This window comes from Prevotella intermedia ATCC 25611 = DSM 20706 (assembly GCF_001953955.1).
Taxonomy (GTDB): domain Bacteria; phylum Bacteroidota; class Bacteroidia; order Bacteroidales; family Bacteroidaceae; genus Prevotella; species Prevotella intermedia.
Map to the genome: position 1 here is coordinate 115,343 of NZ_CP019300.1, position 115,343 is coordinate 230,685.

Sequence of the window (115,343 nt, forward strand, 5' to 3'; positions counted from 1 at the left end):
AGACCCATTCCGTCCAGCTGAACTCTGCTTCGGCGCACGCGGTAAGTTCTTCGCTCGTACTGTTGCTACCGATGCTCCTGGAACCATTGAGGTATTGAAGGCTGCCAAGCAGCACAAGGGTGCAGCGGTTTGCGAAATTCTTCAGAACTGTGTAATCTTCAACGAAGGTTGCCACGATGCAGTTTACAACAAGGAAGGACGTAAAGCCAATGCTATCTATCTTGAGCACGGCAAACCATTAATCTTCGGTGTAGACAACGAATTTGGCTTGGTACAAGAAGGCTTTGGCTTGAAGGTTGTGAAGATAGGTGAAGACGGTTACACCATCGACGATATTCTCGTTCACGATGCACACTGCGAAGACGACACCTTACAGTTGAAGTTAGCAATGATGGATACAAAGGACGGCTTCCCTATTGCATTGGGAATTATTCGCGATGTTGAAGCTCCTACCTACGACGAAGCTGTTTGGGAGCAGATAGAAGAAGTGAAGGCAAAGAAGCCTTACCACAACTTTGCAGAGTTGCTCGAAACGAACGACATCTGGGAAGTTAAGTAAATCATCTTTGACAGAATTATATCAAAATATCCAGAGAGGGTGTTCCCTGACACCAGGGCATACCTTCTTTTGGGTTTAAGTCTAAAGATATGCACTCATACATATTATAAATGTGAAGCATATAACATAATTTAGGCTCTTACTATTTTCGTAACTGAAAGTAATTTCGTAAATTTGTTGCGTAAAAGAGCATTGCGCCCTACACAATAAAAAACTAAGTACGACTTCTGCTGCGTTAGCAATTCTTCCAATACGGTTGCAGCCAAGCAAGGCGTTTCACTTTCAGAACATTCGGAAAAGACAATTAAAATAACAATATAGTATTAACTAATTACATTTACTATGAAAGTTCATGAATACCAGGCAAAAGAGTTTTTTGCAAGTTATGGGATTCCAGTACAGCGCGGTATCGTTTGCCGCACACCAGAAGAAGCCGTAAAGGCATACGAAACACTGGGTGTAGAACTGGCTGTTGTTAAAGCACAGGTACACACAGGTGGTCGTGGTAAGGCTGGTGGTGTGAAGTTGGGCAAGACTGCCGAAGAAGTTCGCACACACGCAACCAATATCCTCGGTATGGATATTAAAGGTTTCATCGTAGACCGCGTGCTTGTTTGTGCAGCACTCGACATCAAGTCTGAGTTCTATGTTAGTATCCTTCCCGACCGTAAGTCAAAGTCTGCTATCTTCATGGTTAGCCGCGAAGGTGGTATGGACATTGAGGCTGTGGCTAAGGAAACACCAGAGAAGATTGCCAAAATTGCTATCGACCCAGCAGTTGGCTTGAACGACTACAAGGCTCGTGAGATTGCTTTCAAGCTCTTCGACGATAAGAAGTACGTTAATCAGGCTGTGCCATTGTTCAAGAATTTGTATCGTCTCTTCGTAGAGAAAGATGCTTCTTTGACAGAAATCAACCCACTCGTTATTACCGAACAAGACGAACTCTCTGCAGTAGACGCAAAGATGACATTCGATAACAACGCTCTCTTCCGTCACCCTGACGTGTTCGAACTCTTCGAACCAACAGAAGACGAAAAGAAAGAACAAGAAGCTAAGGACAAAGGCTTCAGCTACGTGAACCTCGGTGGCGAAATTGGCTGCATGGTAAACGGTGCTGGTCTTGCTATGGCTACTATGGATATGATTAAGCTCTATGGTGGCAATCCTGCAAACTTCCTCGATATTGGCGGTAGCTCTAACCCAACAAAGATTGTTGAGGCAATGAAGCTCCTCCTTTCAGACAAACACGTAAAGGTCGTTCTCATCAATATCTTTGGTGGTATCACACGTTGCGACGACGTTGCTCAAGGACTTATCGAAGCTTTCAAACTCATCGACACCGACATGCCTATCGTTATCCGCCTTACAGGTACCAACGAGGCTGAAGGACGCGAGTTGCTCAAGGGCACCAAGTTCCACGTTGCTACAACTATGAGCGAAGCTGGCCACATGGCAGTAGACCTCTGCAAGTAATTTATTTCGTTTTTAAACATTGAGAAAAAATGAGTATTTTAATTAACAAAGATACACGCCTTATCGTTCAAGGCATTACAGGTCGTGATGGTAGCTTCCACGCTACTAAGATGAAAGAATACGGTACTAACGTTGTAGGTGGTACATCGCCTGGCAAGGCTGGCCAAGAAGTAGCTGGCATTCCTGTATTCAACACTGTTCGCGACGCAGTTGAAGCAACCAACGCCAACACATCAGTAATCTTCGTTCCTGCTGCTTTCGCAAAAGACGCTATGCTCGAAGCTGCTGATGCAGGCATCAAGTTGATTATTTGTATTACCGAAGGCGTTCCTACACTCGACGTAGTTGAGGCTTACCGCTATATCCAGATTAAGGGCGCACAGCTTATCGGCCCTAACTGTCCAGGCTTGATTTCTCCGGGAGAGAGCATGGTTGGTATTATGCCAACAAACATTTTCAAGAAAGGACACACAGGTGTTATCAGCCGTTCAGGTACTTTGACCTACCAAGTTGTTGCTTCACTTACCGCAGAAGGTATGGGACAGTCTTCAGCTATCGGCGTAGGCGGCGACCCAATCGTAGGTCTCTACTTCCAAGAGTTGCTCGAAATGTTCCAGAACGACCCAGAAACCGACAGCATTGCTATCATCGGTGAAATCGGTGGTGATGCCGAAGAGCGTGCAGCTGAATACATCAAGAAGTACGTAACAAAGCCTGTTGTAGCTTTCATCTCTGGTCGCGAAGCACCAAAGGGCAAGCAAATGGGTCACGCAGGTGCTATCATCTCAAGCGGTTCTGGTACAGCTGCAGAAAAGGTAGCTGCTTTCGAAGCTGCTGGTATTCCTGTTGCTCGTGAAACACACGAAATTCCAACACTCTTAAAGCAGAAGTTGGGCAAGTAATCGCTGGCGATTAGACTTCAAATTTATCATTTATATACAAGAGGGTATGTCAAGTTTACATTTGGCATACCCTCTTTTTATTTCCAACATAGTGCTTTTTTCAGCCTTCCTCCCACATTCTCAAACCACATACCCACATCGGTTTGCAAGTCTTTTCCTTACACTTTTTCTTGCTCGTCCTAAAGGTTTTGCATTGCATTCACCGCCATTAGGAACATTATAGGTTGCGCCCTTATTGTTCCAATCCTACCCTACGTGCTGATTATCAAACAACCTATATTATTTTAAAAGCAACATGTCTAAATTATTTACGTGTAAATAAATATTTTTCTACACGTAAGTAAGAATTTACTTACACGTAAATAAATATTTCTTTACGTGTAAGTAATTTGGCTGACAACATTTTTGCAGAAGTATGGTGCCATTGCATTAATGCTGTACCGAATATAAAATACAGGAAGAGTTTTGGTATAATTTCTCTTTGCGCTTGTTCGGGCAGGGGCAAAAAGAAAATTCTACACCATTACTGCTGCTTAGATTTTTGCTTTTATGCTACAAGTATAAAAAAATATCGTACCTTTGCACCTTGTTATATACAGGGTGGGCACTGAAAAACGGCAGCCACCCACTAAAAAGAGAGGTATGAAACAAAAACAATGGATAACTGCCGTAATGGCAATAATGGCTTTGGTATTAGCGAGTTGCGGAACAACGCAGAAGTCTGCAACGGTTGCCGATGCAACGCCCACACCTGCTGTTGTAACCGAAAAGGTGGAGGCGAATACTGAATTTATAAGTATTGCAGAAGCCATAGATATGTTTGAAAGCCCTGAAAAGGTGGCAAGCATAACGAAAAAGTATGGTTACAAGCTAAAGGAAAACTACGAGATTTATCACCTTGATAAATTCACGAAGATGCACTACAAGAATTGCCGTCTTGCAAAAATCCTTACCGCAGACAAATACGAAGACTATCCGAAGCCTTTGCGCAAGGGTGTTTCGAGCTACATCGCCTTCAAAGACGGTGCTATCATTATCGGCGTGTTCAACCAAGCAGCCTACGACAACCTTGTTGCGCAGGTGAAAGCAGCTGGCTTCGTGCTCGATATGCCTGGAAACGAGGATATATACAAGAAAGGCGAACGCACCATAGGTTGCTACGAAGGTGCGAAAACAGTGAGAATACAATAAATTTTGTAGGTTTCGGCAAATTGCCGTAACTTTGCAATTGGATAAAAACAAACGATATATATGGGAGAAAAGAAATTCAAACGAACCACCGTTACGGCAGCATTGCCATACGCAAATGGTGGTGTACATATAGGACACCTTGCAGGAGTGTACGTTCCTTCAGATATTTACGCACGCTATCTGCGACTGAAAAAAGAAGAAGTTGTATTCATTGGAGGTAGCGACGAGCACGGAGTGCCTATCACTCTGCGTGCCAAGAAAGAGGGCGTTACACCGCAAGACGTGTGCGACCGTTACCACAAAATGATAAAAGACTCGTTCAAAGAGTTTGGCATTTCGTTCGATGTGTATAGCCGTACCACGAGCGAAACCCACCATAAGTTCGCTTCCGACTTCTTCCGTAAGCTCTACGACGACGGAAAACTGGTTGAGCAAGAAAGCGAACAGCTTTACGACGAGGAGGCAAAGCAGTTCTTAGCCGACCGCTATGTGGTGGGCGAATGTCCGCATTGCCACAACGAGCACGCCTACGGCGACCAGTGCGAGAAGTGTGGCAGCGACCTCAGTCCGATGGAACTCATCAATCCACAGTCTACTATTTCGGGTTCAAAGCCAGTGGTTAAGGCTACCAAAAACTGGTATTTGCCACTGAACGACTATCAGGAATGGCTGAAGCAATGGATTTTGAACGACCACAAGGAATGGCGTCCGAACGTGTACGGACAGTGCAAGAGCTGGCTCGATATGGATTTGCAGCCTCGTGCCATGACGCGCGACCTGAACTGGGGTATTCCCGTGCCTGTTGAAGGAGCCGAAGGAAAAGTGCTTTACGTGTGGTTCGATGCTCCCATCGGCTATATCTCAAATACCAAAGAGCTTTGCGACAGCAACCCCGAACAGTTCGGCAGCTGGCAGAAGTGGTGGCAAGACCCTGAAACACGCCTTGTCCACTTCATCGGAAAAGACAACATCGTGTTCCACTGCCTCATCTTCCCAAGTATGCTGAAAGCACACGGCGACTACATTTTGCCCGACAACGTGCCGTCAAACGAGTTCCTGAACCTTGAAAACGACAAGATTTCTACAAGCCGTAATTGGGCGGTATGGCTACACGAATACTTGGTGGACTTCCCTAACAAGCAAGACGTGCTGCGCTATGTGCTTACTGCCAATGCGCCAGAAACGAAAGACAACAACTTTACTTGGAAAGATTTCCAAGAGCGCAACAACAGCGAGCTCGTGGCAGTTTATGGCAACTTCGTGAACCGTGCGTTGCAGCTGACACATAAATATTGGGACGGCGTTGTTCCAGCGTGTGGCGAGTTGCAGGACGTAGACCGTCAGGCAATTCAGGAATTCAAAGACGTGAAGGAGAAAGTAGAAAGCTATCTCGACGTGTTCAAGTTCCGCGAAGCGCAAAAAGAAGCAATGAACTTGGCACGAATAGGCAACCGCTACATTACCGAATGCGAGCCTTGGAAAGTCTGGAAGACCGACCCGAAACGTGTGGAAACCATCTTGAACATCTCGCTACAGCTGGTTGCCAACCTCAGCATTGCTTTCGAGCCATTCCTTCCTTTCAGCAGTAAGGAACTTCGCAATATGATTAATCTTGCCGAATACGATTGGACACAGCTCGGCAGCACCGACATTATCGCAGCAGGACACAAGCTGAACGCGCCACACTTGCTGTTCGAGAAGATTGAAGACGAGGCTATCGACGCTCAACTCAAGAAACTTGAGGACACCAAAAAGGCGAACGAAGCAGCCAGCTATGTGGCAGAACCTATCAAGAAAGATGTATCTTTCGACGATTTCGAGAAGCTCGACATTCGTGTTGGACACATTCTGCACTGCGAAAAAGTGAAGAAGAGCAAGAAACTTCTGAAGTTCACAATCGACGACGGCACAGGCACCGAGCGCACAATCCTCAGCGGTATTGCTGCTTTCTACGAGCCCGAACAGCTCATCGGCAAAGATGTGCTCTTCGTTGCCAACTTCCCACCTCGCAATATGATGGGTATCGAAAGTCAAGGTATGATTCTTTCGGCTGTAAACTTCGATGGTTCGCTCAGCGTAACCACCACACTCGGCGAAGTGAAACCTGGCAGTCAAGTGGGCTAAACAGGCATCTGGCAGCGCATTTTCACATTATTATATAGAACAAATACATCGTATATAATAGCAAACGCATTATACAAACCAAAAAGACGCACCGTTATGGGTGCGTCTTTTCGTTTTTAAGTAGGTGACAAAATTCAGGTGTCATCACCTTCTCAAATAGGTTTATCCTCGAAAAAATGTAATTTTATTCTATTCTTATCGTCGAAAAAGTGTGGTAATCTTTTGTTTTTATCATCAAAAAAGTGTATTTTTGCAAAAAAGAAAGCTATGTATAGGAAAGCATTAAAGCAGTTAGAGCAGTGGAAATCAAGCGAAAGCAGAAAGCCACTCATACTTCTTGGCGCACGTCAGGTAGGTAAGACGTGGCTGATGAAGACATTTGGGCAAAGTCATTATGAAAATGTAGCTTACATAAACTGCGATGCCGAACCACTTGCAAAAGAGTTGTTTGTTGCCGATTATAATATTCAACGCATTCTAATGTCGGTGCAAGCCATATCGGGAGTAAAGCCTGAGCCGCACAAAACACTTATTATCTTTGACGAAATACAAGAAGCACCACGCGGTTTGCATAGCTTAAAATACTTTCAAGAGCAAATACCCGAATACCATATTATGGCTGCGGGCTCGTTATTGGGCATTACACTGGGGCAAGGCAACTCCTTTCCTGTCGGGAAAGTAAATATGCTGCCCATTCACCCACTCGATTTTGAAGAGTTTTTAGAGGCAAACGGGAAAGCCGAATTAGTGCAAATACTCCGTGAAAATGATTGGAAGATGGTGGAAACATTTGCTCCGAAACTCATAGAGCAGCTACGCTATTATTATTTTGTGGGAGGAATGCCTGAAGTTGTTGCGCGTTTCGTTGCTAATAACGATTTGGCAGAGGTGCGAAAACTACAAAAGGATATTATAGAAGCCTACCGAAACGACATCAGCAAACATAGCAGCAAGGTTGAAAGCATTCGTATCGGGCAGGTGTTGGACAGCCTTCCATCGCAATTAATAAAAGAAAACAAGAAGTTTGTCTATGGTGTTATAAAACAAGGAGCACGGGCAAAAGACTTTGAATTGGCTATTCAGTGGCTCATCGATGCTGGCATTATCCATAAAGTAAACCGTGCAAAGGAACTTCAAATGCCTTTAAAGTTCTACGAAGATTTAAGTGCTTTCAAGCTGTTCTTGCTCGATTGCGGTTTATTTGGCTGTATGGTGGACGCTCCTGCAAAGCAAATGCTTATCAGCAACAATATTTTTAAAGAATTTAAAGGGGCTTTTACCGAACAATTTGTGCTGCAACAACTCGTAGCAAACGAAATGATACCCTACTACTGGAGCAGCGACAGCACACCAGCAGAAATAGATTTTGCAATACAAACGGAAGAACGGGTTATTCCTATCGAAGTAAAAGCAGAAGAAAACGTTAAGTCGCGTTCTATGCGAACTTACATTGACAAACACCCAAACTATGATTTAAAAGGACTGCGTATATCAATGAAAGGCTACGATGTACAGGATTGGTTGGAGAATATTCCGCTTTATGGAATATCAAAATACTTCTTTACCTATGCGGAATAGTCCTTAACATACCTATAATAATTAATCACAAGTAGGTATAGTTTGTGCTACAAATTTATTTTATCGCAGATAGCATCGTAGTTTTCTATTCGTTTTTATCTTTGAGAATCAAGCAAATGCAGCGTTTCTATCTTAATTTATTCGGATTGAGAAACGCTCGCTTCCCCTATGTTTACTTGGTTTCCTCTGCATTGGCATTTGTTTTTGCAAATGAAAAGCTGCTAATTGAAAAGATAAGCTCAAACCAATACCTACTCTAAGGTTTTGTCAATACCTACTATAAGATTGGCAAAATACTAATTACAAGGTATTGTAAAACAATTTCTTATTGAGTAATTTTGCACCCGATACATTTAATTCAACTATTTTAAACGCTATTATTTATGAAATTTAAATCATTTATGGCATTATCGTGCCTTACTGTTTTGTTATTCTCATCATGTAGCAATGATGACCCAACTCCAAAACCAAAGCCTGAGCAGCCAAAACCTGAACAACCAAAGCCTGAGCAACCGAAAGACGTACCGACAAAAACGCTCTCGTTTATTACGCAAGAAAAGGCATTTCAAGGTTATGACAAGTGGGTATATGTAAATCTTGAGACAGGTGAGACTGTTATGAAAGATGACGTCAGCGAACAGGAATGGCGCACATATTCTGATGCCGGCAAGAAGAAAGACCTCTTCGGCAAGTACGATGTAACGAAGACGGTAGAGGGAAAACCATCGAATGCACCCGATAAGTGGCACTTGGCTTTCCACGTCTTTGATGTAAGGACCAATGGTGCTGAAGCCTGTATGACCGACACGACAGATATAGAAACCATCAAGACATTGCCGACAAATGTGAAATGGGTGAGCGACATAAAAGCTTATCTTATCTATGACATGACTGGAATGATGAAGAATCCTGTCGTAATGGGCTATATGAAGAGCTACGTAAACATGGGACTTTACTACTGGATGCACAAGGTGAAAGGAACAATGGGAGAGTATGCGCTCACAATGTCGAAGTCAGACCCAAAGAAGGCTCCTGTATTCTTGGTGAAGTTTAAAGATGGCAGCTATGCCGTTATTCAGTTCACAGGTCTTAAAGACGCTACAGGCAAGAAGAAAGAAGTCAGCTTCAAGTATAAATTTGTCAAGAAGAATTAATCAGTAACACGGAAAGGGGCTCCGCAAGGGAGTTCCTTTCTTACAATGGTCGTACGGACGGCACGAAAGGCAAGAACTGCTTTCGAGTACAGCAAGTACGATACGACCATTATCCATTCATAAACCACAACAATTTAAAACAACAATGAAAAAACTATTACGTTTGACAGTGGCAGTCTTAATGCTTGCCACAGCGCAAATAGCCACGGCGCAAGTAAAGATGGCTCCTAACTATTTCCGTGCAGACCCCAACGTCTACAAGTACAGAATGGCGAAGGTGATTGACTGGAAGGATTCGGAAGACGAACAACTTACGCAGTACATCTACGACGAGAAGGGTTGCCTTGTCAGAGAAGAGTACGGTTTGAGCAAGCAGCCCGGAACTTTCGTCTACAACTACACATACAACCCGCAGGGCTATATGATTAAGAAAGAAGAAGTGGCGGTCAAGGCTGACCACAGCTCGTCTACCGTTTCTTCAAAGCACGAATATACGCGTAACGAATACGGATACGTAACTGAATACACTCGTGCTACACGCCACGGTACCGAACCTAACGACGAAACGCTTACTGAGGACGTGAAAATGAACTTCGTATACGACGACCAAATGCGCCTCCTCCGTGTCGATATTCGCCAGTTCGACTATCCTTCTGACAAGCTTGAAGAGGAAGTGGGACGTATCTGCAAGGTGGAATACGATGAAGCAGGGCACGTTACCTGTGTCAGTCAGGAATACCCCAACGGCGAACTCGTATGGAAAGAGGAATTCAAGTATGATGAAAAAGGTCGTCGGGTATCAATAAAGAAAGTTCCCGGCCCTAACTATACGCCTCAAGACAGAATTACTTGGACATGGCACTACGACAACGATGGCGACATAGACAAGCAGGGCAGCAGCAATGGTTTCGGCAAAGAGTACGAGTACGACAAGAGCAAGCTCGCTTCTGAAACCTTTATGGTTCTCGAAGCCACTGAAGCAGAATGGGCACTCCAAGGTCCGCTCAACTGCACGCTCTTCAAGGAACTGCCAATGGAGAAGTACTTCACCCATGCCCCGATATTCGAAACAACCGACGAGTCGGAAATAACATACGAGCCAACTGGTACTCCCAACAATATTGCCGATGCTCGAACAACCGCGGGCAAGTCGCTCCAAGCACATCTCAACGGCAATAAACTAACAGTAGACCTTCCTGCAAGTCTTATCGGAAAGACATTGCAGGTATTCAATGCCACAGGTGCATGTATGAGTAGCTTTGTTGTAAACGGTTCGCAAACCACATTCAACATCGACAACTTTGCTCCCGGTATATATGTTGTAGGTATCGGAAATCAGACCGTGAAGTTTATCAAGCGATAAGCCTTTTTTCGTGGTTTGATTTAACCTCCAAAAAAAATATGACGTCATATTTGGAAGAATATGACGTCATATTCGCTCAAATATGACGTCATATTTCTTAGATTGAGACGTCATATTCCTCGAACTGAGACGTCATATAGTTTTTATTCTGCCCGACCAATAGTCTCACGAAGCAAATACATTGCCACTTTATTTGTTTATATCCGACTGTATTCTGTCGTAAAATCGGGAAAGAACTTCCAGAATATCATCGGGCAAATAACTGAAGGCTTTCTCTGCCATCCATTCAGGAATTTCATAATAAGCCTCGGCAACCGAACCCGCTATACACGCCTTCGTATCAGTATCGCCGTCGCAAAGCACAGCCAAGCGTATGGTTTCTTCAAAACTATTGGCGTCCATAAAGCAACGCAACGCCATCGGCACAGTTTCCTGGCAAGTAGCATCGAAATGGTTCTGTGCACCAATCTTGCGTATATCGCGCATCGACGGCAGCTCGTATCCATAGAATTTCTCAACCTTTCGTTCTACATCGGACTTGGTAAAGCGCATGTGCCGCAACCAACAAATCACCTCGGCTACACACTGTGCGCCCTTTATACCTTCTTCGTGGTTGTGCGAAATCTCCGCCGTCTTCTTGGCTTCCGCTATCACTTCCTCCCAATCAGAGAAAAGCCAACCCACTGGGCTGACACGCATGGCAGAACCATTTTCAAACGAATCCTTAGGTTGCGGATTGTCTTCGTGCAACCAATCGTAAAACATATTGCCATACCCACCCATCGGAGCAGGATAACGATGACACCAATCCAACAAAGCATCTTTGTAAGAACGTCCGCTCAAGATAGCGTCGGCAATAGCAACAGTACAGATAGTATCGTCAGTATAAGAACATTCGTCGGTGAACAGTTCAAAATCCTTTTCTGGTGCAGGTCCGAATTCAAAGCGTGAACCTACAATATCTCCTATGATAGCTCCAAGCATACTGCGGAATTGTTAAATCAAAATGTTTAGACTTTAGTAAAGAGTACCCCCGATGAGAATCGAACTCATATTTCAGCTTTAGGAGAGCCGCGTTCTATCCATTGAACTACAAGGGCATTGTGTTTCGGACATAGCCAAGTGCAGCTATTTCTTATGCAAAGATAGCAAAAAAAAGTGTTTTAATAGTTATTTGCATACTTTTTTTCGTTTTCTGTTAAACTTTTAACCACGCGAAAAGTCTTAGGTAATATTATGAACAAGATTATTTCGTTTTTGCTACTCCTCGTATTGAATACAACGGTAGCGTTTGCACAAGGCTCTGTGAAGGGCAGAGTGTTGGACAAGAAGTCTAACACGGGATTAGAGTTTATAAATGTCGTGATACGAAAAGAAGGAAGCGACAAGATTCTAAAAGGTGCTATAACCGATACCGAGGGACATTTCATTATATCAGATGTACCCAACGGCAGCTACACGCTCACGGCAAGCGGTATGGGATATAAAGATGTTGTAAGGACATTCAGCCTCACAGCAACCTCACTCAACAAGAATTTCATAGCACTTTACCTATCCGAAGACGCCAAGTCACTCGATGAAGTGGTGGTAACGGCACAGCGGGCAGATATGAAATTGGAGGTAGACCGCAAGACTTTCAGCGTAGACCAACAAATATCGAACGCTGGCGGAGTGGCAACCGACGTTCTGGAAAACATTCCGAGCGTAGAGGTAGACAACGAAGGCAACGTTTCCTTGCGTGGCAATTCGAGTGTCGAGGTATGGATAAACGGCAAGTCTTCAGGACTTACGAGCGACAACCGCGCCACCGTGCTGCAACAGTTGCCTGCCGAAAGTATCGACCGCATCGAGGTAATAGACAACCCTTCGTCTCAGTTCTCGGCTGAAGGGTCGGCAGGTATCATCAATATTGTACTGAAGAAAGACCGCAAGGCGGGCTATTATGGCAGCGTTCAGGCAGGTGCCAACACACGCGGCGGAGCCAATACATCGTTCAACATTAACTACAACAGCTCTCTCATCGACGCTTACGCCAATGTAGGCTATCATCATCGCAAGAGAGAAGGCGGCTCTTGGAGCGAGCAAAACAACATCAACACAAACACTTACCAACGATACAAAGCCGACAACAGCGGACAAGGCAACAACCTTTTCACACGTGCAGGCATAACATTGCACGCCACAAAGAAAGACGACATCTCGCTCAGCGGTATGTTTACGCTCGGCAACCACAAGAACAGCAGCCTTACACCGTATGAGTACGGAACTATCGGCTCGCTGCTCAACAGCCATTTAATGAACCGCAGCACAAGCAGCAACAACGATATGCGTATGATGCACGCCGAATTCGACTATCGACGCAACTTCTCCGACAAGCACTACTTCGACTTCAGCGTGGGCTACAACAAATGGAAAGCCGACAACGAAAACATTTTCCAAGACTCCACCACCTACTTCGACGCAGCAGGCTATCCGCTTGCAACGCCCAGTACCAGTGGCAGCTACCAATACAGACCTATGTACGTGAACAACAGGTCGTGGGAAATAAAGTTCGATTACGAGAACCAAATCTCAAAAGCAATGCGACTTCAGGCAGGCTATCAAGCCAATCTGTCGAAAGAGAACACACCGCAAGAAAGCTTCGTAGACCGCAACAGCTGGGCAGGCTATAACCTTGTGGAAGACCAACTCTACTACAACCGCTTCATATACAAGAACGATGTGCACGCCCTCTATACCACCCTATCGTACAATTCGGGCAAATTCGGCTTGATGGCAGGACTCCGTGGCGAATACTGGAAGGTGAACACGGAGAGCTATTCGTGGGCGCAGGAACACGATGCAAGCTTGCGCGACCAGCCATTTAAGAAGGATTACTTCCAGCTTTTCCCAAGTATCTTCATGAGTTATCAGCTCACCGAGAACGACCAACTGCAACTGAACTACACCCGCCGTTTGCGCCGACCATGGGGAGGAGAGCTCAACTCATTCCGAAACACAAGCGATGCCAGCCTCATATCGTTCGGCAACCCAGAGCTGACACCCGAATACAGCAACTCATTCTCGCTGAACTACCTGCGCACGTGGCGCGAACACTCTTTGCTCGTATCGGCTTACTATCGCCCAACTACCAACGTGATGCAGCGCATTACTTACCGCAGTTCTACCGACGGCTTACTCTATCAAACCAACTTCAACGTTGCCAAGAGCACATCGACTGGTTTGGAACTTACGGCAAGAAACAGATTGTTCCGCATCTTGAACCTCTCTACCTCTGCCAACTTCTACTACTACAAGCTCGATGGCTTCAGTTTCGACATCGACGGACAAACCATTACGGGGCAAGGCAACAGCAACTTCACGTGGAATGCACGTATGCAAGCCAGCCTGATGTTACCTTACGACATGTCGGTACAGCTAACAGGCAACTACAACAGCCGCCAGAACTTGGCACAAGGTTACAGGTCGCCAAGTGGCAGTGTGGATTTCGGTTTCAGAAAGAGCTTCTTCAACAAACTGTTGGTGCTATCCGTAAACTGCCGCGACCTGCTCGACACACGCAAATGGAAGACTTACACCAGCAGCGACTCCTTCACACGCTACCAAGAGAGTTGGCGTTCTGGGCGCACCTTCCGCTTCACGCTTACTTGGAACTTCGGTAACACTAACAAGAGCAAGAAGAAAGACAACAATATGGAGATGGACGAAGACTTTGGAAGTCAGCCATACCAAAGCAGCGGAATGGGGCAATAAACATTATTCCTTAACCGTTGAAACCCAAGAGGGCACATCAAATTGTTTTTGATGTGCCCTCTTTTCGTTTCCAACAAACAGTTTCGGCTGCTTCTAATAAAAAACAGAGAAAGCAGCAGCAACCATATTCTGCTTCTTTCTCTGTTATTCTTGAATCGTATCGAACTTACTATTTCTTCTTCAAAATTCGCTGTGCGCAATCTGCCAGCACAACAACTGCCGAGGCAAGAATACATACGTCTTTGATTACCAATCGGCCAGCACCCGTCAATAATGGGAAACCGTGTTCGCCACTACCAAGGTCAGGCACCCATACTTCGGGTGTGGTAATAAGGAAGGATAGCGTACCGAAGGTCATTATTATAACCAAGCCTGTGCCAACAAAGCCAATCTTTGGGAACCAAATGCCCAGCAATGTCAAAATGCCGAACGACATAATAGCCAAACCTAATCCGTGAGAGAACGTATAGGTGTTATTTGCCTCGTGCCACTCGTTTTTAACCTTGTCAAACTCGCCCTCTTTAAGCTTGTAGTCCTTGTATTCAGGTGCGTCCTTGGCATAGAAGAAGCTCATAAACGGACTGTTGGCAACGAAAGGAACAATGCCTTCTGCCTCGTAGTTCCAGAATTTCAGACCACCAATCCATATAAAGATAATAAAGATTGCGATACGCACTAAATGGATACCTAAACCTTTCAGCGATGCTGCCAGTTCGAGAACGAACTGTACTAATGATGCAATTTTGTTCATAGATGTCTAACCTTAAAATATTACGTCTTGTTTATTAAAATGAATAAATAGCTGCAGTGCAACAACATTTCTTGCTGTTCATTACTGCAAGCAAATAACCTTGATTTGGTTAATTCGTTTGCAAAGATATGTATTTATTATCAAACATCAAGCAAAAACATTGTATTTATTACAAATTTATATCTATTTAATTGTTTACAAAGGCAATTTGGTGAATTTGTTTACATTTATCAAGACCGATGCGATAAGATAGTTTAGACACTCCCTATTGCTGATATGCCTATAAAAAACACCTGTTTTTTGAATTACTTACACGTAAAGAAATATTTATCTACGTGTAAAGAATTTCTTACTTACGTGTAGAAAAATATTTCTTTACGTGTAAGTAATTTAGCAATGCTGCTTCATTTCCACACAAAAAGGTTTGTTCTATTGATATTTACCTAAAACTTCCAATTGTTTTAAGAACTATATAATAAAAGGGCTGGCTCCTTTTTAAGAGCCAGCCCTTAGCTGATTAGGTTCACATAGACTGGAATCCATAGATGTGTTGGCGTATTAAAAAATATTTTGTACCTTTGCTTCACTAAACAAAAAATCGAACGTATGAAACCTTATGCAGCTGTAATTGTGTTTTTAGCATTGGTCTTGTCATCGGTATTGACAAGCATAAACAGTTACAACCGTACGAAAGATACGATTGTGAACGATATGAACCAGGCATTGGCAAGAACGCTTTCCGAAAAGCAGGAAGCGTGGATAACGCCCGACACCATTATGAATTATAGGCAAAAGCTGAAGATTGAGGTGCTTCGCAACGAGTCGTTTGTTACCTATGCGCTTGCCAATACTCCGAAAACACTATGCAGCCAGCCTATGAAATGGACGGGGAACGACAACAGAAACGTGGCTTTCCAGTCGTATGCCACCTGCTCTTTCCTCACCATCTACGAGCTTTCCGACCAGCGTTCTGCTGCCCTGCTCTTGCTTTTGTCCATTGTTTGGCTCGTCGGCTCGGTTTATTGGTTGCGGAAACATAAACTGGGCACAACCATTTTAAGCAGTTTAATCTATTCAAACGATAGGCAGACTTTCTACGACTTAAAGCAAATGCCCATTCCGTTTACGCCGATGCAACAACAACTGATGCAGCTTTTCATCTCTTCTGCCGACTATCAGCTGTCGAAACAAACCATTTGCGACGCACTTTGGCCCAAGAAACCCGATGCAACCGAAACTCTCTACACGCTTATTCGGCGCATAAAGCCCATATTGCAGAAGTATGTAGGCTTGAATATCGTTACCGAACGAGGCGGCGACTACCGCTTAGAAAAGCAATAGAAACACGAGTGTTTTGTAAAGATAATTCTCTTAAAAAGTGATAACTGCGCTTTGGCATTGCGAAAGCGTAGGTTTTACAATGCGTTGATAACTAAAGAGTTACACAGCAATTACGCTTGTGAAAAATATTTACAGCCTTATTGCTTTCTTTTCGTTCATAAAGTAGGTTATCGGCATTGAATGTCTAACCTATCAAAGAGGGCAGAACAGGCTCTGTCAGTTAGGTTTCAGCAAGATGTCAGATACTTGTCAGCTATGTTTTTACGTACTTTCTGCCCTTGAAACTAACTTTGTCGGATAAACAATAACCGCCCGTTTGCAAAGCCACGATATGGCAGCAGAGGGGCGAAACCAAATTTATTCAATGACGATGAAACGATTTTTTGCTTTATTTTTAATTGCAATGGCAGGGCAGAATGCTTTGTATGCTCGCCATTTTGCGCTGAATACGGCACAATTGCAGTACGATTTAACACAGACAGAAGTAAGCGACACGGTGCAAACGGACAGGAAAGAGAAGCCCGTAGAACTGTCGGAAGTAACGGTGGAGGCTGCAAGGGTTGTGCAAAAGCCTGACGGACAACTTATTTTTCCATCGAAAGCGCAGTGCAACAATTCGGCAAACGGGTACAGCTTGTTGGCTAAACTCGGCTTGTCGCGTATCCGTGTAGACGAAGTAACGCACTCTATAACGGCTTTGAACAGCAACGGCGACGTGCAAATTCGCATTAACGGCGTGGTTGCAACCAAGACTGAGCTGACGAGTATGAACCCCAAGTTGGTGAAAAGCATCGAATTCATCGACAATCCAGGCGTGCGTTATGGCGAAAACGTGGGCTATGTGCTGAACATTCGTACCGCAAGGAGCGAGCGTGGCGGCGCAGTGGGCGTGGATTTGAGCAATTCGCTCACTGCTTTGTATGGCGACAACACGGCATATGCTAAGTTTAATCGGGGCAATTCGGAAGTTTCGCTTTCCTATTCGTTCGATTTTCAAGACTTCAAAAGAAACAGAATGAAGGAAACAGCCGACTATTTGCTGAACAACAACACACGCTACCGCATCGTACGCACCGACCTATCGAGCCGCAATCGCCAGTTCGGCAACAACTTCCAACTGAAGTATAGTCTTGCCGACTCGGCTTCCTACGTGTTTCAGGAAAACCTATCGAGCAGCTTCAGCCATAATCCTAACGCCGACAGAATCTATCAGACATTTACCCCCGAAGGCAATTTCCTGTCGGAGAGCAATGGCTCGAAGCGGAGTTTCTCGCCTGCTCTCGACCTTTACTACTATCGGAAACTGGGCAAAAGCAATAGCATCACAGCCAATTTGGTAGGTACGGCAATCGAAACAAAGGCAGACGACTACCTGAAAGAGGTTTCACCTTATATATATAATGTGGACGGACGAATGCGCTCGCTTTATTCCGAGCTTATCTACGAGCAGCAGTTGCGCCCTTTCACTGTATCGATGGGCATCAATGGGTCGTTGAAACACATACGGAACGAGTATTTGGGCGATGTGAAATCGTTGAACCGAATGGATTATTCCACGCTGTATATGTTCTCGGAAGTAAAGGGACAGTGGCAGAAACTGGGCTACGTGTTCGGCATTGGGGCTACGCACGCAGGCTACAAGCAAGCCACCGACAAGTACAACTACTGGCTTTTCCGTCCTAAACTTACCTTGAGCTACCAAGTTTCGCAAGCCTTTTCGGTGCGATACAACTTTGAAATACACGAGCATATATCGCGTATAGCGATGATTAGCAATACCAAAATCAGGGAAAACAGCCGCGAGTGGCGTGTGGGCAACCCGAATATAGAGCCAAACAAGGTGGTTCGGCAAATGTTTAGCTTTAGTTATGTTCGCCCACGCTTCTACAATATGGTGGACATATTGCTGCAAGTGAACACCAATCCAAACATGTCGAAATACGTTCGCACAGCCGACGACCAGTTCTACTATATGCAAGCCAATCAGAAACGCATTGCGATGTTCTGTGTTATGGACAACTTCAACTTTAAAATCATACCCGATGTGCTCGAACTGACATTGAGTGGAGGCGTTTATCGCTTTATCAACGAAGGCGACGACTACAAGCACAGCTTAACGGCTTGCAACTTTCAAGCCAGCATGCAAGCGTATTTGGGGCGTTGGACACTATCGGCTTATGCGGACAATGGGTGGAAATTCAACGAGGGCGAAACGCTTGCGCACAACGGTGGCAATGTTTACGTGGGCGGCAGTTACCGTTTGGGCAATCTGCAGCTGTCGCTTTACATTCAAAATCCATTTATGCAGCACCCCAAGACCTATCATACGCACATACTGAATCGCTACGTAACGAAAGATATAGTGTATCGTAGCCGCGAAAATGGCAATCTTTTAAACTTCAGTCTGTCGTGGAACTTGGAGTTCGGACATAGGAAACACAACGACAAACAGCGCAATCAGCACAAGGATACCGACACGGGAATAATGTAAATGAGTAGAAAATAGTTAGTAAATGGCACGTGAATGTAAAATATAATCGTTATCTTTGCAATTAGTAGATTGCATTTGGCAATTCAACAGACTAAGTGAAAAGCTATGACACAAGAAGAAAAAACAAAGATAGAAGCAGAAATAGTGGAGGTTCTGAAAACCGTCTACGACCCTGAAATTCCTGTAAACATATACGACCTCGGTATGATTTACAAGATAGACTTGCAGGACGACGGCACATTGGAAATGGATATGACCTTCACATCGCCAGCGTGCCCTGCAGCCGACTATATATACGAGGACGTAAGAACGAAAGTTGAGGGCGTGAAAGGCGTGAAGACAGCCAACATAGAGCTTGTTTTCGACCCTATTTGGGACCAGAGTATGATGTCGGAAGAAGCACGCGTAGAACTCGGTTTCGACTGATTTCACCCATAGCTTCGACTGATTTTACCCATAGTAAGCAATCAAACTGTAAGACAATGAAGAATGTTTATTTCCTTTCCGATGCCCATCTCGGTTCGTTGGCAATAGAACACCGACGGACGCAAGAACGCCGCTTGGTACGTTTTCTGGACAGTATAAAGGACAAGGCAGAAGCAATCTATCTCTTGGGCGATATGTTCGACTTTTGGGACGAGTATAAACACGTCGTTCCGAAAGGCTATACACGCTTCTTGGGGAAAATATCAGAGCTTACAGATATGGGCGTAGAGGTGCATTTCTTCACAGGCAACCACGATGTTTGGACATACGGATACTTGGAAGAAGAGTGTGGCGTGATACTGCACAGACACGGTATAACAACCGAAATCCACGACAAGGTATTCTATTTGGCACACGGCGATGGGCTTGGCGACCCCGACCCATTGTTCAAAATCCTGCGAAAGATATTCCATAACCGTGCCTGCCAGCGACTGCTGAACTTCTTTCACCCGTGGTGGGGAATGCAATTGGGACTTGGTTGGGCAAAAAAGAGCCGCATGAAACGTCCTGACGGCAAAGAACTTCCTTTCCTTGGCGAAGACAAAGAATACTTGGTGCAATACACCAAAAAGTATATGCGGACGCACAAAGATGTAGACTACTACGTTTATGGGCATCGCCATATAAAGCTCGACCTACCATTGGACGGCAAAGCGCGTATGTTTATCCTTGGCGATTGGATATGGCAGTTCACCTATCTCGTATTCGATGGCGAGCATACTTTCCTCGAAGACTACGTAGAAGGAGAGAGCAAATTATAAAAAATAGCTTTAAATTGCTTATTTTTTACTCGTTTTTTCATATTTCTCGCTTTTTTATTGAAAAAAAAGGGCTGTTCGTTGAAAAAAATTGCACAGTTAAATGAAATACTGTATATTTGTAGCAGTTATTAAATCATAAAAGATTTAGCAATTCAATACTAAGAAAAAATAATGATTAGTAAAAGATAAAAATTCATCATTTAGAATAAAACTCAGGTTTGTAGATTAAGTTTAGTCAAAAAGGTGGTTGTCGTGATGACAACTACCTTTTACATTTTAAGGCATAAACCATTTCAAAGCTGTATGACAGATAAAACACACAAGGCACCGTTCCTTTAATAACTTTGCAACAAATTTAATAGAAACAATAGGTAAAAACAGACTTATTGCATAGAGATTATACCAAACCCACACTGAAAGAAAATGAAATTTAAACATCAAAAGAAGCATTTTATAAAAACATTGAGTAAATTTGTATTTACTTGTTGAGTTCACCATATCCCTTCCGTATGTTGGAACATAAGTATATGTGAATTAATAAGAACTTTATTGCGTATTGATGAGTAACACGAAAACTTTACAACAACGACATACAAATATGGCAGCTATTCATGGAAAGAATACGAAGCCAGAACTTGTTGTGCGAAAATGGTTGTGGAGCCATGGCTATCGCTATCGTCTAAATCACACACGCCTTCCAGGAAAACCCGACATCGTGTTGAGGAAATATAGAACCTGCATTTTTGTAAATGGCTGCTTTTGGCACGGCCACGAAGGTTGCAAGTACTACAGAACACCGAAAACCAATACAGAGTTTTGGGTAAATAAGGTTAGACGAAACAAAGAACGAGACCGCAAAGTTTGTCAAAAACTCGCATTGATGGGTTGGCACAGCATAACAATTTGGGAGTGTGAGCTGAAGTTATCTAAAAGAGAAAGAACATTAGAGTCCCTAATATTCACGCTCAATAAAATCTTTCTACAAGATCATCGCATAAAAAAGTACGAAATATCTGAAGAAAAACTAACAATGGTTGCGGAAGGTGTTGCAGGCAAATACGGAAACAAAATAAAAAAATAACAGCATTCATAAACCATATACAACCACACAAAAATCATAAAAACACTGACTTTTACCACAAGAGTTTTAATTTCACGTCCTATTAAATCTGTATCAAATACCTATAAAATAAACACCGATTGTAAATCAGGAACTTACAATCGGTGTTTTGTACCCAGACCCGGGATCGAACCGGGATGGATTGCTCCACTGGTGTTTGAGACCAGCGCGTCTACCGATTCCGCCATCTGGGCTTATGGCTTTTTGGTAAAAGCGGTGCAAAGGTACATAGAAAATATGATAAAAGCAAATTTTAGAAGAAGTATTTTAAAAAGAATATTCATAAAGTAAAAGATTGTAGGGGCAGAGTTTATGGGTAAGTGCAGAGTTAACTATATTCTTGCAAGATATTGCTTCTGGTTTTTGAAAATTGAGAGGGTACTTTGATATTCTATTAGTTTTATTCTGCACATTCATTATCGCTTAGTAATAAACCAAACATCTATATTCCATTCTTTCATTAATTTTCTTCTATATATTTATTATCTCTCTTAATAAACCAAGTAACTGTATTTTTCTCTTTCAGTATTTTATCCTACCAGTTCATTATTCTCTTTTTCGTAAATTCATTAGAGATGTTTTCTAGTGTTCTATATGTCAAATAAAACTAAAAGGAGGGGGGGGATTTAACGTTTTATTATGATTTAGCAGTACCTTTGCAACTCATTTAAAAGTTACGAAATAATGAATAAATTAATTTTAACGATGTGTTTGCTCTTTGCTACTATTGGGAATGCAATGGGACAAACTGGGGAGGCTGACAGATTGCTGGGCACCTATATGACTGAAGGTAACAAAGGTAAAGTAACGATTGAGAAATCGGGAGACGTTTACTTTGGCAAATTAGTATGGAGCATTACGAAAGGTGCAGTAGACAAAAACAACCCTGTAAAGTCTGAACGCACGAAAAAGTTGGTTGGCAAAACCATTCTTACAGGCTTCAAGTATGCTGGCAAGAACGTGTGGGAAGATGGTAAAATCTACGACCCCGAAAATGGTAAAACCTACAGCTGCAAGATTACTATGAAGACCAATGGCGACATTACAGTGCGTGGTTTCATCGGCATCTCGCTATTAGGTCGCAACACAACTTGGAAACGTGTAAAGTAGAAATATGCAAAGAAAAAGCATAAGATAAGAGAAAAAGTGCTTAAGGAAAAAGCCGTACTGAAGACATCGTGTATTCAGTGCGGCTTTTTCTTTTGTTATACTTACCTTGCATCGAAGCATAAAAGTATGAAAAATATTAATTTCTTTCTTAAAACATTTGTGAAATAAGAATTATTTGAATACCTTTGACTATATAAAACGAAAATCTATACATCTATGGAAATTACGGATAATAATAGTTACTGTGTTATTTTGGCTGGCGGGAAAGGAAAAAGATTGTGGCCAGTGAGTAGGGAAAAGTATCCTAAGCAGTTTATCGATTTCTTCAGCGAAGGACGAACACAGCTGCAACAGACTTTCGACCGCTTTCTTGACATAGTCCCGAAGGATAATATTTTCATTGTAACAAGCCAACTGTACTACGGCATCGTGCGTAAACAGCTCCCCGAAGTAGCTGAAAACAATATTATTTCCGAGCCTACTTACCGAAATACTGCTCCAAGCGTAGCATGGGCTGCCCGCCGTATTTCCAAGATAAACAGCCATGCAAACGTTATTATTTCGCCTTCCGACCAAAGTATTATGAAGCCCGAAATATTTAAAAAGAATATTCAGGAAGGATTGAACTTTGCTGCCACGCACGACTGTTTGCTGGCTTTGGGCGTCCAGCCCACACGTGCCGAGACCGCATACGGCTACATACAAAAAGGCAGCGCAAGCACAATGGGCGATATATATAAGGTGAAAGCCTTTACCGAAAAGCCCGATGCAGAGTTTGCCCAGATGTTTGTAGACAGCAACGAATGGTTGTGGAACACGGGTATGTACTTAGGCAATGTGAAGTTCCTGAAAGAAAGTCTGCAACAAAGCCTTTCGATTGCACAAATAGATTTCGATGCGACACCACAAGAATTTGACACGGAAAACGAAGAAGAGTTCGCACAGCACCTCTTCCCTGCCTTCCCTAATATGTCAATAGACTATGGTGTGCTTGAAAAATCGCCCAATGTGCACGTTCTGAAATGCGATTTCGGGTGGGTAGACCTTGGCACATGGCGCGGTATGTATGATTCGAAAAGTCGTGGAAAGAACGATAATGTGGTTGCCAGTGGCGAAGTATTGTTCGATGACTCGAGCAATAACATCGTCAGACTATCCAACGACAAGTTTGCCATTCTAAACGGACTCGATGGCTTTATTGTTGCTGAGAAAGACAATGTGCTGCTTGTCTGCAAGAAAGAAAACTCTTCGGCATTGATACGAAAATACGTAAACGAGGCACAACTAAAAAAGGGCGAAGAGTTTATTTAGAGGCTCGTACATAACAAACGAATCACCATAGAAACCCACAAAGCAGGTTATAACAAACGCAAGACCAAGTTTTCGATTTGTTCCCCTCACAAAACCAACACTCATTGGTTTGCGAAACAAGCCGAAAACTTGGTCTTACATATTTCTTATAGTGTGCTGCTGCGTTGGCAGCACAAAGCAGAAACCTGTTTAATCCAACTTTTGGAAAGCATCGAAAATGCGTGCTGCAATCTCCGTTTGCTCTTCCGCCGTCAGTTCGATGTGCTTATGGAAGTCTACATCGCCTTCCTTATTGATAGGCAACAGGTGGATATGTGCGTGGTCTACTTCGAGTCCCAACACAATCTGCGCTACTTTCTTGCAAGGAAAAGCAGTCTTTATGGCACGGGCAACCTTCTTTGCAAAGAGCTGGAACGCTGCCAAATCGTCGTCGTCCATATCGAAAATGTAGTCAATTTCCTTACGAGGAATTACTAACGTATGCGCTTTTCCGACAGGGTTAATGTCGAGGAAAGCATAGAACTTGTCGTTCTCTGCGCACTTATAGCTTGGTATTTCTCCAGCTGCAATCTTCGAAAATATAGTCATAGCCTTATTTCTTTGTTTTATACCTTAAAGATTGATAGAAATCTTATCTACCCTCAACTTTATTTTACCACGTGGTATTTCTATTTCCACCTCGTCGCCCACCTTCTTGTTGAGCAGTCCCTGTGCGATAGGAGTCTTGATAGAAATCTTTCCCTGCTTCAGGTTTGCTTCCGATTCACTGACAATGGTGTACTCCATTTTAGAGTTATTGCCCAGATTCGTCATCTGAACGGTAGACATAATCTGTACAGCTTCGTTGCTCAAACGCGATGTATCCACAATTTTTGCTTGTGCTATGGTCATCTTCATCTCGGTTATTTTTGCTTCGAGATGTGCTTGTGCTTCCTTTGCTGCATCGTATTCCGAATTTTCGCTTAAATCGCCCTTGTCGGCTGCTTCTGCTATTGCTGCCGATGCTTTCGGACGTTCTACTGCTTCTAAACGTTGCAGTTCAGCCACGAGCTTGTCGTAGCCATCTTGTGACATGTAAGACATAATCTATATTATTTTGTTTATACGCTTTTCAAAATAAATATAAAAAAGACAGAATCCCGACATAATCCCGATGTCAGAATTCCATTACCTCTTTTTTACTACTTTATTAAAACGCTGCAAAGGTAGTCCTTATTTCCGATATTCCAAAGTAAAGGAGGTTAAAAATTATTAGTAGTCAAAAACGAAAGTTTATTCCATCAGCCATTCTTCCTATTACCACACATCGTAAAAGCTCGGGTTTGACAGTGCTGCCTATGCGAGAAACGGTATTTACTAAAGGGAATTGATTTTCTTTTTCTTGCTCAAGGTAAATATCCCAAAACAGCTTTGGTTTTGTAAAGATAATTCGTTAGAAAAAGGATAATTTCGATTTGGCATTGCGAAAGCGTAGGTTTTGCAATGCAAAACAGCCGCTTTTACCGTGCAAAACCTACGCTTTTGGAACGCAAAACAATAGGTTTTATAATACGCTGACAAACAACAGGTTACACAACAATTATGCTTGTGAAAAATATTTACAGCTTTATTGGGTTATTTTTGCCTATAAAACATACAAGCTCCGCTAAATTCCTGCTGTTCCATTCTATTGATACAAGAAAGTAAGAATAGTACTATTGGATTGTAAGAATAGTACTATTGGATTGTAAGAAACAAAAAGTGGCAGATGCTTTTATCGAGCATCTGCCACTTCTTTTATTTATATGTACCTGCGTTTACTCTTCTACAGGAGCATTCTTCAAGCGGTTTTCAAGCTTCTTGCCCAATACCAAGTAAGCTACTGGAGAAGCAATGAAGATTGAAGACAATGTACCGAAGAACACACCGAGTATCATTGCGAATGCAAAGCTACGGATACTGTCGCCACCAAGGATAAAGATTGAAAGCAACACAATCAACGTAGAGAACGATGTATTAATTGTACGTGCCAACGTCTGGTTGATAGAATCGTTGAACAATGTCTGGTAATCCATCTTCGGGTGTAGTCGCATGTTCTCACGGATACGGTCGAACACCACCACTTTGTCGTTGATAGAGTAACCAATCACGGTCAAGATAGCGCCGATAAAGGTCTGGTCGATTTCGAGAGAGAAGCCAATCCAACCGTAGCAGACAGAGTAGAAACCTATAACTATCAATGTATCTAGTGCCAACGCCACAACTGAACCTACCGAGAAACCAAGGTTACGGAAACGCAGCAAGATGTAGACGAAGATAAATATCAACGCCAATGCAACGCTTCGGATAGCTCCGTGTGTGATGTCCTTAGCAACTGAAGGACCTACCTTTGAAGAACTGATGATAGAACCACCCTCGCGAATGTCTGGATTCTTAAAGCTATCCACATTTGCCTGACTTACGAAGCCTCCCTTCTTCAATGCGTTGTAAAGCACTGTTTCTGCGTGGTCGTCTTCAGCTGGGTCGTTCGATTCGATGTTATAGTTGGTAGAAACACGAATGGTGTTGCCTTCTGTACCCAATGCAATTACAGTTGTTGTAGCTTGCTTGCCTGCATTTTCGCCAATGGTATTCACAAATGCATTGCCCAAAATCTTACGAACGTCCTCTACATGGACTTTCTTGTTAAGGGTGATGACATAGTTGCGACCACCTGTAAAGTCGATACTCTTGCTCAAACCTCTTACGAAGAAGATGCTAACGAGGAAGAGTACAGCTACAATCGCTGAAAGTGTGAACGTTGTCTTGTAAAGACTCATGAACTTAATGCTTGTATTTTGCATCAAATTCTTGCTGATTGAAGTACAGAATTTCTGGTTCAACCACTTGTCTTTCTTCAAACGATTCTCGTAAATCAGACGTGTCAAGAACACAGCTGTGAAGAACGAGCAAACAATACCAATAATCCATGTTGTAGCAAAACCACGGATAGGACCTGTACCGGTTACAAGAAGAATAATACCCGTAATGAGCGAAGTGAAGTTAGAGTCGAAGATTGCAGAGAAAGCATTGCTGTAACCTGCCCTCAAAGCATCTTTAATACCCTTTCCTGCTCGCATTTCTTCCTTGATACGCTCGTAGATAAGCACGTTTGCATCGACCGCCGTACCGAGCGTAAGCACAATACCCGCAATACCCGGCATGGTAAGTGCCGACTGGAACGAAGCCAAAATACCCAGTGTAAAGAACAAGTTGGCAAGCAAAGCGCAGTTAGCCAACATACCAGGGATAAGGTCGTACATCACAACCATGTAAATCATCAAGAGTACGAATGCGATAGCAAACGACCAAAGACCTTGCTGGATTGACTGTGCACCCAGTGTAGGACCAACCACTTCTTCCTGAACGATGCGTGCAGGAGCAGGCATACGACCAGACTTCAAGGTGTTAGCCAAGTCTTTTGTATCTTCGATGGTGAACGAACCTGAAATAGATGACGAACCACCTGTGATTTCTGTATTAATACGTGGTGCAGTGTAAACAAGTCCATCGAGCACAATAGCAACAGCCTTGCCAAGGTTAGCCTTTGTAATGGCAGCCCACAAACGAGCACCGTCAGAGTTCATTGTCATGCTAACCTCTGGGCGTCCGTACTGGTCGAATTGGTCTTTAGCATCTGTTATCACGTCGCCTTCCAATGGAGCACGGCCGTCAGATGTTGTAACCTTCAAGGCATGGAGTTCAAAGATATTCTTTTGCTGTAAGTGGTCAGCAGGTTTTGCACTCCAGCGTAAACGCAAATCAGTTGGTAAAACTTGTTGTGCCAACTGGCTGTAAATAATTTTATTGATAGCAGCAGTATCGCGAACACTTGCATAACCAACAACACTTAAAGCATCGCCTGGTATCAACTGCAACATAGAAAGTAATGGATTAGCTTTCTTTGCAGCAGCCATCTGTGCATCTTTACCTGTGTTTGCACCAAGCTTGTTGCCCTTCAACGAAAGTTTAGCTGCAGGCTTGTTTTGCGCCAACTGACTCTTGGTAGAATCATTCGCCGTAGAATCGTTCGCCTCTACCTTTGTTTCGCCGTTAGCCAAACGCTGGTCGAGCTGTGTCAGATAAGGTGCAATCTCTTGATTGTTGTATGTTTCCCAGAATTCAAGGTTAGCCGAACCTTGCAACAACTTACGCATACGCTCTGGCTCGCGGATACCTGGCATTTCCACCATAAGGCGTCCTTCCTGTCCTTCCAGCTTTTGAATGTTCGGTTGAACAACACCAAACTGGTCGATACGGTTGCGCACTACGTTGTAAGAGTTGTCGATAGATGCTGTAACTTCCTCGCGAAGAGCCTTTTCAACATCTTTGTCTGAACTCTGTGTACTAACTTTTCCCTTCAATTGCTGTGTTGCAAAGATTTCAGCCAGCTTTCTTCCCGGTGCATTCTTGTGGAAAGCGTCGATGAAAAGAGTGATGAAATCGCTCTGACTTGTCATTTCTTGCTCCTTTGCCTCTTTCATTGCCTTGAGGTAAGCAGCATCGGTTTTGTGGTCGGCGAGTACATCTACGACATCAGGAACTGAAATTTCGAGGATAACGTTCATACCACCTTTAAGGTCAAGACCCAAACCAATCTGTGTCTCTAAACACTTTTGATAAGAGTAAATGCCCAAGTACTTCACAGAATCTTTATAATCCTGCTGTGCAATAGGGTCTTTAATCTTCGCAGCTTGTCCGTCGTAGTAGCTTGTTGCCACCGAGAAAGACAAGTAGAAAATGCTTGCGAGCGTCAGCAAGACGGCAACACAAATTACTAATCCTTTGTTTTGCATTTTATTATTTATTTTTAATTATTTCCTTTTTCAGGCATAGTTAGTCGTGCAAAGATAGTTATTTTTTCACATTTCGGAAAATTTAAGTGCTTTTATTCGCTTATTTTTAATATTTTGGGCGATATTTTAGCCACGTATATATAGGATAATGGTCGGAAGTTGGTATTTTATTATCAACTTTTGCCTCGTATGGTTCAAAATCGTCCGAGCAGAAAATGTTGTCTATACGCACATACATTCCGCTTTTATGGTACGATACTCCGGGACCGTTTCCACTTGCTATATAAGCGTCGGTCAAATGGTTGGCAATGGTTTTGTGGGCGTAGCTAATCGGATTGTCGTTGAAATCGCCACACAGTATTACGGGTATTTTCTTGTCTAAGTGCTTTTTCACATAGGCTGCAACTGCATCTACCTGCGGTGCCCGTGTGATGGCAGCGCGCCCAAGCTTGTCGAGTATGCGCTCGCTTCCCGTTTTTGTGGTACTGCCTTCAAAGGGAGCGCGCACCATATCCTTGTATCCTTGCTTGTCGGCTTCGCTTAAATGGTTGCTTTCAAAATGGTTGTTCACCACCAATACCTCTTGGTTGTTATAATTAATAAGGTAGGCGAAGCTGATGTTTCCTGCCGATTTGTACTTTATTTGCTCTTTCTTCAAAATCGGATAACGGCTCAACAGCATCATGTGTTGGCAGCCTGGAGCAGGCATACTTACGAAATCGTGATAGGGATAAGCCTTCCTGAAAGCCTTGTAAATGTTGTCTTGATGCTTTCCGTAAACATCTGTTTCCTGCAAACAGACAATGTCGGCATTGCTTTTCAAGATGTAATCGACAATAGGATTGGTCTCATCGGGGTCGAAATCCCAAATTGCAAACATAAAAACATTGTAGGAAAGCACCTTAATCGACCTGACAGGGTGTTCTTTCTTTATATTAAAAGGTGTGTATTTACGTATGGGGACATAGCAAATAAGCAGTCCCAACAGGGGCAACCAAATGGTTTTGAAACGGAATACAGCCCAAAAGACAAGAAAAAGCAAGTTGATTACCAACACAATGGGGAAGCCTAAGCCGAAGTTAGACAGCCACGGGTGCTCGGCTGGCTGCAATCTGTCCACATTGCCAACCAACAACAGCGCAACTATTGCTACGATGTTGGCAACCAAGGCTATCCAGTAGACCGTGCTTTTTATCTTGCGAAACATATATTATATGTGCCTTCCTTCTCTTTCTTGACAGTCGTTTCGTTACTTACTGCTATCAAAAAGCTTTTGCTTTTCGTCTTTGGTCAGACTGTCATAGCCGTTCTTTCTTATCTTATCGAGTATGCGGTCTACCTCTTCTTGTTCCTTTTTCTTTCGTGCATTGTACTCCCAATCGCTTTCAGGCTGCTGTGTTTGCTGCGTATGTGTGGTATTCCATTGGAAGCCGTCGTTGCCTCTTTCCTGATTGTTTCCTGCCGAACGATTTGTTCGGTTCTCCCAGTTATTGCGCATATTGTCGAAGAAACGACGTCCCTTATCCATACCGAAGTCGCCGTCAGAATATGGGTGCTTGCGCCAATAGCGTATGAGCAGATAACCAAACAGCATACCTCCAAGATGTGCCAAATGAGCCACACCGTCGTTACTTGTTCCCATTGCCGAGAAAAGTTCGATGGCAATAGAGCCAAAAATTATCCATTTTGCTTTCAGCGGAATGGGGATTGGAATAATGAACATACGTTCGTTAGGAAATGTAAGTCCGAATGCGAGCAGCACACCATACACTGCTCCCGAAGCACCCACGGTTGTCCAACGACTCAGATAGTTCTCCATTGGTATACGTCCCATTTCGGTTACCACATACTGATAGTGGTTCAAGCCCTCCGCCATATAGGTAGCGTATTGCGCCAGTTCCTGACAAAGACCGGCACCGATGCCTGTTACCATATAATATAATAGGAATTTCTTCGAGCCCCACACGTTTTCCATTACCATGCCAAACATCCAAAGCATGAACATATTCATTAGAATGTGCATGTAACCGCCATGCATGAACATATAAGTTACAAGCTGCCAAAGGTGGAAATTGTCGGAAAGGAAAAAGTGAAGACCCAATAAATTGTTAAGGTCGATACCCATTCCGCTAAATATAATGTAGGCAACGAAAGCCAGAACATTAAGAATGAGCAGATTTTTTGTTACTGTTGGTATATTGCGCATATATTATACTGTTTGTTTATAGAGATTTGGTGGTCTCCTTAATGTTGTGAATAGCAAAGTCTTTGCCAACTTTTCGTTTCTCAGCAGGCAAGTGCAGACGAATGACAAACTTTCAGTTGTTTCTGCTTAACGCCTGCAAAAATACTAATTTTTCTGCATTTTTGGTAGAAAATGGCTTAACGAGGCACTTTTTTTAGGTAAAAGTTTACATTTCTTTGTGATTTTGTTTGTTTTATAAAAGTAAACGATTATATTTGCAGAAATGTTGGAACAATATTTTGTATAATATCAAATAATAATTCAAAAATTATGAACAAAACAGAACTAATCGAGAAAATCGCAGCCGGTGCAGGTTTAAGCAAGGCTGACTCTAAGAAAGCATTAGACGCTATGACCGCAGCTATCAAAGAAGCACTCGTAGCTGGTGATAAAGTTCAGTTGGTAGGTTTCGGTACTTACTCTGTAACAGAACGCCCTGCACACGAAGGTATTAACCCTGCAACAAAGCAGAAAATACAGATTGCAGCTAAGAAAGTTGCTAAGTTCAAGCCAGGTGCTGAACTTGCTGATGCTGTAAACGCATAAAGCATATAGTGTAAGACTAACGATAAAGGCGATACCTTTCAAAAGGTGTCGCCTTTGTTGTTGTTCCAAGTTCAACTAACCATTATGCGAGTTTGGTATAAGAATGACATCAATATATTATTCATTAAGACACTTAAAGAAAGTATTGTTTATGATTTAATAGGCTTATAATCAAAAAGAAGTGAAGTGTCTTCGTCCTGAAATCTTACGCTCAATTCACGCTATCTTATGAACGAAAAGAAGGTAATAAATGTGTAAATATTTTTCACAAGTGAAACTATCACTTAACCATTTGGTATTCAGCGCATTACAAAACCTATTGTTTTGCGTTCCAAAAGCGGCTGTTTTGCACGGTAAAAGCGTAGGTTTTGCATCGCAAAAGAGCCGCTTTCGCAATGTCAAAACGCAGTTATCATTTTTTAAGGGAATTATCTTTACAAAACGAAACAAAAAAAAGCTCACTGTTTCATTAGGGAGCTTGCTAAAAGAATATCTACAGGATTGCTTGCCTAACCTGCTTTCATATACCGAATTTACGTAACTATTGAGAAATAAAAAAGCGGCTGCTGCACCTTGTTCGTACAGCAAACCGCCATTCTATTTTTTATTTCAACATTTCTGCAAATAGCTCGTGAACACGAGTATCGGTGCCCAACTCTGGGTGGAAAGCCGTAACAAGCTGTTTGCCTTGGCGGGCTGCGACAATGCGTCCGTCTACTTCGGCAAGCACTTCTACGCCTTCGCCTGCTTTTTCAATATACGGTGCACGTATGAAAGTCATTGGAACGGGTTCGGCAATACCTTTCATCGGCGCATCGACAGCAAAGCTTCCCATCTGTCTGCCGTATGCGTTGCGGCAGGTACGAATGTTCATCGTAGCGAAACGGTCGTACGGACTTTTTGCATTTTCCACCTCTTTCGATAGCAGAATAAGTCCTGCACAAGTGCCATAAACAGGCAAACCGCCTTCGATGTCTTTCTTTATAGGCTCAAACAAGTTCAACTCGTGTAGGAGTTTCAGCATTACGGTGCTTTCTCCGCCAGGAATAATCAGTCCGTCTTTAGGCTTGTTCCAGTCAGCAAGCTGGCGCACTTCAAAGGTTTCGTGCCCCAGTTGCTGCATCATTTTGGCGTGTTCAGCAAATGCTCCTTGTAAGGCTAATATGGCAATCTTCATATTTTGCTCGATTATTTGCCACGTTCTGCCATCAAAATAGCAATCTCGCTTTCGTTGATACCTACCATTGCTTCGCCAAGGTCTTCGCTCAATTCAGCAAGCATCTTAGCATCTTTGTAGTTGGTAACAGCCTGAACGATAGCGCGAGCACGCTTTTCTGGGTTGCCAGACTTGAAGATACCTGAACCAACGAATACACCTTCAGCACCCAACTGCATCATAAGCGCAGCGTCAGCAGGAGTAGCAACACCACCCGCAGCGAAGTTTACAACAGGGAGTTTGCCGTTATCGTGAACATACTTCACAAGTTCGTAAGGCGCACGGAGCTGTTTTGCTGCTTCGTAGAGTTCGTCTTCGCCAAGCGATGTAAGGCGGCGCATCTCTGTTTGTATCATACGCATGTGGCGTACAGCCTGAATAATGTCGCCTGTACCTGGTTCACCCTTTGTGCGAATCATGGTTGCACCTTCTGCAATACGGCGCAACGCCTCGCCAAGGTCCTTTGCTCCACAAACGAAAGGAACGTCGAACTTATCCTTATCGATATGGAAAACATCGTCAGCTGGTGAAAGCACCTCGCTCTCGTCGATGTAATCGATTTCAATAGCTTGAAGAATCTGCGCCTCAACAAAATGTCCGATACGCACCTTTGCCATTACAGGAATGCTTACAGCCTCTTGAATGCCACGAATCATCTTAGGGTCGCTCATACGAGACACACCGCCTGCAGCGCGAATATCGGCAGGAATACGCTCCAATGCCATTACTGCACAAGCACCGGCAGCCTCAGCTATGCGAGCTTGTTCAGGGGTTGTAACGTCCATGATAACACCGCCTTTAAGCATCTGTGCCAAGTTGCGGTTCAGTTCTTTTCTATTTTCTACCATTGTTTTATGTTTTTTATTGTTTTGTTTTTAATTCTCTATATTTTAAATATGGTGGCAAAGGTATGTTTTTTCATCGTATTACCCAAACGCACGTTCCCATATAGCAAACTATTACCTACGAATAGGAAATAGGAAAAGGAATGTTACGCAGCGTAGAATGCATCGGTTTAAGAGAACGCCCCATTCTCTTTTTCACTGCTTAAAGGAGTTTACGCTCTCAAAAACAATAACAAAAACCAGACAATAGTGCATAAAATGAGGCTGGACTCCATTATCGGAACCCAGCCTTTTATCGCCTTTGCCGCTGCTGTAAAACGTTTTCAGCTCGGCAAAAGTAGAGATTGCTAATCAATTAGCAGCAATTATAATCGTTCTTATTATATTGCTTTCTTGATTTATTTTACAACTACTCTTACAACCTTACCGTTCTTGTACTTCACAATATTCACACCCTTCTGTGCGGTGTCAATCTTCTGACCTGCAAGATTGTAGCGAGCTACGATTTCATTGTCTGTATCTACGGTTGCGTCTTCGATACCTGCAGTAGTAGTAACTTCAACCATGTTGGTTTGGTTCACTACAAGTTCGGTCATAGGAATAGCACTGTTGCCCAATTTAGGAGCTACAAAAGCAACAACGTGCATCTTGCTTGCATTGTACGCAGCAGGAATATCGTAAGTGAATTGCTTTTCGAAGTTGTCGCCATTCCATGTAATGTTGTCACCATTGATGTTTGTCAAGCACTGACGGAATGTGTTGTTGTGAACATAGTTCTTAATCTTTTGTCCCTTATCAATCTGTGGGCTAACGATTCCATCTTCTGTTACATAAACATAAAGTCCATAATCCTTGAGGAAACCACCTGCGTTCTTAACACCAGTACCCTTCACATCAACAACCATTTGGTTGCTTCCGTTTGCGAGTTTGTCTGCCTTTGCAACTATGTCGATATTTACAAATGCAGGGAGGTTTTCGTCTGTTTGGTCAAACATATTGCTAAACATTTGAACGCCCTCTTCAAAAGCTGATTCTTTGAAAGCAATTGCTGTTGTAAGCGCACCCTCGATAACAGTTCTGTTAAACGCTGCCATTGGATAGCCATTTGCACCAAGAGCCTTCATAATAGCTATGCTTTGGTTTGTTTGCATAGGGTCTGGGCTACCCATTGGACCGTGAAGTGCTATCCAAGCCAAGTCTTTGCGCTTCTCTTGCAGTTTCTTCAAGAGTCTTGAACCAGTAGGACACCAAGTACAAGTTACAGCAGTAAATTGTTCTACGAGGTGCTTTTGTCTCTTAAGACCTGTTTCGTAGAGATTTATATCAGCCTCGTAAGCATCGTTCTTGATATTGCCTGTAGGTGCAGCACCGTCAACCTTTGTAATAGTGAACTTAATCTTGCGTGCGCCTAACTGTACGTCTGTTGTAGGAATCTCAACAACATCAGCCTTCATCTTGCCATTTACAACGCCTGTGATGGTCTGTTCTTTTACCAGTTTACCATCAATAGATGCTGCTAAAGTATAAGAATTAATATCCGCTGTACCAAAGTTGCTGACATTTACAGTAAACTTAGAGTTGCTTGCAGCCTTTGTAAACTTGCTGAATGTAACGTTGTGGAGAACAATATCCTTTGCTGGATATTCTTTTTCTACAACAGCCTGAACGCAAAGGTTTCCATATTTTTCAGAGCCAAACTTATACAACTTGCTGCTACCCTCCATAGCGGCGTATGATGTTTCGATTGTTCCTTCATTCAATAATGAGATTGCATAACATTCAGGAGAAGAGCCTTTCTTCTGTGTATAGGTGAATCCTAACATCACTCCTTCTACTTTGCTGAGGTCAAGAGTATAAGGAGTTGAGAAAGTACAATCGTTCCAGCCCTTCTTAGTGCTGGCAATTTCCTTTTCAGCCACTACATTATATTCTATATCACCACCCGAAATATTATAGGTGAACAGCTTTGCAGTTATGGCACCAATACCATCGGCAGGCAATGCGACACGCATACCAACGACCTTACCTCCGTTGAAATTCTCAGCAATAACCTTGTTAACGGGTGTAAGAAGGGTTATCTTGCCTTCATTCTGTGTGAAACCAACACCTTTCTCGTTATAGTTATCGCCGCTGAAGTTACCCATATAACGCTGATTAGCAGGCAAGTTTGCTCTTATAGCCTTAGCGTTGTTTTGGTACTTTACAGAACTAACCGGTTGAGAGAAGTCGAACTCTGGCTCGGTTACTTTCAAGCTACCGTTCTGTGCAGTAGCTGCGATTGCCATTGCAAATGCAACGCAAGATAATAGAAATTTTTTCATCTGTTTTTGGTTTAGTAAATATTCAGTTGTTTAACAATTAGCTTATTCATCAACTTCAGTAATTAATACATTAGATTAACAACAAGTTTATTCATAGTTGCCATATCATAAAACTCACTTAAACCTCATACTACTATAAAGATAAGATAAATATGATGACCTCGCAAAGATACAAATAAAATGATAAAAACCTATTATTTTAAAAGTTTTTTTTGAAATTTTATCTCCATTAGCGCAAACTACGGCGAAAACAGATGCGTCAACAGATAGGTTTTCAAGCATTTTCCACCACTTAAAAACAACCGAACACGAACAATGGAAATGCAAGATTTATGGAAACTTTCCGTGCTATAGATATCATATTCTGCCCTCCGAATAGTAACAACCGACGATTCACCTCTTTATATATAGGCAGGCATCGTTCTGTCTTAGCACAAATTCTGCAAATTACTTACACGTAAAGAAATATTTTTCTACATGTAAGTAAGAATTTACATAAGCGTAAATAAATATTTCTTTACGTGTAAGTAATTTAGCAGACAAAACGTTTCGGAACACATAACCCACTGTAAAAGAGAGATAAAAGAGCAACATTATGCTATAAAACAAAACCTTCCATAAAAAAAAGTGTATGCTTCATTGTGCCGTCAAGGTGTATTTACAACGAAAAGCGGGTGTACCAAAACAGTTTGTTCGATACACCCGCTTCTACATATATCGTTCTACGCAACAGCAGGAATTATGCGCCGTGGAAAAGATATTCAGCTTGAATATCCTTTGTAAGCTGCGTGAACAGCTCTTCCTGCAAAAGGTCAGCAAGTTCCATACCCTTAGTGAGTATCTTGTCGGAAAATTCCTGCAACATATCTTTTGCACGCAAAGGCTGCGTTTTGTAAATGCGTAGGTACTCTTCTTCCATTTCGCGCTGACGCTGGTCGGTTTCTGCCTCAAACTTCAGATAGGCTTCCTTGATGATTGGTGCATATTTGTTGTAGTTCACCATACCCAACGTCATCACTTTGCGGAATTTCCAATAAGCCGAATCGACACTCGACTTGTCGGCACCCTTCGTGTAAGCCTCTGGATAAGAGGTGATACCCTGATAAAGTGGAAGGAACAAGCCAAGGTCTGCCATACCCATTGCCACATAGTTCACGCAGCCAATGGCTTGTGGAAGTTCGGGACGAACCTGCAAGATGTGGGTCTGTGTGGTACGGAAGATAGACACAGGGCGATAAGGTTCTTTAGGATTGCTGTGCAAATAAGGGTCGTGCTCCGTATTGTCGTAATGGAAACGGAAGGCGTGGCGCATATCTGCAATGCTGATTGGCTTTTCCGCCTTGGCATAAACGGGGAACGTATTCTTTGTAACGTCGTTCTTTATGCTGGGCGAGAACATTTTCTGCAATCCCCATACACGTGGATAATTGTATGTGGTGTCGAGCTTTATGTCGCGTGCGTAGGCTTCGTGGAAGTCGAAATTGCCCTTCTTTGGGTCGTACAATCCGTGCTTCTCGGCAAACTCCAACAGGTCGTTGGAAGCCATATAGTTTTCTGTGTCCAATGGGTCGTATAGGCGGAAACGGCTTTGGTTGCCTGTAACGAAATATTGGTCTTTCGGCATACGGCAAGCCAACCAACGATGACCGCAGGCTGTTTCAAGATACCATATCTCCTTGTTATCGACAAAACCGATGCCAAATCCTTCGGCAATGCCGTGCTTTTCTATCAGCATACCCAAGCGTTCAACACCTTCACGTGCGGTGCGAATGTAGGGCAGAACAACGTTGAATACGGCATTCTCAGCGATACCGTTCTCTACAAGCGGGTCGTACTTCAACACTTCGTCGCTGCTGAATATGCTTTCCGTGGCACTCATACCTACACCGGCAGTGTTAAAGCCTGCGCTTCCCCAGTGATTAGGCAGACAATAGGGTGCCAATGCGCTGTAACCCAAAGCCTCCTTGGGAAGTTCGCAACGGAAAGGGCTGTCTTTCGCAACATATTCGGTTGCGCCTTCTGTGGTATCTTCGTAAATTTCGTAGTTCTTTGCCTCCATGGCGTCCCAGTCTTCGGAACGTGCCACCATCATAGAACCGTCGCTTGTCATTTCCTGTCCCACAATCATCGTGGTACATTCTGATGGTAAATTGCTTACCAAAACTTTATTTTCTTTCATAAATATATTTGTTTTAAGATATAACTTGTAAGGGCAAATGTAGGCAAAATAATTGAATTGAAGAAAGGCTTTTGCCGATTTATTGTTATTTTACCTAATTGTAGGTAATCGAAATTATATCGGAAGTCTTTACTAAACAAACTTAAAAATAGGAGCTAAATTCAATAATTTACATAATTAACTAAGAAAATCGGGCAGTATCTAAAGAATTCTAATTAAATTTGCAGACAAATTGTATAATTACAGCTCAATGAGAAATAAGATATATTCCCTTATAGCAATGCTGACAATGGCACTTGCGCTGACATCGTGCTTTAGCGAAAACGAGAAGAAACAAGAAACAAGACCGTACGAAACTGCGATTGTTGCCTTCTCGCTTAAAGAAGTAAAATTTCCTCTCGATACGGTTACCAAGGCTGGAAAAGACACAACCGTTATCGCTAAATACAAGAAACTCAACAAGCATAGGTTCTATATCGACCACAATAACGGAACGATTTACAACCCTGACTCGCTGCCTTACGGAGCGAAAGTGAAGGCTGTGATTGCCAGCATCGCAACAAAAAGCGGTGGTATCTTATATTTCAAGTCGCTAACCGACGACAAAGAGACGCTATACAATCAGAAAGACTCTATCGATTTCTCGAAACCACGCACCGTTACCGTTTATTCTCAAGACGGAAGCTTCCGCCGTACTTACACCATATCGGTGAATGTGCACAAGCAACGCGGCAACGAATTTACGTGGAAAGCATTCAACGACAATGCCGACTTTGCACTGTTTGAGAACGCAAAGATGGTAAACCACGACGGAAAAATCTACGTTTTCGGAAAGAAAGACAGCCAGACACTCGGCTACTTCACATCAGAAGAAGACGGAAACACGTGGACACAGCTTCCTGCAACCTTTGCAGCAGAGGCTTACAAGAGCGTCATCGTGAGCCAAGGTGCCATCTACTTGCTCGACAATGGGCAAGTCAAGCGCACTGCCGACGGCAAAACATGGGAAACAACAGGCACTGCATCGCTGCAACAGCTTGTTGCTGCAAGTAAGTCAGAAATGTACGCGCTTTCTAACAGCAAAACGCTTATGGTATCGAAAGACAACGGTGCCAACTGGAAAGCAGAGGCATTGGACACCGATGCTGCAAAACTGCCTACCGAAGGCGTTGGCTATATGTGCCAGCCATTGGCTGCTAACAGCGAAATAGACAGGGTTGTACTTTTCGGAACGAACGCAACAAGCAACCACGCCGTAATATGGAACAAGCTCGTAGACTATACAAATGCAGCTACAAACTACAAGTGGTCGTTCGTGGAATCGGGATTAAGCGAGACTTTCCAACTTCCTAAATACAAATTCCTCACTGTTCTCCATTACAACAACAAGGCTATGGCGTTCGGTGTAACTAACGACGGCAAGTTTGCACAGATAAAAGAAAGCAGCAACAGTGGCATTGTTTGGACAGCCAACAAGACTTACGTCTACCCAGCCGCTACACCTTCGGGATATTTTGCTGCAACAGCCGACAGCCAAAACTATATTTGGATTGTCAGCGGAAGCAAGGTTTGGAAAGGCAGAATGAACAGTATGGGGTGGAAAAAGCCTCAAACCGATTTTACAGAATAAAATTTCAAGGGTGGTTGTAAGGTTGTAGAGAGCCTTCCACAACCAACAAGAATAAAAGCAAAGAAATGAAACGTATCCTCTTTTATATATTGCTCTTCATTGCTTCTGCCCCTGTTCAGGCGCAGGACGGCGAAGAATATAAAATGGAATTGGGTGCGGGAGTAGGGTTGATGGGCTATCTTGGCGACTTCAACGGTTCGCTTACGAAAGACCTTCAGCCTATGGGAACCTTATTGGCACGCTATGCTTTCAGTCCTTACATGGGGCTGAAGCTCAACGTTTCGTATGGAAAGATGCAGGGAAAGTCAAGCGATGTAAAGACTTACTATCCTAGGTTTTCAACCAAACCCTACGAATTCAGCAATGCTTTGGTAGATGTTGGAGTTGCTTACGAATACAACTTCTGGCCCTACGGCACAGGAAGGGAATACAGAGGGGCACAGCGTTTAACGCCCTTTGTTTCTGTTGGATTAGGCGCAACTTACGTGCAGATAAAAGACGGAGACAGGAAATCGGCTTTTTCGGCAAACCTTCCAATAGGTTTGGGCATTAAGTATAAAATGGGAGAACGCACAAATATCGGATTGGAATGGGTGATGCACTTCTGCCTTTCCGACGAGTTGGACGGACAGAAAGACCCCTACGACATAAAAAGTAGTGGAGCTTTCAAGAACACCGACTGCTATTCTACCCTGCAACTCACCTTCACTTACAGTTTTATGGCAAAGTGCCGCACTTGTCATAACGAAGACGAATAGCCGACAGTTGCCCATTTAATTGGTTATAACAAATAAGAAACAATACAATCTTCGCAAAATATGGCAGAAGAATTAGATATGAAACGCATACCGCAACACATTGCCATCATTATGGACGGCAACGGTCGTTGGGCTACAGAACGCAACAAGCCACGTTCGTATGGGCATCAAGCGGGAGTAGATACCGTGCGTCGGATTACGTCGGAATGTACCCGATTGGGCGTAAAGTACCTTACACTTTACACCTTTTCCACTGAAAATTGGAATCGGCCGTCCGACGAGATAGCTGCACTTATGGGACTTGTACTGACTTCTCTCGAAGACGAAATCTTTATGAAGAACAATGTACGCTTCCAAGTTATTGGCGACATCGACCGCCTTCCTGCAGCAGTAGCAGACAAACTCCGCGAAACCATTGAGCATACGGCAAACAACGATACTATGACAATGGTGGTTGCGCTAAGCTATTCTGCACGTTGGGAACTTACAGAAGCCACAAAACAGATAGCAGCAAAGGTTCAAAAAGGCGAATTAAGCATAGATGATATCGACGAAAATGCCATTAACAACAGTCTTTGCACAAGCTTTATGCCCGACCCCGACCTACTTATCAGGACGGGAGGAGAGTTCCGCATATCCAATTATCTGCTTTGGCAGTTAGCCTATTCGGAACTATATTTCTGCGAGACCTATTGGCCAGACTTCTCAGAAGCCGACTTGCACAAGGCAATAGCCGACTATCAGGGTCGTCAGCGTCGTTTTGGAAAGACAGAGAAACAAGTAGAAACAGAACAAGAAAATAAAAAAGATACGCTATAAATGAGTAATACGAAAAAGGTCTTGATACTCTTGGCTGCAATTTTCAGCTTCAGCTTGCAGATGAAAGCGCAAGAGAAAATTGTAAAACCAGCCATTTCATACGCTACCAACCCACAACAGTATAAGTTAGCAGGCATTTCTGTATCGGGAGTGGAGGGCTACGAAGACTATGTTCTTGTGGGAATCTCAGGATTAACCATAGGACAATACATTGAAATCCCAGGTACAGCCATCACAAACGCAGTGAAACGCTATTGGAAACATGGCTTATTTTCCGAAGTTTCAATAGCTGTGGATTCCTTGGTGGGCGAAAAAGCATACCTACACATATACTTACAAACGCGTCCGCGCATTTCCAGCATCAACTATCTTGGGCTAAAGAAAAGCGAACGTGAAGATATGGACCAGAAGTTGGGTATTATAAAAGGTGGACAGATAACACCTAACATGATAGACCGTGCAAGAATCCTCGCCAAAAAGTATTTTGACGATAAGGGATACAAAGATGCTACCGTGCAAATACGCCAGCGCGACGACGTTACGGCAAAGAATCAAGTCATTCTTGATATAGAAGTAGACAAGAAAGAAAAGAAAAAGGTTCGCCACATTATTATAGATGGTAACGAACAACTGCACGACAAGAAGATAAAAGGTTCGTTATTTAAGAAGGGTGCCTTCGCTAAGACAAACGAAGCAGGCAAGTTATCGACCCTTTTAAAGGCAAAGAAGTTCACTCCTGAACGTTGGGAGGAAGACAAGAAACACCTTATTGAAAAGTATTACGAGCACGGTTTCCGCGATGCAACTATCTTAAAGGACAGCATTTGGAACGAAGACGATAAGCACGTGAACGTGTATGTGAAAGTAGACGAAGGCAAGAAGTACTACATTCGCAACATCAACTGGGTGGGAAATACAATTTATACCACTGATTATCTTAATTCATTGCTCGATATGAAGAAAGGCGACGTCTACAATCAGAAGTTCCTTAACAAGCGATTAACGGAGGACGAATCGTCGGTTGGCAACCAATATTGGGACCACGGCTACCTCTTTTACAACTTACAACCTACGGAAATTAACATTGTCGGCGACTCCGTAGACCTTGAAATGCGTATCTACGAAGGTCAGCAAGCACGCATCAAGCGTGTCCGCATCAATGGTAACGACCGCATTTACGAGAATGTTGTTCGCCGCGAATTGCGCACAAAGCCAGGCGACCTCTTCTCTAAAGCAGCCTTGATGCGTACTGCCCGCGACTTGGCATCTATGGGACACTTCGACCCAGAATCGGTTAATCCAGAGCCAAAAGCCAACTATGAAGATGGTACAGTAGACATTAACTGGAACTTAAAACAGAAGTCTAACGACCAAATACAGTTACAGTTAGGTTGGGGACAGATGGGTGCGCTGTTGCAATTGGGCTTAAAACTGAACAACTTCTCTATTGCAAACTTGCTCAAAAAGAACAAGGAACACAGAGGATTCCTGCCTATTGGCGATGGCGAAACAATGTCGTTGAATGCCCAAACCAACGGTAAATACTACCAGTCTTACGGTTTGCAATACGCCACAAACTGGTTTGGAGGCAAGCGTCCTATTCAGTTTACGCTCGGTGCGAACTTCTCTAAGTCTACCGATGTGAACACAAGCTACTACAGCCGTAGCTATATGCAGAACTACTACAACTATATGTACGGCGTAGGTAATTACAATTACAACAACTACGAGAACTATCTCGACCCCGACAAGTACATTCAAATCTGGGGATTCTATGCTGGTTGGGGTAAGCGACTAAGATGGCCTGACGACTATTTCCAGCTCTCTGTTCAGCTTTCTTATCAACGCTACATCTTGAAGAACTGGCGTTACTTCCTTATAATGTCGAACGGTACAGCCAACAACTTGAGCTTAAACATTTCGCTCAATCGTAGTTCTACCGACAACCAGCTATACCCACGTACGGGTTCAGAGTTCTCTGCATCGCTCTCAATTACACCGCCTTGGTCTAAGTTCGACAAAAAAGACTACAAGAACCTTGCCAACGACCGCTTCTCGGCTACTTATCAACAAGAGCAACAAGAGAAATATCGTTGGGTGGAATACCACAAATGGAAGTTCAAGGCACGCACCTTTACAGCCCTCAGCAGTGGCAGCAAGTGCTTCGTGTTGATGACTCGCGTGGAATTCGGATTGTTGGGAAGCTACAACCGCTACAAGAAAAGCCCATTTGAAACCTTCTATATGGGTGGCGACGGTATGAGCGGATACTCTTCAAGCTACGCACAAGAAACCATTGGTCTGCGTGGTTACGACAATGGTCAGCTCACACAGCGCGGCGAAGGCTACGCTTACGACCGCATGACGCTCGAACTCCGCTATCCGTTCCTCTTAGGTAACACCACCATTTACGGTCTTGGATTTGTAGAAGCAGGTAATGCGTGGACGGAAACATCGAAGTTCAATCCATTCGATATGAAGCGTTCAGCAGGTTTAGGCGTGCGTATCTACCTCCCAATGGTGGGTATGATGGGTATCGACTGGGCTTACGGCTTCGACAAAGTCTTTGGAAAGAAAGGCGGAAGTCAGTTCCACTTTGTATTGGGACAAGAGTTCTAACAACTTAACAATGCCACCTCCATACAGGTGGCATACAGAAATAACAAGAAGAGATATTGACAATGAAAAAGTTAATCGCATCATGCTTGGTAGCTGTTTTTGCAATAACAGCCCATGCACAGAAGTTCGCACTCCTCGATATGGAGTATGTGCTTAGCAACGTTCCTGCCTACGAGCGTGCCAACGAGCAGTTGAACCAAGTCAGCAAGAAGTGGCAAGCAGAGGTGGAAGCCCTCAACACGGAGGCAGCCACGATGTACAAGAACTATCAGAACGAAGTTGTATTCCTCTCACAAGAGCAGAAAAAGAAGAAGCAAGAGGCTATCATGACAAAGGAAAAACAAGCTGCCGACCTGAAGCGCAAGTACTTTGGCCCTGAAGGCGAGCTGTTCAAGAAGCGCACCAGCCTCATCACCCCTATTCAAGACGAAATATACAACGCCGTCAAAGACATTGCCGACCAACGTGGCTACAGCCTCATCATCGACCGTTCGAGCAGTACTGCAGGCATCATCTATGGTTCGCCAAAGGTTGATATCAGCAACGAAGTATTGCAAAAGTTAGGCTACGGCAACCAATAACCGCTATGGCTGCAAAGCCGTAGAAGAGGAAATAGATAATAACAAACAGACAATTACAAACATTTAAAACAATAGAAAGAAAAATGAAAAAGCTTATTTTAATGTTGATGCTCTGTGCTCCTATGAGTTTGTTTGCACAGAAGTTCGGTCATCTCGATTCTCAGGCACTCTTGCAATCATTGCCAGAAGCTACCAACGTGCAGAAAGAACTTGAAGCTAAAGGCAAGGAATACGAGAAACAGCTCACCGATATGCAAGCAGAATTGCAGCGCAAGGCAGAGGAGTACGACAAGACCAAGAGTACAATGAACGCCACAAAGCAGGCTGAAACCGAGAAGGCACTTCAGGATATGTACACCAAGATTCAGCAAACTGCACAAGACAACCAAAAGGCTTTCAACGAACAGCAGCAGCAAAAGCTCGGCCCTGTACTCGACAAGGTACGCAGTGCCATCGAAGCAGTAGCAAAGAATGGCGGCTATGTCTACATTATGGAGAAGGTAGCAGGCCAGCCTCTCTATGTAAACGAGGCTATCAGCAAGGACATCACTGCTGAAGTGAAGGCACAACTTGCCAAGATGAAGTAACAGAAAACGAAACTCGGAGTGGCTCTAACAGCCATTCCCAACAATCCTAAGGGCGGGTGTCTTTCCCCCGTTAGCATTTCCCAACGCTGCAAAAGCGAACGGAAAGAGTAAGACCACCGCAAGAACAAACTTGTTGCGGTGGTCTTTTTTCATTTATCCCTGTAAGGATTAAAACTGATATATTATGATGAAGAAAACTTTCTTACTCCTCCTTCTTGCAGCCTTACCGCTTATGGTGAGCGCACAAAACGCAATGAAGTTTGCCTACTTCAACTACAACGAAGTATTGAAAGCTATGCCCGAATATACCGCAGCCACACACAAAGTCGATGAGCTACGGGCAAAATTCGATGCAGAAACAAAGCGTTCGGAAAACGATTTCCACACCAAATACGAGGACTTCCTTGAAGGTCAGCGCAACTTTGCACCCTCAATACTGAAGAAACGCCAAGCCGAACTGCAAGAAATATTAGACAAGAACATTGCCTTCAAGAAGGAAGCCGACCGCCTGATAGAGCAAGTCGAGCAGCAGGTGTACGCTCCCGTGCACGCCAAACTGAAAAAAACGATTGCCAAAATGGCGCAGGAGAGCGGCTACGCCTTCGTTCTCAACGCCGACAACAACGCTCTGCCATACGTGAACAATATGGTTGGCGAAGACATTACAACAGCTTTGAAAACAGCTTTACAATAAGTCTATGAACAATTTGCCACCACAAGCAGCAGGTCCGATAGGTGTCTTCGATTCGGGATATGGCGGTCTGACCATTCTGAAAGCCATTCGCGAACTGTTGCCACAATACGATTATGTTTATCTCGGCGACAATGCACGCGCGCCGTATGGCTCTCGTTCGTTCGATGTAGTCTACCAGTTCACGCGCCAAGCCGTGCTGAAACTCTTCGATATGGGTTGCCAATTGGTAATACTCGGTTGCAATACAGCATCGGCAAAAGCCCTTCGCAGCATTCAGCAGAACGATTTGCCCAATATCGACCCGCTCCGCCGTGTGCTCGGAGTTATCCGTCCTACTGCCGAGATAGCAGGCAAACTCACCGAAACCAAGCACATCGGCATTCTCGCTACACCGGGAACGATAAAAAGCGAAAGCTACAATATGGAGATAAACAAGCTGTGGCCCGACCTAAGTGTTACGGGGGTGGCTTGTCCGCTGTGGGTACCCATCGTTGAAAACAACGAGGCAGAAGGTGCAGGTGCCGACTATTTCGTAAAGAAACGCATCGATCACATCTTGTGGTTAGACCCCGACATCGACACACTCATACTGGGTTGCACCCACTACCCCATTCTTATGCCGAAGATAAAACAATACGTTCCCGACGGCATACAAATCGTATCGCAAGGCGAATATGTTGCCGACAGTCTGAAAGACTATCTTGCCCGCCACACCGATATGGACGCCCGCTGCACCAAAGACGGAACAGTGCGTTACTACACCACCGAGAACGCCGACAAGTTCAAGGAGGCTGCACGTATCTTCTGGGCAGAAAATATGAACGTAGAACACATAGATTTAGAGTGATAGCTGCATTTAGCTATCACTTTTTTTATGCCGCTGAAACAGAAAACAACAAAATACAGATTCTTCCAACAACATTTTTAAAGAGCTGTTATTGCTGTTCTCCCATACTTAAAACACAGCAATATTTCTTATCGTATAAGCAGGAAAAAGGCGGAAAACGTGTAAAGATTTATCACAGACGTAGCTATCGTGTAACCTCCTTGTTATCAACACTTTGCAAAACCTATTGTTTTGCGTTCCAAAAGCGGCTCTTTTACACGGTAAAAGCGTAGGTTTTGCGTTGTGAAACAGCCGCTTTCGCAACGCCAAAACGAAATTACCGTTTTTCAACGAAATTATCTTTACAAAATAAGGGCGATTTCCTTGTAAACCCACCTTATATTCGCTGCAAATATGCGGAAGGGTTGTAGGGGCGGAATTCATTCCGTTCCTCATTGCCAAGTTGCTGCTATCTTGGTGTTAGGAACGTGATAAAGCACGCCCCTAACTGCCATTGGTGATTGCAATCAATACGCTGCACTCGCCCTAAAAACTATGTTATTTGCGACCGAAGTCGGCAGGAATTTCTCCCCACTCTTTTGTTTCCCACTTTATAATGGGCGTGGTTACGATGTGGGTGCGCAGCCACTGCTCTGCCCGTGCTATGATATTGTGTAGCTCGGCGGTCTTTTCGTTATGCTCCAAAGTGGTTTTACACTTCTTTTTGTTCACCCACAAGATGGCATTGTACGAGTCGCTGTAGACGACCTTGTCCTTAATGCCTTGCTTTTCCATTAGTGCCAGCGCATGAACAATCGCCAGAAATTCGCCAATGTTGTTCGTTCCCATCGTCGGACCGAAATGAAAGATGCGCTGCCCCGTAGCAAGGTCGATGCACTGGTACTCCATTGGTCCCGGATTTCCCGAACACGCAGCATCTACCGCCCACGCATTTGCCTTTACACACAAGGGTAAAGGCAACACGGTATCGTGTCTGTTCTCAGGTGGGTTTTGTAGTTTCATCAGCTTATATATATAAATAAGGTGTAAACCAAAGGTTTTATGGAAGTGTATTTTTGCTCCTAACAGGGAGTTGGAAAGGTCTTACAAATCTTTCACATCATACCCTTCAGTTCTCAAGTCTTCGACTATGCTCTTCAATACCATTATTCCTAATTGCTCCCCAGCTTTATAAAGGTCTGTCGTTAGCGAAGGGGTTACTCTTGCAACTTTGCGCCCTAAGTCGGTTTCATAAAAGGCAATAAGTCCTTTTATATCCTCTAACGTATAATAACGCTCATAAAAGAGCGCATAGAGCCCCACTCCTCGTTTAACAAAAACTACTTGAAACTTGGCTTCCATCTTAGCAAACACATCGTCAGGAATACCTTTCAGAGCTTTTCTAAGATTGTTCATAATAAGTGGAAATTGCGCTTTCATTGCCGTTTTACTGCCCGACACCTCCATAAACTTATCCACAGCTTCTACAAAAGCTGTATCAGTGCCTTCTGGAACTTCTACACTTTGCGCATTCAAGCTGCAAGGAAAGGCTGTAAAAGAAACGAGAAGAAGGGTTAAAAATACTTTTTTCATAATTTCGTTATTGTTGTTTAGTGTGATAATAAATGGTTTTCAGTGTTTTAAAAGCCAGCATATTAATAGAGATTTCCCTCTCCGAAACGAGAGGGAAATAGGGATATGTTACATACGTTCTGGCACTTCGATGCCCAAAAGCTCCATACCGTTCTTGATTACTTTGGCTACATTCTGCGCCAAGACAAGGCGTGTAGTCTTTTCGTCTTCGGTGTCTGCGCTCAGAATACTGTAATCGTGGTAGAACTGGTTGAACTCTTTTGTAAGTTCGTAGCAGTAGTTCGCAATACCACTCGGGCTGTAATCGACGCCTGCCTGTGCTACGGCTGCACCAAAATCGTTCATCTTCTGAATGAGCGCAATCTCCTTTTCATTCATCGGAGCATTGTCGGCAACTGCCGTCGGAATAGCGATGCCTTGTGCAGCAGCCTTGCGGAGAATGCTGCGGATACGTGCGTAGGTATATTGAATGAACGGACCAGTGTTGCCATTGAAGTCGATTGACTCTTCCGGATTGAAGAGCATATTCTTTCGTGCATCTACTTTCAGAATGAAATACTTCAGCGCACCCAGACCCACGATGCGTGCAATTTCGTTCTTTTCCGCCTCAGTAATGTCTTCCAACTTGTTCACCTTGTCCTCGCTAAGCGCACGGGCGTTCTGTATCATCGAAGCTATAAGGTCGTCGGCATCTACCACTGTGCCCTCGCGGCTCTTCATCTTGCCGTTTGGAAGTTCCACCATACCGTAAGAGAAGTGCACCAAATCCTTGCCCCACTTGAAGCCGAGGCGGTCTAAAAGAATGGAAAGCACTTGGAAATGGTAGTTCTGCTCGTTGCCTACGACGTAAATCATCTTGTCGATAGGATAGTCCTTGAAGCGCATTTCGGCAGTTCCTATGTCCTGTGTCATATACACCGACGTGCCGTCGCTTCTCAAAAGTATCTTTTGGTCTAAGCCCTCGTTTGTCAGGTCAGCCCATACAGAGTTGTCGTCCTTTCGCACGAACAAGCCTTTCGCCAAACCTTCTTCCACCTTTTTCTTTCCTTCGAGGTAGGTTTTGCTTTCATAATATATCTTGTCGAAGCCTACACCGAGTGCCTTATAGGTTTCGTCGAAGCCTGCATATACCCAGTTGTTCATCTTTTCCCATAGCGCACGCACCTCTGGGTCGTTTGCTTCCCACTTCACGAGCATGGCGCGCGCCTCCTTCATCAGTACCGATTCTTGTTCAGCCTTAGCCTTTGCAGCCTCGTCGTCCAAGCCTTCGCCCTTGAATTGAGCCGTAAGTGCAGCGAGTTCTTCACGATAATGCTTGTCGAACGCTACATAGAAATCGCCGATAAGGTGGTCGCCCTTCTTTCCTGCCTGCTCTGGCGTGATGCCGTTGCCCCACTTCTGCCACGCAAGCATCGACTTACAAATGTGAATACCGCGGTCGTTCACGATGTTGGTCTTCACTACTTTGTAGCCGTTAGCCTCCATTATCTTCGACAACGACCAGCCTAAAAGGTTGTTGCGCACGTGCCCCAAGTGGAGCGGCTTGTTGGTGTTGGGCGACGAATACTCCACCATGGCGAGCGGACTGTCTGCCGTTACTTGCTGTTCGCCAAACTTCTCGTTGGCGTGAATATCGTTAAGAAGTCCTATCCACGCTGCAGGAGCAATGACAAGGTTCAAGAAACCCTTTACAACATTGAAGTCGGCAATCGCCTTGCAGTTTGCTTTCAGATATTCGCCCACTTCCTGTGCCGTTGCTTCGGGGCTTTTTCGAGAAGTCTTTAGCAATGGAAACGTTACCAACGTAAGGTTTCCTTCAAAGTTTGCCTTTGTCTTTTGCAACTGTATCATCTGTGCTGGAATCTCTGCACCGTACAGTTCTTTTACGGCTGCCAATGCCGCAGCGGTTATCTGGTCTTCTATCTTCATATCGTTTGTTTATTTATATTTGGGTGCAAAGGTACTAAAAACTTTGTAACTTTTGGCAACCAACACCTTATATATAATAAGCCGTATTCTAAAAAATCCAATATAGTTACAAAGTATATCTGCTGAATTTGGTTCACGAAAGGAAAGGTCTGGCAAATTATTTACACGTAAATAAATATTTTTCTACACGTAAGTAAGAATTTCTTTACACGTAAATAAATATTTCTCTACGTGTTGAAAAATCGGCTGTGTGCGTAAATAACCGAAAAAAGGTTGGAAACCGAACGAGGATTCCAACCTTTTTCGTATGGCGATAATGCGCTGTCGGAGTTTCTGCAAGGCTATTCCAACAGTTTGCTTATTTGGCTTTGCACCTTTTCGGCAGGCACTACGTGCAGCCCACTCTTGTCTAATTCCACCAACAAATCGGCAATGCGGAGGACTAATTCCAAATCGTGTGTGGAAAGAAACACCACCTTGTCGGTTTCCTTTGCCAAGCGATGAAGCAGTTGCAGCATTTCCACCTTCGACGGAAAGTCCAAGAACGACGTGGGTTCGTCTAACAAAATGATGGGCGTTTGCTGCGCCAACGCTTTCGCAATCATTACTTTCTGTCGTTCGCCGTCGGACAATGTCTGCACCATTCTGCCTTTCAGATGGTTGATACCCACCATATTGATGGCTTCAGCCACAATTTTTCGGTCGTCGGCGTTGAGCTTTCCCCAGAAGCCCGTGTAGGGCATACGCCCCATTCCCACCATTTCGGCAACGCTAAGGTTCTGCACATCGGTCTTGTAGGTGAGCACGATGCTGATGTACTTCGCACGTTCGCGCTGCGAAAGCAAGTCGATGTCGCGCCCATCGAGCAGAAGCCGTCCGCCGAGTTTGGGCAGAAAGCCTGTCAATGTCTTCAGCAAGGTAGACTTGCCGATGCCGTTCGAACCTATCAGACAGGTAAGCTCGCCACTCTTTATTTCTACATTTATGTCGGTTACTACGGGCGAAAAGCCTTTGTAACCCACCGATAGCTGTTCAAGCGTTATTTTCATTGGTTCAAGAAACGTTACGATTGGTTTGCCTACTCGTGCAAGATGCTGTGCAACTTGGCTATTTTCGTCTTTCTTTCAATCGAGTAAACGCTTTGTTTTTCGTCTACGTATGCAAACAACAGATAGGCTTTTTCGAGCAACATATTGCGCAAAGGGTTTGCTTTGTAGCTGCCTTCGGCATATAGAAGTTCAGCCACCATTTCCAAACGGTCTATTCTTTCCTCGTCGTTCCATTCGTTGGCAGCATAACCGATTAGCTCGTCCACACTCATATTGCGCACGAGCGTGTAGTCGCCAACATACTGGCGATACAGTTCTCGCAGGCTGTCGTCGCGCTCGTCTTCCTTTTTCTTCAACATAACGGCAAGCGCGGCTGCAAACTCTTCTATCAATCGAATGAAATAATCCTGTCGTATCATAACTTTATCTGTAAAAGCATAAACTTACGACAAAGGTAATAAAAGTTTTAAGAACTGAAAGTAGTTCCCCGTGGTTTTGTTTCTACGACGTATATTTGGCTTACTGAAAACCGAATGCAAATGCGCTTACGCAGAAACGACAGTGGCGGTTGAAACTGAAAAAACAATCGTTTTATCTACATTTTAACATTAATCTTATGCAATTTGTGCGTAAAAAAGCTATCTTTGTAGCAATTTCAATGATTATCAACACGCAAAACAGACTTTTAGAATATAGATTATGAGTGCGATTATTGCTATTATCCCGATTGTTTTGCTCTTCGTTCTGATGTTAGGATTGAAGATGGCAGGGCACAAGAGTGCGTTCTTTACGTTGCTTGTTACCATTGCGCTGGCACTTTTCGTTGCGCCCGCTATGGGCTTTGTGCCGAAAGACTTCACGTTTGCGGGCGTGGGTTGGGCTGTCGTGGAAGGCGTGCTGAAAGCGGTGTTCCCTATTCTCATCATCATCTTGATGGCGATTTTCAGTTACAATGTATTGGTGGAGAGCAAGGAAATAGAAGTGATAAAGAACCAGTTCACATCTTTTTCCGACGACAAGGGCGTAACGGTGCTTATGCTCGTGTGGGGCTTTGGCGGACTGCTTGAAGGTATGGCAGGCTTTGGAACGGCGGTTGCCATTCCTGCAGCTATCCTTATTTCGTTGGGCTACAAACCTGTATTCTCGGCTCTTGTGGCACTGATAGCCAACACGGTGCCTACGGGATTTGGTGCCGTGGGCGTGCCTGTGATTACGCTTTGCAACGAGGTGGCAGCAGGAGGCGTGGCTTCGCCCGAACTCATACGCGAGGTTTCGACTTACTGCGTGGTTCAGCTTTCGCCATTGTTCATCATCTTGCCATTCATTATTCTGACGCTTACAAACCGCAGCCGAAGTGCCATTGGGCGCAATTTGCTTATTTCGCTGTGGGTGGGCGGTATCTCGTTGGCTACGCAATATGTTGTTGCAATGTTCCTCGGAGCCGAAACGCCTGCCATTATCGGCAGTGTGGCAGCCATCATAGCCTTGCTGGTTTACAGCAAACTCTTTGCACCGAAGAAGGATAATGGCAACGTGAAGCACTACACGGCAGCCGAAACCTTCCGTGCGTGGAGCGTTTACTTCTTCATATTGCTGTTCATCTTGCTGTCAGGGCCATTGTTTCCCGACATCAACAGTTTCTTGAAGTCGCACCTTGTATCGCGTGTGGCATTGCCTATCTATGCCGACGGCACTACTTTCAACTTCGGTTGGATTAGCAACGCAGGACTTATGCTGCTCTTGGGTACCGTGATTGGCGGACTGATACAAGGCGTGTCGCCTCGCAAACTTTTGGTTATCTTGGCTCGTACTACGGTAAACCTGCGCAAAACCGTCATTACCATCATCAGTTTGGTTTCTTTGGCATCGGTAATGAACTATGCGGGTATGATAGTTGTCATTGCTTCAGCCCTCGCAGCGGTTACGGGGCAGCTCTATCCTGTATTTGCACCACTCATCGGGGCTATCGGAACGTTTGTAACGGGCAGCGATACATCGTCCAACATCTTGTTTGCCAAACTGCAAGCCAACGTTGCCCATCAACTGAATTACAGCAATTCGGACTGGCTTGTGGCAGCAAACACTACGGGAGCAACGGGCGGTAAGATGATTTCGCCGCAGAGCATAGCAATTGCAACAGCCGCCTGCGATATGCAGGGACGCGACGGCGAGATTTTAAAGGCAGCTATTCCGTATGCCATTGCATACATTGCGATAGGCGGTCTGATGGTGCTCTTGGCTGCCTGATGCGCACTGCAACGACACAGAATCACGCACTGGGAGAAGCGCATTATACACGCCGACACGATAACACGGGAAAGAGATAGACATTAGTCTTTTTCAAATATGACGTCATATTCGCGCAAATATGACGTCATATTTGGCAAAAAATGACGTCATATTTTTCTGAGCATCTACTTTGCAAGATGTTTTTAAGGTTTATACTATAATAAGTAATGTGTAAATACTTGCTATTCTGCCAACAAATACGTACCTTTGCACGCTGAAAAAACAAGAAGGAAAGTTAATGAAAAAACTCTATATAGAGACATACGGCTGCCAGATGAATGTGGCAGACTCGGAAGTTGTTGCTTCCGTTATGAAGATGGCAGGATACGATGCGTGTGAGAACGAAGACGAGGCTGACGCTATTTTCCTCAATACTTGCTCCATACGAGAAAACGCAGAAAACAAGATTTACAACCGTTTGGAAACTCTTTACGCCGAAAAGAAGAAAGGCAGAGAAGTCATTCTCGGCGTGTTGGGGTGTATGGCAGAGCGTGTTCGCAAGGATTTGATTGACAATCACCACGCCAATCTTGTATGCGGACCCGACTCGTATCTGAACTTGCCCGAGATGATAGCACGCTGCGAAAACGGACACAACGCAATGGACGTAGACCTTTCTACCACCGAAACCTACCGCGACATCGTGCCACAGCGCATTGGCGGCAACCGTGTATCGGGCTTCGTGAGCATTATGCGTGGCTGCAACAACTTCTGCCACTATTGCATCGTGCCGTTTACACGAGGCAGGGAACGTTCGCGCGACGTGGAAAGCATATTGCGTGAGGTGAAAGACTTGCACGACAGAGGCTTCAAGGAGGTTACACTGTTAGGTCAGAACGTAAATTCCTACGGACTATTGCCAAACGGAAAACGCCCGGAAAACGGAACATCGTTTGCCGAACTGCTGCGTAAGGTGGCACAAAGCGTACCCGATATGCGTGTGCGCTTCTCTACTTCCAATCCCGAAGATATGACGGAGGATATTCTGCACGCAGTAGCCGACGAGCCAAACCTTTGCAACCATATCCATTTCCCTGCACAAAGCGGCAGCAACACCGTGCTGAAGAATATGAACCGCAAGTACACTCGTGAAGACTACTTGGAGAAAGTGGCAGCCATTCGCCGAATTATTCCGAACTGCGGACTCACAACCGACATCTTTGTGGGCTATCACAACGAAACGTTGGAAGACCAAGAACTCACACTATCGCTGGTTCGTGAATGCCAATTCGACTCTGCCTTTATGTTCAAATATTCAGAACGACCCGGAACCTACGCAGCAAAGCATTTGCCCGACAACATTTCGGAAGAGGAAAAGGTACGCCGTCTGAATGAGCTCATAAAACTTCAGACCGAGATTTCGGCTATTCAGAACAAGAAAGACGAAGGAAAAGAGTTCGATGTGCTAATTGAACGCTTCAGCAAACGCAGCCGCGAGCAGCTTATGGGACGCACCGAGCAAAACAAAGCCGTTATTATTCCACGCGGCAACCACCATATAGGCGACACCGTACGAGTGCGCATAACAGGCTCAAGTTCGGCTACGCTCATTGGAGAAGTAGTGGAATAAGGTTGCAGGTCTTCACTTAAACGTACAACTTTGTAAGTTATGAAAGAATTTCTCCAAATATTGCGCAGGTTTGTTCCACCTTATAAGAAGTATCTTGTATGGTCGGTTACCTTCAATATCCTATCTGCTTTACTGAACATCTTCTCGTTTGCGGCACTCATTCCGTTGCTCCAGATACTGTTTAAAGTAAACACAGGCATCAAGGCAACGCAGGTTATGGCGTGGAGCGATGGCTCTTTTAAAGATGTTTTGGCAAACAACGCCGACTACTACACGCAAATGTTCATCGCAGATTGGGGGCCAACGACGACATTGCTTATCATCGGCTTGATAATGGGCTTTATGACTTTCCTGAAAACAGGTGCTTATTTCCTGTCTTCAGCTTCTATTATTCCAGTCAGAACGGGTGTCGTCCGCGACATTCGCAATCAGCTTTACCAGAAGATAACATCGCTTTCGCTTGGCTTTTTCAGCGAAGAGAGAAAGGGAGATATTATTGCAAGAATGAGCGGTGATGTGCAGGAAGTAGACACTTCCGTAATGTCTTCGCTCGATTTGCTGTTCAAAAATCCAATCCTCGTATTGATTTACTTCATTACTTTGATGGTTATTTCGTGGCAACTGACGATTTTTACCTTGCTTTTCGTTCCTCTCTTTGCCTCGTTTATGGGCATTGTGGGCAGGAAATTAAAGCAAAGCAGCATTACGGCACAAGCCCTTTGGAGCGATACGATGAGCCAAGTAGAAGAGACTTTGGGCGGTTTGCGCATCATCAAAGCTTTCTGTGCAGAGGGCATGATGAACCAAAGGTTTCATAAAATAAACTCTATGTACCGCAACGACATTATGCGCGTGAACATTCGACAGCAGATGGCGCACCCCATGAGCGAATTTCTTGGCACCATTATGATTATCGTTGTGCTGTGGTTTGGCGGTACGCTCGTATTGGGAGAGTCTCCTGTCATAAGCGGTCCTACCTTTATTTACTATCTTGTTATTCTGTATAGCATTCTCAATCCGCTGAAAGAAATATCAAAAGCGGGCTACAACATCGCAAAAGGATTGGCTTCGATGGAGCGAATTGACAAGATATTGATGGCAGAAAATACAATAAAAGAAGTGGAAGAACCGAAGCATATTGAGGTTTTCAACCACCAAATAGAGTTCCGTAACGTCAGCTTTGCATACGATACGATTATAAAAGAAGACGGAACAACAGAGCCAAAGTGGGTTTTGCGTAACATTAATTTGATTATTCCGAAAGGCAAAACCATTGCACTTGTTGGACAAAGTGGTAGCGGAAAGTCTACATTGCTCGACCTTATTCCTCGCTATTACGATGTGCAAGAAGGCGAAATACTAATTGACGGCATCAATATAAAAGAACTCGGGCTACACGATTTGCGCCACCTTATCGGCAATGTGAACCAAGAAGCCATTCTTTTTAACGATACATTCAAGAACAACATCTCTTTCGGAGTGGCGGCTGACGACAACGGAATCGTTGAGGCTGCGAAGATTGCAAACGCCCACGACTTTATTTCGCAGACTGAAAAAGGCTACGAAACAAACATTGGCGACCGTGGTGGCAGACTGTCTGGCGGACAACGGCAGCGTGTCAGCATTGCCCGCGCCATTCTAAAGAACCCTCCTATCCTTATTCTTGACGAGGCAACGTCGGCTCTCGACACCGAAAGCGAACGTCTGGTGCAAGACGCACTCTACAAATTAATGAAGACGCGCACGACAATTGCAGTGGCACACCGCCTTTCAACCATTAAAAACTCCGACGAAATATGCGTTATGCACGAAGGAGAAATCGTGGAAAGAGGTACACACGACGAGTTAATGCAGCTCAACGGATATTACAAAAAGCTGCACGATATGCAAGAAATATAATTCAATGACAGCGTCAAACAAAAAAGTATGCCAACACAACATTTACAACCATTGCTCTCTTTGGTTGCAAATGTTGTGTTGGCATATTTGGTTTATCTCGTTGCCCGCGTGGCTTACCTGCTTGAAAACTATTCTTTCTTCAAAGAGGGGCTGAACTTTGGGCATTTGATGAGAATGTTCCGAGGCGGCTTAATGTTCGACACCACAGCCCTTGTGTACAGCAACGCACTCTACATTCTGCTGATGCTATTCCCGCTTTGGCTAAAAGAAACAGACGCTTATCATCGTTTCTGCCGTTGGTTATTCGTCGTCGTGAATGCCATTGGCTTGTTCTTAAACCTCTGCGACGCCGTCTATTTCCCCTTTACGCTGCGCCGAACCACAACAAGTGTATTCCGAGAGTTCGACAACGAGAACAATTTAGGAGGCATTTTCACCACAGAAGTTGTGAACCATTGGTATTTCGTGTTGCTTTTCATAGTCGTAGTGTGGGGTATGTACAAGCTTTACAGAATGCCAAAGAGCAACGCTTCCAACTTCAATACGCCTCAAAAGAAGTGGCAATTTGCAGGAATCAACTTCCTATCGTTGGCACTTGCCGCTGTCATTTGTGTGGGCGGAGCACGTGGCGGACTGCAAAGTGGTGTGCGTCCTATTACGATTAGCAATGCCAACGAATATGTGAAACGCCCCATCGAGTGCGCTTTGGTACTGAATACGCCTTTCGCACTGATGCGAACCATCGGCAAAAGCATTTTCAAAGTGCCTGCAACCTTTGCTTCTCTCGATGCATCTGCAAAGTTCTTCAATCCCATTCATACGCCCAATGCAGAAGTAAAAGCCAACAAAAAGAATGTTGTCATACTGATTGTTGAAAGTTTTGGACGCGAATATATCGGTGCTTACAACACACAACTCGAAGGCGGACGCTACAAAGGCTATACGCCAAACGTAGATAAACTTATCAAGGAAAGCACCGTTTTTGAGTATTCGTATGCCAACGGACACAAGAGCATCGACGGAATGCCTTCTTCCTTGTGCGGTATTCCGATGTTCATAGAACCTTTCATACTGACTCCCGCCTCTATGAACGACTACACAGGCATTCCCGGACATCTTTCAAAGTGGGGCTATCAAACAGCTTTCTTCCACGGAGCTAACCGCGGTTCAATGGGTTTCCTTGCCTTTGCCAACAAGATAGGCTTTCAAAAATACTATGGCAGACAGGATTATGCGCAGGACAAACGCTTTGGCGGCGATGCCGACTTCGATGGAAACTGGGGCATTTGGGACGAACCTTTCCTGCAATACTATTGCGCAAAGATGGGCGAAATGAAGCAACCGTTTATGACGGCTTTGTTTACAGTCTCAAGTCATCACCCCTTTGTCGTGCCAGACAAATACAAAGACCAATTCAAAGGCGGTCAGCTGCCTATCCACAAATGCATTCGTTACACCGATATGGCTATCGGCCGTTTCTTTGAAAGTGCCCGAAAGCAACCTTGGTTCAAGAATACCATCTTTATATTAGTAAGCGACCACACCAACCAAAGCAACCACCAACAATACAAAACCGACATTGGCGAATTCAGCGCACCCTTCATTCTCTACGACCCATCGGGCGAAATAAAACCCGAAAAGCGTGCCGGCATCGCACAGCAAACAGACATTATGCCGACCGTCTTTGGCATTTTAGGCTACAACAAGCCTTATCTTTCGTTTGGTTGCGACCTTCTCAACACGCCACCGCAGCAGACTTACGCGCTCAACTATATCAACGGAGTGTACCAATACACGAAGAACGGCTACACAATGCAGTTCGACGGCAACCGAGTAACAGGCATTTATAGTCTGAAAGACCTGCTTATGCAGCACAATCTCGTAGGCAAAATACCCGAACAAGCACAGATGGAACGCGAATTAAAGGCAATTATTTATCAGTATATGTACCGTATGGTAAACAATAAACTTAGGTAAGCACTGTGTTGGTGGGGATTTTCCACAAGAAAACATACTGTATAAAGAACTATCATTAAGCTCTATGGATTATATAAGAACAAGGCAGATAAAGTAATCTTTATCTGCCTTGTTCTTTTTAATAGCTTCTCTAATTTGTAAAGATAATTCTCTTAAAAAGTGATAGCTGCACTTTGACATTGCGAAAGCGGTTCATCGCATAATTGCGTTGGTTTCATCATATAATCCGAGCAAGATTAACTCGAAGTATTTCTCATCTCTAAATCCATATGCCTTTCTCTTTATCATTTTTATCTTATTGTTTATTCCTTCGACTCTTGCATTGGATATTTGGTAATCATACCATGCTGATATTCCAGTTCTTCTGGCCATGAGTGAAGCCGCAGCCTTCTTGAAACAATAGAGCTTACTCTCTTGTGCCTGTCTGCACCAATACTCTAATTGTCTCAGAGCCTCTTCCTTGTTTTTCTGCATCCATATCTGATCTATGTCCTCATACAGGTAATATGCAGTGGCTAAGGGTTTGTTTGTTTCTAATATATTATCCAATCTCTTCTTATACTTCTTGTCTGATTTTTCAGGTTCCTTCCTCAGCAGTATCCATCTATTACCTTTTATGACCTTCCTCTGTTCCATATCAGTGGTTTGCTTATATACGGAGCGTCTGGTCTTGTCCATCGCTTGAGCTACGAGCTGTACGATATGGAACCTATCATATACATGTATCGCGTCGGGAGCATTTTGCCCTACTGAGGAAATGAATGCGGCGGAGAGGTCTGAGCTTACAACTTCTATCTTTACTTTCAATCTCTTTACTCTCCTCCAGAATTTTGCCAAGGCCTCCTTTGACCTCCCATTGCCTACATATACTATACGTCCTGTTTCGTGGTCAACGACTATTGTCTTATAAATCTGACCCTTATGGACAGCGAACTCGTCTATGCCTATGCATCTTAATCCTTTCAGATTGGGATTGCGGTAGTGTTTGTGCAGATGAGCCTTGTGGATATCTTTTACAACATGCCAGTTTATCCTCAGATGCCTTGCCACCGCACTGATTGTAAGACCAAGGCGTAAAAGGTCCAGGATATAAGCCTGAAACTTCTTTGTATAACTTGCCTCTCCGTTGGTAAACGGTATTCTGGACTGAAAGACATGGTGACAATTCTTGCATTGGTAACGCTGAAGGGTCAAATGAAGTATCGTAGGAGTTGAGCCTACTGGTAAAGCACGGATATCACGATGGACCTTTCCGTATTTGATTAGTTTACGGCTACGACAATTAGGACAATGACAAAATCCTTTGGGATTATAGAATAAGTTTAAAAATAATCGCTTATCTTTGTAGACAGAACCGCTGAAGGTATAGTCCTTGACACCCTGAAGATGGTTTAATAGGCTTGCATTCATTTCTTGATAGGTTGGTCTCTACAAAGATATGAAATGTGAGTCTATTTTATGTGATAATCTAAACAAACCAACGCAATTATGCGATGAACCGCGAAAGCGGCTCTTTTGCGCTGCAAAACCTACGCTTTTACCGTGCAAAACAGCCGCTTTTGGAATGCAAAACAATAGGTTTTATAAAGCGTTGATAATAAGGTTGTTATATAATTATTATACTTATGAAAAATATTTACACATATAAATGCTCTTGTTGGCGGATTTACAATGGGGCGTAAGCGTTTTATTGGTTCAACCAGTTTTACGTTTGCTGAGCACCAAAATAAGCACAGCGACAATGATAAGCACAAAGCCAACAACGATAGGAAGCGTGAGTGGTTCGCCGAAAAGAAGTATGCCCACGCACATAGCTGTCATAGGTTCGAATACTCCAAGCACAGCTGCCATGGTGCTGCTTATCTGCTTTAGCGAGATAATAAGCGTTACGTTGCTTATGGCAGTGGGTACCAAGCCCAATAAAAACAAATTGATGAGCTGACTATTGGTGTCTATCGGGTCTATACGCCCTCGTGTAAAGGTGCCATAGAGTGCCAGAATGAGCATCGCAAAGAAAAATATGTAGAATGTAAGCTTGAGCGATGGCATCTTACGGATACGCATTCGGGGGAAGGCTACCATATAAACGGCATAGAGAAAACCCGAAGCGAGGAGCAAGAACAAACCAGTAAAGCCCTCCATGCCGCCTCCACCGTCGAGTATTCCCGAAAGAAAGAACACGCCAGCAACCGCTATGGCAATGGAGATAGCTGTAGTTGCCGATAGTCGTTCGTGCAGAAACACCACCGAGAGCAGGCAAGTCCATACGGGATAAGAGAATAATAGCGTGGTAGCAATGCCGCTTGCCATATAGTTATAGCCCTCTATAAGGGCGATAGACGATGCAGCGTACGCAGAAGAAAGGAACAATATGCGCAAGAAATCGCCAAAAGCAAGCCACATTCTGGTGCGATGAAACATAAGCATACCTAACATAGCGAGGCAGCCAAAAGCGTAACGATAAATCAAAACGGACGTAGAGTGCATACCTGTGGCAAGCACGGGAACGGCGAACAGGGGGATTAATCCAAACGTAATGCCCGAGATACTGGCATTGAAAAAACCTTTTATTGTAGACGACATCTAATGATTTGTTATAATGGAGATATACGGCAGTTTGCCATAGTGCCTTCGTCTTGGCGTAGCACTAACTTTCTTCACTCCTTAATGGTGCGTGTATGCTATTTTACTTTTTGTGTATATCGTAAGCCAACATCTGCCTATAGGTCGTGTCAGGCATTGGGATAAGTGTTAGAAATGCTCGATAATATTGTATCTTTGCAGCATTTTGCGTGTGCAAAGTTACGAAGATGCTTTGCAATAACCTTGAAACGAGTGCCTGATTTTGGTATTATTAACGGCAAAAAAGCAGAATAAGGTGAAGAAAAACAGAAAAAATGGAGCTTACAAAGATAAATAATAGAATTTATGAAAATAAAATAAGGTTATATCAAAGCAAATAAGTACATTTGCAGTCGTATACTTTTGTTTGACAACGTACAAGGTAAGCGCGCCTATGCATACGTATTAACAAACAGAAAAACAGATGAATATCAAGAATAAAATACTTTACGGAATAGCATACGGCTTTTGGTTTATCCTCTCGCTGTTGCCATTCCGTTTTCTTTTTTTATTGTCCGACTGTCTCTACTTCCTTGTTTCAAAGGTGGTGAAATATCGCCATAAGGTTATTTGGAAGAATCTGAAAGAGAGCTTTCCCAATAAAACAGAAGCCGAATTGCGTACCATTGAAAAAGGCTTTTACCATTGGTTCTGCGATTATATCGTAGAAACCATCAAGCTAATGACGATGTCGCCCGATGCCCTGCGCAAGCGAATGAAGTTCACGGGCATGGAGAAATTCAACGAAGTGCTGAACAACGGCGGTTCGTGTGCCGTGTACTTGGGGCACTATTGCAACTGGGAATGGATAACCTCGCTGCCCCATTGGATTCCCAAACACGCACAATGCTGCGAACTCTACCACCCCTTAGAGAACGAACCGTTAGACCATTTGTTCAAGAAAGTGCGCGAACGACAAAACGCTCTTTGCATTCCGATGCAGGAATCGCTACGCAAAATCATCGGTTTCAAGCACAACAGCAAGTCGATTGTCGTAGGTTACATTGCCGACCAGACGCCGCTTTGGTGGAACATACACCATTGGATAGACTTTCTGCATCACGATACGCCTGTGCTCACAGGTGCCGAACGCATTGTCCGACACACCAACCAAGTCTGCTTCTACGGCTATATGCGCCGCCCAAAGCGTGGCTACTATGAGTGCGAAATGCAGCTTATGACCGAAACACCTACCGAAGCAGCCGAGTTTGAGATTACCGATACCTACTTCCGAATGCTCGAAGAAAACATAAAGAACACTCCCGCCTACTACCTATGGAGCCACAACCGCTGGAAAAGAACTCGCGAAGAGTTCAACGAAAAGTGGGAAGTAGTAGACGGAAAAGTACTGAGAAAGAAACAAAAAGATTAATTTACACCATTTTAAAACAACAATGAACATACCACAAGCAAAGGACGAAAAACGCATAAGTCTTGAAGAGACGAAAGAAATGCAACACATTATCTTAGGCATACTGAAAGCTATTGATAAGGTTTGCCGCGAACACAACCTGCAATACTTTATGATTGCAGGCACAATGCTTGGAGCGGTGCGCCACCACGGCTTCATTCCATGGGACGACGATGCCGATGTAGCTCTTCCACGCCACGACTACGAGGTGCTGTTGGCGCACGCCAACGAATGGTTGCCCGAAGAATACGAACTTGTAGACTACACGAAAGCAAACCATTACCCCTACCAATTCGCACGCATACAAGACAAGCGCACTACTTACATACTGCGTCGCAGCTTCAAATTCTTAGGTGGCATTCCCGTAGATGTGTTCCCTATCGACGGAATGACCGAGAACAAACTTGCCCGTAAGTACCATTATCTACGCTACGACTTCGTAAACAAACTGCTCTACTACTCGCAGCGCGACCCTTACAAGCACGGAAAAGGTATTGGTTGCCTGTTCTACAAAACCCTGCAAAAGATACTTTCACCACAGAAAATACATCGGGTGCTCACCAAAATACAGTCGGAATACTCGTATTCGGATAGCAAATTGGCAGCCGACCACGACAATCGCCCCGAACGAGGCATACTCCCCAAGGAGGTCTATGGTACGCCTACGCCCATTATGTTTGAGGGAATAGAGCTTATGGGAGTAGCCCAACCCGATGCCTACCTTTCTTATTGTTATGGCAACTATATGGAAATGCCGAAGGAAATACCGCCACAGAATTTCCGCTATATGGATATGAAGTCGCCCTACAAAGACTATAAAGGTTCTGTTTCGATGAAGAAAGCGTAAGCAAAATGCTCTTTTGTTTCATCGTTATTATGGTTCGACACAACTTTAATATTATAAAAGAGAATGCGGGATTGTCCTTCGATGGGCAGTCCCGCATTGTATTTTAAAGCAAGTTTTCCGATGCAGCAATGGCAGTTTATCACACTTGTTTTGTAAAGATAATTCTCTTAAAAAGTGATAACTGCGTTTTGACGTTGCGAAAGCGGCTGTTTTGCGATGCAAAACCTACGCTTTTACCGTGCAAAACAGCCGCTTTTGGAACGCAAAACAATAGGTTTTGCAACACGTTGATAGCAAAGTAGTTACACAATAGTTGCGCTTGTGAAAAATATTTACACGTTTTACATCTTTTCCCTACTGCATTTTCTTATAACAGTACAGTGGCTATCGCTTTATTTTTCCGAAGGTTTTAATGCTTGTGTACTTGCGCCAAAGGTTCAGTTTGCGCTGGCGTGGCACACCGTTGCGGGCTATGAAGTCGCGTGCAGCGTTTAGCATACGGTGCGCACACTGCCCATCGAGGTAAGGGTCGTAGTTGTCTATCACCCATTTGCGCAGGGCTGCAATCTCCTTATTCGTAAATACATCGTCGTAAGCATCGCACAGTTGCGAAGCATCGGTGATGTTCTTCCAATACAAATCCTTCGATATGGCATTGAGCGTTATAACTGGTTTATCCATCAAGAGTGCCTCGTAGATTGCCGAAGAGGTATCGCTCACCACCACATCAGCCATCAGCAGGTATTTTGTAAGGGCAAATTCACCTACCATTATAATGTTTTTGTGGCTGTCGGCAAGTGCTCGGCAGGCTTCCACCCATTCTGTTTTGGTCAGTGGGTGCAGCTTTATGATAACCAGAACAGGGCGTGTATCGGCAAGCTTGCGCAGGTCGTCGAGGATAAAAGGTATCGATGTCAGCTTGGGCGAGAACGTTGGTGCATAAACCACAATGCGCTCGCAAGCGTGCTCTTGCAGCAGTTCTGCCTTTTCGGTGTCGAAGTCGTGGCGATGCGCAAATATATAGTCTTGACGTGTCCACCCAGTTTCCACCACCGAGAAGTCGCCATACTTCTTTGCCAATGCAGAGAAATGACTTGTAAAATAGGCTCCTTGCGTGCAGTAAATATCGAAGTAACGGCGTATCACCCAATGGTCTTTCTTCTCCGCAGCATAGCCGTGGAATATCTGAATTTTCACCCCTGGCAAGTAGTAAGGCACGATATTCCCCGGCACATAGATGGCTTCAGGACTGAAATCGAAGCTCTCCTGTATGCTGTTTGTCCATTTCACACTGTCTTTTAATGGAAATTCGGGTATCTTTTCTTGGTGTACATACCACAACACATTGTTGCCGCCCTCTTTGTCGGCTTCGGTTTGGATAGGCTGCAGAATATCTACGGCATATTTGTTCTCACAAAATAGTAAAATGCGCATTGTTGTTATATTTTTATGCAAAGATAGTTTAATTCAACGACAAAGCGAAAAAAAAGCTGTAACTTTGCATATTATATATGATAATAACACGGTTATGAATATGCTTAATTTCACAGTAGGCCCCGTAATGTCGGCTGATGCAGTAAGAGAAATAGGTGCAGAGCAAGTGCCATATTTCCGCACCTCTGAGTTCTCCGCTACGATGAAGGAGAACGAACAACTTATGAAAGAGTTTGCAAAAGCAGACGACGATGCCCGCGTGGTATTCATAACAGGTTCGGGAACGGCTTCCATGGAGGCGTCTGTAATGAACCTTCTTACCACCGACGACAAAGTCTTGGTGGTAAACGGTGGTAGTTTCGGACAACGGTTTGTAGATTTGTGCGAACTCTACGCCATTCCACACACCGTAATCAAGATGGAAACAGGACAGCAAATCACTGCCGAAATGCTCGAACAGTACGACGGACAGGGCTACACAGCCTTTCTTGTGAATGTTGGCGAGACCTCTACGGGCGTGCATTATGACATTGATTTAATCAGCAAATTCTGCCGTCGCAACAACCTTTTCCTACTTGTCGATGCCATAAGCTCCTTCCTTGCCGACGAGTTTGATATGAAACGATTGGGTGCCGACGTTATGATTACAGGCTCGCAGAAGGCCTTAGCCTGTCCTCCGGGTATCTCTGTCATCGTTCTTTCGCCACGAGCTATCGAGCGTATAGAGTGCAACGACGTCCGTTGTATGTACTTAAACCTAAAAGATGCACTGCGTAATGGCGAACGTGGACAAACACCTTACACTCCTGCCGTGGGCATATTGCTGCAAATTCACTGCCGTCTGAAGGAGATAGAGCGCAATGGCGGTGTTGCAGCCGAAATAGAACGAACCCGCAATTTGGCTATGGACTTCCGCCAGAAAATAGCCCATCTGCCCTTGGAACCTATCACACAATCGCCCTCAAATGCCGTAACCTCGTTGCACCCGCTGAACAATTCGGCATTCAGCATATTTGAAACGCTGAAAGACGAGTATGGTATTTGGATTTGTCCGAACGGCGGCGATATGCGCGATACGGTGTTCCGTGTAGGACACATTGGCGCACTGACGCCCGCAGACAACTCTACTCTCGTGGCAGCCTTCGACGAATTACATAAAATTGGCAAACTTTAAACAACTATGAAAAAGGTTATTACCTACGGAACTTACGACTTATTGCACAAAGGACACGTGCGTTTATTGGAGCGGGCAAAGGTTTTGGGCGACTACCTGATAGTGGGTGTAACGGCCGATACCTTCGACCGTGAACGCGGAAAGATAAACGTTCAGCAATCGCTTGTGGAGCGAATAGAAAACGTAAGGTCCACTGGCTTGGCTGACGAGATTGTCATTGAGGAGTACGAAGGACAGAAAATAGACGACATAAAGCGTATGAACGTCGATATTTTCACCGTAGGTTCAGACTGGCGGGGCAAGTTCGACTACCTCTCCGAATACTGCGAGGTGGTTTATCTCGAAAGAACAAAGGGCATTTCCAGCACCGAACTGCGCTCAGACCTACGCGAAATACGCATCGGACTGGTTGGCGAATCGCCCATTATCAACAAATTCGTACACGAAAGCAAGTTTGTAAACGGCATAAACATCAGCGGTGTCTACACCGAAAGCGACCGAAAACTTGGCAATCTGCGCGATGTAGTACAACTGTTTACCCACACTTACACCGAGTTGCTCGAAGTTTCAGATGCCGTTTACATCATTTCGCACCCAGAAAAGCATTATGCACACATAAAGGAAGCATTGCTGTCGGGGAAGCACGTGCTATGCGAGTCGCCCATTTCGCTCAACAACGAAGAGTGGAAAGAGCTCAACAGCATTGCAGACGAGCGGGGACTCATCTTGATGGACTCTATAAAAACGGCTTATTCTATGGCATACGACCGCTTATGCCTGCTTGCAAAGAGTGGGAAAATAGGCAAGATATACTCCATCGACGCCACTTGCACGAGCCTTTCTCACTACAACACCGAGAATAAAGACGAACTACCATATACGTGGAACAGCTTTTGTGCGTGGGCACCGACATCGCTTCTGCCCATCTTCCAACTATTGGGAACCGACTATACCGACAAAACCATCTGCACGCACCTTATAGACGATGCGCCAAACTTCGATACTTTCACTAAAATATCGTTCATTTATCCCCACGCAGTGGCATCGTTGAAGGTCGGACAAGGCATAAAATCGGAGGGCGAACTCGTTATTTCGGGCACAGAAGGCTACATCTACGTGCCTGCTCCGTGGTGGAAAACCGACTATTTCGAAGTGCGTCGAGAGAACCCAAGCGACAACAAACGCTACTTCTACCAGCTTGACGGCGAAGGCATTCGCTACGAACTGCTCACCTTCATCAAGTCTATTCAGAGCCAGCGCAACCTTTCTTACGTCAGCAAAGACGTGTCGGAAGCCATCGCCAGCATCACTGCCGACTTCTACCAACGCAAAGATACGGTGCTGATATAATGCTCGTTGGTTGTAAAACCATAGGCAAGAAATGCACGATAACAGTATAAATATTTTTCACAGACATATCTGTTATGTAACTACTTCGTTATCAACGTGTTGTAAAACCTATTGTTTTGCATTCCAAAAGCGGCTGTTTTGCACGGTAAAAGCGTAGGTTTTGCATCGCAAAAGAGCCGCTTTCGCAACGTCAAAGCGCAGTTATCACTTTTTAACAGAATTATCTTTACAAAAACAAAGCAGTTTCTTTGTAAAACCACTCTATGTGTACTGCGAATATGCGGACGTGTTGTTGGGGCGCAATTTATCACGTTCCTCTTATCCACGCTGCTCTTTTTCGGTGTTAGGAACGTGATAAATCACGCCCTTACACGTACAAAAAGCTCTTTTTCCATATATCTTTGCCCCTGCCATAAGTGGCAAAACGAAATTCGTTTTCTTAAGAATGAAACTCTGACAAGCCCTCTTTGCCTCTCAAAAACCTTGTTTACAAACGCTTATAAGTAACAATGGTGTTACCGTAAAACTCTTTTTTCACAACGGCAATGTTGTGGGGAAGGTGCGGAGCGGCTACACCATTGTTTATTGTAAAGGGGGCTGTTTCCACACGAATCTCGTCCCACAGTCCTGCATCTATAAACGATTGCAACGTGCGTGCGCCACCTTCTACGATGAGAGAGCATATCTTCTGCTCGGTTTCGTTGCGCCGATTGATGGTTTCCACGAGATGTTGCAGACTGTTCACGCACAAGGTTCCGTCTGGCAGAGTATTGGTCTTATAAGTTGAAGACATTACGATTTTCTGCGGATTTCTACCGCTCCACTCCCTTACTGTAAGGCGTGGGTGTTCCGTTTCTTCGGTATTGCGCCCCACAAGAATGGCATCGTACTCGGCACGGAGTTTGTGCACGAGCATTTTTGTGAAGGCATTGGAAATCTGCAGTGCAGGTTTTCCGTTGCCAGCAGCTTGCGAATAGCCCATGAAACCGTTGGCGGTCTGCGCCCATTTCAGCAAGATGTAAGGTCGGTTCTCCGTATTCCGCACGATAAACTCACGGTTCAGCATCAGGCATTCTTGCTCCAAGATCCCCACCGTAACATCTATTCCTGCCTTGCGAATACGCTCAATGCCACGCCCTTGCACAGCCGAGAAGGGGTCTACACAGCCACAAACCACTCTGCGGACGCCTTTCCGTACTATTAAATCGGCACAAGGAGGCGTTTTTCCGTGGTGCGAACAGGGTTCAAGACTCACATAAATGGTAGCTTCGGAAAGCAAATGCTCGTCTTCGCTGCGCACCGACCGAAAGGCGTTTACTTCGGCGTGCCCCTCTCCGCAACGCACGTGATAGCCCTCACCGATGATTTTTCCCTCACCGCTTACTATCACTGCGCCCACCATAGGGTTGGGCTTTGCCTGCAATCTGCCATTCTTTGCCAACTGCAAACAGCGGCGCATATACATTTCGTCTATATCCTCTTGCTTCATTTCCATTTATTTTTTACCTTTGCAAATATGTACACAACCTACCAAAACCTGTGCCAACGGCTTACGGAAGTTTATCCGACAAGCGAAGCGAAAGCCATCGTTAGAATGGTTTTAGAAGACTATTTCAGGCTAACGCTTGCCGATATTTACACCGACAAAGTTACGCAATTATCGGCAGACGATGCCAACGAACTCGAAAAAATAATGCTTCGGTTGGAAAAGGGCGAACCTGTGCAGTACGTTCTCGGCTCGGCTACGTTCTGCGGACGGCAGTTTGGCGTGGCAAAGGGCGTGCTTATCCCCCGTCCCGAAACGGAATTGCTCTGCGAATGGGTAGCTTCTGCCCACGATTGCCCTTTCTGCGGCTTGCAACCGCCTGCTCCTTTGCGCATCTTAGACGTAGGAACGGGCAGCGGTTGTATTGCAATTACACTGTCGTTGAATATGGCAAACACCGTTGTTACGGCTTACGACATTTCGTCGGACGCGCTTTTGATAGCCCGCGACAACGCCATAAGGTTGGGAGCAGCGGTGAATTTCCAGTTGAAAGATGCATTACAGCTTGCGGCAACCGAAGAAACGTTCGACATTATCGTAAGCAATCCACCCTATATCTGCGACAGCGAGCGTACGGAAATGATGCGGAACGTGCTCGAATACGAGCCTTCAACCGCTCTTTTCGTACCCGATGACGACCCGCTGCGCTTCTATCGCTCCATTGCAGAATATGGAACGACAGCCCTTTCGCACGGTGGCGAACTCTATTTTGAAATCAATGCCCGCTTTGCCGACGAGGTTTCGGCTATGCTAAACGCTTTGGGCTATGCCGAAATAGAGGTGCGCAACGACCAATTCGGCAGACAACGATTCGTAAAAGCCATACGCCCATGATACAAAAGAAACAAATAAGCGAGACAGAAGCCTTGCGCAAACTTGGCGACCTTTGCGCTCGTGGCGAGCATTGTTCGGGCGAAATAGCAGAGAAGTTGCGCAAATGGGGTATTGCAGCCGATGCACAGGAACGCATTATCGACAAACTCATTGATTATAAGTATATCGACGACGAACGATTTACACGCTCGTTCGTGCGCGATAAGATTGCTTTCAACAAGTGGGGACGCCGAAAAATAGAACAGGCATTGTGGCAAAAGCGCATTCCACAAAGCATTTCGCAGCCCATTCTCGACGAAATTGAACCAGAAGAATACTTGAATGTGCTGCGCCCACTGCTGAAAAGCAAGTATCCAACCATCAAGGCTGAAACCGATTACGAACGTTCCATAAAGCTGATAAAATATGCAATGGGGCGTGGTTTTACGCTCGATTTAATTCGTCAGTGCATAGACGATGCCTCAATAGTAGACGATATAAACGAAGAATGACGCAGATTAGCTTCTTTTCCCGTGTGCTCGACCTCGTTGCACCTCGTGCTTGTCCTGCCTGTGGGCGCAGACTCGGCATTACCGAAGAACCTCTTTGTGCTGCCTGCAACATTGCGCTGCCTCGCACGATGCACCATCTTCAACCCTTCGACAACGAATTGGCACGTCTTTTCTGGGGCAGAATACCGATAGAAAAATGCGCTGCTTTCTTCCTTTACAAGCCCAACTCGCCCTCAAGCAACCTTATTTATAAGCTGAAATACTTCGACCGTCCCGACATTGGCGAACAGCTCGGACAGCTTGTTGCAACCGAATATGCAACGGAAAACTTCTTCGACGGCATTACTGCCCTGCTGCCCGTACCCCTCACACGCCGTCGCACCATTCAGCGAGGCTATAACCAAAGTCTTGAAATAGCACGTGGAATAAGTGCCGTAACGGGGCTGCCCATCGTTACAAAAGCCATTCGCAGAAAGTCGTTTATAGAAAGTCAGACGCAGAAAGACTTATGGCAACGCACCAAAAACGTGGAAAACGCCTTTGAACTTCGCACAAACGCCAAACTGAACAACCAGCACGTACTCTTAATCGACGATGTAATTACCACAGGCGCAACGCTGACAGCCGTTGGAAAGGAACTTACGAAAGTTCCAAACATAAAAATCAGCATTCTCTCCCTATGCTTTGCAAGCGACAAATAAACAGGTTTGGATAGCCCCGTAATGAGCAGAAAAGAAGGAAAATACGTGTAAACATTTTTTACAAGCATAATCATTGCATAACAACCTTACTATCAACATTTTACAAAACCTATTGTTTTGCATTCCAAAAGCGGCTGTTTTGCACGGTAAAAGCGTAGGTTTTGCAGCGCAAAACAGCCGCTTTCGCAATGCCAAAGCGCAGTTATCACTTTTTAACGGAATTATATTTACAAAACCGAGGTTGTTTTTCAGCATCTGACTTGAGCGGTAAAAAGAAAATTGCTCCTCAATCAATTTCTACTGAACCTAAATAGTTTCAGGTTCTAATAAAATCTAAATCTTTTGCTTTTATTTTGTTATCCGAATATGTTGCCGTAACTTTGCACTCTTATAATAATAGGTACACGTAAAAAAGAAATAACAGATGGCATATTTATTTTCATCAGAATCAGTTTCAGAGGGGCACCCAGACAAGGTTGCCGACCAGATTAGCGATGCTCTTCTCGACCAGTTTCTTGCCTACGACGATACTTCTCGTTGTGCAATCGAAACTTTCAATACTACCGGACAAGTAGTGATTATGGGCGAAGTGCGCTCGAAAGAATACATTGATATTCCTGCCATCACACGCAAGACTATCAATAAAATTGGCTACACAAAGGCTGAATACCAGTTCGACGGCAATAGCTGCGGTGTTCTTTCTGCCATTCACGAGCAAAGTTCCGACATTAACCGTGGCGTAGACCGCACCGATGAGGACAATCAGGGCGCAGGCGACCAAGGTATGATGTTCGGTTATGCCTGCAACGAAACGGCAAACTATATGCCCGTTACGCTTGAATTGGCTCACTTGTTAATGACGACCTTGGCGGATATACGCAAAGAAGGAAAGGTGATGACCTACCTCCGCCCCGATTCAAAGAGCCAAGTAACGGTGGAATACAGCGACGACAACATTCCGCAACGCATTGATACGATTGTGGTTTCTACCCAGCACGACGACTTTGTAAAGCCTGCCGACGATTCTGTCGAGGCTCAATTGAAAGCCGACGAAGAGATGTTGGCAAAGATTAGAGAGGACGTTTTGAACATTTTGATGCCACGCGTGAAAGCGCAGATAGAGTCGGAAAAGGTGTTGGCACTGTTCAACGACAACATAAAATACTTTGTAAATCCTACTGGAAAGTTCGTTATCGGTGGTCCTCACGGCGACACAGGACTTACAGGTCGTAAGATTATTGTAGACACCTACGGCGGAAAAGGCGCGCACGGAGGTGGTGCTTTTTCTGGAAAAGACTCATCGAAGGTAGACCGCTCTGCAGCATACGCAGCTCGCTACATCGCAAAGAATATGGTAGCAGCAGGCATTAGCGACGAAATTCTTGTGCAATTGGCTTACGCTATCGGTGTTGCACAGCCCGTTAGCGTCTATGTGAACACCTACGGACGTGCCAACGTGGCTCTGACAGATGGCGAAATCGCCGAGAAAGTGAAACAAATGTTCGACCTTCGCCCCAAGACGATAGAACGAATGCTGAAGTTACGCCAGCCAATGTACTTGGAAACAGCGGCTTACGGACATATGGGACGCAAGAGCGAAACTGTGAAGAAAACCTTCACCAGCTTGTATCACGAAAGAAAAGAAGTAGAAGTGGAACTCTTCACTTGGGAGAAACTCGACAGAATAGCAGAGATTAAGAAAGCATTCGGACTGTAAAAGAATATGCCAACAACCGATTCCATCGCCACACCGCCACTGTTAAGGCGGCTGCAAACTCCACCTCAGCAGTCTGCAAAGACCGCTACGACAGAGCGTGGGGAGGCGGGCATTGGACAGGCAGATACCGTTAAGACCGAAGGAACAAAGAGTTTGCTGAAATGGAAAGCTCCCAAGCCTTTCAAGCTGACAGACGTAAAGTTTGCTCAAGAAAGCTATTTCAAGGATAATCCATACTATCGTCCAGAACTCGGAATGTCGCATAGCGGCATACTTGGCGACCCTGCTCCTTACAGCGTGAGCAACGACAACGTTGTGGCAGGCACGCTGCTTGTGTGCTTTGCCTTGGTTATGATAGCCTCATCAATGTCAAGCGACTTCATTGTAAGACAGATAAAGGGTCTTTTCCACCGCCCCTATCGTCGTACAAATGTAGGCGAAACAGGACACGAAGTGCGCTTCCAAGTCTTTTTGGTAGTGCAGACGGCATTACTCTTGAGCATTACCTACTACTTGTTTACACGGTCTGAGAATGGCGGCAACTACATTGTTGATTCGCAACTGCTTGTCGTGGGTATCTTCTTTGCCATCTTCTTAGGGTATTTCCTTATAAAGAAGCTGTTGTATTCCGTTGTAAACTGGGTATATTTCGACCGCAAGAGCAATCAACAATGGTCGCAACTGACCTTGTTTATCGTATCTGCCGAAGGCGTGCTCATACTTCCTGCAGTGCTGTTGATGATTTATTTCGGGCTATCGGCGCAATATACGCTCATCTATGTAGCAGCCATTGTAGGTTTAGCCAAATTGCTTCTCTTTTACCAAGGATATGTCATCTTTTTTAAAAGAACAGCTGCCAGTCTGCAAATAATTTTGTACTTTTGCACCCTAGAATTAATGCCGCTGATAGCATTGATAGGGTTCTTGGTATATACCGATAACTATTTGACTATAATATTTTAGGACACGATGATTAAAAAGATATTAATATCACAGCCTAAGCCAGGGAGCGACAAGTCGCCCTATTATGAAATAGCCAAAGATTTGGGTGTAGAAATGGTGTTTCGCCCATTCTTTAAGGTGGAAGGCTTGTCGTCTAAAGAGTTTCGTCAGCAGAAAATTAACTTGCTTGATTACACTGCTGTGGTATTCACATCTCGCCACGCCATTGACAATTACTTCAAGTTGGCACAGGAAATGCGCATCACCATTCCTGAAACGATGAAATATTTCTGTGTGATAGAAACGATTGCGCTCTATATTCAGAAATATACGCAGTACAGAAAGCGTAAGATTTTCTTTGGTAATTCGGGTAAAATAGACAACCTGATTCCTACAATGGTAAAGCACAAGGACGAGAAATATCTTGTTCCGTTAAGCTCGGTGCACACCCATTCCATTGGAACGATGCTCACAAACAACAAGCTGAAGCACAAGGAATGTGTGATGTATCGCACCATTAGCAACGACCTTACAGAGGAAGAGAAGAAAACTTTCGACTACGATATGCTTGTTTTCTTCAGCCCTACGGGTGTTCGTGCCTTAAAAGAGAATTTGCCCGACTTTGAACAAGGCAACATTAAGATAGCTGCATTTGGTCCTGCAACAGCCAAAGAGGTGAAAGACCAAGGTCTGCGCCTTGATTTGGAGGCACCATCAGCTAAGTATCCTTCTATGACAGGTGCGTTACGTGCCTTCTTGGAAGAGCAGAAGAAGTAAGAAAACATAGGAGATTATCCTGCTCGGATTATCTTCCGAAACATAAAAAGCTAATCGCCAATGCCTATTACCCGCAGATTTACGTTGTGTAAAGAGGAGCGAATATGCAGCAAACTGCTCATAGACAAGCTCTTTAATGGGGGGAATAGCCATTCTATGGTTGCTTTTCCGCTGCGGGTAGTATATGTGATAAAAGACCGTAACGAAGCACAAGACGCAACAATACCACAAGCAAAGATACTCGTCAGCGTACCAAAGAAGCACTTTAAACGTGCCGTAAAGCGCAACAGAGTGAAACGACAGGTAAGAGAAGCGTACCGAAAGAACAAGTACATCTTGCTCGACAAGCTGCAACCGATGCCGAATCAGGAGGTGTTACTCGCCTTTATATGGCTCGATAACATGCTTCACGCATCTGCGGATATAGAAAACAAGGTGTGCAATCTGCTCCAACGCATTGGTGAAAAGATGGAAACAGACAGAAAGGAGGCTATCCAAGAATGACGTTCCAGAAGGTTTTACACGCTGTTTCGCGCCTATTATCGTGGCTACTGATAGTTCCAATTCTGTTTTATCAACGGTTTATCACGCCTTTTACGCCCCCTTCTTGCAGGTTTACACCTACTTGTTCGGAGTACGCAAAGCAAGCATTGATGAAACATGGTCCGATTAAAGGACTCAGATTGGCAATCTGGCGAATACTAAGATGCAACCCATGGGGTGGAAGCGGATACGACCCAGTTCCCTAAACAACACATAAAAACACTCCAATAATACATTATATATAATACAGCCCTTGCGGGTTTTAAACACAATAATTGATGAAGAACTTTGTTGAAGAACTAAAATGGCGCGGTATGTTGGCGCAGATTATGCCTGGTACAGAGGAGTTTCTGCAAAAAGAAATGGTATCGGCATATCTTGGAACCGACCCTACTGCCGACTCTTTACACATTGGACACCTTTGCGGAATTATGATGCTCCGCCACTTGCAGCTATGTGGGCACAAGCCTTATCTGCTCATCGGTGGCGCAACAGGTATGATTGGCGACCCATCGGGCAAGAGCCAAGAGCGCAATTTGCTTGATGCCAAAACCCTTTACCACAACCAAGAGGCGATAAAGAAGCAGGTTAGCAAGTTCCTCGACTTCGATGGCGATGCGCCCAACAAGGCAGAACTGGTGAATAACTACGACTGGATGAAGGATTTCACCTTCCTCGACTTTGCCAGAACTGTTGGTAAGCACATCACTGTAAACTATATGATGGCCAAAGACAGCGTGAAACGCCGCCTCAACGGTGAAGCAAGCGACGGTCTTTCGTTCACTGAATTTACCTACCAGCTATTGCAAGGCTACGATTTCCTATACCAATACAAGAAGTTTGGTGTGAAACTGCAGCTCGGAGGCAACGACCAATGGGGCAATATGACTACGGGTACAGAGCTAATCCGCCGTACACTCGGACAAGAAGCCGAGGCTTACTGTCTGACTTGTCCACTTATAACAAAGGCAGACGGCAAAAAGTTCGGTAAAACCGAAAGCGGAAACATCTGGCTCGACCGCAACCGCACCACTCCATACGTATTCTACCAGTTCTGGCTCAACGTCAGCGACGACGATGCAGAGAAGTATATAAAGATATTTACTTCGCTCGACAAGCCCACTATCGACGCTCTTGTAGACGAACATCGTCAAGACCCAGGCCGCCGCAGCCTCCAACGCCGTTTGGCAGAAGAGGTTACACGTATGGTACACTCGCAGGAAGACCTTGATATGGCTATGGCTGCATCGAACATTCTCTTCGGTAAGGCTACCAAAGAGAACCTTCTGCAACTCGACGAGCAGACTTTCAACGACGTTTTCAAAGATGTTCCACACTACGAGGTATCTAAAGACTTGCTCGGACAGCCTGCAGTAGACATCTTCAACCAAGAAGGTATGCAGATTTTCCCAAGCAAGAGCGAAATGCGCAAACTTGTTAAGGGTGGTGGCGTATCACTTAACAAAGAGAAATTGCAAGCTTTCGACCAAGTAATTACTGCCGAAGACCTTATCGACGGTAAGTATTTATTGGTGCAGAAAGGCAAGAAAAACTACTTCCTTGTAATTGTGAAGTAACTTTATAACGCAAAAGACTGTAGATGAAAATGAGAAAATAGATAATGCAGGTTGAACTATTTCAACTCTATTTACCATTCCTCGTTTCTATCTACAGTCTTTTTTATTTGCAAATAGTTGAAGCAAAAATACCATTCTCCCTTACACTGCAACCCTTATTCAAACCCTTCTAAACTTAATCCTCATCGATGAAAAGTTCTTTCGATACCACTTTAAAACAAGGTTTCATTTTCGCTTTGCTTGCAACATTAGCTTTAGCAATTCTCTTTTTCGCTTATATATTCAATGGAAGCAGCCTCGACTATATGGACTTTGCAGGGTGGACATACTTTGCCACATCGTGTCTTACCCACGCCTGGCTCTTCATTTTTATTCCTTTCTTTGCCCTTTTCTTGCCGATGGAAATGATGGGACTGAAGCGTCGTTACTGCAATGCAGTGCTAACATTGGTTTACAGTTTCTTATTTATACTTGCTGTAACAAACAGCTACGTCTTCAACATCTACCATTTTCACATCAACGGACTGATATTGAAGTTCCTGACAAGTCCCGGTGCTTCCGAAATATTTGTCTTTTCCACAGCTATGAAACTGAAAGCAACCACCATTGCCATTGGCTTGGTTGGACTTTGCATTGGTCTTTGCTGGTTTTCTTGCTTTTTAAGCGCACGTCTCCGCATTGCCTCTTTCTATCGCAAGGCTCTGCTCCCACTATTTCTTATTGCCTTAACTTCGCAAACAATGCACATCTATGGTAGCGCGACGATGAAGACTTCAATCGTAGAAAGTACCGAAGTACTGCCCTACTATTTTCCGCTACGTATGAACTCGCTGCTCACGAAGTTAGGTATAGTAGACAAAAATAAGCTGAACCAGATACGATTTCAAAATAGCGAAGCGGCTGTAAACTACCCGTTGCACCCATTGACAGCAGAAAAGCCCGACAGTGCGCTCAACATCGTAATTCTGTGCATAGACTCTTGGAACCCACGCACTATGACACGCGAATGCACACCCAACATATACAAGTTTGCAGAGCAAGCAGAATACTACACGAAACATATCAGTTCGAGTAACGCCACTCGTGGTGGCATCTTCGGAATGTTCACAGGACTCTCGGCTTACTATTGGAAAAGTTTCGAGTTCGCAAACGTTCAGCCCGTTATGATAGAGGAATTGCTGCGTGCTGGCTACACCGTGCAAGCCTATCCGAGTGCAACGCTCGAATATCCGCCATTCGCAAAACTATTGTTCAAGAATGTAAAAGGACTGAATACCAAGACTGCAGGCAAGACACCCTACGAACGAGACTTACAAATAACACGCAATTTCCTGTCCGATTTGGACAAATACAATGGGCGTAAACCTTTCTTTTCGTTCGTCTTTTACGATTTAGCGCACGCAATAGAATTTCCGAAATCGAAGCTCTACCGCTTCCAGCCATCGTGGGAAACGTGCGATTATATGAAACTATCGAACGACACCGACCCCACACCTTTCTTCAACCTTTACAGAAACTGCGTGGCACAGGTGGATTCCTTAGTAGGACTGACACTCAACAAACTCAAAGCAAAAGGTCTGCTCCGCAACACCGTAGTGATGATAACAGGCGACCACGGGCAGGAATTTAACGAAAACCACAATAACTACTGGGGACACGCTTCCAACTATTCGTATTGGCAAACTGCCGTGCCAATGGTTTACTATTACCCAAACTGCAAACCTGCAAGACGAAACTACCGCACCACGCACTACGACATTTCGCCAACGCTATTGCATAAGGTATTGGGCATAAAAAATCCGCCCGCCGATTACTCTATGGGAAAGTATCTTTCCGATTCCTCTCCCCGAGATTGGCATCTTGTCGGCAGCGACCTATACTACGCTTTCATACGTTCCGACGGTACAATAATAGAGAAACGAGGTGCAGGCAACATTAAAATCTTAGACAAGCGCATGCGTTCTATCGACGAGTATCCGCTTGATGCACGTAAGCTGAATGAGGTAATACTGGATATGAACCGCTTTTTTAAGAAGAAACAGAAGTAAAAGAAACAACAAATAATTGCTGTCTGCTAAGATGTAAAATACAACAATATTTCTTTGTGTATGGGCGAAAAGAAAGCAATAAATCTGTAATTATTTTTCAAGAGAGCATTTGTTTCGTAACTCGCTATATACCAGTGTATTACAAAACCTATTGTTTTGCATTCCAAAAGCGGCTGTTTTGCACGGTAAAAGCATAGGTTTTGCATCGCAAAACAGCCGCTTTCGCAATGCCAAATCGAAATTACTGTTTCCTTCGGAATTATCTTTACAAAGCCAAGGGTATTCTCAAATGTGATACAACTAAAAATAATATCGGCAAATGCGATATTATAAACAAAGAAAGCGTGTAAAGTAAACCGTATTAAGCCAACTTTTCCAATAGCTTGACACACGTCGTTTACTTTACACGCTCGTCTGTTTTATGTTACTTCTGAATTATCTGGAAAGCAGATTGCTTCTTTCCAGCCTTTGTCAAAGGCATCTGTGTAACGCCTTTAGATGTTCCTTGTACGATGCGAATAGGAGCAACCTTGCTGCCAGCTTCGCCAGCTGGAGTTGTGAATTCAACCTTTTCGAGTGGTCCCCATTCGTCATTGGCATTCTTAGCCAAAGAGCAAGCATAGTACGTTGTAGATGGAGTTGCGTTCCAAGTTGCGTTATCAACACCGTATTGGTTCCAATATGGGTCCTGTTCACGGTCTTCCTTCAACAGATTTTTAACGCCTTCCTCGCCCATTTCAGGCTTATCGTATGCATTCTTTTCAATGATAATGTCTCTGTGTACTGAACATTCGCTGTTTGGAGTGTAGATTACACGTTGGTAGTAACTATCGCCACTCTTTGCAAACTCCTTGATTTCGATACTTACTTTGGCAACGCCAGTGCCACCAAGTTTCTTTGTTGTAACTGGAACAACAACCATATCTGCGTAGGTTTCTGCTGCGTCCCACGCTTGCACATAGATTTCGTACTTGGTGTCAGGTTGCAAACCAGTCCATTCGTGTGTGTATTCGCCAGTGCATTGTACACCCCACTGCTTAATCATATCGCCCATATTGCTTAGTCCCATCATTGGACCGAACTGCTCGAACTGCTCTTTAGCCTTACCTTCAACAAAGATACAAACTGCATAGCCCTTAGCATCTGCATTGGCTGCGAATTTGGCTTTAACGGTTGTAGATGTTGCATCTACGATTTCGCCCGTTACCTTAGGATTTCCTATGAGTGGTTTCTTAGGAGTTGTAAATTCTGCTTTCGACATATTGCAAGCCACACCGTACTTGTCGAAGCCAATCGTAATGATGGTGTAAGGTGTATTATCCTTGAATGGTTGGTCGAAACCAGTCATCTGCGCGTTCGTGAAATCGTCTTGCATCATAGTCTGATTGGTTCTCTCAAAGTAAGAAGCAGCAATATCATCGGTAGTTATCTTGCTTGAAACAGACTGTGGGATACAAGCAATTTTATACGATTTACATTCTGGTGTCTTCTTTACTGCTACCCAAAGAGTATCGCCGGTAGAACCACTCTTGTAGTCTTTAAAGGTTACATCGGCTGCAACTCTGCCTTCAACGGTTGCAAAGAAAACGTTATCAATGCGGTCGACCATAAACGCCTTGTGAGAGTTGGTCTTTTCCAATACTATCAATCGGTTAGGTTCTGTCTGTGCAAACGCTGTCAGACTAAAGATTGCCATAAGGCAAAGTAATATGTTCTTTTTCATTGTTTTACGAATTTAAAGGTTGTGTTTTTAACTTTGATAATAAATACGCCATGTTGCAGGCTTGAAGCATCAATGCCTTCGCCGTCAGCAACTTTCGTGCGCAACATAGTTCGACCCTTCAGGTCGTAGATGGCAACATCTGTTTGTTCGGCATTTAAGCCGTTGATGTAAAGCATATCGCCACGCTGGGAAATCTTGATTCCCCCCGTTTCGTTGTTGCCTACTTTACCGATTCCGTCTGTTGTCTTAACAAACCTAATGTCTTTAATGGCAGATAACTTCCACACAGGTTCTACTGTAAAAGCACTTCCAATGATGTGCATTCCGTCAGCAGCGAAGGTTATCTTCTGAATGTCTGTTATGGCATACTTGCCAACAGCACCCGATTGTGGTGTAACCACGAGCTGCGTCTGCGCATAAACTTGTGAGAAGCCCATCGTCATTATGGCTGTTACGACAATTGAGAATAGTCTTTTCTTCATAATGATTGATATCTAAGTTAATGTTTAAATTATAATAATTGCAGATTTTCCAATTCTCTATTCTGTGATTTTCTGGATTTCATCTATAATTCCTTATATACGGAAAGCATTCACACACTATCGTATCAAGGCGTTATTGAATTGTAAAGGTACAAGTAAATTCGGAAAAACTTAATTTCCCTTAAGATTTTTGTATTAAATTAACAATACTACAGACTCTTTATAAAAAGGAATAATACAGTGAGTTCGCTATAAGAATTACGTCCATATCTTATTTACAAGATTCTTAAAGAAAGAACTGATTATGATTTAATGCGCTTGTAATCAAAAAGTAATGAAGCTTCTTCACCAAAATCTTACATCAAACTCACGTTATTCTATGAGCGAAAAGAAGATAATAATTGTGTAAATATTTTTCACAAGCATAACTATTACATAACCCACTCTGCGTCAATGCATTACAAAACCTATTGTTTTGCGTTCCAAAAGTGGCTCTTTTGCATTGCAAAACCTACGCTTTTACCGTGCAAAAGAGCCGCTTTCGCAATGCCAAAGCGCAGTTATCACTTTTTAACAGAATTATCTTTACAAAAACAAACGGAAAGCTTAATACTTGAACGATGAGCCTCCCAAGAACTCTCGAAGCAACGATGTTGGCGGCAGACTGCGGAAAGGCAGCGATGCAAAGTAGCTTAAGAATTTACGCAAACGATAGGCTTCGGCGTATTCATCGCACTTTTCGGGTACCTGTTCCAATACGGCTTCAGCTTGCGCCTTCAGTACCGCAACCTCGTAAAGCATAGCTGTGTTGAACATGGCATCGGCATTTTCCTGATAGGGGAATATCCATTTCTTTTCGCCAGCACGCACGCTTGGCCAGCGGCGTATGGTATCTTGTGCCGAACAACCGCGATACTTGTAGTCGCGAACAATGCGGCGAATGAGTCGATTGTCGGTTGTTGGAATATAATTGTGGTCGTCTAACAGAATGGTTGTCAATGCAGAAGCGTAAATGCGAAACTTCTTTTCGTCGGCAATATCCTTTGTCAGCATCGGGTTCAGTGCGTGTATGCCTTCTACTATCAGCACGTTGTTCGGCTTTAAACGCAACTTTTTGCCTTTCATTTCGCTCATTCCCGTTTGGAAATTATAGCTTGGCAACTGCACTTCTTTGCCTTGGAACAAAGCTGTAAACTGCTCGTTGATGAGCGGAATATTCAGCGCATACAGATTTTCATAGTCGTACTCGCCCGTTTCGTCCTTCGGTGTGTCTATGCGATTTACGAAATAGTCGTCTAACGAAATCTGTACAGGTTTCACTCCACACGTCAGCAGCTGCACCGAAAGTCGTTTGCAGAACGTAGTTTTGCCACTCGACGATGGACCAGCTATCAGTACAATGCGTACCCCTTCTTTATTTGCGATGGTTTCTGCCATTTGCGAAATCTTCTTTTCCTGCAACGCTTCGCTCACATTTATAAGGTCGTTGGCAAATCCTTGCTTCACGGCTTCGTTGAAATCGCCCACCGTTCGCACGCCCAAGATTTCTTGCCAACGATGGTGAACCCTGAACACCTCAAACATTTTGCCTTGATTTATAAAGTCGTCTAACTTAGCAGGGTTCTCCGCTGAGGGTACGCGAAGCAACAATCCGTCGAAGAATTTCTCGACTCCGAACAGCTTAATCTGCGATGTGTTTGTAAGCATCGAACCATAGTAGTAGTCCACGTAGTCGTCCAACTTGTAATAAGTGGTGTAGAGCGAGCCCATGTTTTCAAGGAGTTTCACCTTCGCTTCGTCGCCCAATTCGCGGAACATATTGAGAGCCTGCTCGGTTGTCGCTTCGTAGTGTCGTATAGGCAAGGCTCTGTCTATAATGCTTTGCATTTGCTGACGTATCCTTGTTGCATCGTCTTCGGTAACGGTGTGCCCTATACTGATGTTGCAGTAGTAGCCATTCGACACAGGAATGTCTATCACCACCTTGCTCTTTGGATAAAGGTCGTGCACTGCTTTGCACAGCACCATGAACAGCGAGCGGGTGTAAGTACGCACGCCCGACGCTGAATGAAGGTCGAGAAACTCGACGTCTTTATTCTGAAAGACCTGATAGTTCATTCCTTCCACCTTGTTGTTCACCTTTGCGCTCACTGGTCCGAAGTCCATTTTCAAATTAAATGCACGATAAACCTCATAAAGTGTGCTGCCGATTGGGACTTCTAAAGTTTTTTTATTATTTTTGCAACGGATTTGTAATACTTGTTTCATCTTGTATGAACGTTTAACGATTTAAATCAGGGTATAAAGTTAGCAAGTTCTCATTAAAGAGCAAAAAAAATTGCATTACAATACAATTAATTATGACAACAGGTGTTTATTTAGCCATTCTTTTTAAGATTATCGGCTCATTGGCATTGCTTATTTACGGTATGAAGGTAATGAGCGAAGCATTGCAAAAGATGGCAGGCTCACAATTACGCCACATTTTGGGCGCAATGACAACAAACAGATTGACAGGTATGCTTACAGGAACGTTCATTACCTGTGCCGTTCAATCATCTTCAGCAACAACGGTAATGACCGTTTCGTTCGTAAATGCGGGACTGCTGACACTTGCACAAGCCATTTCGGTGATTATGGGTGCCAATATCGGAACCACACTCACAGCTTGGATTATGTCGTTAGGCTATTCGGTAGACCTTACGAGCTTTGTCTTCCCAGCCTTCCTTATAGGTATTGTGCTGATTTACTCGCGAAAAATGCGCTATGTGGGCGACTTCCTGTTTGGTCTTTCCTTTATGTTCTTCAGCCTTGTGCTGCTGAGCGATGCTGGGAAAGCACTCCATCTGGATACAACACCTGAAGTAATAGAGTTCTTTAAGTCGTTCGACGTAAACAGCTACTTCACCATTCTGGCTTTCCTTGCTATCGGTTCCATCATCACTTGTATTGTTCAGTCGTCCGCTGCCGTCATGGCCATCACCATTTTGCTATGCTCTACGGGTGTCTTACCTATCTATCTTGGCATCGCTTTGGTAATGGGCGAAAACATTGGTACAACCATTACAGCCAATTTAGCAGCCTTGGCTGCCAACACACAGGCACGAAGAGCCGCCTTGGCACACCTTATGTTCAACGTTATCGGTGTGGTTTGGGTGCTCGCCGTGTTCTATCCCTTCGTAAATATGGTGTGCGGATTTGTTGATTACGACCCTACCGCAGGCGCATTTAATGCCAATATCAAGGTTAAACTGCCTATTGTCTTGGCAGCTTTCCACACTTCGTTCAATATTATCAATACTTTCTTGCTGATTTGGTTTGTCCCTCAACTCGAGAAAATGGTTTGTATGTTTATCAAACCACGCAAGAGCGAAACCGAAGAAGACTTCCGTTTGCGTTTCATTCAGGCAGGTATCATGAAGACGCCAGAACTTTCTGTACTCGAAGCAAGCAAGGAAATACATTCATTTGCCGAGCGTATGCAACGTATGTTTGGCATGGTAAGAGAGCTGTTGAACACCACTGAAGAGTCGAAATTCGTAAAACTATACTCACGAATAGAGAAGTATGAACGCATTTCGGACAACATGGAGATAGAAATTGCGAAGTATTTGGACCAAGTAAGCAATGCCCACCTCAGCGATGAAACAAAGGAAAAGGTGCGTTCCATGCTGCGCGAAATATCCGAACTCGAAAGTATCGGCGACTCTTGCTACAACATAGCACGCACCATAAACCGTCGTATATTGGCAAAAGAAGACTTCACCGAAAAGCAATACAACCGCATGGGGCAGATGTTTGAACTCACTGACGATGCCCTAACACAGATGAACAACTTGCTGGTAGGCCACAAGCACGACAACGATGTGAACCATTCGTTCAACATTGAGAACGAAATGAACAACTACCGCGACCAGTTACGCACGCAGAATATTCAAGACGTGAACGACCATAAGTACACTTACGCCATCGGAACAATGTATATGGACATTATCCAAGAGTGCGAAAAGCTCGGCGACTATGTTGTAAACGTTGTTGAAGCACGTATGGGAGTAAAACAAAACAGTTGATTTCAAATGGTTTATTTTGGAGTTTAAAGAGCTTTTATTAACTTTGCCAATATGGAACAAGAAAGTTTTGCACGACAATACAGCCCAGTAAACTATACAATGAACGTAAGAGGACAACTCTTCGACCTCTCGAAGCCTTGTGTAATGGGTATCTTGAACGTTACACCCGACTCTTTTTATGCCGACAGCCGCATGCAAACAGAGGCAGAGATATACAAACGCACCAACCAGATTATAGCGGAAGGAGCAAAGATTATCGACGTTGGCGCATGCTCAACACGCCCAGGCGGAGAGTTCGTAGATGAAGCGGAAGAGATGCGCCGCCTTACCATGGCACTGCCCATCATTCGCCAAGCACAGCCCGATGCCATTATTTCCATCGACACTTTCCGCGCATCAATCGCCCGACGCATGGTCGAGGAGTTCAATGCAGATATTGTAAACGATGTTGAAGAAGGCGGCGACCCCGATATGTTCCGCACCGTTGCCGAGTTGGGCACACCTTATATATTAATGTCGAAGGCCGCCAACATGCACGATATGCTCATCAATCTATCGCGCGAAGTGCAGGAATTGCGTGCCCTTGGACAGAAAGACATCATCTTAGACCCAGGCTTTGGCTTTGGCAAAGACACCATCGACGGCAACTATGCACTCATGGGAGTAATGGAACAGCTGCACGCCTTGGAGCTTCCCATACTTGTTGGCATTAGCCGCAAACGCATGATTCACCAGCTATTGGGCATCACAGCACAGGAAAGCTTGAACGGAACGACAGCCCTGAATATGATTTCACTGATGAAAGGTGCAAGCATTTTGCGTGTTCACGATGTGAAAGAAGCCGTAGAAACCATACGGATTTACGAACGTTTGGTAGCTGCGACAAAGGCAGAATAGGCTGCCCGTTGCACAAAAGAAATAGCAGAAAGGAAGGAATATGTTTTTTGAATTTGGCTTAAAAGACATCATCGATATAGTGTTGGTAGCACTTATGCTCTACTACCTCTATCGCATTATGAAAGAATCGCGTTCGCTCAACGTGTTCGCGGGCATTATGGTGTTCGTCGTTATCTGGCTTATCGTCAGCCAGGTATTGGAAATGCGACTCTTGGGAAGCATTATGGACAAGTTGGTTTCTGTGGGAGTAATCGGTCTTATCGTGCTCTTTCAAAAAGAAATACGCTACTTCCTCTACAACCTTGGTGCGCACCAAAAGGCAAAAAACATACTGAAACTGTTCCGAAGTGAGAAGAACAAGAAAGGCGCAGACCGCAAAGCCATTCTCCCAATCGTTATGGCGTGCATGAATATGGGCAAGGGAAAAGTGGGCGCACTCATCGTTATAGAACGCAATGTTATCTTGCAAGACATCGTAGAAACAGGCGACTACATCGATGCACGCATCAATCAACGACTTATAGAAAACATTTTCTTCAAGAACTCGCCTCTCCACGACGGCGCAATGATAATATCGAAGAAGCGCATAAAGGCAGCAGGCTGTATTCTGCCTGTAAGCCACAGCCAAGACATTCCAAAAGAATTTGGACTCCGCCATCGTGCTGCAATGGGTATCTCGCAATCTTCCGACGCCCTTGCCATAGTTGTTTCAGAAGAAACAGGCAAGATTTCGGTGGCAATTCACGGCGAGTTTCAAGTGCGCTTATCTGCCGAACAGCTTGAAAGCATCTTGGCAAAGGAACTTGCAGACCTATAAAAACAAAGGAAAACAATACACAGAACAAACCTACTTTAAGTCCATTACGCTTGGGCATAAAGTAGGTTTGTTGTTTTTAAGAATCCACTTCGCACAATGTGGTATCAACTATAATCTTTCTTTTTCTTTATTTCCTGCTCCCTTGCCCTTGTATTTCGACTTGGTGGCATTGAAACTATAGCTAACGGTGCACTCTATGGCACGAGTGTTTGAAAGTTTTTCCATATAGAATTCCCTTACACCACTATAAAAAGTGAATTGATTTTTGCGAGCCGTATTGAAAATATCATTGACGATAAACTTCATCTTCCAGTGTTGCCCCCACTGCTTGGTTACACCAGCATTGATTTGCCACACTTTTCCCACATCTAAATTTTCACCATTACCTTTACTCCTCCAGCTCAAATCTACATTTAGCATACAGGTCGGCGACAGTACAAGAAGGTTATTGAATCTTATAATACACATTGGTTTGTTGAACCGCTTTACTTCACCTCTGTAGATTTCCTTGTAGAAAGGTGCTATAACACCGACCATCAAGGCAGGGTAGTAATGTTTGAATTGGGGCGAGAGTTGTACTACTAATTGTAATTCATCTAAGTTATAATCAGAGTTCATTTTCTTAGATAAGGTTGCATTATCTTCGCCATAATCTATAGCCGACGTTATGATTTTATCCGTTGTATGCATATAGCTTGCCAACAGCATTGCCCAGTTGTATCGTACATTGAGCGAAACATTATCAATGTACGATGGACGTAGCAACGGATTTCCACTTTCGTAGAGATAGCGGTTTATGTACAAGATGGTGCCACTGAGTTGAGAATACAGCGGACGGTTATACTTCTTGGCATAGCTGAGTTGCAACATACTTTTGCCTATCGGCATTACCAACATCGCCGTTGGAAAGAGTTTATTGTAGATACGAGATTGTTCTGCAATTTTTATTCCGTTCTGATAATAGTTGCTATTTACATGCTCGTAACGGGTTCCTAATTGCATAATTATCTTTCCCAATCGTTGTTGCAAATCTACATACACTGCCGTGTTGTTCTCTTTTATCAGAGGAATGTTGTCTGCCAAAAGCTTTTCTACATTGAAGAAATACTCATCACGCTGACTGTTAGAATACTCTGTTCCCAAACTGAGCTGTCCTTTCCATAGCGTTCTGGACAAATGCAATTCGCCTGCAAGCATACGCGACTTGTTATTATCAATCAGTGTAAGGGTTTTATTGGAAGTGTTACGATTTATTTCCTCCGTACAATTCTCTATTTTCCCTTTCTTCCACAACACATCAAAGGCCGCATCCAGCACCCATTTACCTATTGCGTTGGTATAATATCCATTGATATTATGCGTCGTTGTGCGGTTTTCGGCATCGCTGGAAACATTACTTTCATCTTCCAATATATTGTCTATCCACGATTTTGTCTGAGCCATACCCCAAACCTTGTGAGGCGTGTGTGTTACTTTATAGTACACACCCAACGAATGAATAGGCGAGAACGTATAGTTGAAACCTATTCGACCGTCATACATTTGCGAACGGTCCTTCGACTTTATGTCGATATTTTGCGTATATAATGAGGAAAGCCATATATTTTGCAGGTTGCTACCTGCTCCTTTCATCTTGCTTCTCGAATATTCCAAATCGGCAAATATATCAAGTTTGTTAATGCGGTAGTTCATATTAACAACCTCAGAGCCGTAGAGATAATCGCAATAATTCAGCTTGGTAGTACTGTCAAATGCAAAACCTTCGCCCGACTCTCTTTCGGCTGTAATACGTATTACTGCCTTTACAGTGGCATTGTAGCGCGCACCAGGATTTGTTACAACTTCCACTTTCTTTATTTTGTTTGACTTGAGTTGTTCCAGCAAATTGTCGTTATTTACTTTCCGACCATTGATATAGATTACAGGCGCACCCTTCCCAAAAACCTCGATACCGCCTTGATTGCTGATTACACCCGGTAAACGGGCAATGACGTCTTTAGCATTGCCTAACCGCTCAAGAATCGTACCCTTCACCATTGTAACCAGTGCATCTCCCTCTATGCGTGTGACAGGCTTGTCCGACTTAACAACTATTTCTTCCATATTGACGGCATTGGCTGTCAAGCAAATAACAAGAGGTTCGTTGGTTCTTGCGTGGATTATCTTAGTATCGTATCCAATACACGACACTCTCAGCAATCCTTTTAATGCATTCTCAATTTTAAACTCACCCTTTTCGCCTGTTACCACACCCGTAACAAACGACGAGTCAGTGTCATTTAGCAAAACTACATTTGCAAAAGAAATAGCTTTCTGGTTACTATCTACTACTTTGCCGTGATAACTCTCTTGTGCATGTGTTGAAAAACATATACAACTAAGAAGAACAATGATGAATAAACTTCTTGCTATCATATTTTTTGTTTTGTTATTACATTGCCACAAACCTAATAAACTTGCTAATTCTTGGTTATATATAGGCATTATTTTTAGTTGTTTGTTACTTGTACTGCAAAGATAAGGCTTTTATTTTATAATATTAAGTAAAAAATAGCTTTTTCTTCTACTTTCTTTACAGTGTCCCAAACAGCGCAACTGTGTTGCAGGCAAGTTGAAAAAGGGAATCCATCATTGTGTACCTCTATATTAAAAACATTAGGTTGTAGTGTCGTATAACTATTTAGGCGTATTTCTTTTTATCCAAATACAAATCCAACAACAATTCTTCAAATGATAAACAAAATCACATTAATCTTTTATTAAAATAGATACAGAACTATGAAGATACCTTGAAAAACAAACTATAATAGTGTAAATATTTTTCACAAGTATAACTATCATATAACCCACTCTGCGTCAGCGCATTACAAAACCTATTGTTTTGCGTTCCAAAAGCGGCTGTTTTGCACGGTAAAAGCGTAGGTTTTGCATCGCAAAAGAGCCGCTTTCGCAATGTCAAATCGAAATTATCGTTTTTCAATGAAATTATCTTTACAAAATCAAAGGTGTTTTCACGTGTTGGTTTGAAGGTTTATAGAAACCTTAGAAAGACTATGAACCTTAGGTGAAAACATTTTCCCTTGGTGTCAGGAACGTGATGAATCACGTCCCTGCCTGCCATTATAAACCTACTTTATGCGTATAAGTGCATAGGCACAAAGTAGGTCTGCTTGTTTCGGATAACGGTTTTTACACTATTCCGCTATTTCAGGAATAACGTAAGAGAGCGATTTCAGCACATCTTCATGCGAGCAACCCTCCTTGAAAACAATAAAAATGGTGTCGTCGCCTGCTATTGTTCCCAATACTTCGGGCAAGGCACTGTTGTCCAAGTTGTAGGCAATGGCACTGGCATAGCCCGGACGCGTCTTCATAATAGCCATCTGCCCAGAGAACTGAATGGAAAGATAGCCGCTGTGGCGAAGCATTTCCGATGCTATCCGTGGTGTCGAAACACGTTTGTACATTGAGTCGTTAGGCAGCACGTAAACGTATTTTCCGCCCATAGAGGCAGCTTTTGCCACCTTCAGCTGCTTGAGGTCGCGGCTCAATGTAGCCTGTGTAAGCTTAAAGCCCTCCTTCTCCAACGCCTTGATAACTTCTTCTTGCGAACTCAACTCCATACTCGAGATGAGCATCTTTATCGTTTCTAATCTTTTGGTCTTTACTTTCATACTACAGAATATCTATGCGTTATTTACACGCAAAAATATCCAATAATTTCCAATTATGCAAGAATTGTTTCAAAAAAGATTACTTTTTATACATCTTTATCTACTTGCGGCACTTAAAATCCTGCTTTTCTTTCAATCGCTACGGATAGTTCTGACGTTTTTGTCGTCAAAGTATTGTACGCCAACCGAGTGAAAGTCAGTGTACGATATTGTCTTTATATATAATAAGGTGTAAAGCTATTGAAAACCCAAAAAGAAACAAAAATATCGCTATTTTGCAAAAAAGTTGCTCAAAAATTTGGAGGTTAATGAATTAATACATACTTTTGCAGTGTACTACATAAGTAATACAGCATAACAAGAGATAATAATTTAAACAAAAATACAGCTATGATTGAAGTCAAAAACTTAGTATTCAACTATCCCGGCAACAAGAAAAAGGTGTTCGACGGATTGAATTTAACGCTCAACGAAAACCGCATTTATGGTCTTTTGGGTAAGAATGGTATGGGTAAGAGCACTTTGCTTTACTTAATATCTGGTTTGTTGCGCCCAAAGAGCGGTGAGGTTAGCATCGATGGAATGGAAACAAAGAAGCGTCGTCCGGAAATGCTTCGTGAAATATATGTAGTGCCAGAAGAATATAATCTTCCAAATCTCACGCTGAAGCAGTATGTGAAAGTACATCAAGACTTTTACCCACGCTTCAGCGAGGAGATTTTAATGAAGTGTCTGAAAGATTTTGAAATGCAGCCAGACGTAAACTTCAAGCACCTGTCAATGGGTCAGAAGAAGAAGATTTATATGAGTTTTGCCGTGGCTTCTTGCTGCCAGCTGCTCTTAATGGACGAGCCGACAAACGGTCTTGACATTCCTTCAAAGGCACTTTTCCGCAAGGTGATAGCAGGAAACCTGCCTGCCGACTCGTCGCTCATTATATCTACGCACCAAGTACACGATGTTGAGCAGCTGCTCGACCACGTTTTCGTTCTCAATAACTCGGAGATGATAATCAACGCATCGGTGGAAGAGATTGCTAAAGAATACGAATTTACTTACCGTAACGCCAACGAGATGGACGAAAACGTGCTTTACGCCGAGCCATCGCTGCAAGGCAACGCTGTAATTGCACGCAGAAAGGCAGACAGCCCCGAAACTACAATCAACTTGGAATTGCTCTTCAATGCAGCAACATTAGGTAAACTAAACAATAAATAAGGAGGAAAAGATATGAAAAAGATATTTGGTTTTACATTCAACGTATGCCTTTCAATATTGGTTTTTGCACTGTTGTTCACATCGTGCGTACATAAGAAAAGAGATATGGGCAAGGTTATAACAAAGGAAATAAAGGTTACGCCTTTCCAAGACCTTAGTTTGTTTTCCAACTCAACAGTGAATATCATTCCCGGCGACACATTTAAAGTAGTGGTAAAAGGCAAAGAGAAGTTGCTTGCTAACGTAAGCGCAAAGGTTGAGAACGGCGTACTGACAGTATCTGATACAAGGGAACTCTTCTCCAATAAAAACGAATTAAACTTCGGAACATTTACAAGAGAAGACTATTTTACCGAAATTTACATCACAATGCCCACCCTGCGCAACATCTACCAAGAGGGTAATTCATCTATAAACATCAACAAAACGATGACAGGAGACAGCATTTACATCGATATACTTGGCAATTCCGACCTTAATATTGCAGGACTTACAGCGAAAAGCCTAAAGATGAATGTTCAAGGAAATGCCAGTGTAGACTTGGCACACTTAACCGTAGACCGCACAAATGTGGATGTCTTAGGCAATGCGTCAATGGATTTAATGTTCGATTTAGGCGGCGATGTAAACTTAGGCATACAAGGAAACGGTTCTGCAACGCTCACAGGTGTAACCCGTAACCAACCTATTTACAAGATGCAGGGCAACGGAACCATTAACGACCGCACTACTCGTGCACAGAAATAATAAAGTAAAAAACTTGTAAAACATTAGAAACAAAACTACAATATGGAAAATTTCAATATACAACGATTCGGCAATGTTTGCTCAAGACTCGTGATGATTAGAAAAAAAGAATACTTCAGAATGTTCTTGGGACTTATGTTGGTTTTCACTTTTTTTAGTGTATTGGCTTGTAACCCTTTCAAGTTAGAAGCCCTTAGCGATGAAACTTATAAGCTTGCATTCCTCAAAATATCAGGTTTAATAGGTGTTATTTCATTTATAATTGTAGTTCTTAGTGGCTCAATGATTATCAGCGACTTGAAGACAAAGCAACAAAGAATAGACGAACTTGCATTACCAGCCACCAATCTTGAGAAGTTTGTGGCACGTGCAATAGGTTCTACCCTTCTTGCAGTAGTAATTTTGGTAGTTGCTTTCTTTGTAGCTGACCTTCTGCAAATGCTCATCAATATGTTGCTGCACAAGGGAACGTTTGCCTCAATAACTGTGGCGGTGAAGGATACAATAATGAAAACAAGAGACTTTGATATTACACCATTCCAGCATGAAACCGCTATGGCGACATTAATATCAACGTTGCTCTCCTTCTTAGGTGCCAACACTACTTACGTTCTGGGTGGTATGCTGTTCAGAAAGTCGGCTTGGCTGAAGACTTCCTTGGCACTCATTATCCTTGGTATCATTATTTTCAGCTTATTCGTTGGCTATGGTTACCTCGTTTACAAGTACACCGACTACGTGGTATATATCCCTGAATGGATACAAAGCAAATGGTTTTCTACAACGCTCAGCATTGTTCAAATAGTGGTTTGCTACTATCTTGCTTACCGCATCTACTGCAGGTTGCAGGCCATCAACACTCGCTGGCTAAATATTTAAACAGTTATTGCTTGTGGATAGGGCTGTTCGCAGCCCTCCACAATCTCCTCTCTCAACTTTAAAAGAAAGGATTTAATTATGAATTTCAATAGTAACAAGGCTATATACGAGCAGATGGCAGAACGCCTATGCGACGAGATAATTGCCGAAAACTACAAGGCAGACGACCGAATACCCTCGGTAAGGGAGTATGCCATTATGTTGGAGGTGAACACCAACACCGCCGTAAAGGCGTATGAGCTACTCGCCCGCGAGGAAATAATCTACAACAAGCGAGGCTTAGGCTACTTCGTGTCGCCCAACGCACGCACGCAGATACTCGCCCAACGCAAGGACGAGTTTGTAAACGAGATGTTGCCAGAGGTTTTCAGACAGATGGCACTGCTCGAAATCGATATAAAGGACATCGAAAAAATGTGGAACGAAACGCACACTTCGTAGCGTAAACAGAATATGACGTCATTTTCTACCAAATATGACGTCATATTTGCTGAAATATGACGTCATATTTAAAAAGAACACATAATCAAACAAGCATAACCTACTTTAAGCATTGAAAAACTTGCTGCTTATAAAAAATATTTATAATATTGCAGTGGAATAAGAATATAACAACAAAATAACAATTTAAAACATGAAAAAGAGAACATTAATAGCAGCCTGCCTGTTGGCAGGAATGTCTGTAAATGCACAAAACTTCTCATCAGGTATCGACAAGAAAAACATGAACCTGAACGTGAAACCTGGCACCGACTTCTACCAGTATGCAGCTGGAGGTTGGCTAAAGAGCCACCCATTGGACGCTGAACACACCAGCAACGGTGCCTTTGTAGACCTCTTCGAGGAGAACCAGAAGCGCATTCAAGAGCTTATTTTGGAATACGCAAGCAAGCCACAGCAGCAAGGTACGCTCGGACAAAAGCTCGGAAGCCTCTACAATATGATGATGGACAGCGTACGCTTGAACCGTGAAGGTTGGGCACCGCTGAAACCAACACTCTCTCGCATCGCTGCCATCAAGAACAACAAAGAATATCAGGTTGTTACAGCACAGCTCGACCGCCACGGCGAGAACACGATGATGTACGGAATTGGCGTAGGTGCCGATATGCGCAACGCATCTATGAACATCGTTTCTATCGGTCAGGGCGGTTTAGGTATGGGCACACGCGACTACTATCTGAACGACGACCCACAAACCGTAAAGGTTCGCGAAGCCTACAAAACCTATATGAAGAACCTCTTCAAGATGGTAGGCAACGATGAAGCCACAGCTGCGAAGAAGGTGGAAGCCATTATGGCAATCGAAACACGCATCGCAAAAGCCAGCTATTCGAACGTTCAGCTCCGCGACATCGACAAGAACTACCACAAGATGAGCTACAACGAACTCGTGCTGAACTTCCCTGGCATCGACTGGGGCAACGTATTCCTGCAGACAGGATTCCCTCCTTTCGATGCAGTAGACGTTGGTCAGCCTGAGCCAATACACGAAGTAGAGAAGATTCTCGCTGAAACAAAACTCGACGACCTCAAGGCATACGCCGAAATAAAGGTTATCTCGGGTGCATCAAGCCAGCTCAGCGATGCCTTCCGTGCTGAAAGCTTCAAGTACAACAGCGTGGTAAGCGGTGCACAACAAGACCGTCCACGTTGGAAGCGTGCAGTAGGCACAGTGTCAAACGTATTCGGCGAAGCTGTCGGCAAACTCTATGTAGAGAAATATTTCCCCGAAAGCAGCAAGCAACGTATGATAGAACTCGTGAAGAACCTGCAGGAAGCATTGGCACAACGCATTCAGGAAGCAACATGGATGAGTGCAGAAACCAAGGCACAGGCTAAGGACAAGCTCGACAACTTCATCGTAAAGATTGGCTATCCCGACAAGTGGCGCGATTACAGCGGACTGCAAATCGACGAGAAACTCTCACTCTACGAGAATATGCAGAACGTAAGCGAGTTCTTCCTCCAAGACGAATTGAACAGAAAGGTGAACAAGCCAGTAGACAAAATGGAATGGGGTATGACACCACAGACCATCAATGCCTACTACAACCCTACAACAAACGAAATCTGTTTCCCTGCAGCTATCCTCCAGCCTCCATTCTTCGACCCTGAAGCCGACGATGCAGTGAACTACGGTGGTATCGGTGCAGTAATCGGACACGAGATGAGCCACGGCTTCGACGACCAAGGTTCACAGTTCGACAAGACAGGTAACCAACGCGATTGGTGGACTCCACAGGACAAGAAGAACTTCCAAGAACGTTCAAAAGTATTGGTAGACCACTTCGGCAAGGTAGAAGTTGTGAACGGAAAGAAGGTGAACGGCCAGCTCACATTGGGCGAAAACATCGGCGACAACGGCGGTTTGAACATCGCATTCCGTGCTTTGCAAAACAGCATGAAGAAGAAACCACTGAAGGTATTGGACGGTTTCACACCCGAACAACGCTTCTTCCTTTCTTGGGCACGTGTATGGGCAGGCAACGCTCGCCCAGAATACTTGGAGTACGTCATTACCGTAGACCCACACTCTCCTAACATGGCACGCGTGAATGCTGCACTCCCACAAATCGACGCATGGTACGATGCATTTAAAATCAAGAAGAGCGACAAGCTCTTTATCCCTGCAAAGAAGCGCGCACAGATTTGGTAAGCAACACGAAATCCGCAGCAGCAAGTCGCTGACAAGCTGCTAAGGCAACATAATAAAATCCCTACAAACAGACTCAATGCTGCTTGTAGGGATTTTTTGTGCATTATGCGAACAAGTCAAATACCCGTCAGAGGCATCTCACAAAAGCAAGAAAAAACACTCGAAGCAAAACAAACATTTTAGCACAATGGAACGAGCGTTCAGTATAAGAAAGCAGTTCAAGCAGTCATCTATGAGGTGTTTTTAGCATTCTTCCTTGATGAAATAGCGAGAGCCTTTTCGTTTAATTTTGTAAAGATAATTCTGTTAAAAAGTGATAACTGCGCTTTGGCATTGCGAAAGCGGCTGTTTTGCGATGCAAAACCTACGCTTTTACCGTGCAAAACAGCCGCTTTTGGAATGCAAAACAATAGGTTTTATAATGCGTTGATGATAAGGCGGTTACACGATAGTTACGCTTGCGAAAAATGTTTACACCTCTATTATCTTCTTTTCGCTCAGAAAGTAATGTTAGTTCGGCGTAGGAATGTGCGGACGAAGACACTTTACTTCTTTCTGATTATAAGCATATTAAATCGTTATCAAGTCTTTCTTTAAATATCGTATGAATAATATACTGGTGCAATTCTTATATCGAACTGACGTTACGCCTATACTCGACGACCATAAAATGTATGCAATACACTTGTTTAAACTATGCTATTATTCCGTTTTATTGTTCTCTTATACCGATAAAAAGCGAAAGTTAAATGATAATAACTTCAAAATAATTTCCTTATATCGCTAAAATTTACTATTTTTGCATTTATTAAAGGTGGGCTAACGTTTGCGTCCACGAAAAGCAAAAAGACTATGCAGGCAAAACATCACTACGCAGTACTCATACATGAGCAAGCCAAAAAATATGGCACAAAACCCGTTATAACATTCAGAAACTTTGGTAGTTTAAATTGGAAATCGGTTTCTTGGAATCAGTTTTCCATGCGTGTTAAGCAAGTTTCAAACGCTTTGCTCAACTTCGGCTTAAAGCCACAAGAGAACATTGCGGTGTTTGCGCAGAACTGCATACAATATTTATACACCGATTTCGGTGCGTATGGCGTTCGTGTAACTACAATTCCGTTCTACGCATCAAGCTCTGAACAACAGATACAATACATTATTCAAGATGCCAGCGTGCGCTACATCTTCGTGGGCGAGCAGGAACAATACGACAAGGCACGCCGTATATTTTCGCTTTGCCCATCGTTGGAGCGCATCATCATCTTCGACTCAAGTGTACGCACCAGCTCAAACGATACTTACGCTATCTTCTTTGAAGACTTCCTGAAGCTCGGCGAGGGACTTCCACGACAGTCGGAGGTGGAGAAACGTTGGGCTGAAGCGAGCGACGACGACATTTGCAACATACTCTACACCAGCGGTACAACGGGCGAAAGCAAGGGTGTTATCCTCACCCACGGTATGTACAACGCAGCAATGTATGCCAACAGCCAATGCGTTCCCGTTACCGACAAGGACAGAGCGATGGCTTTCCTGCCTTTCGCACACGTTTTCGAGCGTGCTTTCTCTTATTTGGTATTGGGCAATGGCGGCGAAGTGATAGTGAACACGTACCCGAAAGAAATTCAAGACAGTATGCGCGAAACCAACCCAACCTGTATGGCATCGGTGCCACGCTTCTGGGAAAAGGTGTATATTGCCGTAAAGGAAAGGATAGAAAAGTCGAGTGCCGTACAACGAAAGATATTCGAACACGCCTTGGAAGTAGGACGCAAGCACAACGTGGTGTATCTTGGACGCGGCAAACGTCCGCCTTTGAACTTGCAATTGGAGTATAAACTCATCAACAAAACAATATTGAGCCTTGTCCGCAAACAGTTGGGACTTACCAATCCTAACTTCTTCCCAACGGCAGGTGCATACATTTCGCCCGATGTAGAAACGTTTGTACACAGCATTGGGCTTGATATGCTTGCGGGATATGGCCTCACCGAGAGCCTTGCAACCGTAAGTTGCGACCATCGTGGCAAAGCCTTTACAGTGGGTTCGGTGGGTATTCCTATCGAAGGATTGGAAATAAAAATCGGCGAAAACGACGAGATACTGCTCAAAGGTCCAACCATTACGCCGGGATACTACCGCCGTGAGCATATAAACGAAACGGCTTTCACCAAAGACGGCTTCTTCCGTACAGGCGATTCGGGCTACCTTAAAGACGGCGAACTGTATTTGAAAGAACGCATAAAAGACCTTTTCAAGACATCGAACGGCAAGTACATCGCACCACAGATGATAGAAGGACTACTCTTGGTAGACAAATTCATCGACCAAGTAGCCATCATTGCCGACCAACGCAAATATGTTTCTGCGCTCATTGTACCCGAATTCAGAGTATTGGAGGATTGGGCGAAGGAATACAATATAGCCTACGATAGCCGAGAGTCGCTCTGCAGCAACCATCAAGTAAACAAAATGATGAAAGAACGCATAGCTACCTTGTTGCAGCTGCTTGCTCCTTACGAGCAGATAAAGCAGTTTACGCTGTTGCCACAGAACTTCTCGGCAGAGAATGGCGAGCTTACAAACACGCTGAAACTGCGACGACCGATAGTATACAAGAACTACAAGGAGATTATCGAGCGTATGTACGAGGAATAAGCAACACTATCTAAAGACGAAAAAAGAAAGTGATTACAGCAGAACAACTGAAAGATGTGGTGGCGCGTGTAGATGCCTTGCACCACTATCTCAACATAGATAAGAAGAAAATAGAGTTCGAAGAAGAGCAACTTCGCACGCAGGCACCCGACTTTTGGGAAGATGCCGACCGTGCAAGGGAGCAGATGAAGAAGGTGAAAGGCATAGAAAAGTGGCTGAAAGGCTACAACAACGTGCGCTCACAAGCCGAAGAACTGCAGCTTGCCTTCGATTTCTATAAAGACGAACTCGTTACCGAAGAAGAGGTAGACAATGCCTATAAGAAGGTAATAACCGACATCGAGAGTCTGGAACTCATGAATATGCTCCGCCAAGAGGAAGACCCTATGGAGTGTGTGATGAAGATTAACTCTGGCGCAGGGGGCACAGAGAGCCAAGATTGGGCTTCTATGCTTATGCGTATGTATATGCGCTACGGCGAAGCGCACGGCCACAAGGTAACAATTTCGGACATTCAAGACGGCGACGAAGCAGGCATAAAGAGCGTAACGATGAAGTTTGAAGGCGGAGAATATGCCTACGGATTCTTGAAAAGCGAAAACGGCGTGCACCGTTTGGTGCGTGTCAGCCCTTTCAATGCACAGGGAAAGCGTATGACAAGCTTTGCCAGCGTGTTTGTTTCGCCGCTCATCGACGATTCCATCGAAGTGTATGTAGACCCTGCACGCGTAAGTTGGGACACCTTCCGTTCGGGCGGTGCAGGCGGACAGAACGTAAACAAGGTGGAATCGGGTGTGCGTCTGCGCTATCAATACGAAGACCCCGACACGGGAGAGCAGGAGGAAATCCTCATAGAAAATACGGAAACGCGCGACCAACCCAAGAACCGAGCAAAGGCTATGCAGCTCTTGAAGTCGCAATTGTACGACCGTGCGATGAAGAAACGCATGGAGGCGCAAGCCAAGGTTGAGGCTTCGAAGAAGAAAATAGAATGGGGAAGCCAGATAAGAAGCTATGTCTTCGACGACCGACGTGTGAAAGACCACCGCACAAACTATCAGACTTCTGATGTAGACGGTGTGATGGACGGCAACATAGACGACTTTATAAAAGCCTACTTAATGGAGTTTCCAGTAGAAGAAGAATAGAAAAGGTGGAGCTGAAAAACCGATTTTCACCTTATTATATATAATAACCTGCGAGAAGGAACAAAACTTCTCACGTAAAATAATATCATTATGAGCAACAAAAGCAAAATGCAGAAGAAAGCACGCGAAGCGCGTCAAGAAGAGCAAGCAAAGTCTGTTATCAGGTGGATTGTCATCACGCTTATCATCTTGGCTATCATCTTAATGGCTTGGGCAATGTATATTTGACAACAATGAGCAGCGGATTAGAAATAGAACGCAAGTTTCTCGTTCATAAAGACATTGATTGGAAGAGTAGGGCGCACAGCGTAAGCCACATTCAGCAAGGCTATTTTGTGGCTGTAAACACCGTTCGCATACGCATTCGCGATAGCAAAGGCTACCTCACGATTAAGGGAAAATCGAACGACGGCGGACTTTCGCGCTACGAATTTGAGAAGGAAATAACCCTCGAAGAAGCCCAACAACTTCTTCGTCTGTGCGAGAAAGGCGTCATAGACAAACACCGTTATCTCGTGAAAAGCGGCAGCCACACTTTCGAGGTAGACGAATTTCACGGTGAAAACGACGGACTCGTAATGGCAGAAGTCGAACTAAACAGTACAACGGAAACGTTTGAAAAGCCCGACTTCATAGGAATGGAGGTTACAGGCGACGCCCGCTTCTACAATCGGCAGATGCGCCACAATCCGTTTAGTGCTTGGAAAAATACCTTACCAGCAGAGTACCGATAATCAAAGCGAGGGTAGAGCCCACTATATTGGCAACGAAATCGAGCCATTCGCCATTTCTGTTCCCATTGGTACAATAGGCTTGCAACACCTCTGTTACACCGCCTAAGAGCGTAGGCAGCAGCCAAATGCCCAAAAACATACCCTTTCGGGTTACGTGCTTGTGGTTGTGGAAATACTCGTGTGCGATTATCAATCCCAATGCTGCATACAAGCCGATGTGCGCCCACTTGTCTATGAGCGTAATATCCTTTAATGGAGTGTCGGGAATGGCAATCAACGAAACGATTAAAATAGCAACCGACATACCTATCGACATCGGAAACTTGCGCAATAACTGAAGAATCTTTTCCATAAGCCTATTCTGTTTTAATGCAAAAATAGCATTTTTTTTGCACTTTTGCATCGTTTTGACTGAATATTTTAAGAATAAACACATCTTATACTATGAATATTCGTGATTTCTTTTACTTGCAGAAGTCCGATAGAAAGGTAATTGCTTTCTTGCTATGCCTTGCCGTTGCCGTATTGGGAGCAATATTCCTGTTAGGCAACAAGAGCCCTCGCACATTGCTGAACGCCGCCGACAGCACGGCTTTTGTAGCAGAAAAAGGAGGAAGAATGAACGGTAGGGCAACCGACCTGCGCCACTACGAACTGGAAAACAACAGAAAAGCAGAGCTGTTCCCTTTCGACCCCAACACAGCCGACAGCGCACAACTGAGCCGTTTAGGGCTTGCGCCTTACCAAATACGCAACATCTACAAATACAGAGCCAAGGGAGGCGTGTTCCGTTCGCCACAATCGTTTGCCAAAGTCTATGGTCTGACACGCAAGCAGTATCGCGATTTAGAACCCTACATCACCATTGGCGACGACTATCAGCCCGCTTTCACGATGGAAACCATACGAGGCTACGAGCGCGAAAGGGCAGCAGAGCAGCGCAAACTGCACGAAGCCTACGAGGCTTACAAGCAGAACGATGCGTACAAACCTTACAAGAAATACGACAGAGACACCATTCGCTACCCCATTAAAATAAAGTTGGGCGAGCACATCAACCTCGCCTGTGCCGACACCACGATACTGAAGAAAGTTCCCGGCATAGGTTCGGGGTGGGCAAAAGCCATTGTCGGCTATGGCGAACGGCTTGGCGGATATGTCGCAGTGGGGCAACTGAAAGAGATAGAGGGCTTTCCTATGGAGTCACTGCCTTTCTTTGAAGTCCGCAACGCCCACACCAAGCAACTCAACCTGAACACGCTTTCGGTGTCGCAGCTGCGTCGCCATCCTTACATAAACTTCTATATGGCACGCCAAATAGCAGAATACAGACGATTAAAGGGCAAGCTAAGCAGTCTGTCGCAACTTCGATTGCTCAAGGATTTCCCACCCGACATAATCGAAAAATTGCAACCTTATGTTTGTTTTTAGGCGGTCAGAAGAAGCTGATGAATGGAGTTGATTTCCTTTTTCCTGCTTGCAGACAAAAGCATAAAACAGCCCTTGTTTTGTAAAGATTATTTCTTTAGAAAATGGCAATTTCGATTTGGCATTGCGAAAGCGTAGGTTTTGCGTTGTAAAAGAGCCGCTTTTACCGTGTAAAACCTACGCTTTTAGAATGCAAAACAATAGGTTTTGCAACACGTTGATAACAAGACGATTACACAAGAGATATTCTTGTGAAAAATATTTACATTTTTATGACGTACTCTATAAATCATTTTTGCTGATAGATTGGCACACTTTGGAATATTATCAAGATTGTCATAGCATTGTCATGGTGGAAAAAGCACTTTCCGAAAAATTAGGAAAGGAGTGACGCAAGAATTGTTAAAAAAACAGATAACTTTAAATATGATTTGGCTATCCGAAATTATTGATTTACTTTTGCAATAAATTAATCAATAAAACACTTCTAAAAACAAATTTAAAACTAAAGACATGAAAAAACAAGATTATTGTTTGGAAGTATATTAATGTTCATAACATTGACCTTTACTTCATGTACTGAAAACATTATTATACTTATGCTTATGAAAGCGAGAAGTTTTGGTAAATTAAAGAAGGTCAAAATTAATTATATCATAAAAGAATAGAAGATATGAAAAGATTAAAATTATTTTTGGGAAGTATATTAATGCTCGCAGCATTAATCTCGTGCAACAAGTCGGAACTCGATAGTTACCCACCTGCATTAAACAAAATACAATTCGAATTATCGACTTCTCAGACAGGTAAAGATACACTTTATGAAAAAAATAAAAAAGATTTTAAGATACAACATGTATCGCTAATCAACAAGGCTGATGATAAAATAATTTGTGAAATAAATTCTTTGTCAAAGCAACAACCAAAATTAGAGGCAGGGGGAGTTACGTATGGAGAAGTAAAATATGCCGATGGTGAAGTTTCTCTAATTAAAATCTATAATTGGGGAACACTCGAAAAGATTTCTACTAAAGCTCATAAGAAGGCATACGCTATGACTTACACAGGCAAAAAACCTGCGGACATGGAGGTGGGCTTAGCTGTTATGGGTGAAAGCGCAGGTATATCTGTATCTATAAAATAAACCTCCATTGGTACATATCAGCAGTTGGAGAAAAGATGTAAATCAGACTTTCTGCAAATGATAACAACATCGGGTAGAAGGCAGACACTTATGATTGGTGTTTACTTACTACCCGATTATCTTTTGAGAGTTTTCTATTTGTCGTATTAAAATTATTTATGCACCAATTACACTACTTTTTGTATGGAGGGTGATTTACTGCATTCCTAACACTCAAAACGTGGTAACACGGTTATAGGGCAGAATAAATCCTATTCCCACCTATAGCCCAGATTTATACATTAATTCTATTCGCTTTTGTAAAGATTATTTCTTTAGAAAATGCTAATTTCGATTTGGCATTGCGAAAGCGGCTCTTTTGCGCTGCAAAACCTACGCTTTTACCGTGCAAAACAGCCGCTTTTGGAATGCAAAACAATAGGTTTTGCAACACGTTGATAACAAGACGATTACACAAGAGATACCCTTGTGAAAAATATTTACACTCTTATAGCCTGATTTTTCCTACTTTTACACCAAATCTTCGTAGGCTTGGTTCATCTCGTTCATCAGCACTTCAAAGTTGTCGGAATTAAGTGCCACACGACGGAAGATAAGTTCCAAGTTGTCGCCTTCGAGCGAAATGGGTTCTTCGTGCAGCAAAGCCATTGTACCGTGGAGCATCAGACGGAAGACGGTAGCTTGGTGCAGGGTTGCCAACTCTGGGTTGGCAGCTTTCAGAACCGTGCTGTACGCCATCATCTGCGTGCGCACCATAGAGCGAATGGCAAGGGCTACATCAACCACTTCGGTCGTTTCTGTACCACGTTCGTAGTTTTCAAAGAACTCCGAAATAGTTTGCAATCGTCCCGAAAGCAAGGTCGCTATCTGCTGCTGATACTCTTTAATGGCGGTATCGTACACTTCTTTCGAACCGCAGGCATAGCGGAGAAGTATCTTCGGCGATGTTGAATTACTGAAGTTCCTACGCTTCATATCTTCCGCAACCGCTTCTCCGTCAGCGTAATTCAGACGAATGAGAATTGGAAACATCACTGAAACGTAACAAGCCGACAACTTTTCGTAGTTGTCGGCTATTATTTTCTTGTACTCCAAGGGTGTTATGTCTGTCTTCCCAGGCTGTGTAGCGTCTATCTGACCGCTTACAAAGGCTTGGAAGAATCCCCTTGTCATTGCTGCCACCACCTTGTGGCGGCTAACAGTTGTTATGCGCATATCTATTATTTCTTATCTGTGTCCTCCGAAAGAACCGTTGTTTTGTGCAGGGCGTTCGATTGTTGGGCGTGGCTGCGGATTAGAACGTGGCGTGCTGTTGCCAAACGAACTTCTGCTTTCGCTGCTGTTGTTGAACCCGCTGTTCGATGGTGTTGTGGGGCGACGGCTGTCTGAACCAAATGTGTTTGTTCGGTCGGAGCTGTTGCTTCTGTTATTGTTTCTGCCGAAACCCGACGATTCTAACGTTGTGCCTTGGCGCGAACCACCGAAGCTACTGTTACCGAAATCGGAACGTTGAGGTTTCCGCTGTGGTTGAACACCGAATGGGCGACCTTCCATTGAGCTGTTGCCGAAACTTCCTCTGCTGGGTCTTTCGTTGTCGCGGCGTTGGTTTCCGAACGATGGCTGGCTGCCATTGTTTCCGTTTTGCGGTGTCTGTATGATGCGTGAATCGTTGTTGTTGTAACCTCCGAAACTTCCGCTGTTGCGATTAATCACCACTGGCTGCCCTGTGCGTCTGCCAAATCTGCCTGCATAATAGCTGTTGCTGAGCAGGTTTCTGCCGCCACGATAGGTATCGTAGTAAACTGGGCGTGAGCGATAATAATAGCGTGGGTTGTCGTATCGGCTGTAAATGCTGAACACGTATCTGTTGTCATACCAATAAACAGGGCGATAGAAGTAGTCCATATTTACGAAGTAGTTGTATTGAGAAGCATTCAGCACATAGAAAATATCGCTGTTGCGACGTGCCCAATAGTCGCCGTAGATAGAGCGTTCATCGCGCATATTGAGCAGATAGTCGAGGTTTATTTCGTAGATAGCCTCGTATTGTGCATCGGTAAGTCCCAATTCGTAAGCCATTTTGTCGGACAAGAACAATGCTTCTCTGCGCGCTTCTTCGTATCGCATGCCCGAGTAAGCATAGCGACCATCGTAGCCTGAGCCGTAACCTGCATTGTAAATCGTGCCCCCCGACGTATAGATTGTACCGCCTGATGTGTAAACTGTACCCGCAGGGGTGCTGTCTATTGCAAGCAAAGTGTCGCACGAGGTGAGGGACATCATCGTTGCGATGGCACTCATAAGGAAGATATACTGACGTTTCATGACTTTATACTTTTAAATTGTTATACTTATTTTTCATTGTTTATGCTGCAAATATAGCGGTAATTCCCCATACAGCCAAGGGCGTATGCCTATAATTGGGCGGAAAATCCCTACTCTTTCAAATGTGCGGAAAGTTGTATTGTAATATAAAATCATCTTTTATAGGTATGTAATATTTACAGTAAACACTCTCTATGCCCTTATTTTGCGGTATTCTTCGTTTTATTTAATACACAGAGATAACTATTCTTGCCCTATCAGTATTATATTGCTACCTTAAGAAGAATATATAATAACAAATTGACAGAATAAATTCAATAGAATGAAACTAAGGAAAAAGAACACTTTATGACAATATTTTACTAACTTTTAGGTATTGTCTGTTGTTTCATAAGTAAATACCTTTGCACGCATTAAATTAATATACCATATTATATGAAACGAGTTTTAATTCTATTTTCAGGATTGCTTTGTGCCATTATGTCTATGGCTCAAGGCACAGACGCTATGCTTTTTGGCGATGTTAAAGCCAAAGAAACAGGGCAACACCTCCCTCACGCAACCATTACCGTGAAAGGTACAACCTTAAAAACCAAGTGCGACGCTTCGGGACACTTCAAGATGGCAGACTTGCCAGTGGGTAAACAAATTGTTGTTGCCAACCTTGAGGGTTATCAGGAACAAGAACTTGAAGTTGAAATGATTAGCGGTAAGGGTACTGCTGTTTACTTTAAATTGGATAAGGACGCTTTAGAGCTTAGCCAAGTTGTGGTAACAGGTACACGTACCGAACACTTTGTAAAGAACGTTCCTATCCGTACGGAAGTGCTTACATCGCAGGCTATCAAGCGCAAGAATGCGCTGAACCTCTTCGATGCATTGGAAGGAGTGCCTGGTATTCGTGTAGAACAGCAATGCCAATTCTGCAACTTCTCAATGGTTCGCATGCAGGGTCTTGGTGCTGAACACACACAGGTGCTGCTCGATGGCGAACCCGTGTACTCTGGTCTTGCGGGTGTTTACGGCTTGCAACAGATGGGTACGAACGACATAGACCGTCTTGAAGTGGTTAAGGGTGCAGGTTCTGCCCTCTATGGCAGTAGTGCTGTGGCTGGTGCCATCAACATTATATCAAAGGAACCAACCTTCGAACCTTCAATAAATGCAGACATTCAGTATGGCAACTTCGGACACAAGAGCTACAAGGGCTCTGGTTCTATGCGCTACAAGAACATTGGTTTGCTGGTTACAGCACAACGCACGGAAGAAGATGCCGTCGATGCGACACAGGACGGACTTACACGCGACGAGGTAAAGCAGAAAGACCAAATCTCTGACCGTGTTTACAGCCTTATGAACAACGTCGGTGCAAGCATCTACGTGTATAGTCCTTTTGCAAAGAACGATAAGCTTGTGCTTCGCGCAAAGGCAATGGACGAACTCCGTTATGGCGGCAATATGAAGGATAACCTGTTCCTGAACCCTTATTCAGAAGGCACAGAGAATATCCGTACCAACCGTATCACGACCGACCTTGCCTACACATTGCCTATCGGTTCACGCTCTGAGCTGAACCTCGCAATGGCTTACGTTCACCATAAGCGCAACGCAACGAACGATACATTCCTTTCTAACTACAAGGAAGCAACAACCGACGCTGCGCACCCAGAAGGTATCAGCCCTGACGTGGAGTTGATGCGCCCTTACATTGCTAAGGAAAATACATTCACTCCTTCGCTCACGCTGACTTCTATCCTCGGCAAGCACACTTTGCTTGCGGGTGTTCAAGGCTACTTTACCCGTTTGAACGAAACTGGTCTTTACATTATTTCTGCCGAAGAAGAAAGAGGTAACCCATACTTCGGTATTCCTTACACATCTATCGGTAAGAAACACGCCAACGAATTTGGCTTCTTCGTTCAAGACGAATGGAACATATTGCCCAACCTTACCGTTGTGCCTGGCTTGCGTTTAGACACCCACTCTTCTGGCGAAGAGTATGCAACAAGCCAAAAGGTGTCTGACCATGCCTTCCCACAGACCCACTTCAGCAAAACTTCGTTCAATCCTCGTCTTGCCATCAAGTATTCTGTGAGCCCTTCATTCGTACTCCGTGCAAACATTGGTACAGGTTTCCGTGCTCCTTACGGTTTCTCTGAAGACTTGCACCTCTGCTCTGGTTCGCCACGTGTATGGAAGTCATCAAGTCTCAAGGGGGAGCGTTCTATCAGCTACAACCTCTCTGCCGACTACTATGCAAGAAACGTTCAGTTGAGCGCAAACATCTTCCGCACCGACTTGAAAGACAAGATACAGTTTGCTCCTGCAAGCGACGAAGTGAAGAAATTCGGCTATACATACCAGTGGGAGAACGTAGACGACGCATACGTGCAAGGTATTGAGCTCGGCGTAAAGTGGAATCCATTCAGAAATTTCAAGGCTGGTGTGAACTGGACAATCAACCAAGGCAAGTTCAAACACGAACGCGCAGAATGGTCTGACCCAGAATCAGACGAATGCAAAGAAGCTCCTCAGCGTTTAGCTTACGCCAAAGACAGCAAGTACATCTCTCGTTTCCCTGCTATGACGGGCGACTTAAACCTCGAATACACTCCTGGCACTTGGTCGTTTGCACTCACAGGTTCTCTGCAAGGCAAGATGTACATCGACTATAACTCTGAAGATGCTCCAAAAACATCTAAGATTAAGAAGACAAACACTTTCACTTTGTGGAACCTCCGTGTAGCTAAGCGTTTCGGTTCGTTCAGCGTTTATGGTGGCGGAAAGAACATTTTCAGCTATCTGCAAGACGAAAAGCACGGCGACGACGCAGCATTTATGTATGCTCCTGTCTATGGTGCAACGTGGTATGCAGGCGTTAGCTTCACCCTCTAATGGGAGTTCAAGCTGACAAGATGCAGGTTCACAGCCCTTAATTGTTTGTAAATTGGGTGATACTGTACTCGTAATACACAAACGTATACCACGAGTGGGGTATGAGCATATACCACGAGTGATATGCAAGCGTATACCACGAGTGGTATATAAACGCACCTTACTTATGGGGTATGAAAGCGGTTTCGCACACGATGAAACAACCGATAAAATCATCGAACTCACGTTAAGGATACGTTTTTCATTGATAATATTAGCAAAAAGGTTCGCACACGGATTGTATGCGAACCTTTTTCATATTTTTTAGGTGTATGTTTTAGCAAGCACCTTTACTTGTCATAATGTCTAAGACCATTATATCCATTTCGTTCATAGCGTCCTTGCCCAAGCTGGTAAGGTTGCGAATAGACTTGTCGATATCTTTGTCGATGATTCCTTCTGCCTCTGTTACGTGGTGATTTTCCATTGAAAGCATCGCAGAAAGTATGGCAGTAGATACGCCTGACGAAACTTTCAGTGCGCAACTTGGCTTTGCACCGTCGCAAACCATACCTGTAAGGTTGGCTATCATATTCTTTACAGCATAGCAAATGTTGTTGTAGTCGCCACCCATCAAATAGGTAATACCACAACTTGAGCCCGTGCAGGCAACGATACAGCCACAGAGTGCCGACAAGGCACCGAGGTTTTGCTTAATATAAATGGCGGTGAGGTGGCTCAATGTGAGCGCACGCACCAACTCTTCTGGTGTGTTTTCGTTCTCCTTGGCAAACACTACAACTGGGTTTGTTGCACAAATGCCTTGATTTCCCGAACCACTGTTGCTCATAACAGGCACCATTGCGCCACCCATACGTGCATCGCAAGCCGACGCAGTTTTAGAAAGTATATGCGAATAGATACTGTTGCCGAACAAACCGCGGCTCAATGGGCGGTCCATTGTTTTACCGACACAGTGTCCGTAGTTTCCTTTCAACGCCTCTTCAGCAGCATTCATATTGTAACGCTTAGCTTCGAGAATGAATTCTATTTCGTTTATGGGTGTCGTAGTTGCGAAATCCCACACCATTTTTAAGTTCAACTGAATGTCTTTGTTATCGGTTGGTGCACCTTCTTCAGCAGGAACCTGCTTATCAAGCAGCACTTTGCCGTCGGCTTCTTCATAGACAAAGTTTGTATGTGTCTTTGAAATAATGGCAGTAGCTTTCTTTCCACCTGCCTCGCACGTCATTTCGATGTACAATTTCTCGGTAATTCCTTCCTTCAGCTTTATGTCTATGCGGTTTTCGCTTACATATTGCTTTCCCTCTTCCAAGGTTTCAGGCGTCAGGTCTTTAATTACTTCAAGCTGATATTCCGACTTTCCTATGAGCGCACCCAAAGAAATGGCGATTGGCAAGCCTATCATTCCTGTACCGGGAATACCCACTCCCATTGCGTTCTTTAAGATGTTTGCAGACAAGAATGCACTTATTTTCTCTGGTTTCTGCCCCAATAGCTCTGTGGCACGTGCAGTACAGAGTGCTACCGCCATAGGTTCGGTACAGCCAACGGCAGGAACAACCTGTCGATGCATCAAATCAATGATTTGTTCGCGTATGTTTTTCTCAAGCATTTCTATTATAAATTAGTAGTTGGATTGCAAATGTACGCAAATTTTGGCAAACCAAAGGGAAAATAAAAGAAAAATTATTGATGAAGAAAAACTTTGACTTAAATTTTGCAATTGCAGAACATTATCGTATCTTTGCACGCAGATAGACTTTCGGTTTATCCGAAAAAGGGGTGCCACTCCATTGAGTGAGCTGAGATTATACCCGTATAACCTGATGCAGGTAATGCTGCCGTAGGAAGTGCGAATATACAGACATTTGCGTTTATCTATCCTTATTGGTGTATCCCCCCATATTTTGGCTATTCCGAAAAGTACCATTTGTTACTTTTATGGCTTATGATGCACTATGTAAAAACTCTTACGATAGCAGGCTCCGACAGCGGAGGAGGCGCAGGAATACAGGCTGATATTAAAACAATGTCGGCTTTAGGGTGTTACGCCTCATCGGTTGTTACGGCTGTTACGGCACAAAACACGAAGCAAGTGTTCTGCATTCAGAACATCGAAGCTGCGGTTGTAGAGGCTCAGCTGCGTGCTGTTCTCACCGATTTGCGCCCTGATGCCATTAAAATAGGTATGGTCGGATGTGCCGAGAATATCAAGACAATCACACAAGTATTGGCGGAATACAACGATATTCCACTCGTCATAGACCCCGTAATGGTTTCCACATCGGGCAACAAACTTATGGAAGAGAAAGCGATTGGCACCTTCTGCCAACATCTTTTACCTATGGCGACAGTGCTGACGCCCAACATTGCCGAAGCAGAAGTTTTGGCACGCCGTACAATCACAATGGTAGCAGACATTGATGAGGCTGCTGAAGAAATCCTAAAACTTGGTTGCAAGGCACTATTAATAAAAGGTGGACACATAGAAGGCAACGAAAAGACCGACCGTCTTTACTTTTCCGACAACAGCAAACCGCTAATCTTTGAAACCGAAACCATCGATTCGTTCAACACACACGGCACAGGCTGCACGCTCTCTTCGGCGATTGCGGCTTTCTTGGCTCGTGGTTTAAGGCTCGAAGAAGCCGTTGCAATGGCTAAAAACTATATTTCTCAAGCCATAAGAGCGGGGGCAAACATGTGCATTGGCGGCGGACACGGAGCGGTAAACCATTTCTTTTGTCCTGAAAAACTAATAAAACGATGAACAACATACAGTTTATTACACACGAGAACCAACGGTTTGGCTACGTTGAAGGTGCTGAAATGGCACTCCGTGGCGGTTGCAAATGGGTGCAGTTGCGTATGAAAGACGCTACCGACAACAAGTTTCTAAGCATTGGACGCAAGGTTGCTGTGCTCTGCCGTAGCTATAATGCAACGTTTCTACTCAACGACCGTGTGCATTTAGTTGCCGAACTCGGTGCCGACGGCGTGCATCTTGGCAAGAACGATATGCCCATCAGCGAAGCACGGCGCATACTTGGTAACGAAAAAATAATTGGTGGAACTGCCAATACCTTTTCCGATGTGCAGCATTTGGCAGCACAAGGAGCAGACTACATAGGGTGCGGCCCCTTCAGATACACACCAACGAAACGCAACCTTGCGCCCGTACTTAGTTTGGAAGGCTACCGAAACATTCTAAAACAAATGCAGCAAGCGGGCATCAGCCTACCACTCATTGCCATTGGCGGCATCGTCAGTACCGACATCGCAGCACTTCGAGACATAGGCGTAAGCGGAATAGCCATCAGCGGAGCTGTGCTCAAAGCAGCAGACCCCATTAAAGAAATGAAGAAACTAATAGAAATATAACATTATGAAGAACGAAAACATTAAGATTTCTTATCCCAATTCGGAGAAGATTTATAAGTGTGGTACCATCTACCCTGAACTAAAGGTGGGTATGCGCCGCATTCTTCTTACACCAACGGTTACAAACGAAGGCGGCAAACGCATAGAAAGACCTAACGACCCAGTAGTAGTTTACGACACAAGTGGAGCATACAGCGACCCGAACATAGAGATAGACCTCAACAAAGGCTTGCCGAAACTGCGCCAACCGTGGATAGAAAAGCGCAAAGGAACGCAGATGTACTATGCCAAGAAGGGCATCATTACAGAGGAAATGGAGTATGTTGCCATTCGCGAAAATATGGATTGCGAGGCTTTGGGCATAAAAACGCACATCACACCCGAGTTCGTTCGCGACGAGATAGCAGCAGGGCGGGCAGTCATTCCTGCCAATATCAACCACCCCGAAAGCGAGCCAATGATTATCGGAACGAACTTCTGTGTGAAAATAAACACCAATATCGGCAACTCACACGAAAATTCGAGCATCGATGAAGAGGTGGAAAAGGCGGTTTGGAGCTGCAAATGGGGTGGCGACACCTTAATGGATTTATCGACAGGAACGAACATTCACGAAACAAGAGAGTGGATTTTGCGCAACTGCCCCGTACCTGTAGGCACCGTTCCGATGTATCAAGCCTTCGAGAAGGTGAACGGAAAGGCTGAGAAACTTACTTGGGAGATATTCCGCGACACACTGATTGAACAGTGCGAGCAGGGCGTTGATTACTTCACAATTCACTGCGGAATCCGCTTAAAGAATGTCCATCTTACCAACGGACGCCTTACGGGTATGGTGAGTCGCGGCGGAAGCATCATCTCCAAATGGTGTCAGGTGCACAACGAGGAGAGTTTCCTGTACAGCCACTTCGATGACATCTGCGACATTTGCGCCAAATACGACGTCGCAATATCGCTGGGCGACGGTCTGCGCCCTGGTTCTACCTACGATGCCAACGATGCTGCACAGTTTGCAGAGTTAGACACGATGGGCGAACTAGTGGAACGGGCGTGGGCAAAAGACGTTCAGGCGTTCATAGAGGGTCCCGGACACGTGCCGATGCACAAGATTAGGGAGAATATGGACAGACAAATAGAGAAGTGCCACGGTGCGCCTTTCTACACATTAGGCCCTCTTGTAACCGACATTGCGCCTGCTTACGACCACATTACGAGTGCCATTGGTGCGGCAATGATAAGCTGGTACGGCACGGCAATGATTTGTTATGTTACCCCAAAAGAGCATCTTTCGCTGCCCAACAAGGACGATGTGCGCACAGGAGTGATTACTTACAAGATTGCTGCCCACGCTGCCGACTTGGCAAAAGGACACCCCGGTGCTGCCGTAAGGGACAATGCGCTCAGCAAAGCCCGCTATGAATTCCGTTGGAAAGACCAGTTCAACCTTGCACTCGACCCTGAAAAGGCACTCGAATATTGGAAAACATCGAACAAGGTAGGCGGAAAATACTGCACAATGTGTGGCCCTAACTTCTGCGCAATGCGCATCAGTCAGACATTGGAAGACTGCGAGTGCGAAGAATAAACAAAATAAAAACACCTAAAAACAATAATATTATGATTGAGAAAAAAGTTTCAAAAGGAATTATCAGCACCTATTTTGCCAAAATGGAAAAGTGCCTCGAACTCGATGTTGCCATTGTTGGCGGCGGTCCTTCGGGCATTGCAGCGGCTTACTATATGGCAAAAGCAGGACTTAAAGTGGCACTCTTCGACCGCAAGCTATCGCCAGGCGGCGGTATGTGGGGCGGTGCTATGATGTTCAACCAACTGGTTGTGCAGCAAGAAGCCTTGGAAATCATCAAGGATTTCGACATCAACTACGAACCTTACGAAGACGGATTATACACTGCCGATTCGGTGGAAAGCACCTCTGCCCTACTCTACAAGGCAACCCACGCAGGCGCAACCATCTTCAATTGCTATTCGGTTGAAGATGTTGTGTTCAAGAACAACATCGTGAGCGGTGTGGTTGTGAATTGGACACCCGTGCTCCGTGAAGGCTTGCACGTAGACCCTTTGAACATTATGGCAAAATTTGTGGTAGACGGAACAGGGCACGACAGCGAGATGTGCCAAGTGGTTGCACGCAAAAACGGCATTAAACTCAACACGGCAACGGGCGATGTGATTGGCGAACGCTCGTTAGACGTGGCTGAAGGCGAACGCCAAGTGGTGGAAGGAACAAAGGAAATATACCCTGGCTTGTATGTTTGCGGTATGGCATCGTCGGCAGTTGGCGGCACGCCACGTATGGGACCCATCTTCGGCGGTATGCTTCTTTCTGGCAAGAAAGTGGCGGAAGCCATTATCGAACGTTTGAAATAGAAAGCAAAACAGGTGGCAACGGTTGCACGACAGCAATGGTTGCCACCTATTTTTATATATACTCGAAAACAGAATATATGCGTTTTTTAGTGATTACCGAACCACAGTTTACCGACAACGAGGCAGCCATTATCGCACAACTGCTGCATTGGGGCGTAGACCTTGTGCACCTTCGGAAGCCTGAAGGCAATACCAACGAGTTGGCAAAGCTCATCGAAGCCATTCCAACAGCCTATCACAACCGCCTTGTACTGCACGACCATTTCGATTTAGCTACCCATTTCACACTGTACGGACTACACTTAAACCGCCGAAACAGTGTGCTACCACCGAACCATAAAGGCACGGTTTCGCAGTCGTGCCACACGTTAGACGAGGTGAAAGTCTGCAAAACAAAATGCGACTACGTTTTTCTCAGCCCTATTTTCAATAGCATTTCAAAGCAGGGATATACCTCTGCATTCACGCCAAAAGCCCTTTCCGAAGCGAAAAAGCAAGGCCTTATCGACCAAAAAGTAATTGCCTTGGGCGGCATTACCGCAGCCAACATTGACAAGGTAAAACATTACGGCTTTGGTGGCGTTGCGCTTTTGGGCGATATTTGGAGCAGAACAGCAGACAAGAACTTTGAAGAGTATGTGCAAAAAATCGTCGAAACTTGCCACACATAATGTATAAAGGAAGCACAATCGCCTAAATACAAAACTTTAAACAATCTATCGAAACATCGGAATAACAGCATAACGAAACACTGAAAAATATATGCCTTCATTCTAAAAACATGAATGCTGTTATTCTTAAAAAGTGGAAACAACAGACAGTACCGCCACGAAAAACACACAACTACTTGATTTAAATCTATTGTCATCGCAGTTTTGGCTAATTTCCAACAGTTTTCTATCGCAATATTACGATAACCATTATCGAAACAACCCATTACCAATGCTTGTAAGGGTGCAGAAATGCGCCTACCTTTGCATCGTAAAAAAGAAATAAACGAACTTAAAATCAAAGAATTATGAATAGTCAAATTATTATCTGGAGTTTAGTAATGTTGTTACTTTTAGTAGGTTTCGTATTGCGCGTAGCCATCACTGCCCGCCTCACAAACGGCAACGGAAAGATATTTGAAGTAGCCGACGAATTTGATTTATATGATTGGAGCGAAGATGAAGCATAGCCACCCCTCCTTTCTTGTCAATGAAACAAGCAATTTCATTGCTGAATATGCAGCCTGGCTTTATGGTTGTGGTGCTACTTGCACACGCATAAAAAAAAATGTGGAACGCATTGCCAAGAAATGGAACATAAACTGCCAACTTCTGATTATGCCCGGCAGTGTGCAGCTTATGGTGTTCGACCCCTCCACAAACCAATCCTCGGTGGTGATAAGAAGAACGCCCCATACGGGCATCAGCTTCTACAAGAACACGCATTTAAGTCAATTAAGCTGGCGCATAGCCGACGGATTGGTTGATTTAGACGAAGCAAACAAGATTCTTAAGGAGGTTAGCACAGCACCTTTCACCAACAAATGGCTGGTACTGCTGCTGACTTCGCTTGCCAACCTTTCGTTTTGCCGCATCTTCGGTGGCGATT

The 115,343-nt window shown here is 44.2% G+C and carries 97 protein-coding genes and 2 tRNA genes (2 of these 99 running past the window's edge); 66 read left to right on the plus strand and 33 right to left on the minus strand.

The annotated features are described in order from the left end of the window. The 8 genes from BWX39_RS00495 to BWX39_RS00530 all read left to right on the plus strand — a co-directional run. Positions 1-559 carry the 3' portion of a 2-oxoacid:ferredoxin oxidoreductase subunit beta gene (locus BWX39_RS00495; RefSeq protein ID WP_028905919.1) on the plus strand. The gene continues 449 nt to the left of window position 1, outside the view, so only the last 559 of its 1,008 coding nucleotides appear in the window; its start codon lies off the left edge, out of view; it ends in the stop codon at positions 557-559. A 342-nt stretch (positions 560-901) separates the two neighbouring features. Then, positions 902-2,035, plus strand: a complete 1,134-nt coding sequence (gene sucC / locus BWX39_RS00500; RefSeq protein ID WP_014709328.1) for an ADP-forming succinate--CoA ligase subunit beta — start codon at positions 902-904, stop codon at positions 2,033-2,035. Between the two features lie 29 nt (positions 2,036-2,064). Further along, positions 2,065-2,937 (plus strand): succinate--CoA ligase subunit alpha, encoded by an 873-nt coding sequence (sucD, locus tag BWX39_RS00505; protein ID WP_014709327.1) that lies wholly within the window; start codon positions 2,065-2,067, stop codon positions 2,935-2,937. 642 nt (positions 2,938-3,579) lie between these two features. After that, positions 3,580-4,128, plus strand: a complete 549-nt coding sequence (locus BWX39_RS00510; protein ID WP_028905918.1) for a hypothetical protein — start codon at positions 3,580-3,582, stop codon at positions 4,126-4,128. A 60-nt stretch (positions 4,129-4,188) separates the two neighbouring features. Then, entirely contained in the window at positions 4,189-6,252 is a 2,064-nt protein-coding gene (metG, locus tag BWX39_RS00515; protein ID WP_028905917.1) for a methionine--tRNA ligase, read from the plus strand. Positions 6,253-6,519: 267 nt separating this feature from the next. After that, complete coding sequence (locus BWX39_RS00520; protein ID WP_028905916.1) at positions 6,520-7,830, plus strand: ATP-binding protein; 1,311 nt, start codon at positions 6,520-6,522, stop codon at positions 7,828-7,830. Between the two features lie 383 nt (positions 7,831-8,213). Beyond that, the gene (locus tag BWX39_RS00525; RefSeq protein WP_028905915.1) at positions 8,214-8,984 is read left to right on the plus strand and encodes an HmuY family protein; all 771 of its coding nucleotides are present in this window, start codon (positions 8,214-8,216) and stop codon (positions 8,982-8,984) included. 145 nt (positions 8,985-9,129) lie between these two features. After that, positions 9,130-10,347 carry a T9SS type A sorting domain-containing protein gene (locus tag BWX39_RS00530; protein WP_028905914.1) on the plus strand — a complete coding sequence of 406 codons (1,218 nt, stop codon included), beginning with the start codon at positions 9,130-9,132 and terminating at the stop codon, positions 10,345-10,347. Positions 10,348-10,536: 189 nt separating this feature from the next. On the opposite strand, the gene BWX39_RS00535 is transcribed toward BWX39_RS00530, so the two are convergent. Beyond that, positions 10,537-11,331 (minus strand): ADP-ribosylglycohydrolase family protein, encoded by a 795-nt coding sequence (locus BWX39_RS00535; protein WP_028905913.1) that lies wholly within the window; start codon positions 11,329-11,331, stop codon positions 10,537-10,539. Between the two features lie 44 nt (positions 11,332-11,375). After that, positions 11,376-11,447: transfer RNA gene (locus tag BWX39_RS00540), tRNA-Arg, on the minus strand. Positions 11,448-11,583: 136 nt separating this feature from the next. Here BWX39_RS00540 and BWX39_RS00545 point away from each other — a divergent pair. Then, complete coding sequence (locus BWX39_RS00545; RefSeq protein WP_028905912.1) at positions 11,584-14,100, plus strand: TonB-dependent receptor domain-containing protein; 2,517 nt, start codon at positions 11,584-11,586, stop codon at positions 14,098-14,100. 169 nt (positions 14,101-14,269) lie between these two features. Here BWX39_RS00545 and BWX39_RS00550 read toward each other — a convergent pair whose 3' ends face one another. Beyond that, positions 14,270-14,851 carry a DUF417 family protein gene (locus BWX39_RS00550; protein ID WP_014709317.1) on the minus strand — a complete coding sequence of 194 codons (582 nt, stop codon included), beginning with the start codon at positions 14,849-14,851 and terminating at the stop codon, positions 14,270-14,272. Between the two features lie 606 nt (positions 14,852-15,457). On the opposite strand from BWX39_RS00550, the gene BWX39_RS00555 reads away from it, so the two are divergent. The 5 genes from BWX39_RS00555 to BWX39_RS00575 all read left to right on the plus strand — a co-directional run bounded on the left by BWX39_RS00555 (position 15,458) and on the right by BWX39_RS00575 (position 21,011). Further along, positions 15,458-16,192 carry a winged helix-turn-helix domain-containing protein gene (locus tag BWX39_RS00555; RefSeq protein WP_028905911.1) on the plus strand — a complete coding sequence of 245 codons (735 nt, stop codon included), beginning with the start codon at positions 15,458-15,460 and terminating at the stop codon, positions 16,190-16,192. Positions 16,193-16,562: 370 nt separating this feature from the next. Next, positions 16,563-18,683 (plus strand): outer membrane beta-barrel family protein, encoded by a 2,121-nt coding sequence (locus BWX39_RS00560; protein WP_244271483.1) that lies wholly within the window; start codon positions 16,563-16,565, stop codon positions 18,681-18,683. 105 nt (positions 18,684-18,788) lie between these two features. Continuing rightward, entirely contained in the window at positions 18,789-19,109 is a 321-nt protein-coding gene (locus BWX39_RS00565) for a metal-sulfur cluster assembly factor (protein WP_014709314.1), read from the plus strand. A gap of 56 nt (positions 19,110-19,165) precedes the next feature. Continuing rightward, positions 19,166-19,930, plus strand: a complete 765-nt coding sequence (locus BWX39_RS00570) for a UDP-2,3-diacylglucosamine diphosphatase (RefSeq protein ID WP_028905909.1) — start codon at positions 19,166-19,168, stop codon at positions 19,928-19,930. Positions 19,931-20,489: 559 nt separating this feature from the next. Continuing rightward, positions 20,490-21,011 carry a very short patch repair endonuclease gene (locus BWX39_RS00575; protein WP_028905908.1) on the plus strand — a complete coding sequence of 174 codons (522 nt, stop codon included), beginning with the start codon at positions 20,490-20,492 and terminating at the stop codon, positions 21,009-21,011. 151 nt (positions 21,012-21,162) lie between these two features. Here the strand turns inward: BWX39_RS00575 and BWX39_RS00580 are convergent. Continuing rightward, positions 21,163-21,244, minus strand: a tRNA-Leu gene (locus BWX39_RS00580). 490 nt (positions 21,245-21,734) lie between these two features. Between BWX39_RS00580 and BWX39_RS00585 the strand changes: the two genes are divergently transcribed. After that, positions 21,735-22,160, plus strand: a complete 426-nt coding sequence (locus BWX39_RS00585) for a DUF2147 domain-containing protein (protein WP_028905907.1) — start codon at positions 21,735-21,737, stop codon at positions 22,158-22,160. A gap of 216 nt (positions 22,161-22,376) precedes the next feature. Continuing rightward, on the plus strand, positions 22,377-23,471 hold the full coding sequence (locus tag BWX39_RS00590) for a mannose-1-phosphate guanylyltransferase (protein WP_028905906.1): 1,095 nt from the start codon (positions 22,377-22,379) through the stop codon (positions 23,469-23,471). A 189-nt stretch (positions 23,472-23,660) separates the two neighbouring features. Here BWX39_RS00590 and BWX39_RS00595 read toward each other — a convergent pair whose 3' ends face one another. The 5 genes from BWX39_RS00595 to BWX39_RS00620 form a co-directional block, all read right to left on the minus strand. After that, complete coding sequence (locus BWX39_RS00595; RefSeq protein ID WP_028905905.1) at positions 23,661-24,059, minus strand: HIT family protein; 399 nt, start codon at positions 24,057-24,059, stop codon at positions 23,661-23,663. Between the two features lie 24 nt (positions 24,060-24,083). Then, entirely contained in the window at positions 24,084-24,554 is a 471-nt protein-coding gene (gene greA / locus BWX39_RS00600; RefSeq protein ID WP_028905904.1) for a transcription elongation factor GreA, read from the minus strand. Positions 24,555-25,267: 713 nt separating this feature from the next. Beyond that, positions 25,268-28,285 (minus strand): protein translocase subunit SecDF, encoded by a 3,018-nt coding sequence (gene secDF / locus BWX39_RS00610; protein ID WP_028905903.1) that lies wholly within the window; start codon positions 28,283-28,285, stop codon positions 25,268-25,270. Between the two features lie 106 nt (positions 28,286-28,391). Beyond that, positions 28,392-29,492 (minus strand): endonuclease/exonuclease/phosphatase family protein, encoded by a 1,101-nt coding sequence (locus BWX39_RS00615; RefSeq protein ID WP_028905902.1) that lies wholly within the window; start codon positions 29,490-29,492, stop codon positions 28,392-28,394. Between the two features lie 42 nt (positions 29,493-29,534). Then, positions 29,535-30,491 carry a rhomboid family intramembrane serine protease gene (locus tag BWX39_RS00620; protein WP_028905901.1) on the minus strand — a complete coding sequence of 319 codons (957 nt, stop codon included), beginning with the start codon at positions 30,489-30,491 and terminating at the stop codon, positions 29,535-29,537. 309 nt (positions 30,492-30,800) lie between these two features. Here BWX39_RS00620 and BWX39_RS00625 point away from each other — a divergent pair, with 309 nt between their 5' ends. Continuing rightward, the gene (locus BWX39_RS00625) at positions 30,801-31,076 is read left to right on the plus strand and encodes an HU family DNA-binding protein (RefSeq protein ID WP_014709303.1); all 276 of its coding nucleotides are present in this window, start codon (positions 30,801-30,803) and stop codon (positions 31,074-31,076) included. 604 nt (positions 31,077-31,680) lie between these two features. On the opposite strand, the gene pdxT is transcribed toward BWX39_RS00625, so the two are convergent. The 4 genes from pdxT to BWX39_RS00650 form a co-directional block, all read right to left on the minus strand. After that, positions 31,681-32,253: a pyridoxal 5'-phosphate synthase glutaminase subunit PdxT gene (pdxT, locus tag BWX39_RS00635; protein ID WP_028905900.1), complete on the minus strand. Its 573-nt coding sequence runs from the start codon at positions 32,251-32,253 to the stop codon at positions 31,681-31,683. Positions 32,254-32,264: 11 nt separating this feature from the next. Next, positions 32,265-33,140 (minus strand): pyridoxal 5'-phosphate synthase lyase subunit PdxS, encoded by an 876-nt coding sequence (pdxS, locus tag BWX39_RS00640; RefSeq protein WP_028905899.1) that lies wholly within the window; start codon positions 33,138-33,140, stop codon positions 32,265-32,267. A 395-nt stretch (positions 33,141-33,535) separates the two neighbouring features. Further along, positions 33,536-35,458: an Omp28-related outer membrane protein gene (locus BWX39_RS00645; RefSeq protein WP_028905898.1), complete on the minus strand. Its 1,923-nt coding sequence runs from the start codon at positions 35,456-35,458 to the stop codon at positions 33,536-33,538. 739 nt (positions 35,459-36,197) lie between these two features. Beyond that, on the minus strand, positions 36,198-37,637 hold the full coding sequence (locus BWX39_RS00650; protein ID WP_028905897.1) for a C69 family dipeptidase: 1,440 nt from the start codon (positions 37,635-37,637) through the stop codon (positions 36,198-36,200). Between the two features lie 250 nt (positions 37,638-37,887). Here BWX39_RS00650 and BWX39_RS00655 point away from each other — a divergent pair, with 250 nt between their 5' ends. The 8 genes from BWX39_RS00655 (at position 37,888) to murI (ending at position 46,172) form a co-directional block, all read left to right on the plus strand. After that, entirely contained in the window at positions 37,888-39,267 is a 1,380-nt protein-coding gene (locus BWX39_RS00655; protein ID WP_028905896.1) for a DUF6242 domain-containing protein, read from the plus strand. 65 nt (positions 39,268-39,332) lie between these two features. Further along, positions 39,333-40,025, plus strand: coding sequence for a type IX secretion system protein PorG (gene porG / locus BWX39_RS00660; RefSeq protein WP_028905895.1), 693 nt, complete (start codon positions 39,333-39,335; stop codon positions 40,023-40,025). A gap of 60 nt (positions 40,026-40,085) precedes the next feature. Continuing rightward, entirely contained in the window at positions 40,086-40,844 is a 759-nt protein-coding gene (locus tag BWX39_RS00665) for an isoprenyl transferase (RefSeq protein ID WP_028905894.1), read from the plus strand. Then, complete coding sequence (locus BWX39_RS00670; RefSeq protein WP_028905893.1) at positions 40,845-43,463, plus strand: BamA/OMP85 family outer membrane protein; 2,619 nt, start codon at positions 40,845-40,847, stop codon at positions 43,461-43,463. It abuts the gene before it with no gap. Positions 43,464-43,525: 62 nt separating this feature from the next. Continuing rightward, positions 43,526-44,044 carry an OmpH/Skp family outer membrane protein gene (locus BWX39_RS00675; RefSeq protein ID WP_028905892.1) on the plus strand — a complete coding sequence of 173 codons (519 nt, stop codon included), beginning with the start codon at positions 43,526-43,528 and terminating at the stop codon, positions 44,042-44,044. Between the two features lie 83 nt (positions 44,045-44,127). After that, complete coding sequence (locus tag BWX39_RS00680; RefSeq protein WP_028905891.1) at positions 44,128-44,631, plus strand: OmpH/Skp family outer membrane protein; 504 nt, start codon at positions 44,128-44,130, stop codon at positions 44,629-44,631. A gap of 184 nt (positions 44,632-44,815) precedes the next feature. After that, the gene (locus BWX39_RS00685; RefSeq protein WP_036860717.1) at positions 44,816-45,325 is read left to right on the plus strand and encodes an OmpH family outer membrane protein; all 510 of its coding nucleotides are present in this window, start codon (positions 44,816-44,818) and stop codon (positions 45,323-45,325) included. Positions 45,326-45,329: 4 nt separating this feature from the next. Continuing rightward, complete coding sequence (gene murI, locus BWX39_RS00690; protein ID WP_028905889.1) at positions 45,330-46,172, plus strand: glutamate racemase; 843 nt, start codon at positions 45,330-45,332, stop codon at positions 46,170-46,172. Between the two features lie 537 nt (positions 46,173-46,709). On the opposite strand, the gene BWX39_RS00695 is transcribed toward murI, so the two are convergent. The 5 genes from BWX39_RS00695 to BWX39_RS00715 all read right to left on the minus strand — a co-directional run bounded on the left by BWX39_RS00695 (position 46,710) and on the right by BWX39_RS00715 (position 51,141). Further along, positions 46,710-47,174, minus strand: a complete 465-nt coding sequence (locus tag BWX39_RS00695; protein ID WP_028905888.1) for an RNase H family protein — start codon at positions 47,172-47,174, stop codon at positions 46,710-46,712. A gap of 81 nt (positions 47,175-47,255) precedes the next feature. Further along, positions 47,256-47,744, minus strand: a complete 489-nt coding sequence (locus BWX39_RS00700; protein WP_028905887.1) for a DUF2059 domain-containing protein — start codon at positions 47,742-47,744, stop codon at positions 47,256-47,258. Between the two features lie 108 nt (positions 47,745-47,852). After that, a complete protein-coding gene (argS, locus tag BWX39_RS00705) occupies positions 47,853-49,673 on the minus strand; it encodes an arginine--tRNA ligase (protein WP_028905886.1) in 1,821 nt (606 codons plus the stop codon). Between the two features lie 341 nt (positions 49,674-50,014). Then, complete coding sequence (locus BWX39_RS00710) at positions 50,015-50,722, minus strand: ABC transporter ATP-binding protein (protein ID WP_028905885.1); 708 nt, start codon at positions 50,720-50,722, stop codon at positions 50,015-50,017. 29 nt (positions 50,723-50,751) lie between these two features. Continuing rightward, on the minus strand, positions 50,752-51,141 hold the full coding sequence (locus BWX39_RS00715; protein ID WP_028905884.1) for a hypothetical protein: 390 nt from the start codon (positions 51,139-51,141) through the stop codon (positions 50,752-50,754). Positions 51,142-51,421: 280 nt separating this feature from the next. On the opposite strand from BWX39_RS00715, the gene BWX39_RS00720 reads away from it, so the two are divergent. From BWX39_RS00720 to BWX39_RS00735, 4 genes are all read left to right on the plus strand, one after another. Continuing rightward, on the plus strand, positions 51,422-52,969 hold the full coding sequence (locus BWX39_RS00720; RefSeq protein WP_028905883.1) for an L-lactate permease: 1,548 nt from the start codon (positions 51,422-51,424) through the stop codon (positions 52,967-52,969). Between the two features lie 280 nt (positions 52,970-53,249). Continuing rightward, on the plus strand, positions 53,250-54,581 hold the full coding sequence (gene miaB / locus BWX39_RS00725) for a tRNA (N6-isopentenyl adenosine(37)-C2)-methylthiotransferase MiaB (protein WP_028905882.1): 1,332 nt from the start codon (positions 53,250-53,252) through the stop codon (positions 54,579-54,581). Positions 54,582-54,620: 39 nt separating this feature from the next. Beyond that, positions 54,621-56,480 (plus strand): ABC transporter ATP-binding protein, encoded by a 1,860-nt coding sequence (locus tag BWX39_RS00730; protein WP_028905881.1) that lies wholly within the window; start codon positions 54,621-54,623, stop codon positions 56,478-56,480. Between the two features lie 27 nt (positions 56,481-56,507). Then, positions 56,508-58,457 carry an LTA synthase family protein gene (locus BWX39_RS00735; protein WP_028905880.1) on the plus strand — a complete coding sequence of 650 codons (1,950 nt, stop codon included), beginning with the start codon at positions 56,508-56,510 and terminating at the stop codon, positions 58,455-58,457. Between the two features lie 192 nt (positions 58,458-58,649). Here the strand turns inward: BWX39_RS00735 and BWX39_RS00740 are convergent, their stop codons facing one another. Both BWX39_RS00740 and BWX39_RS00750 read right to left on the minus strand, forming a co-directional pair. Further along, on the minus strand, positions 58,650-59,867 hold the full coding sequence (locus tag BWX39_RS00740) for an ISL3 family transposase (protein ID WP_076123142.1): 1,218 nt from the start codon (positions 59,865-59,867) through the stop codon (positions 58,650-58,652). 285 nt (positions 59,868-60,152) lie between these two features. Continuing rightward, a complete protein-coding gene (locus BWX39_RS00750) occupies positions 60,153-61,040 on the minus strand; it encodes a DMT family transporter (protein ID WP_028905475.1) in 888 nt (295 codons plus the stop codon). Between the two features lie 463 nt (positions 61,041-61,503). On the opposite strand from BWX39_RS00750, the gene BWX39_RS00760 reads away from it, so the two are divergent. After that, positions 61,504-62,451, plus strand: a complete 948-nt coding sequence (locus BWX39_RS00760) for a lysophospholipid acyltransferase family protein (protein WP_028905476.1) — start codon at positions 61,504-61,506, stop codon at positions 62,449-62,451. Between the two features lie 22 nt (positions 62,452-62,473). Beyond that, on the plus strand, positions 62,474-63,337 hold the full coding sequence (locus BWX39_RS00765) for a LicD family protein (protein WP_036860533.1): 864 nt from the start codon (positions 62,474-62,476) through the stop codon (positions 63,335-63,337). A 384-nt stretch (positions 63,338-63,721) separates the two neighbouring features. On the opposite strand, the gene BWX39_RS00770 is transcribed toward BWX39_RS00765, so the two are convergent. Next, positions 63,722-64,771 (minus strand): CDP-glycerol glycerophosphotransferase family protein, encoded by a 1,050-nt coding sequence (locus BWX39_RS00770; RefSeq protein WP_028905478.1) that lies wholly within the window; start codon positions 64,769-64,771, stop codon positions 63,722-63,724. 94 nt (positions 64,772-64,865) lie between these two features. Here BWX39_RS00770 and BWX39_RS00775 point away from each other — a divergent pair, with 94 nt between their 5' ends. Further along, positions 64,866-65,945 (plus strand): pyridoxal-phosphate-dependent aminotransferase family protein, encoded by a 1,080-nt coding sequence (locus tag BWX39_RS00775; RefSeq protein ID WP_172460530.1) that lies wholly within the window; start codon positions 64,866-64,868, stop codon positions 65,943-65,945. 6 nt (positions 65,946-65,951) lie between these two features. After that, a complete protein-coding gene (locus BWX39_RS00780) occupies positions 65,952-67,295 on the plus strand; it encodes an adenylyltransferase/cytidyltransferase family protein (protein ID WP_028905480.1) in 1,344 nt (447 codons plus the stop codon). A gap of 487 nt (positions 67,296-67,782) precedes the next feature. Here the strand turns inward: BWX39_RS00780 and ribD are convergent, their stop codons facing one another. After that, the gene (gene ribD / locus BWX39_RS00790) at positions 67,783-68,790 is read right to left on the minus strand and encodes a bifunctional diaminohydroxyphosphoribosylaminopyrimidine deaminase/5-amino-6-(5-phosphoribosylamino)uracil reductase RibD (RefSeq protein ID WP_036860538.1); all 1,008 of its coding nucleotides are present in this window, start codon (positions 68,788-68,790) and stop codon (positions 67,783-67,785) included. A 21-nt stretch (positions 68,791-68,811) separates the two neighbouring features. Here ribD and prmC point away from each other — a divergent pair, with 21 nt between their 5' ends. The 11 genes from prmC to BWX39_RS00845 all read left to right on the plus strand — a co-directional run bounded on the left by prmC (position 68,812) and on the right by BWX39_RS00845 (position 78,471). Further along, entirely contained in the window at positions 68,812-69,675 is an 864-nt protein-coding gene (gene prmC / locus BWX39_RS00795) for a peptide chain release factor N(5)-glutamine methyltransferase (protein WP_028905482.1), read from the plus strand. Continuing rightward, entirely contained in the window at positions 69,672-70,166 is a 495-nt protein-coding gene (locus tag BWX39_RS00800; protein ID WP_028905483.1) for a regulatory protein RecX, read from the plus strand. The genes prmC and BWX39_RS00800 overlap by 4 nt, the downstream gene beginning before the upstream one ends. Then, on the plus strand, positions 70,163-70,867 hold the full coding sequence (locus BWX39_RS00805) for a ComF family protein (RefSeq protein ID WP_028905484.1): 705 nt from the start codon (positions 70,163-70,165) through the stop codon (positions 70,865-70,867). Before BWX39_RS00800 ends, BWX39_RS00805 begins: the two co-directional genes overlap by 4 nt. A 73-nt stretch (positions 70,868-70,940) precedes the next feature. Next, the gene (locus tag BWX39_RS12295) at positions 70,941-71,126 is read left to right on the plus strand and encodes a hypothetical protein (RefSeq protein ID WP_076123148.1); all 186 of its coding nucleotides are present in this window, start codon (positions 70,941-70,943) and stop codon (positions 71,124-71,126) included. Between the two features lie 165 nt (positions 71,127-71,291). Further along, positions 71,292-72,584, plus strand: coding sequence for a methionine adenosyltransferase (metK, locus tag BWX39_RS00815; protein WP_028905485.1), 1,293 nt, complete (start codon positions 71,292-71,294; stop codon positions 72,582-72,584). Positions 72,585-72,590: 6 nt separating this feature from the next. Then, positions 72,591-73,547, plus strand: a complete 957-nt coding sequence (locus BWX39_RS00820; RefSeq protein ID WP_028905486.1) for a DUF4271 domain-containing protein — start codon at positions 72,591-72,593, stop codon at positions 73,545-73,547. 6 nt (positions 73,548-73,553) lie between these two features. Beyond that, complete coding sequence (locus tag BWX39_RS00825) at positions 73,554-74,303, plus strand: uroporphyrinogen-III synthase (RefSeq protein WP_014709259.1); 750 nt, start codon at positions 73,554-73,556, stop codon at positions 74,301-74,303. A gap of 60 nt (positions 74,304-74,363) precedes the next feature. Next, the gene (locus BWX39_RS00830) at positions 74,364-74,807 is read left to right on the plus strand and encodes a ribonuclease P protein component (protein ID WP_028905487.1); all 444 of its coding nucleotides are present in this window, start codon (positions 74,364-74,366) and stop codon (positions 74,805-74,807) included. Beyond that, positions 74,804-75,052 carry a membrane protein insertion efficiency factor YidD gene (gene yidD, locus BWX39_RS00835; RefSeq protein ID WP_076123150.1) on the plus strand — a complete coding sequence of 83 codons (249 nt, stop codon included), beginning with the start codon at positions 74,804-74,806 and terminating at the stop codon, positions 75,050-75,052. Before BWX39_RS00830 ends, yidD begins: the two co-directional genes overlap by 4 nt. A 72-nt stretch (positions 75,053-75,124) precedes the next feature. Further along, a complete protein-coding gene (gene tyrS, locus BWX39_RS00840) occupies positions 75,125-76,423 on the plus strand; it encodes a tyrosine--tRNA ligase (protein WP_028905488.1) in 1,299 nt (432 codons plus the stop codon). Positions 76,424-76,611: 188 nt separating this feature from the next. Further along, entirely contained in the window at positions 76,612-78,471 is a 1,860-nt protein-coding gene (locus BWX39_RS00845; RefSeq protein ID WP_028905489.1) for a sulfatase-like hydrolase/transferase, read from the plus strand. A gap of 424 nt (positions 78,472-78,895) precedes the next feature. Here BWX39_RS00845 and BWX39_RS00855 read toward each other — a convergent pair whose 3' ends face one another. From BWX39_RS00855 to BWX39_RS00865, 3 genes are all read right to left on the minus strand, one after another. Next, positions 78,896-80,194, minus strand: a complete 1,299-nt coding sequence (locus BWX39_RS00855) for a hypothetical protein (protein WP_028905491.1) — start codon at positions 80,192-80,194, stop codon at positions 78,896-78,898. After that, complete coding sequence (locus tag BWX39_RS00860) at positions 80,191-80,676, minus strand: T9SS type A sorting domain-containing protein (RefSeq protein WP_028905492.1); 486 nt, start codon at positions 80,674-80,676, stop codon at positions 80,191-80,193. The genes BWX39_RS00855 and BWX39_RS00860 overlap by 4 nt, the downstream gene beginning before the upstream one ends. 606 nt (positions 80,677-81,282) lie before the next feature. Further along, entirely contained in the window at positions 81,283-82,944 is a 1,662-nt protein-coding gene (locus tag BWX39_RS00865) for a nucleoside kinase (protein ID WP_028905493.1), read from the minus strand. A gap of 92 nt (positions 82,945-83,036) precedes the next feature. Between BWX39_RS00865 and BWX39_RS00870 the strand changes: the two genes are divergently transcribed. Genes BWX39_RS00870 through cdaA form a run of 3 tightly spaced genes read left to right on the plus strand, consistent with a single transcriptional unit; the run spans position 83,037 to position 86,460 of the window. Continuing rightward, positions 83,037-84,746: a Na/Pi cotransporter family protein gene (locus tag BWX39_RS00870; protein WP_028905494.1), complete on the plus strand. Its 1,710-nt coding sequence runs from the start codon at positions 83,037-83,039 to the stop codon at positions 84,744-84,746. Between the two features lie 51 nt (positions 84,747-84,797). Continuing rightward, positions 84,798-85,643, plus strand: a complete 846-nt coding sequence (gene folP / locus BWX39_RS00875) for a dihydropteroate synthase (protein ID WP_028905495.1) — start codon at positions 84,798-84,800, stop codon at positions 85,641-85,643. A gap of 40 nt (positions 85,644-85,683) precedes the next feature. Next, positions 85,684-86,460 carry a diadenylate cyclase CdaA gene (gene cdaA / locus BWX39_RS00880; RefSeq protein WP_028905496.1) on the plus strand — a complete coding sequence of 259 codons (777 nt, stop codon included), beginning with the start codon at positions 85,684-85,686 and terminating at the stop codon, positions 86,458-86,460. A gap of 108 nt (positions 86,461-86,568) precedes the next feature. Here cdaA and BWX39_RS00885 read toward each other — a convergent pair whose 3' ends face one another. Then, positions 86,569-88,875 (minus strand): TonB-dependent receptor domain-containing protein, encoded by a 2,307-nt coding sequence (locus tag BWX39_RS00885; RefSeq protein WP_028905497.1) that lies wholly within the window; start codon positions 88,873-88,875, stop codon positions 86,569-86,571. Positions 88,876-89,336: 461 nt separating this feature from the next. On the opposite strand from BWX39_RS00885, the gene BWX39_RS12305 reads away from it, so the two are divergent. Further along, a complete protein-coding gene (locus BWX39_RS12305) occupies positions 89,337-89,528 on the plus strand; it encodes a hypothetical protein (protein WP_080651544.1) in 192 nt (63 codons plus the stop codon). A gap of 126 nt (positions 89,529-89,654) precedes the next feature. Here BWX39_RS12305 and BWX39_RS00895 read toward each other — a convergent pair whose 3' ends face one another. After that, positions 89,655-90,134, minus strand: coding sequence for an arginine repressor (locus BWX39_RS00895; RefSeq protein ID WP_028905498.1), 480 nt, complete (start codon positions 90,132-90,134; stop codon positions 89,655-89,657). A gap of 390 nt (positions 90,135-90,524) precedes the next feature. On the opposite strand from BWX39_RS00895, the gene BWX39_RS00900 reads away from it, so the two are divergent. The 5 genes from BWX39_RS00900 to BWX39_RS00920 all read left to right on the plus strand — a co-directional run bounded on the left by BWX39_RS00900 (position 90,525) and on the right by BWX39_RS00920 (position 95,637). Continuing rightward, a complete protein-coding gene (locus BWX39_RS00900; RefSeq protein ID WP_014709242.1) occupies positions 90,525-91,352 on the plus strand; it encodes an ABC transporter ATP-binding protein in 828 nt (275 codons plus the stop codon). 12 nt (positions 91,353-91,364) lie between these two features. Beyond that, positions 91,365-92,099: a GIN domain-containing protein gene (locus BWX39_RS00905; protein WP_028905499.1), complete on the plus strand. Its 735-nt coding sequence runs from the start codon at positions 91,365-91,367 to the stop codon at positions 92,097-92,099. 93 nt (positions 92,100-92,192) lie between these two features. Beyond that, positions 92,193-92,978: a hypothetical protein gene (locus BWX39_RS00910; RefSeq protein WP_244271485.1), complete on the plus strand. Its 786-nt coding sequence runs from the start codon at positions 92,193-92,195 to the stop codon at positions 92,976-92,978. 78 nt (positions 92,979-93,056) lie between these two features. Further along, the gene (locus tag BWX39_RS00915) at positions 93,057-93,419 is read left to right on the plus strand and encodes a GntR family transcriptional regulator (RefSeq protein ID WP_028905501.1); all 363 of its coding nucleotides are present in this window, start codon (positions 93,057-93,059) and stop codon (positions 93,417-93,419) included. Positions 93,420-93,612: 193 nt separating this feature from the next. Further along, positions 93,613-95,637, plus strand: a complete 2,025-nt coding sequence (locus BWX39_RS00920) for a M13 family metallopeptidase (RefSeq protein ID WP_028905502.1) — start codon at positions 93,613-93,615, stop codon at positions 95,635-95,637. A gap of 230 nt (positions 95,638-95,867) precedes the next feature. Here BWX39_RS00920 and BWX39_RS12795 read toward each other — a convergent pair whose 3' ends face one another. Beyond that, positions 95,868-96,047 (minus strand): hypothetical protein, encoded by a 180-nt coding sequence (locus tag BWX39_RS12795; protein WP_076123155.1) that lies wholly within the window; start codon positions 96,045-96,047, stop codon positions 95,868-95,870. Positions 96,048-96,489: 442 nt separating this feature from the next. On the opposite strand from BWX39_RS12795, the gene BWX39_RS00935 reads away from it, so the two are divergent. The 3 genes from BWX39_RS00935 (at position 96,490) to BWX39_RS00945 (ending at position 100,180) form a co-directional block, all read left to right on the plus strand. Next, entirely contained in the window at positions 96,490-98,298 is a 1,809-nt protein-coding gene (locus tag BWX39_RS00935; RefSeq protein WP_028905503.1) for an AMP-dependent synthetase/ligase, read from the plus strand. A 29-nt stretch (positions 98,299-98,327) separates the two neighbouring features. Further along, entirely contained in the window at positions 98,328-99,446 is a 1,119-nt protein-coding gene (gene prfB / locus BWX39_RS00940) for a peptide chain release factor 2 (RefSeq protein WP_028905504.1), read from the plus strand. 233 nt (positions 99,447-99,679) lie between these two features. Beyond that, positions 99,680-100,180, plus strand: a complete 501-nt coding sequence (locus BWX39_RS00945) for a CYTH domain-containing protein (RefSeq protein ID WP_028905505.1) — start codon at positions 99,680-99,682, stop codon at positions 100,178-100,180. Here the strand turns inward: BWX39_RS00945 and BWX39_RS00950 are convergent. Continuing rightward, positions 100,140-100,532 carry a VanZ family protein gene (locus tag BWX39_RS00950; RefSeq protein WP_014709232.1) on the minus strand — a complete coding sequence of 131 codons (393 nt, stop codon included), beginning with the start codon at positions 100,530-100,532 and terminating at the stop codon, positions 100,140-100,142. The two genes, BWX39_RS00945 and BWX39_RS00950, sit on opposite strands and share 41 nt — an antisense overlap. Positions 100,533-100,624: 92 nt before the next feature. Here BWX39_RS00950 and BWX39_RS00955 point away from each other — a divergent pair, with 92 nt between their 5' ends. After that, positions 100,625-101,611, plus strand: a complete 987-nt coding sequence (locus tag BWX39_RS00955) for a helix-hairpin-helix domain-containing protein (RefSeq protein ID WP_028905506.1) — start codon at positions 100,625-100,627, stop codon at positions 101,609-101,611. Between the two features lie 670 nt (positions 101,612-102,281). Beyond that, positions 102,282-102,752, plus strand: a complete 471-nt coding sequence (locus BWX39_RS00965; RefSeq protein WP_014709228.1) for a hypothetical protein — start codon at positions 102,282-102,284, stop codon at positions 102,750-102,752. 274 nt (positions 102,753-103,026) lie between these two features. On the opposite strand, the gene BWX39_RS12310 is transcribed toward BWX39_RS00965, so the two are convergent. From BWX39_RS12310 to BWX39_RS00980, 3 genes are read right to left on the minus strand one after another with little or no spacing between them, the layout of a single operon-like run. Further along, complete coding sequence (locus BWX39_RS12310) at positions 103,027-103,209, minus strand: hypothetical protein (RefSeq protein ID WP_076123159.1); 183 nt, start codon at positions 103,207-103,209, stop codon at positions 103,027-103,029. A gap of 53 nt (positions 103,210-103,262) precedes the next feature. Then, a complete protein-coding gene (locus tag BWX39_RS00975) occupies positions 103,263-103,967 on the minus strand; it encodes a hypothetical protein (protein WP_028905507.1) in 705 nt (234 codons plus the stop codon). Positions 103,968-103,979: 12 nt separating this feature from the next. Then, complete coding sequence (locus BWX39_RS00980) at positions 103,980-105,077, minus strand: hypothetical protein (protein WP_028905508.1); 1,098 nt, start codon at positions 105,075-105,077, stop codon at positions 103,980-103,982. A 435-nt stretch (positions 105,078-105,512) separates the two neighbouring features. Here BWX39_RS00980 and BWX39_RS00985 point away from each other — a divergent pair, with 435 nt between their 5' ends. Continuing rightward, positions 105,513-107,972 (plus strand): TonB-dependent receptor, encoded by a 2,460-nt coding sequence (locus BWX39_RS00985; protein ID WP_028905509.1) that lies wholly within the window; start codon positions 105,513-105,515, stop codon positions 107,970-107,972. 316 nt (positions 107,973-108,288) lie between these two features. Here BWX39_RS00985 and BWX39_RS00990 read toward each other — a convergent pair whose 3' ends face one another. After that, the gene (locus tag BWX39_RS00990) at positions 108,289-109,587 is read right to left on the minus strand and encodes an L-cysteine desulfidase family protein (RefSeq protein ID WP_004362354.1); all 1,299 of its coding nucleotides are present in this window, start codon (positions 109,585-109,587) and stop codon (positions 108,289-108,291) included. 336 nt (positions 109,588-109,923) lie between these two features. Here BWX39_RS00990 and thiD point away from each other — a divergent pair, with 336 nt between their 5' ends. From thiD to BWX39_RS01020, 7 genes are all read left to right on the plus strand, one after another. Then, positions 109,924-110,745, plus strand: coding sequence for a bifunctional hydroxymethylpyrimidine kinase/phosphomethylpyrimidine kinase (thiD, locus tag BWX39_RS00995; protein WP_370446764.1), 822 nt, complete (start codon positions 109,924-109,926; stop codon positions 110,743-110,745). Continuing rightward, a complete protein-coding gene (locus BWX39_RS01000; protein ID WP_028905511.1) occupies positions 110,742-111,356 on the plus strand; it encodes a thiamine phosphate synthase in 615 nt (204 codons plus the stop codon). The genes thiD and BWX39_RS01000 overlap by 4 nt, the downstream gene beginning before the upstream one ends. 4 nt (positions 111,357-111,360) lie before the next feature. Continuing rightward, complete coding sequence (gene thiC / locus BWX39_RS01005; RefSeq protein ID WP_028905512.1) at positions 111,361-112,941, plus strand: phosphomethylpyrimidine synthase ThiC; 1,581 nt, start codon at positions 111,361-111,363, stop codon at positions 112,939-112,941. 32 nt (positions 112,942-112,973) lie between these two features. Further along, on the plus strand, positions 112,974-113,744 hold the full coding sequence (locus BWX39_RS01010; protein ID WP_004362350.1) for a sulfide-dependent adenosine diphosphate thiazole synthase: 771 nt from the start codon (positions 112,974-112,976) through the stop codon (positions 113,742-113,744). 77 nt (positions 113,745-113,821) lie between these two features. Beyond that, the gene (locus tag BWX39_RS01015) at positions 113,822-114,415 is read left to right on the plus strand and encodes a thiamine phosphate synthase (protein WP_028905513.1); all 594 of its coding nucleotides are present in this window, start codon (positions 113,822-113,824) and stop codon (positions 114,413-114,415) included. Positions 114,416-114,762: 347 nt separating this feature from the next. Next, the gene (locus BWX39_RS12225; protein ID WP_167653646.1) at positions 114,763-114,924 is read left to right on the plus strand and encodes a hypothetical protein; all 162 of its coding nucleotides are present in this window, start codon (positions 114,763-114,765) and stop codon (positions 114,922-114,924) included. Next, a protein-coding gene (locus tag BWX39_RS01020) for a threonine/serine exporter family protein (protein WP_028905514.1) crosses the window boundary here: on the plus strand, positions 114,914-115,343 show its 5' portion. The gene runs 356 nt beyond the window's last position; only the first 430 of its 786 coding nucleotides appear in the window; its start codon is at positions 114,914-114,916; its stop codon lies off the right edge, out of view. Before BWX39_RS12225 ends, BWX39_RS01020 begins: the two co-directional genes overlap by 11 nt.

Excerpts from the sequence above, each read along its gene's own strand:
- BWX39_RS00895 (WP_028905498.1), bottom strand. The coding sequence starts at position 90,134 with ATGAAAGTAAAGACCAAAAGATTAGAAACGATAAAGATGCTCATCTCG.
- BWX39_RS00780 (WP_028905480.1), top strand. The coding sequence starts at position 65,952 with ATGAAAAAGGTTATTACCTACGGAACTTACGACTTATTGCACAAAGGA.
- BWX39_RS00935 (WP_028905503.1), top strand. The coding sequence starts at position 96,490 with ATGCAGGCAAAACATCACTACGCAGTACTCATACATGAGCAAGCCAAA.
- BWX39_RS00525 (WP_028905915.1), top strand. The coding sequence starts at position 8,214 with ATGAAATTTAAATCATTTATGGCATTATCGTGCCTTACTGTTTTGTTA.
- BWX39_RS00700 (WP_028905887.1), bottom strand. The coding sequence starts at position 47,744 with ATGAAAAAAGTATTTTTAACCCTTCTTCTCGTTTCTTTTACAGCCTTT.
- folP (WP_028905495.1), top strand. The coding sequence starts at position 84,798 with ATGGAACAAGAAAGTTTTGCACGACAATACAGCCCAGTAAACTATACA.
- BWX39_RS00860 (WP_028905492.1), bottom strand. The coding sequence starts at position 80,676 with ATGAAGAAAAGACTATTCTCAATTGTCGTAACAGCCATAATGACGATG.
- BWX39_RS00955 (WP_028905506.1), top strand. The coding sequence starts at position 100,625 with ATGAATATTCGTGATTTCTTTTACTTGCAGAAGTCCGATAGAAAGGTA.
- BWX39_RS00720 (WP_028905883.1), top strand. The coding sequence starts at position 51,422 with ATGAGTGCGATTATTGCTATTATCCCGATTGTTTTGCTCTTCGTTCTG.
- miaB (WP_028905882.1), top strand. The coding sequence starts at position 53,250 with ATGAAAAAACTCTATATAGAGACATACGGCTGCCAGATGAATGTGGCA.
- BWX39_RS00750 (WP_028905475.1), bottom strand. The coding sequence starts at position 61,040 with ATGTCGTCTACAATAAAAGGTTTTTTCAATGCCAGTATCTCGGGCATT.
- BWX39_RS00590 (WP_028905906.1), top strand. The coding sequence starts at position 22,377 with ATGGAAATTACGGATAATAATAGTTACTGTGTTATTTTGGCTGGCGGG.
- BWX39_RS00645 (WP_028905898.1), bottom strand. The coding sequence starts at position 35,458 with ATGAAAAAATTTCTATTATCTTGCGTTGCATTTGCAATGGCAATCGCA.
- BWX39_RS00655 (WP_028905896.1), top strand. The coding sequence starts at position 37,888 with ATGAGAAATAAGATATATTCCCTTATAGCAATGCTGACAATGGCACTT.
- BWX39_RS00805 (WP_028905484.1), top strand. The coding sequence starts at position 70,163 with ATGACGCAGATTAGCTTCTTTTCCCGTGTGCTCGACCTCGTTGCACCT.
- BWX39_RS00910 (WP_244271485.1), top strand. The coding sequence starts at position 92,193 with ATGATTAGAAAAAAAGAATACTTCAGAATGTTCTTGGGACTTATGTTG.
- ribD (WP_036860538.1), bottom strand. The coding sequence starts at position 68,790 with ATGGAAATGAAGCAAGAGGATATAGACGAAATGTATATGCGCCGCTGT.
- BWX39_RS00510 (WP_028905918.1), top strand. The coding sequence starts at position 3,580 with ATGAAACAAAAACAATGGATAACTGCCGTAATGGCAATAATGGCTTTG.
- BWX39_RS00575 (WP_028905908.1), top strand. The coding sequence starts at position 20,490 with ATGAGTAACACGAAAACTTTACAACAACGACATACAAATATGGCAGCT.
- BWX39_RS00775 (WP_172460530.1), top strand. The coding sequence starts at position 64,866 with ATGAATATGCTTAATTTCACAGTAGGCCCCGTAATGTCGGCTGATGCA.
- BWX39_RS00965 (WP_014709228.1), top strand. The coding sequence starts at position 102,282 with ATGAAAAGATTAAAATTATTTTTGGGAAGTATATTAATGCTCGCAGCA.
- metG (WP_028905917.1), top strand. The coding sequence starts at position 4,189 with ATGGGAGAAAAGAAATTCAAACGAACCACCGTTACGGCAGCATTGCCA.
- BWX39_RS00595 (WP_028905905.1), bottom strand. The coding sequence starts at position 24,059 with ATGACTATATTTTCGAAGATTGCAGCTGGAGAAATACCAAGCTATAAG.
- BWX39_RS00770 (WP_028905478.1), bottom strand. The coding sequence starts at position 64,771 with ATGCGCATTTTACTATTTTGTGAGAACAAATATGCCGTAGATATTCTG.
- BWX39_RS00585 (WP_028905907.1), top strand. The coding sequence starts at position 21,735 with ATGAATAAATTAATTTTAACGATGTGTTTGCTCTTTGCTACTATTGGG.
- BWX39_RS00950 (WP_014709232.1), bottom strand. The coding sequence starts at position 100,532 with ATGGAAAAGATTCTTCAGTTATTGCGCAAGTTTCCGATGTCGATAGGT.
- BWX39_RS00545 (WP_028905912.1), top strand. The coding sequence starts at position 11,584 with ATGAACAAGATTATTTCGTTTTTGCTACTCCTCGTATTGAATACAACG.
- BWX39_RS00520 (WP_028905916.1), top strand. The coding sequence starts at position 6,520 with ATGTATAGGAAAGCATTAAAGCAGTTAGAGCAGTGGAAATCAAGCGAA.
- thiD (WP_370446764.1), top strand. The coding sequence starts at position 109,924 with ATGATGCACTATGTAAAAACTCTTACGATAGCAGGCTCCGACAGCGGA.
- sucD (WP_014709327.1), top strand. The coding sequence starts at position 2,065 with ATGAGTATTTTAATTAACAAAGATACACGCCTTATCGTTCAAGGCATT.
- BWX39_RS00900 (WP_014709242.1), top strand. The coding sequence starts at position 90,525 with ATGATTGAAGTCAAAAACTTAGTATTCAACTATCCCGGCAACAAGAAA.
- BWX39_RS00845 (WP_028905489.1), top strand. The coding sequence starts at position 76,612 with ATGAAAAGTTCTTTCGATACCACTTTAAAACAAGGTTTCATTTTCGCT.
- porG (WP_028905895.1), top strand. The coding sequence starts at position 39,333 with ATGAAACGTATCCTCTTTTATATATTGCTCTTCATTGCTTCTGCCCCT.
- cdaA (WP_028905496.1), top strand. The coding sequence starts at position 85,684 with ATGTTTTTTGAATTTGGCTTAAAAGACATCATCGATATAGTGTTGGTA.
- BWX39_RS00765 (WP_036860533.1), top strand. The coding sequence starts at position 62,474 with ATGAACATACCACAAGCAAAGGACGAAAAACGCATAAGTCTTGAAGAG.
- BWX39_RS01010 (WP_004362350.1), top strand. The coding sequence starts at position 112,974 with ATGATTGAGAAAAAAGTTTCAAAAGGAATTATCAGCACCTATTTTGCC.
- BWX39_RS00800 (WP_028905483.1), top strand. The coding sequence starts at position 69,672 with ATGATACAAAAGAAACAAATAAGCGAGACAGAAGCCTTGCGCAAACTT.
- BWX39_RS00730 (WP_028905881.1), top strand. The coding sequence starts at position 54,621 with ATGAAAGAATTTCTCCAAATATTGCGCAGGTTTGTTCCACCTTATAAG.
- BWX39_RS00830 (WP_028905487.1), top strand. The coding sequence starts at position 74,364 with ATGCCTATTACCCGCAGATTTACGTTGTGTAAAGAGGAGCGAATATGC.
- BWX39_RS00625 (WP_014709303.1), top strand. The coding sequence starts at position 30,801 with ATGAACAAAACAGAACTAATCGAGAAAATCGCAGCCGGTGCAGGTTTA.
- tyrS (WP_028905488.1), top strand. The coding sequence starts at position 75,125 with ATGAAGAACTTTGTTGAAGAACTAAAATGGCGCGGTATGTTGGCGCAG.
- BWX39_RS01015 (WP_028905513.1), top strand. The coding sequence starts at position 113,822 with ATGCGTTTTTTAGTGATTACCGAACCACAGTTTACCGACAACGAGGCA.
- BWX39_RS00675 (WP_028905892.1), top strand. The coding sequence starts at position 43,526 with ATGAAAAAGTTAATCGCATCATGCTTGGTAGCTGTTTTTGCAATAACA.
- BWX39_RS00685 (WP_036860717.1), top strand. The coding sequence starts at position 44,816 with ATGATGAAGAAAACTTTCTTACTCCTCCTTCTTGCAGCCTTACCGCTT.
- BWX39_RS01000 (WP_028905511.1), top strand. The coding sequence starts at position 110,742 with ATGAACAACATACAGTTTATTACACACGAGAACCAACGGTTTGGCTAC.
- BWX39_RS00665 (WP_028905894.1), top strand. The coding sequence starts at position 40,086 with ATGGCAGAAGAATTAGATATGAAACGCATACCGCAACACATTGCCATC.
- pdxT (WP_028905900.1), bottom strand. The coding sequence starts at position 32,253 with ATGAAGATTGCCATATTAGCCTTACAAGGAGCATTTGCTGAACACGCC.
- BWX39_RS00760 (WP_028905476.1), top strand. The coding sequence starts at position 61,504 with ATGAATATCAAGAATAAAATACTTTACGGAATAGCATACGGCTTTTGG.
- BWX39_RS00570 (WP_028905909.1), top strand. The coding sequence starts at position 19,166 with ATGAAGAATGTTTATTTCCTTTCCGATGCCCATCTCGGTTCGTTGGCA.
- BWX39_RS00825 (WP_014709259.1), top strand. The coding sequence starts at position 73,554 with ATGATTAAAAAGATATTAATATCACAGCCTAAGCCAGGGAGCGACAAG.
- BWX39_RS00740 (WP_076123142.1), bottom strand. The coding sequence starts at position 59,867 with ATGAATGCAAGCCTATTAAACCATCTTCAGGGTGTCAAGGACTATACC.
- BWX39_RS00650 (WP_028905897.1), bottom strand. The coding sequence starts at position 37,637 with ATGAAAGAAAATAAAGTTTTGGTAAGCAATTTACCATCAGAATGTACC.
- thiC (WP_028905512.1), top strand. The coding sequence starts at position 111,361 with ATGAAGAACGAAAACATTAAGATTTCTTATCCCAATTCGGAGAAGATT.
- secDF (WP_028905903.1), bottom strand. The coding sequence starts at position 28,285 with ATGCAAAACAAAGGATTAGTAATTTGTGTTGCCGTCTTGCTGACGCTC.
- BWX39_RS00920 (WP_028905502.1), top strand. The coding sequence starts at position 93,613 with ATGAAAAAGAGAACATTAATAGCAGCCTGCCTGTTGGCAGGAATGTCT.
- BWX39_RS00980 (WP_028905508.1), bottom strand. The coding sequence starts at position 105,077 with ATGAAACGTCAGTATATCTTCCTTATGAGTGCCATCGCAACGATGATG.
- metK (WP_028905485.1), top strand. The coding sequence starts at position 71,292 with ATGGCATATTTATTTTCATCAGAATCAGTTTCAGAGGGGCACCCAGAC.
- BWX39_RS00560 (WP_244271483.1), top strand. The coding sequence starts at position 16,563 with ATGAAACGATTTTTTGCTTTATTTTTAATTGCAATGGCAGGGCAGAAT.
- BWX39_RS00615 (WP_028905902.1), bottom strand. The coding sequence starts at position 29,492 with ATGTTTCGCAAGATAAAAAGCACGGTCTACTGGATAGCCTTGGTTGCC.
- BWX39_RS00990 (WP_004362354.1), bottom strand. The coding sequence starts at position 109,587 with ATGCTTGAGAAAAACATACGCGAACAAATCATTGATTTGATGCATCGA.
- BWX39_RS00915 (WP_028905501.1), top strand. The coding sequence starts at position 93,057 with ATGAATTTCAATAGTAACAAGGCTATATACGAGCAGATGGCAGAACGC.
- BWX39_RS00985 (WP_028905509.1), top strand. The coding sequence starts at position 105,513 with ATGAAACGAGTTTTAATTCTATTTTCAGGATTGCTTTGTGCCATTATG.
- BWX39_RS00670 (WP_028905893.1), top strand. The coding sequence starts at position 40,845 with ATGAGTAATACGAAAAAGGTCTTGATACTCTTGGCTGCAATTTTCAGC.
- BWX39_RS00555 (WP_028905911.1), top strand. The coding sequence starts at position 15,458 with ATGAAACCTTATGCAGCTGTAATTGTGTTTTTAGCATTGGTCTTGTCA.
- BWX39_RS00535 (WP_028905913.1), bottom strand. The coding sequence starts at position 11,331 with ATGCTTGGAGCTATCATAGGAGATATTGTAGGTTCACGCTTTGAATTC.
- murI (WP_028905889.1), top strand. The coding sequence starts at position 45,330 with ATGAACAATTTGCCACCACAAGCAGCAGGTCCGATAGGTGTCTTCGAT.
- BWX39_RS00530 (WP_028905914.1), top strand. The coding sequence starts at position 9,130 with ATGAAAAAACTATTACGTTTGACAGTGGCAGTCTTAATGCTTGCCACA.
- BWX39_RS00855 (WP_028905491.1), bottom strand. The coding sequence starts at position 80,194 with ATGAAAAAGAACATATTACTTTGCCTTATGGCAATCTTTAGTCTGACA.
- greA (WP_028905904.1), bottom strand. The coding sequence starts at position 24,554 with ATGTCTTACATGTCACAAGATGGCTACGACAAGCTCGTGGCTGAACTG.
- yidD (WP_076123150.1), top strand. The coding sequence starts at position 74,804 with ATGACGTTCCAGAAGGTTTTACACGCTGTTTCGCGCCTATTATCGTGG.
- sucC (WP_014709328.1), top strand. The coding sequence starts at position 902 with ATGAAAGTTCATGAATACCAGGCAAAAGAGTTTTTTGCAAGTTATGGG.
- BWX39_RS00870 (WP_028905494.1), top strand. The coding sequence starts at position 83,037 with ATGACAACAGGTGTTTATTTAGCCATTCTTTTTAAGATTATCGGCTCA.
- BWX39_RS00820 (WP_028905486.1), top strand. The coding sequence starts at position 72,591 with ATGCCAACAACCGATTCCATCGCCACACCGCCACTGTTAAGGCGGCTG.
- BWX39_RS00680 (WP_028905891.1), top strand. The coding sequence starts at position 44,128 with ATGAAAAAGCTTATTTTAATGTTGATGCTCTGTGCTCCTATGAGTTTG.
- BWX39_RS00565 (WP_014709314.1), top strand. The coding sequence starts at position 18,789 with ATGACACAAGAAGAAAAAACAAAGATAGAAGCAGAAATAGTGGAGGTT.
- BWX39_RS00715 (WP_028905884.1), bottom strand. The coding sequence starts at position 51,141 with ATGATACGACAGGATTATTTCATTCGATTGATAGAAGAGTTTGCAGCC.
- BWX39_RS00735 (WP_028905880.1), top strand. The coding sequence starts at position 56,508 with ATGCCAACACAACATTTACAACCATTGCTCTCTTTGGTTGCAAATGTT.
- prmC (WP_028905482.1), top strand. The coding sequence starts at position 68,812 with ATGTACACAACCTACCAAAACCTGTGCCAACGGCTTACGGAAGTTTAT.
- BWX39_RS00550 (WP_014709317.1), bottom strand. The coding sequence starts at position 14,851 with ATGAACAAAATTGCATCATTAGTACAGTTCGTTCTCGAACTGGCAGCA.
- pdxS (WP_028905899.1), bottom strand. The coding sequence starts at position 33,140 with ATGGTAGAAAATAGAAAAGAACTGAACCGCAACTTGGCACAGATGCTT.
- BWX39_RS00945 (WP_028905505.1), top strand. The coding sequence starts at position 99,680 with ATGAGCAGCGGATTAGAAATAGAACGCAAGTTTCTCGTTCATAAAGAC.
- BWX39_RS00695 (WP_028905888.1), bottom strand. The coding sequence starts at position 47,174 with ATGAAACTACAAAACCCACCTGAGAACAGACACGATACCGTGTTGCCT.
- BWX39_RS00885 (WP_028905497.1), bottom strand. The coding sequence starts at position 88,875 with ATGATAGCAAGAAGTTTATTCATCATTGTTCTTCTTAGTTGTATATGT.
- BWX39_RS00905 (WP_028905499.1), top strand. The coding sequence starts at position 91,365 with ATGAAAAAGATATTTGGTTTTACATTCAACGTATGCCTTTCAATATTG.
- argS (WP_028905886.1), bottom strand. The coding sequence starts at position 49,673 with ATGAAGATAGAAGACCAGATAACCGCTGCGGCATTGGCAGCCGTAAAA.
- BWX39_RS12225 (WP_167653646.1), top strand. The coding sequence starts at position 114,763 with ATGAATAGTCAAATTATTATCTGGAGTTTAGTAATGTTGTTACTTTTA.
- BWX39_RS00710 (WP_028905885.1), bottom strand. The coding sequence starts at position 50,722 with ATGAAAATAACGCTTGAACAGCTATCGGTGGGTTACAAAGGCTTTTCG.
- BWX39_RS00865 (WP_028905493.1), bottom strand. The coding sequence starts at position 82,944 with ATGAAACAAGTATTACAAATCCGTTGCAAAAATAATAAAAAAACTTTA.
- BWX39_RS00620 (WP_028905901.1), bottom strand. The coding sequence starts at position 30,491 with ATGCGCAATATACCAACAGTAACAAAAAATCTGCTCATTCTTAATGTT.
- BWX39_RS00975 (WP_028905507.1), bottom strand. The coding sequence starts at position 103,967 with ATGCGCATAACAACTGTTAGCCGCCACAAGGTGGTGGCAGCAATGACA.